Below are 111,417 nucleotides of genomic sequence, written 5' to 3'. Positions count from 1 at the left end.
CTCGAGTCCTTCTTTCAGTTTATGTTTATATTTTTCCGCGCCTTCAGCTCTTCTGGAAACCGGATTTACCCACACTTCGCCGCCCTCGACCCGCACTCCATACGACGGAACATCGTCCGCCCACGGATCAAGCGTACCGCCGCTGCAGACGTCAAACCGGGCATGATGCCAATGGCACGTCAATATCCCGTTGCACAAGCTCCCCATATGGAGCGGAAAGCCTAAATGTGGGCAGCGGTTGTCCACCGCATATACTTGGTCTTCATGATAAAAAACAACGATACCGCTTCGTATAACCTTTGCGCCCTCTTGTTTAAGCGCTTCCAAATTGCCTGCTGAAATCCAGTTTAAGCTGACACTCATCGATACAGCCTCCTTTATTTTTCAAGTTGCACTCCAAACTACAACAATCGTATCCCAGTATCTCATCAGAACCTCTGCGTCCTTTTACATAGTTTATTATACCTTAATGTCCCGGCCAAGACTTCATTTGCCGTAGTTTCCGCCGCCGAAATGCAGATAGTTCGTGCCGATGTTAAATCTCTTTAGGCTTTCAAGGTGTCCCTGAAAAGTCAAGTGTTTTCGACAAATTGAAGCCCAATTTCACAAATAAATTTCCAGTTCAAGAAGTAGGAACAAAAAAATCCTCCGACAATTTTGGGAGGATTGGATTAATGGTGAGACGAGAAAACTCTTGTCCTACCTGCCTTGGCAAATGCCGAGAGGCTATCTGGGAGGCGTTATATTGATAGTGCCATTCACCGATTCTTTATGTTTCGTCGTCATATGATAATTGCGTTATGATTCGCTGCAACAACGCAATAGACCCTTCCAAGAAGCGGGTGACACCGAATACGGCTGCCGTTTGTTCCAGGTGGATAATGAGGTCCTTGATCATCCGCACATCCTCAGCCGTCAATAAGAGTGCTGGGAGTACATAGGTCTGGTCTTCATAGCGATACCCACGTCGTTTGGCACTGTAACTTAATGGCGCCCCCAACGTATTTGTTAAATATTCGATATCCCGGCAAGCCTGCCTCACAGAGATCTCGAACCGTTCTGACAAATGCCCGCTGTTAGGGTATTTGCCATACCTCACTTGCTCATCGAACCACAGGATGCGATGCATATTACCCATTCCCGTTCACAACACATAATGGAAAAATAAAGAATAATCCCCCCAACAAAGTTCAACAAAGCACCACGCATAACTGCTCGTTAGGCATAACGTGGCCTCCGGTTTGTGCCGGCAGCCTCGTCCTGATTGTTTAATGAACTATTGTGTTACGTTAGAGTTCAGTCGGATGTATAATATTCATAATAGCCCTGACCCCTAAAACCGTTAAAGGCAGACAGAAGCCCACAAAGTCGAAGCCGATCTTGATCGACCAATAGTTTGCCATAAGCCTTAATGAACCGTTTGGCATGGTCATTACTTTTCAGGTTAAATTGCAAAGACCAGAGGCCCCAGAAAATATCATAATGACGGTCGCCGATACCACCGTACCCAACATCAATATATCCATTCATTCTAAAATCTTTAAGGAATAAGTTTGGTAAACAATAAGCCTGCCTTGTTCACTGCTGCATATAAGGTGAGTCCGAATAATGTATGTGTAATGGTGTCCATGCTTAAGAGCATACTCCTCTCGTTTCCCATGCCAGGCTAGCCCGAGTCCGAAGCTCTGTTGAGTTATCCGCTAAATTCATCAAGGCGCACTGGTAAGCCGGATGCGGCCGAATGCAAGGCGGCTGTTGTTACAGTCTGCGTCCGCAGGGAATCCGCGTAGATTGATAAAATACGTGACGTGTCACCTGTTCGTACCGCATGAAAAAAAGCTTCATGCTCACGAATATAAGGATCGTTCTGATTCGCGTACTCGCATACAGATGCTCGACCGATATCCTTTAAGCTTTTGTCGGACAGCTCCAGCACGCCTTGATCCGTATACACATGCAGCCCAATCGGACCTGAGCCCGGCAGTATGCAGGTGTTCGAAATTGTCGCTACCGCTCCGCTGACCAGCTTGATCGTTACAGTACCGACATCGGGTGTCGTAACTCCATCTTCCTTCTCATGCATCACACGGTTGGCGTAAGCTGCATATACTTCCTCGACCTCGCCCATCGTATAACGCAGCAAATCCACCATATGCGAGGTTTGCTCGATAAATTGCCCGCCTGATCCGTCCTGTCTGCGCCACCATGGAACCTTCGGCATACTTCCCATCCAATACCCGAGAGCCATCCCTACAGTACGACTCTTTAAAAGCTCAAGCGCCCTTTGTGTGGAATCCATATAACGAAAATGATAACCGATTGAGGTAATAAGCGGCTTGGCTTGGATACGACTGGCTATGTCCGCAGGCTGCAAGAGGTCCAGACCGAGCGGCTTTTCAAGCAAAAAGGGGATCCCTCGTTCTATCAGCGCATATTCAATCTCTCCGTGCGCCATGGGGGGGACGCATACGAATACGGCATCCAGCTTCTGTTGATCCAGCATATGGGTCAGTGAGTCATAACCGACAGCACCGTTCCAATCAACCGCAGCCTGCTCTGCCTTTTCCAAGCGGGTTGCACAAAAGGCGCGTACCTGCACACCTTCCATTTTACTTAACAGATTGCAATGAAAACGCGTAAAGCCCCCGGTTCCAACGAATCCTACTTGTAAGGTCATCAGTGTTCCCTCCTTTGTATATCCGATGAGCAAGTCCCGCTGCGCGGCCATCATACAACGGCAGCGGGCTTCGTAAGATTATACCGAGTTTATTGGTGTTCAACGTACAGCCGGCTTGAAGCGGTCCATTCCGCACCAGGTGCCAGCAGCTGGAATCCGGTAATTTCATCCGGTAAAGATATATTAGGAGCATTGATTGCCCAGGTCTGAGGCTCGGGACAAATAAATCCGCTCACACCGTCATCATTCCATATTGTCCAATGCCCAAAGGATGGGTCCACCTCATAAACCAGACTGATTTGTCGCTGCTGATCCGTGAGAACCGCTCCGTAGAAGTCTGAGCCCTTATGCTGGATAGCTCTCCCGGTCAAATGCCTCGCATAAGCTTCGCCAGTAGGTCGAATACCGTCTTGACGCAGCTCCCGGTCCGTTTCGTCCAACGGTAATAATACTCCCGTAGGCAGAAACTCCGAATTCAGCTCCCATTGCTTATCGACGGATACCCGCAGCGTGTAATCCTGCTCCTGACCCTCTTGATGAAAGGGAACTTTAAGTGCAGTATGAAAGCCTACACCCAATGGCATCGGTTCATCGCTCAGATTTGTAATCCGAATTTGCTGTTCAAGACCGTGCTCCGATAAGAAATAAGTTAATACATATGTAAATTCATGCGGATAATAGGCAAACATATCGCCATCGCGATTCATATTCATCAATAGGCTAACCTCAACTGACCCGTCCTCACGAACACTGGATGATTGGATCTGCCACGGTCTTTTATGGAGAATTCCATGCATAAACACCTTGCCATCCGAACTATTAAGTGGAAATGTGTAATCGCGATGAGGTGTGGAGAACTTTCCCCCTTCAATCCGATTAGGTGGGAACAAAGGCGGTATCCCGTATCTTTGACCTGATTCGCGAAGCTGTTCGATTGTACCCGGAATGCGTAAAAAGCTCAGGCCTTCCTCAGGACGGCTCAGTTCAACCATATTAGCGCCCCGACCCGGAACGATAACTGCCTGATAACCTCCGGCATTTAATTGAATGGCCGGCTCATCGTAAAATTGTACATTTTGAACTGAAGCTTGACTCATGCCTATCATCCTCTCAATGTTGCTTGTTGTCGTAATAAAATTCCCTTTCTATTATCTATCAAAATGTGCTGCAGCGCAAAGAACGGCAGAGACAATTCATTATTTATTTTACAAAAAAAATATACTTGTATCATTTGTTTATATATTGATTCGATATATATCATACGTTTATAATATATTTATTAGCTATCAAGGAGGCATACCGTTTATGACAGGTCAAGATGTAATACTTGGAATTTTGGCAGTTGAACCAAAATCCGGCTACGATATCAAAAAAAAGTTTGAGAATTTATTTTCCTACTTTTTTGATGCGAGCTACGGCACAATTTACCCTACGCTTGGCAAGCTGGAAAAGGAAGGATTAATTACAAAGGAGAACGTTGTCCAGCAAGGGAAGCCCAACAAGCATATATATTCGATTACCGAGCAAGGAAGGGTGAAGTTCCAGAGCTATCTAGAAAGCGACATCCAGGAAAATGTGCTTCGTTCCGATTTCATGGTTCGTCTTATTTTTGGAGAATTAGCTGATCCACAAATGGTCGCTGGTTGGATAAACAATGCTTTACAGCGGTCACAGGCGGAGCTGCTCAGTTTGGAAAATGACTATGAACGTATGGGCCCCAACATGAGTCCCACTCAGGAGTTATGTATCCAGATTGGTATCGGCAATATACGGAGCCAGGTCCAGGTGCTGCAGGATGGTATTGCACGACTCCGTACAATTAACAACAATATGGAGGCGCCATCACATGAGTAAGCGGACGAACGGATTTATTTTGCTGGCTATGGCACTTGGGTTGTTGATGGCATCGCTTGATAATACGATCACCTCAGCTGCCGTCAGCCACATCATTAAGGACATCGGTGGATTTGATAAAATGAGCTGGGTTTTTACGGCCTACATGCTGGCGGCTACCAGTACGATGCTAGTGTTTGGGAAGATGTCCGATTTATTCGGTCGAAAACGATTTTATTTAATTGGCATTGCTATTTTTCTTCTCGGCTCCGCATTATGCGGTCTCGCGCAAAATATCGATCAGTTAATCTGGTTTCGTGCACTGCAGGGAATCGGTTCAGGCGCTCTCTTCCCCATCAGCTTTACGATCATCTACACGATGTTCGCTGATCCGAAGCAGGCTGCCAAGCTTTCCGGTGTTTTTGCTGGCATCTTTGGTATATCCTCCGTTGCGGGTCCACAGATTGGCACGCTGTTGTCGGATTACTGGGGATGGCGTTGGTGCTTTTACGTCAATGTGCCGCTTGGCGCTTTGTCCTTTCTCGTACTGCTGATCGCTTTGAAGGAATCACGTTCAGACCGTAAGCCTAAGATTGATTATCTGGGTACCGTTCTGTTGATCGTTTCCACGATTTCGTTGATGTTGGCTTTGGAATGGGGCGGCAAAAGCTACCCTTGGGCATCGTGGCCAATTATCGGTTTTTTCGCAACTGCTGTGATCGGCACGTTCCTGTTCGTCCTTACCGAGCTAAAAGCCGAAGAACCGATACTGCCGCTGCAATTATTTCGCAACCGCATGATTGTCGGTACGAGTATTGCCTGCTTATGCCAAGGTGCCATTATGTTCTCAGCCATTACTTATTTGCCTATGTTCTCTGTAGCTGTACTTGGCAACACGAACTCCAATGGCTTGCTGACACCGATGATGTTCTCGCTGATGGTTGGGGCCGTTGTATTCGGAGGCCTGCAGACGCGCTTCTCCTTCCGGTCGTTGATCATCGTATCCATGCTGATGGGCATCGTTGTTACCTTTCTGCTCAGCAGGGTTGCTCATGATGCCTCCACTGTTTATATGATTTCTTTGATGGTTATGCTTGGGTTTGGTGCCGTTGGCCCGTTGATGAGCGTAGCGCAAAATGCTGTTGCTTACAGTGTTGACCCCCGTTACATCGGTATCAGCTCGTCCATTGTTGGCTTCTGGCGTAATATTGGCGGTATACTCGGAGCGACCTTGACTGCCACTATCGTAAACAATCAGCTAGCACAAATGATACGGGATGGATCAGAGGCTCACCACATTCCTGCTGATAAAATCGATACGTTGGCCAATCCCGAATTGTTAGTCCGTGCAGCCGCTAGCATACCTCAGGAAATTCGTGAGTTCTTACGTGACTCGCTCGGTACGGCGATTAATCATGGATTTATGATTGCTATCATCTTTGCTGTAATAGGGGTTCTGGCAGGCATACTGTCCGGTCCGGGAAGATTTGATAAAATGAAACAGCGAGCAGGCGCTAAAGAGGCGGCTTAAATTGGTTTTACCTTGGGAAAGCATAAACAAAGATCCACGCTCGATGCGCGGATCTTTTGTTGTTTATTGGATACTTTCAAACAATGGGCTGCATCGCTGCTGTTCAGTGATTTCAGGTGTGCTGCGTACGGAGGAGTGCTTCAAATTTCGCCTTTCCCTGCTTTTCCAGCCAGGTGTTAAAATCCATTAATTGCGGGAGCAGCTTGCGCGCAGCAGCAATATCCACTTCGTAGCCTTCGTCGTTTAACCATTGATACAAACGGGCTAAAATTTCATTATGCTGCCGAATCGTTTCGAGCGGAATCTGAACGTAGGGAATAGTACGACGACTTATTGCAGCAGCGATCTGTGGTGGCGTCAACCCATCCCCAGCGATTTCGATAGTTTTGCCCTAACTCAAGGACCACATCGTTTTCACCAATTGCGACGAAATGTAGATCGGATTAGTATCAAGTCTTTAACAGATGTACTGCGTCATCTCGAGCAGCATAATGTCATTCAACGCCAAGTATTTCCTACAGTACCTATAACCGTGGAATACTCATTAACTGATAAAGGAAGAGCGTACAAACCCGTGCTCCTGCAAATGCGCATATGGGGGGGGGAAACCTGGGGAGCACATCAGAAACTCGGCGATGTACCCGAAGCTATTGGACCCCATTATGCAGCTTCCGATCGGATTGCAGAACCCTGATCGGTTGGACATCTACAGTGGTGTCGTTAAATCTGGAACTGATTCTAGCAACCGTTACTTGTGCTCATGTATGGGGGCAATTGGCGTTACTGGAGCCACAGGAGCCGTAGGCGCTGTGATTGTTGTGGATGTGACTTCTTTTGTGGAAGGAGCCTTAGCTTCGTTTGGCGTCGGGGAAGCTTTAGAGGCTGATGATGATTCCGCTGCTGGGGCCTTGGAGGACACACTAGGAACCGATTTGGGAGCAACTGTAGGTGATGTGGTCATGACTTCTGTTTGTGTCGGGACGATTTCAGTAGAAGATGCTTTTGGTGCTGAAGTCGAACTTGTTGATGCCTTTGGGGCTTGGGTTCCAGGGACAGTTGTCGTCTTCGAAGGCGCAACAGGTGAAGCAGGTGTGGACGGCACTCCTTGCAATGGCTTCGCGGATTCCGGTACAGTTACAGGTACAGTTACAGGTACCGGCTGGTTTATCTGAGCAATACCTTTTATAATCTTATCGCTCGATAATATCAAGGCAGCTGATAAGATTGCAACGCCTCCAATACTCCCCCATATCACCCACTGCTTTTTCATTTCCTTACGCCTCCTTTCTGGGTAAACATTGTAAAATTGTTGCTGAGCAAATATGCGTAGAGGTGGTGTACCCGTGAAAGGGAGTGGCAGAAGCCCAAGAAACAAACTCGTTACCACCATAACATCAGGAAATTAGGCAGCTTACCCAATTCAGTATAAACCACCCCTAGCCCGGTATCACCGCTTTTAAGCATACATATTCATGAGGATCGTTGTGTCATACAGACGTTTAGTAATGCCCCAACTTAGACAAAGCTTATTGTACAAATGTCGTCTTATCCCGATGAGGTGTTCTTGCAGTTGCTGCAGGCTCATCAATCGGATATCCAATAAACACAGTACCGATAACCTTTTTATTTTCAGGTGAACCGATAAACTCATGCATCCGTTCGTCATGGACCAGACCTATCCCACGAGTCCGCCATACAAAACCAAGTCCCAGCTCCCCTGCGGCAAGCCACATGGAATGAATTGCACAAGCTGTGGCATATTCATTATCCTTGGACGATGCAGGATCATTCGGGATCACATCGGACGTTACTACAATGACGAGTGGTGTCGCGGTAAGCACCTTCAATGACTCCTCGACAAGCTTCGGTTTGGTTGGGAACCGCTCCTCCAAATAGGAAAATGCCAGCGCCTCATAACGCTGCTTGGCTTCACCGCGGATCACATAAAAGTGCCAAGGCTCGCGCAGTCTGTCGTTAGGCGCTAATGCCGCTGCTTCGAGCAGGGCATCGATTTTTTCATCTTCGACTTCAATGGGTTGAACATTTCGAGTTGCACGCCGCTTGCGCAGCAGTTCCATAACAGACATGATTCATGATTCCCCTCTCATTGGATTGTGCTTTAATGTTCTTTAAGTTGCTTATACTGCTTGCATTGTTCTACCCACCGTTGTGCTAAAGCTGGCTCCGATGCAAAATGAATGTGTGTATATCCGGCGATCAAATTTCCCTGCTCGTTCAGATAGCCTTCCGGCTTGGTCCCACGCAGTCCCTTCGTTACATACGCATGACGCAACGCCATCTCTGGTTGGGGATTTGACGCCTTTATGCTCCCCGATTGGCTGTCATGAGACTGTGCGTCAGTCTGTTTATCTGCCGCCACTCCGGGTTGAAACGTAGAATAATGAAACTCATGGCCTTTGGCCTTATCCGCAGCTCCCAGCAGGAAGTTGCCTTCAGTGCCGGTAATTTCCCTATAACCAAGAGCAGCGAGCTTCTTTTGCATGCGGACGGTACCAGGAATCAGTCCCAGCATCGGATAGGTTTGACCATTCGTATTCGCTATCGAATCCGTCAAATACATGAATCCTCCGCATTCTGCCAGCGTAGGCAGCCCACCGGAAATCGCTTCGCGAATCGACTGACGTACGTGCTCGGCTTCATCCGCGGCCAGCTTGTCGGCAAACTCCTCTGGAAAACCGCCTCCAAGATACAGACCATGCACACCCGCGGGAAGCGGCTCACCAGCAAGAGGGGAGAAATAGATGCACTTGGCTCCATTTGCTTCCAGCAGCTCGATATTTTCCTGATAATAAAAGTTAAAGGCTGCATCTTTGGCAACAGCAATCGTAACCTGCGGCTGCGGTAAGCTATCTACTGGCATAAATATTCGCAGGCTGTCCTCTGAGAGCTCAACTTGAGGAGATTCCGCCAGCTCCCAAATGCGCTGAACATCGACGGTACTCGAGATTAAAGTCGACAAGCTGTCAAAAAACGGCTGCAGCTCTCCTCTCTCTATAGAAGGAACGAGACCCAGATGGCGCTCCGGCATTGAGAGTTGATCGTCGCGCAGCAAATACCCAAGCACCGGAATGCCGCATTCCTGCTCAATCGCCTCACTCACAATCCGGTGATGATTGGCGCTGCCTACTCTGTTGGCGATCACACCGACAATTCGTGCCCGCGGCTCCATACACTGAAAGCCTTTGACGATAGCAGCAGCACTGCGCGCCATGCTCTGGCAGTTCACGACCAGCAGAACAGGCGCATCCAGCAGCATGCTGATTTCGGCGGTGCTGCCTTCGTTGTTTTTCGGGTTTTTACCATCATAGAACCCCATAACCCCTTCAATGATCGAAATATCGGCGTCATGGCTAGCTCTTGTATAAATTTCCTTAACGGTATCGTGAGACAGCATGTAGCTGTCGAGATTACGTGAGCTGCGCGCGGTTACAGCGGTATGAAACGTAGGATCGATATAATCAGGTCCACATTTAAAGCCTTGGACTTGATGACCGAGATTACGAAGAGCCGCCATCAAACCAATGGTTAGTGTAGTTTTACCGACACCACTTCCGGTTCCGGCAATTACGATTTTTCTATCGGCCATCGGCTTGTACCCCGGCTTGATTGTTGTTCACTGCCGATGATGCTGCTGTGGATACCTCTTTTGAAGCATCTGGTGCGTTAACCACAACAGCCTCCTGTGCAGACTTCTCGGCCATCTTCACAAAATCGATGAGACCGACAGAAATCGTCACGTTGCCGGACTTCTTCTTGGTCAGAGCAAGCTCGGATGCTCCTGAATACAGCTTCGCTGCAGGCTCGCTGACGCCATATGCGCCAGTAAACCTATGTACGGTATCGGAGGGCGCCTCGATATGCATTTCGTTTAATTGCTCAGGGGTGTATGTCACCAGCGGCCAGCTGTACTTGTGAGTGACAGCAAGCAAGCCTTCCTCATCCTTCTTCAGATCAATCGTGCAGATGGCCTTGACGCTCTTGATCGAGAACTGCAATTCAGCCAAGGTTTCGGTGATCACCGCCTCAATTTCCTCGGCAGCTGTGCCGCGGTTGCACCCGATGCCAAGTGCAAGCACCTTCGGACGATACAACACACCATTGGTTAGTATAGTCTCTTCAGACTCAGACAGTACACGGTGCGTGACAACAAGCGCTGCCTGCGGCTGTGCGGCAAGTGCAGCCTCGACAGACGTATATTCTCGTATGGTCGCAGGCAGGGGAGAATCATGCAGCCACCAGCCCGGCTCACCGGACTCCTGCACGACGGCAACCTGCTCTTCGTTAACGACTGAGGCGCTGACCGGAGTCAGCTTCGCCGCGGATTCCCATACCCAGCCGAAGCGGCGGCCGAACAAGTCAACGGCTATCGTTTTTTGCACATCGGAAGCAGTTGTAATTACAGCTCTGGCACCGATGGCCGCAGCTACCTCGCGGGTTAGCTCATTCGCGCCGCCCAAATGGCCGGATAGCATGCTGATTACGTGCTCCCCTTTATCATCGATGACGACAATGCCGGGATCGGATTTCTTATCAACCAGCAAGGGGGCTATCATTCGAACCACAGCACCCAGGGAAATGATCGTGATGATGCCTTTATAGGCTGGAAATAAAGCAGGGAACAGCATTCTTACACTGCCTTCGAACAGCTGAATACCGAGCTCCGCTTCGTCGCCGCGCGCAAACTTGGACATATAATACAAATCTGAATGAGAAAATGATTGCTGCAGCTTGCGGGCAAGCTCGACGCCGTGCTTCGTAATAGCTATAATCGCGTAATCGCCATTTTGCTCAATTTGTGGAAATTGACCCTCGACTAAGCTGATCATGAGGGCTTCACTCCTCTGCGGAAACGATGCGTGAATTCCTTGTCGTACAGCTTGGAGCGATACTCTTCATTGCTATGAATATCCGGGTCCAGCGCCCACCCTGCCAAAATCATTGCATGGGAACGAATCCCATTCGCACGCATGTCCTGATCCAGATTGGCGATTGTCGTACGCACGATGAGCTGATCTGGCCAAGTGGCACGCTGCACAACAGCAACCGGCGTATCCTCGCTCCAGCCTGCTTCCAGCAGATCACCAACGACTTTTTTGACCAGTGTGGCACTAAGGAATAAGGCAAGCGTGCAGTGATGGGCCGCCAGGTCCTTAAGCTTTTCCAGCTCAGGTACAGGCGTCCGGCCTTCAGCACGGGTTAGAATCAGGGTCTGCGTCAGCTCAGGGATCGTCAGCTCGGCACCAATCGCCGCGGCTGAGGCAAATACAGAGCTGACCCCGGGAATAACCTCATACCCGACTCCTGCCTTTTTGAGCAGCGCAATCTGCTCCATAATGGCACCAAACACGGCCGGGTCACCAGTATGTACACGGGCAACCATTTTACCCTGACGTACGCGATCCACCATGATATCGACCATTTCCTTAAGATCCATACCCGCGCTTTTCAAAATCTCCGCTTCCGGCTTGGCCTTGGCAATCAGGTCCTCATTAACCAATGAATCTGTATAAAGAACAACATCGGCCTCCTGCAGCAAACGTAAGCCTTTAACCGTAATCAAGTCCGGATCGCCGGGACCGGCTCCAATAATATAGATTTTATCCATTATTTTCTCACCACCATTAATGTTAAGTATTCCAGCTCACGGCCCTCCAGCACGCGAATATCCCGCCAGATCATTTCTTCGGATGAGGTTACTTTGGTCAGCACGGATGCCTTATCAACCAAACCAAGATCACCTAGCACACGCAGCATCAGATCAATCACCTTGGCCACCTTGATAAATACGATACAATCATGGGATTCGATTGCATACCGCATTTTATCGTAGTCATCCGTAGCCGGAATAATGGCGATTTTCTCATCACCATCCGCCATCGGCAGCCCCAGTCGTGAGGCTGATGCATTCACAGAGGAGATGCCCGGAATGGATACGATCTTCACCTCAGGGTGTCGCTCCGCCATTAACCTCATCAAATGAATAAATGTACTGTAAATCATTGGATCGCCCTCAGTGACAAAAGCAACATCCTTGCCCTGCTCTAAATGCTGCCATACCGCATCCACGGTTTTATTCCATTGCAGCTCCAAAGCATCGCGGTCTCTCGTCATTGGAAAGATCAGCGGAACCATAATTTTCTCTTCCGTATTGACATAAAGCTCAGTAATCGCTAAGGCGTAGCTCTTGGCTCCCCGCTTTTTGCGCGGATATGCGATAACCGGGGATTCCTTCAGAAGCCGGAAAGCCTTTACCGTAATCAGCTCCGGGTCACCGGGCCCAACACCCAAGCCATACAAAATACCTAAGTTACTCAACTGCCTTCGTCTCCTTTACTGCTGTACTCTCCGGCTCTTGATGCCGGGCCGTTATAATATAAACAGGGTTAAGTCCCTCAAATCGGGTCATATCCAAAATCGGCTTGCTCCGCGAAATTTGTGCCAAAGTAATATTCGTAGCAAATCCTTCCTCAGCAAATGTTCGGTTAGCCTCATATAAGTTTTCAATCGTCACTGCATTAAGCACGATTCTGCCTCCGGGCCGAAGTCGCGTGCAGCACACATGCAGCAGCTCTTTCATTTCACCACCGCTGCCTCCTATGAACACCGCATCAGGATCGGCAAAAGTCTCCAAACCTTGTGGTGCGCGCCCCTGAATTGCTGTTATATCAGCGCGGAAACGCGTCATATTTTCCAAACAGTTGGCGAGATCCGCTTCATTCTTTTCAATTGCATATACCGCGCCTTGTCTGGCAATGCGTGCTGCTTCAATCGCTACCGAACCGGTACACGTTCCAATATCCCAGACGATGCTGTCAGACCGAAGTCCCATCTGGGCAAGACTCAGAACACGGATCTCCTTCTTGGTGATCAGACCCTTATCCGGCTTGCGCTGAGCAAACAACTCATCGTCAATACCGAACGGCCAATCAGGCAAATCTGCGGTGGAAACACCTGGTCTTTGACGTAAAATAACGACATTGAGTGGCGAAAAAGCTTCCGTTGCCTGATCAGCCAATTCATGCAGCTCATACCAGCCCGTACGTTCGTTCGGTCCGTCCAGGTTCTCCGCAACAAATACACGATATTCCGTCATACCAAAAGCGAGCAAATAGCGGGCAATCTCCTGCGGACTGTTCGTTTCATCCGTAAGCAGCGCTACCTTTTTCTTCCCGTCAATGCGCTGAGCTAAGCCCTTTATGCTCCGACCGTGAACACTCACAACCTCGGCATCCTGCCAGCTCTCCCCCATTCGTGCAAAAGCAAGCTGGATCGAGCTCAGATTCGGAAACACCTCAACCGCCAGCTTGGAGCTCAAATACCCGCCAATCCCGTAAAAAAGCGGATCGCCCGAGGCCAGTACCACGACACTGCGTCCTTGCTCCGACTCTGTCTTCAAGCGGGCTGCCAGCTCGCTCAAACCACCTTTAATGACCAACTGCTCTCCTTGATGGTCAGGGAAAAATTGCAGCTGACGCTCACCGCCGACCAGCAGCTCACTGCTGTCGATCCAATCTGCATACAGAGGCAGCAGGCTATCCCTTCCGTTATCGCCTATGCCGATCACTTTGGGCTTCGTTATTTGTACATGCGGTTGTTGTCCGCTCATTGTTTAGTCTCCTTAAAGCGTTCCAATGGAATGCTAACTTCGTAAGCATAGTCTTAAAGCGTTGCTTCAGCAACGCTGACTTCTTTAAAGTACTGATGAATAGGTCCCGCTTCGCGTGCGGATCATTCCTCCGATCACTGTTGTCTCCAGATTTCTTGATGGTACAAGACATTTAGCAGTAGAAATCCAGAGACAAAAGCGAACGCTTCGCTTCTCCAGAATGATTCCGCCCACTCCGCTATTGATTCATCGGACTTTAGAGCGTTCCAGAGGAACGCTTGGAATCGCTTATCGTCTTCTTGAAAACATTACGTAACCATAATCTTAAGGAAAACGCATGTTCTTTCTATTTTTAAAAAAGCCCGGTGAATAACGAGCGGAGTGACCGTGGTGTTCTGGAGAAGCGTCAGCGTTCACCTTTGTTCCCGAATTTTAACCATCACATGTCTTATACAATCACAAAAATTCGGGAACAACAGTGATCGGAAGAACACTTCGGTCGCGCAGCGGTACTGTTCACCTAGTCCCCGCGCAGCTCAATTTTCACCTATCCTCCGCACCTATTCTCCGTGCACTTCCGAGCAGTACGGCCTTCATCGAAATAATTACGGTATCCAGCTCCATACCGCCCCCCACTTCTTTCAAGCCCATGTCACAGCAATAGCTGCTCAATAGCTCAAAAAAACCAGGGTATCCCCATGCCTGCATCCAATCACCGACCAAAGCCGCCGTGTTCGCACCCCGTATCAATTCAGCCTGCTCCTCCGTGGCTCCGGCCTCCAGAGCAACCTTGGCGAGAAAACCAAAATCTATCGGCGCGCTCTTGCTGTGCACCATCATCACACCTTGCGCGATTTTGGAAAATTTACCCATCATTCCAACCATCGTTACGCGCTTAATGCCTTGTCGCTTGCAATGCAGTAGGGCAAATCCGACAAAATCACCCATTTCCACAAAAGCTTCCTCAGACAGCTCGGGATACATATCAATGCCATACTTCTCCGTCCGTCCACCTGTGGATAGCACGATGTGCTCACAGCCGCATTTGACAGCGACCCGAATAGCCTGAGCCACACTTGCTTTATAGGCGGCTGTAGAAAAAGGTACCACCGTCCCCCGCGTACCGAGGATAGAGATACCACCGAGGATGCCAAGCCTGCCGTTCAAAGTCTTTTTGGCGATTTCCTCGCCGTCCGGGACTGATATAACGACTCGTACTCCGCGGTCCACCTCAAACTGTTTCAGCACATCGTTTGCTGCCTGACGAATCATTTTGCGGGGAACCGGGTTGATTGCCGCCTCTCCAACCTCAACGGGTAAGCCCGGCTTCGTAACGCGTCCGACGCCAATACCGCCATCAAGCTCAATACCACTTTCGTCCCGCCATGTAACCTCAGCAATAATCCGCGCGCCATGAGTCGCATCCGGGTCATCCCCACCATCCTTGATCACCTCGGTTTCCGCCCGCTCTAACGTAAATTCGCAGCGTACTATCGTGAATGTCACATCTTGACCGATTGGCAAATGAATCGTAGCTTCCGTCTGCTCGTCCTGCGTGATTAGCGCCGTTAAAGCGGCCTTGGTCGCCGCCGCCGCGTTAGAGCCCGTCGTATAACCATGGCGCAGTGGCTTGGCATCTTGTGCTTCCTTGCTCCCGGACTTGTCCATCGCCATAGTGTGACCTAGCCCAGCCGTTCAGCCATCAGCGAGATCGCATTAACCGTTGCCACCGCTACCGGGCTGCCGCCTTTACGCCCAATATTCGTAATAAAAGGAATATCCAGCTTCGCCAATTCTTCCTTCGATTCCGCAGCCGATACGAAGCCGACCGGAACACCAACGATAAGACCTGGCTTAGCAGCACCCTCTTTGACAAGTCGAATAAGCTCCAGCAGTGCCGTAGGTGCATTACCAATTGCATAGATGGCTCCCTCCGCTTCAAGAATCGCCTTACGGATCGAAATGATCGCGCGTGTCGTATTCAAGCGCTTCGCTTCCTCCATCACATCAGGATCAGAAATATACACTCGCACGTCGCCGCCAAATTTGGCAATTCTCGGCTTACTGATGCCAACCTGTACCATTTGTACATCAGCAACAACAGGTCTACCTTCGCGAATAGCCTTAATGCCCGCTGTAATGGCGTCTCTATGGAAAACAAGGCTGCGTCCCAGCTCAAAATCCGCAGAGGCATGAATAACACGCTGCACAACAGGATACTGCTCCTCTGTAAAAGGATGCTCCCCAAGTTCCTCAGTGATCATTTCAAAGCTGCGTTCCTCAATTTCCTGCGGCTGTACCGTCAATGGTTTAAATTCCGTTTTAAAATCCATCCTGCTTATACCCCCTTCAATAGTTCGTTCAGCTTCTTGATTACATCTTCAAAATCACTGAAATGTACCCCATACTCAACCTCTGGCCGTCCAATCATGATCGTTTCAATACCAAGCTCCAGCGCCGATTCCAGCTTCTCATCGACAGCTCCTACCTTACCGCTCTCCTTGGTGATCATCAGCGTGACTTTATAATGCTCATACAGGGCCGTATTTAAAGCTTTGGAAAAAGGGCCCTGCATCGCGACAATATTTTTTTGCAGCAGTCCAAGCTCTTCACACTTCTCCATATTATCTCGACGGGGAAGCATACGGGCAACCAATGTCGTGTTCGGCTCGTTCAACAATCGTTTGGCAAAAATGTGCAGTGTCTTGCTGCCCGTTGTCAGCATAATGACACCCTGCTTGGCCGCGGCCATCTCGGCTGCCTGCTCGTAGTCGTCAGCATAGGTAATGAGCGGATTGCCATCAAAAGTAAGCCGATCCCGTTCATAGCGAATATAGGGCACGTCCGCTTCACGCGCAGCGGTGATTGCGTTCTTCGAGGCTTCCTCGGCAAAAGGATGCGTGGCGTCTACAATCGTACGAACACCGCGCTCCTTGACTAATGCAGCTAACTGCTCGGCGGTTAACCGACCTACCATCACAGGCAGACCGGCATTCTCCATCGATTGCGCAGCGCTGTCTGTTACAACAGTAGTAAGCAGGTCATAACCCGTCTGCTGAATGGAAACAGCAAGTTCCCTTGCGTCGCTGGTTCCGGCCATAACTAATATCATCGTTACGCCTCCTTCTATTAGGATGATGCAACAGTCTTGTTGTTGACAGGCTGTTTATCGTGGTCATGCTCTTCATCATGCGAATGGTCGTGGTCAGTCTCATTATGGACATGAGGATGATCGTGGTGGTGATGATCGTTATGGTCGTGGTCGTGATCATGGTGATCATGTTCGTGATTATGATGATCATGTCCATGATGGTGATCGTGATCATGGTCGTGATCGTCGTGTCCATGATGATGATCGTCATGATCGTGGTGGTGGTGATCGATATGCTCCATCGCGGCGATCCGGTACTGACACATATCACAGTTCATTTTGGCTTCACCCTGCAAAGCTTCCGTTGCACGTTCAATCAAAATTTGCCGCAGCTTCGGATGAAATCCAAAGTAATCAGCCAGTGAAAATTGATGCTCTGGGTAGCGTTCTTCAAAAGTTTCCAGCATGCTCTCCATCCGTTTGATCAGAACTCCCGTGAATAAAAAGTAGGGAAGTATGATGACCTTGCGGGCGCCGAGCTTCAAACATCGCTCCATCCCTTCTTCCAGCAAAGGAGCCGTTACACCAATGAAAGCTGTTTCTACCCATTTTACTTTCAGCTTTTCCCAAAATAACCGGGATATTTTGAACAGATCGCTGTTAGCGTCTGCATCACTGCTGCCCCGTCCCACGACCAATATGGCCGTTTCTTCCAGTTCCTGTCCTTGCTCCTGCAAGGTAGCTTCCGTTATTCCGGCTGCTCCCAGACGTGATGTAAGAATGTCCAATACCTGCTCATGGACACCTATCGGTCTGCCATAATTGAAACGAATTGACGGGTGACGCAGCTTGGCCTCGTCGATAGCTGCTGGAATATGAATTTTGGCATGTCCTGCAGAAAATAAAGTAATGGGCACCACAGCGATCTGCGTCGCACCCTTGGCTACACATTGATCAATTCCCTGACGAATGTTCGGCTTCTCGAACTCCAAAAAGCACGTTTCAACGAGCGGCCCTTGAAGCTCCTTCGCAATCGCGCCAACAAATTGTCTGATTTCTTCATTACCTTCGGCATCTTTACTACCATGCCCTACAAATAATACAGCGTTCATGGGTTACCTCCTCATAGTTTTCCGAAGGAAAACTGCATCGTAAGCTCAAACTGTGTGTTTCTAACCAAAACTGGCTTCCTAAACATAAGCTTCATATCACTTAGAAAAATTATTTTTGAATGCCTTAACAGCATCGTACAAAGGCGGATATTAGCAAAACTTCTTATTATAGAAGCATCTCTCTCAAAATAAGCATCTGAACCGATATAAAACATCATAACAACAGCAACTTTCATCCAATAAGTAACGGGTACGCTATAAAACATCGTTACAACTGAACAAAACGAATAAATCGGATAAAATAGCTTCTCCTTACGATGTTTTACACCGTTACAAGCATCTTATTCGTATTAGTCCTAATCTCCGCAAATTGCATTTTCTATAGTAAAGACAGGCAAATCTTGATGACGGTAGCCTTCAAGCTCCTTGACTCTTTTAAAAAACTTATGGAATCTTTCATTCGGGTGACCTTCGGTTACGTATCGATGCATAATATTTTCAATCGTGGAGACCAAATCCTCCGGCTTGATCCCTTCAGCAACCGGCTGAGCCGGGTGAACATTACGGCCTACGGTTTTACCGCCCAGGAACAAGTCGAACTTCTCCCTGCGGTAGACGATTCCGATGTCCTCGTTGACGGCACCATAGCAGGCCATTCCGCAGCCATTGAAGCCGATTCGCATTTCTTTGGGAACGCCCAGCCCACCGAGCTTCGCCTGCAGTTCCTCTGCATAAGGAATAGACTCACCCTTCTCTCCATTGCAAAAATCGCAAGCCTTTACCTGTGCGACATCGCCAATCGGAGCCAGCAAAAAGCCTTCCATCCTAAGCTTATCCGTAATCTCTGCCGGATTGTCTGTAGGCACACGCAAGATCAGTTGATGATGTGGTGTATATTCCATCGATCCCTTGTCGCCGACAACGGCTGCCAAAGTCAGCATCTGCTTCGCCGTGAACTGCTTGTTGGCCACGCCTGGGCTGACGGCCAGCTCAAAGATCGACTGCTGCCTGAACAAACCTGCGGTGACCGCAGCAGGTGCTGCAGATCGTGCTGGTTCATCTGTTGATGCAGTCACCGCAGATGGAGCCGCCAACGTGTTGGTTACTCCCACTCCATTCCTTCGATCCACAAGCTGCAGAGCCTCCATGGCCAGCAGCAGTGGATCTGAACTGACGTGGCGTTCTGCTACTGCTACAGCACTCGGCTCAACAGCAGTGGACACACCTGCCAGCTTCGGTGTACCTGTTGTTCCCGGGCCTGGCGATGCGGAGCTCGTTAACAGGGTACCTGGCTGGCGGATTGCTGCTGACGTCGACCCAACGTTCGGGATGCGCTCATCCTCCTCGTCATCCCATTCCTCATCGTCTATATCCTCAATCAGGGAGTCTCCTTCTTCTTCGGATTCCCATTCCTCATCATCGTACTCATCATTTGCTTCCTCTGGCAGCTGCTCCAGCGCCCAAGGCTCTGCTTCCTGCCGCAGCCTCTGATGCGGCCGCAGTGGCTGCACGTCGGCACCAAGCGTGTACTTGCGTTGGTAGCCACGAGGCGTAATCATCAATCCGTCATAGACCATTGTCGACGAATTGCCGATAATGACCGTAGTCAACATGCCAATATCGTGATCCAGCATATCCCGCAGATTCGTCAGTACGATATGCTGACGATCCCGATACGCGCTTTTCACAATACCGACTGGTGTTTCCGGTGAACGATACTTCAGCAGAATCCGCTGTGTCTCCACAATTTGCCGAGTACGTCTGCCGCTTCGCGGATTGTACAAGGCGATTACGAAGTCCGCCTGTCCAGCCGCTTCAACACGCCGCTCAATCAGTTCCCAAGGCGTCAAATGGTCGCTAAGACTGATCGTGCAGGAATCATGCATAATCGGAGCGCCCAGCAGTGATGCCGATGAGTTAATCGCCGAAATACCGGGAATAATCTCAACCTCCACGCCGCCCTCCGGGTGCCAACCCTTTTCCATCAGTACTTCGTACACCAGACCCGCCATTCCGTATACACCAGCGTCACCGCTCGAAATGACCGCAACCTTTTTCCCTGCTTCCGCCTGCCGCACCGCCTCTTGAGCACGGCTTACTTCCTCAGTCATACCCGTTCTTACAATTTGCTGATCGCTCAGCAAACCGCTGATTAAGTCTACGTAGGTGTTGTAACCGATGATTACATCGCTCTCCTGGAGCGCTTCACGAGCCCGTTTCGTTATATGTTCAAAGCTGCCGGGTCCAAAACCGACAATCAGCAATTTCCCTGCCACAAGCTGCACATCCTTTCCCTATCCACATCGATAAAATGACAACAAAAAAAGCACTTCCAATGTGTTAGAAATGCTGTTGCATCACATACATACAGGGTATCGACAATAGGCTCTCTGCCCTTTACCTCTGTAAGTAAGCCAGTCTCTAACACTTGCCTAAATCCACGTAGGTTAACAGTGTTGTTTAAACAGGCAGGTTTCCTGACTCAGAACATCGTGCCCGATTCCTTCCCAAAGCACTAATACTGCTTCAGTGGATCCATCTTTCAGGCATTTGCCAATCTCGATTAGCGTTCTCTACAGTGGCGGGTCCGTGCCGGATTTTAACCGGCTTCCCTTTTAAGCGAATGAGATTTCTCAGCACTCGCACCTATTCTATCACGTATACAATTGTCTAGTTTCATCATATCACCCGTAAGGAAGCTTTGTCTAATGATATCATTAATGGATAGTGGCTGAATTTCAACAAATAAATAAAAGCTGGCTATTGACTTGATACAAAACGTATCGTATTATTCATTTATAGATACTTGTTACAAAACGTGTCAAAGATGTGAGTATGAAAATTTTTGAATACTTATTAAGTAGGATATTAAGCAAATTCCACTTTTATACTAATTATGATAGGGCGTGGCAATATTGGTATTACAGCGAACAGGACTGCTGTACGTGATGTTATCGTTGCTTTGTATTGGGATTCTGGCAGCCGGTATTATGACGGATTCCTTGCTCATTATATTGATTGCGATAGCATTAACTTACGGGTTGTTCCTCTCTCTTCGATATCCTTTTATTCCTCTTGTGGCTTACTCGGTGGCAATTCCTTTCGAGGATATTCTTAGGGTGGGGGGGATTTTTAATACTTTGACCAAGGGGTTCGGCCTTCTTTTTGCAGCTGTATATCTGATTACCCATTTCCGCCAAATCAAGTTTAATCTCATACCGGCCGTTTGGTGGGTATGGTTGGTATGGAACATAGCCAGCATCCTCTGGACGCCTGATGCTTTCTTCGCCGCAGTATGGTTCAGCGTTGCAACTTATGTGCAATTGTTCTTTATGTTGGTGTTGATGGTCAATTTACTACATCAAAACCCGAAACGGATCCCCATTCTATTAGCCTTTTACAGTATTGCCACAACAATTACTTCATTATATAGCATCGTGAATTTCATGCAAGGCGCTGATCTGACAGAGGGTACACGTACCGGCGCCTTCGAGGAACAAAGCGTTGCCCATTTTGCCGCCATGATTATTCCCGGCCTGCTGTACCTTATCCACTGTGTATTGCACAGCAAATCAATTTTACTCAGGGTTGGGTTAATTCCGATTGCCCTGATTCAAATCACAGCCGTCATTCTCTCTGGTACGCGCAGCGCCTGGATGGGATTAGCTGCCGCTCTACTGTTTATGCTGCTCGCTAATTTTAACTGGAAAAAGGCAGTCGCCGTCATTCTGGTCAGCGGAATTGTGTTGTTTGGGGTTACTTCCATCCCTGAGCTTGAACATATTATTACAGCCCGTTCTGAGCAGGCAGTAGACAGCGGAGGGTCCGGCAGAACGATGATTTGGGAACACGCTATTGGTGTATTCGCGGACCATCTGATTATCGGCACGGGGTCAGGTACTTATCACAAGTATCAAGAATATCCACCATACGGAGCCCACAACATTTATTTGGGAGCTGCGATTCAGACGGGAATTATTGGTCTGGCCCTCATGCTAGCCTCCCTGTGGCGTACGTTCAGGGCTTCATCCGAAAGCAATTTGAACCTGCTGCTCAAAGGCTTGCTGATTGCCTATATGGTTGAATCGTTTTTTCTAGAAACGACGATTATGAAATATTTCTGGTTTGTCATTGGGTTATCTCTTGGAGCTGGCATATTGAAAATTCCCACCCGTCGATCTCGTGCACTTAAACAAAAGGAGCCGGTTCAAGTATGAAAATTGTCCACTTCACATCTGTCCACCATGTCTATGATACACGTATAACCTTTAAAGAGTGCAGCACGCTGCAAAATTACGGTCACGATGTCAGACTGATCGCCGCACATGATAAAAATGAGCTTATCAATGGCATTCAGGTCATCGGTGTTGGCAAAGGTTCTTCAAGACGTCTCACTCGCATGCTGTTTACAACGATAAGGGTGTTTCGGGAATGTTTGAGACAGGATGCGGATATTTATCATTACCATGATCCCGAGCTTATGCCTATTGGACTGCTGCTTAAAATACTTGGAAAACGAGTGATTTATGACGTTCACGAAGATGTTCCGCGAGATATTTTTTCCAAGGGTTGGATTCCCGATTGGCTTAAAAAGCCAGTTTCTCTAAGTGTCGAGGCTATAGAACGGTTTGTGTCCAAACGTATGGATGCCATCATCCCGGCGACTCCTTTTATTGCCGAGCGGTTTCGGACCTACAATCCACATACTTATGAAATTCAAAACTTCCCTCTATTGGATGAACTGATAAGTCACGAGGGCTCCAAGATCAAGGAACATAATAATATTGCTTATATCGGTAGCATCTCCGAGGTCAGAGGCATTAAAGATACAATCGAATGCCTTGAGCAGTTAAATCGGATTATGCCGGTTAACCTACTCCTTGGCGGTAATTTTTCACCTCCTGAACTGCTTGACCAGGTTCGCCAGCTGAGTGGTTGGAAATTCGTCGATTATCGAGGAAGGGTCGACCGAGAGCAATTTCGTGAGATCATGTCACAAAGTAAACTGGGGTTAGTCGTACTGCATCCGGAGCCCAATTTTATTATGTCGCAGCCAAACAAGCTGTTCGAGTATATGTCCGCAGGTGTACCGGTGCTTGCCTCCGACTTTCCTTTGTGGAAACAAATTGTCGAAGGCAACCAGTGCGGTCTATGTATCCCCCCCATGAAGCCCCATTTGATGGCAAATGCGATCCGATATGTGCTGGAGCATCCGGAGGAAGCGCAGCGGATGGGAGAGAATGGACGTCAGGCCGCTGTTACGCATTATAATTGGGAGCCAGAGGGCCACAAGTTGAATGAGCTGTACGAACAGCTGATGAAACCGAAATTTGATAATCGAAATAAAAGAAATCGTAAACAGTTGACTGCAGACAGTGGTTAATTCAAGCATGGATAACGAGCAGTAAGAGGAGTGAGAGAATGCGATTCAATGGGTTTAAGAAAAAATCTATAGTTTGGACGTTTGGTCTTTCATTTATCGTGTCGGCTATAGCGCTGTTTATACCTTTTGAGGATACAACCTCGAGTGCACTCCAGAGCACAGATCCCGTGAAAACAAGAAGCACCTATTACACTCCGAAGAAAGTTCAAGCCGCCAGAAATAATATAGCCAAATACGATTGGGCCAAAACGATACGCAATAATGCAGTGGCTGAAGCGGATCGTTATCTTCGTCGTGGCTCATCCTTACTCTGGGAGTCTATAACACCACAAACGATTCCGCGCAGTTACACGGTCAATCAATATGAAGGCAGCCCTATAACTGGGCAGGAGCTCAATCAATATGGTGCCTACCCGTATGAATTTAACGTGGCTAAGGAGCCATGGAAGCTTACCGATCCATCGAGCGGATACAAATTTCCTACTAATGATTACGGCGCCTATTATAAAAGCGGTTTGAATGCCAATGGCATTTTTGATTCCAATCTTGCGGATCGGAGTCTGCTTGTCAATCAGCTGTATCCCGATAAAGGGAAAACCTGGGGCGTCGATGACGGCTCAGGCTGGATTGATGCAAGCGGTAATAAGTTCACCTTTATTGCCTATTATAACCATTGGGCGATCTGGAGAGATTTTGTTAACAAAGCTCTACTCAGCCTACGTGATGCCTATTTGTATACAGGCGACCCCAAATATGCGAGTGCCGGAATTATCTTGCTGCACCGTATTGCTGATGTATACCCGTCTATGGATGTTTCGGCTTATAAGTGGGACGATGGATTCCGAAACTCGCACGGACTGACAGGTCAAGGAAAAATCCTTGGTTCGGTATGGGAGGCTGCTTTACTGCGCGATATTATTAGCTGCTACGATGCCTTCTTCCCCGCCATGCAGGATAATGATTCCGATTGGGTCCGATTTTTAGAAGAACGCAGGAAGATCTATTATCCCGATGAAGAGCCACTGAATGCAGGGAGTATACGCAAACACATTGAGGATCAAATTCTAAGACAAATTTATCCTGCCGTGAAAAAAGCACAAATTTACGGCAATGTCGGCTTTCATCAGAGCACGTTGGCGATGGCGGCAGTTGTACTCGATGATCCTGCTGTGACTCGGGAATGGATTGATTTTATTTTCCGCACCGGTGGGCTTATGGAGGATAGCAAGGGAGTTCGAGTAACGGGTGGCAACATCAATTACGTGTTGATGTACGACGTGGATAGAGATGGACTGGGCAACGAGGCGAGTCCAGAGTATAACAGCTACTGGCTGGATAATCTCCGACAAGTTGCTGACATTCTGAATGGCTATGACCGTTATCCGGAAATGGATATTTACCAAAATGTGAAGTTTCATAAAATGTTCTCCGCATTTGTTCCCTTTGTGCTTTCGGGTAAATACTCTCCTTCCATTGGGGATTCAGGATCGACAGGAAAACCGGAAATCTGGTTGAATAAAAATACCCTTGTTAAAGGTTTCGAGGTGTATGGCGATCCTCTACTCGCCCAGGCAGCAGTGTTTGCCAACAAAAATTCGATCACAGGCTTGATTAACGACATCTTTATGCTTGACCCCGATACAACTATTAAAAACATTCAGGACGTTATTAAAACTCAAGGCACCTTGCAACTGAACAGCGTGAACCTGTCAGGATACGGATTAGCTATTCTGAGAGACGGTACAACCAGGACAGCAGAGGAAATGAAAAAAACGGATAATCAACGGGATTTGTGGATGTATTATGGCCGTAATTCAACTTCTCATGCCCATAAGGATTCTTTAAATTTGGGTATGCACGCTTTTGGACTCGATCTAATGCCCGATTTGGGTTATGTCTCTTACGCAGATAATAATTGGCTTTCCATGTATTGGGAGCGTAATACGATCAGTCACAATACTGTCACCGTCGATAAAAGCATCCAGTCTGAATCATGGACTGGCAACCCCCTGCATTTTGATAATACAGGGCAAGTGCAGCTCATCGATGTAGAAGCCCCACATGTCTATTCCCAAACAGAGCTGTATCGGCGAACCACGTCTCTCATTCGGGTAGATGATAACAACTCCTATGCCGTCGACTTCTTTCGCGTGCAGGGAGGAAGCAATCATGATTTCAGCTTCCATACCGGAGATGGGGTACTAACCACCCAAGGTCTAAAATTGACAAACCAGCCCGAGGGCACCTACGCAGGAAGTAAGATCCCATATGCCAACGAAGCTTATACGACTAAATCGTCCAGCGGCTTCAATTATTTGACGAACGTGAAGATAGCCAACAATCCATCTCTGATCTCCAGTATGGATTGGAAGCTAACAGATACGTGGAAAGCTCTTCCTGGACCTGCTGATATTCATTTGCGGCTGACAATGCTCGGGAAATTAGATCATATCGCATTAGCCGACGGCAAGCCTCCTCAAAACAAGCCGGGCAATCCAGAATCATTGAGATATGTGATCGCTCACCGTTCCGGTACTGAATTGAGTAGTACATTCACGTCCGTCATTGAACCTTACCGCAAGGAACGGTATATAGAGTCGATAGAAGAAGCTTCTGTTTTTTATCAGGGAAATCTGGTGCCCAATATGGAAGCAAGAGCTGTCAAGGTGACTCTGAAAAGCGGGCGTACAGACTACATTATTAGCGCTCTTGATCGTAACAAGTCATATATCGTCGACAACCGAATACAATTTCAGGGATCGTTTGGCTATTACTCCGAAAAAGCACTTGTGCCTGTTTATGCTTATGTACAGGAAGGATCCTTCATCGGCCTTCCGGAAGCACCTGCCATCAGTGGAGTTGCCCCAAGTATTGAAGGTAAGGTTACAAATTGGAGTGGTGGGCTTACCGATAACAATTGGCTGGAGGTTGATCTGAAGAAGCTGGGCGACATGCAGTTCGGGTCCTTAACAGGACGCTCCATTCGTATCAATCATGCCGGGCTAGCGGTCGACAGCCCTAACACTGTTTTTGAAATCAAAGGATCTAGTAACTTACCCGATGGAAAAGTAAAAATAGAATTGGGCGATACCCCAATTGTTCATGGCTGGAAGGACCCCCGCGACTATTCAAAGGGTTACGATTATCTTGTTGCAGATGGTGATACCTTCACCATCCCACTCTCCACTGAGCGCAAATATTAGTAGAACTCCCGAGTAGGGTTTACCTTACTCGGACTCGAAAGGATGAAACCCTTCATGAATCCAAGAGCAGAGCTTGGAAAATGGAAAAGAAAGCTGGTCCGCCTCGGACATTATGTTTCTTGGAGATACCAGCATATGCTTTATAAGGGAAGAGTTCATCAGCCCATTCCAGTCGTTGTACCTACTTACGATCAATCCGGACAATGCGTCCATCCAAGCGTGCTTTATTTCCCTCAAGCCTGGGAGGGGCATCGCTATTGGATGGCATTTACCCCATATCCCGACGGCAATGATCAGCTGGAAAATCCTTCAGTTGTTGTATCCGACAATGGTATTCATTGGACGGTTCCAACTGGCCTTTCCAATCCATTAGTCCCATCTCCCGGCACAACGGCGGATTATTTGTCCGACCCTCATTTATTCATTCATGATAAACAGATGTATATGATTTATCGTGAATATCTTCGGAGCGTTACTCCGTTTGAGGAGCGGTGGTTCATTATGCATTCATTGAATGGGATCGATTGGGGACCACCCGTTGAGATTACTTACAACAATAAGAGTATCCAGGTCTCCGCCTGCGTCCTTCATGATGGAAGTCAGTTTGTGATGTATTTCGTGACTTACACCGCGGGTAATTTTAAATCGATCCAGAAAATAGTCTGCAAGGGTGACCCTATGCTCAAGGAGAATTGGTCTGAGCCGAAAGATGTTCAATTGACAGGGCTACCCGATGGAGTCTGGCCTTGGCATCTCGATGTAACCCTGAATCCGGACAACAGCTGGGATATGCTGCTTACCACTTGTAAGGGAATCGGCGGTGTCCACACCCGCCTTCATTATGCGTTCAGCCTGAACGGAGATGAGTGGTCTACAACTGCCGTGCCTTTTATCCAACCTTTACATCCGCTTGAAAACAGCCTTCACTATAAAGCTAGTATGATCCGTATGGATCATGACCTTTATCATCTGTGGTACTCCGCCATGGATGTATGGGGGAAATGGTACACGCTTTTCTTACCTGTACGTAAAGAGCAGCAGCAGTTGCTTCCGATTGAACTTAAGCCTGAGCAGCAGACCGGTTAAGAGCAAATATTAGCATCCTTCGCTGCAATCGTTAGAATCCATTCCAATCTAACTAATAGGAGGTGACTTCGTATGATTAGACAAGCAAATCACTCTGACATGAATGAGATTGCACGAATTCATAAGCAGCAATTTAATGATCACTTTCTGGGAAGGTACTCGGTCAGGATGATCCAAAAATTTTATGAAAGCTACCTGGACTCCTGCATATTTCTTGTAAGCGTATCTGATGAAGTGATCAATGGCTTTGTTATGGGTGGACGATATGTAAATCTGAATAAGTCAAAGGAGAAATTTATCCACGACAATAAACTGCATTATATTATTGAAACCATATTCAGACCCTATATTTATCTGCAAGCATTCAGAAGACTACGTTTAATCAAACCAGACCCTGCCTCGGTTTCTGAAACTGATGCCAATTTAATCAGCCTGCTATCGATATCAGTATCCGAAAATGCAAAAGGAACTGGTGTTGCCTCAGAACTTATCAATGAATTTGAAAAGCAAGTTGGGTTGGAATCTGACGCCTACAGTTTATCCGTAAAAAAGACCAATAACCGAGCCATACAATTTTATTATCGAAAAGGTTTTGTAATAGAAGTAGAAAAGGAAAGTTCGATATTTATGACGAAGACGCTGCACTTTTAAGCAGTAAATGTCGAAGATTCGATGAAATATCTTCTATAATGCCGTGAGACCCAGCTGACACAATCAGCGGTGGGGTATGTCAGAGATACAAACTGAATAGTCCTACTACGCCAAATTCAAAATAAAGGAACCCTCTAACCCACAATAAAAGTGGAAGTTGAAGGGTCCTTTTTAATACCTTTTCCTACTATTATGCCTTTCCTGTCATATTGGCCCATGTCCCTGAACCCGATGCAGAAGAAACACACATCCAGCCCACGTTCGTGGTCGGACTCTTATGATAAACCAGGTCTCCTACCTTCCAGCCGAGCTTATCTGTAGGCGCTGCGGTATAGCCCATTTGGAATTGCTTCATCGTAGGATCGACCAGATACTCCGCATAAATTTTACCGGCGGTATTCCGATATCCTAACGTATTATCCGTGCTATGCTCAATCGTATTACCATTAATGAGCAAGCCTCTGTTGTAAATATCTATGCGGACACCGACTGCCATCTTTCCATCCGTACTTGAGATATAATTGTTAGTTATCTTCGGAGTACCGTCAATTACTAGGATACCGTTACCACGGCCTGAACCTGATCGACTTGGATTGATAATTGTGTTGTTAGCAACATCATAGGTACCGTTGCATATTTCTATTCCTGAGCCGGGTGAATTCAGTATTGTGTTTCCTCTGAAGGAACCCTTATAGTAATCTTCATTCAGGACCATCCCCGTTGAACCGGTATAGTTCAGTAATTCGAACAGGTTCCCATCCACATTGCCGGTACTTGCCGGACAACTTAGGGTAATAGGCTGTAATAGCTTGTTATCCTTGATCTGGAAAGAACCTTTATGTTTCGTATAGAATGCTAGACTCAGAGAATCACTCACGTTTCCTGTGACAGTTATAAAGTCTCCATTCTTTTGGCCACCAATTTGCAAATAAGCATCGCCGCCCGTATTGGTGTTAATATTATTGGATATCAACAGGTTTTTAATATGTGCATTCGCATCGGCAGGAGTATTCGGCTGAACAAATAGACCCAGGGTATCGCGAAGAATATTATCCGTAATGACAACCCGGTCTGTTTTATATCCTCTGACAAAGATACCAGCGTTTTTGATGTTCTCGATGGAATTACCCGTAATGACGACGTTACCTATGCCATTTGTCGGATAACTGGCATCTCCTCCAACTAGGATACCCACGCACTCCAAATATTTCATATCCTTGACTACGTTGTTGCTGATGACCACATTTCTGCCTGTGCGCGTCACCTGGATCCCGATCGTATCCTTGCTGCCATCAGTGACCAATCCGTTACCTTCACAATAATTGTTAGAAATCTGCAGACTCTTTAGGCAATAATGCGAGTCGATCCCACGCCCAAAGTTGTAATTGGCTGTAACTCCAATGACCTTGGCAGTTATGACATCAAGGGTCATTCCATATCCATCAAACGTATTGAAGGAAGGGTTCCCATTGCTATTGTACGACCCGCCAAGTACGTTAATCTCCGTCGGATAACCGCTTGTCTTGGGATCGGCCGTATTACCCGTGCTAATGCCAGCCATGCCGTTGTGGTGGCAATTGCAGTTCAGAATGGTGACATTACTGGTATCTACACCGCCTGTTGCGATGCCGGCCCATGTGGTGTTGTGTACCTCAACATTTTCAATATAGATGTTGTTGCCATGCACCTGTAGTCCGTTACGAGCCTTCCCGCCGAGCTTCGCTGTGGCAATCCCTGTATAAGCAATCTCCAAATCACTGATCACCAGATTATTGCCCGTTATTTTCATAATGGCTACATCGCTTGCTGACGGAACGATGGAACTCGTAATCTTGGCACCCTTTTCAGCCCGTATGGTAAGGTTGTTTTTAACTAGTACTAGATTGGTAACTAAATAGGTACCTATCGGTAGATAAAGAATACCGCCACTGGGTAACGAAGCCACAGCTTTGGTAAAAGCTGCTGTATCGTCAGTCGAACCATTCCCAACTGCTCCATAGTCCTTAATATTATTGATCGTTACGCTGTTACTCATCTGTCATCACCAGCCTAAATTAGATTTGGTAATTCTGAATTGCAATCCACTCTATGAATTTGCCTTCTATACAATGTTATATGAATAGAAGCTGCGCTTTGATACATGCACATGCCATTATGAGTAACTAAAAAAGACAAGAAAGGCATTAGGCCATCTTGTCTTTTAATCTATTCTATTCGTTTCAAATGACGCGCATGCAGTTATCAACTCTACTAGAAGCGCGCCGCCTTGGTTTCATAGCTCTTCTTTCTGATTGCCATATAGGCATTCCAGGCTACAATCTTAACTACCTTCTTCAAATTCCAATAGATGGATTGCCTCATTCTCAGTGTTAGATCTCCAGCTGCTATCGCAGCAGCGGTTTTTGGCTTCGTCTCTTTCTTCATGCTGTAGCGTCCTAGTATGTAACATCCGTCTACCATGGAAATATCAGTTTTTGGTTCCGATGTGAACAAATACCGTACCCCTCCCAGTGCTGCCGCTTTGGCAAGCTTGACTGAATAAGAGCCTCCTGGGATGGATGCCGTCGTCACCTTCTTACCAAGTATATCCGACAAGGTTTGCACGCTGACCTTCCATTCGTGTACCTGCTGCTCCCAGCTGCATTCGGAAAACCGCGTTGGATGCGTACAGGAATGAGCTCCGATAATATGGCCTCTTGCTGCCAACGAACGAATTTGATCCTTGGAGAGAAAACCCTCGGTGCCAATCTGCCCGGTTGTAATGAAAAAATGCCCCCTCCATCCTTGAGCTTCCAGTAAATCCGCAATGATCGTATGCGCACTTACCCCCCCATCATCAAAGGTTAGCATGACAGGGCCCCCTGTCTCGACCTGCTTCTCCAGTACCTCAATAACCGTCGACACCCTCACCTTATCCTGCCCAGCTATCTCATGAAGATGAAGCTTGAAGTGCTCCTTGTTCAGCTTATACGCCCCTGCGTCTCTACCCAAAAAACCGCTTGAATCTTCTTTACCAACAGCAACTACATCGTGATACATCAGTGATATCATAAGGATCTCCTTTGATTCAGACATCTTACTTGTAGCTTATGAATGGCTTTCCTTGAAAAGGCAGGCTGATACTGGTAGCAATCCCGATCAGGTTGCCAATACCATAGGATAAATGCAAGGTTGGAAACACAAGGAACAGTGGTAGCCAGAGCCTCCAATCTTTCCGTTTGATAACTGCTTCACGAAACGAAACAACGGCAATAACAACTGTATAAACCAGCAACAGCACTTGCCATAAACCTATATGGATAAAGCCCAAAACGAGCAGCGCAGCAAGAAACGTAATGGGAGCCAGTTTTCTAATTGTGGGAAGTCTCTTATGCTTGACAAGAAATTTGGAAACCCAAAAACCGTAACGATAATATTGCTGCCCTAACAAAGAAAACGTCGGTCTGGAAAAGTAGGTAAATACAATACGCGGATTCAGAATGACTTTGCAGCCTTTCTGACGGGCCCGGAAATTGAAGTCGGAATCTTCGTCGTACAAAAGAAATTCATCAAAGCCTCCCAATTCCATCCAGAGCTGCTTGCTAAAGCTGGCAAAAGGAACTGTATCTACTTCAAGACAATTTTCATCGAAGCCATCCATTGTCCGGTACATCGCATTACCTATACCGACCGGATGACTGACTCCCAATGTTATGGCTTGTGCGGCAAGTGCCCGGGTACCCGGTTCGATCTGTATTCTGCCTCCACAAATAATTCGCTTCGATCCATCCGCTCCCAACATCTTGATCACTTCCATCACATAATTGACAGGGGCAAACGTGTGACCGTCCAAACGGATCAATAGTTTCGATTTGGCTTGCTGGCACCCCATGTTAAGGGATATCGGAATGTGCCGCTTCGGGTTGCTCAAAATGACGATGCTGCGGTTCAGTGGCAGCAGCTCACGCATCTTGTTCACGATGACAACCGTCTGGTCGCTGGAGTCTCCATCGATGATTATAATTTCGATATGTCCGTAAAATTGTTGATCAATCAGGCTTTGCACAACTCCGGCTATATACGGTTCTTCATTGTACGTCGGGATAATAACGCTCACTTCCAACGAATCTGATATTTCCGTTTTCACAATAAGGACCCCCTACCTTCACACGAAACGATTTGTATCTTTATCATTAATTTTATGATACATATCGTATCGTGTCAAGTATAAAATTCCAATCATTCACATTTATATATCGTTTCGCAAGTGGTTAAGATTCTTATACGGGCAGCTCTTTAGCAGAGCTCTCTTTAGTGGGGATTGGTTTAGATTCAAGCTCACGCTTCCCCATTCCCACCTTCCCAGCAAAATAAGGTCCCCAGCTCCATTTGTTTAAAACATGCAGCGTCACGATCGAAGCCAATGTGCTTCCCACTAGCATAACAATGACTCCAATTATATTTTCGTTCAACAGTGGGATTCTACGCGTGATGAGCACCATGACGGCCAAAAACAACGGATGAAACAAATAAATCCCGAACGAATACCGACTGATGGTCAGTATCCACCGCGGAACCTCTTTTAGCCGGATCGCGATATAAAACAGAAAAAGGCTCATAGCGACCGTAAAAAAAAGCATATCCACTCTTTTTGAAGAAATATCCTTTAAAATTCCCTGCTGCATTAAATATAAAGGAATGACCGCTGTCACCAACAGAAAAGCCATAATCCACTGGCCATTGCGGCGAATATGGTCCTTGAATACCTCATAATGACGTCCGCAATAATAAGCTAGTGTAAAGTAGAACAGCCACCCCAGACAAGGAACCCAATATAATTTACTCCAAATATAAGAGGAATAAGGAATATTCATCGGGTCGGTAAAGTTAAAAAAGCCCAAGTAGGCCAAATTAATGACTAAAGAAACACCCAGCACAAGCTTTGCTGAATATCGCTGAATGTAAACTTGAAACCAACGATGAAGCAAATAAAATTGGAAAATAATCAGAATAAAATACCCATGATAGTCGCCTATCAGTACATGAAGCAGGGATAGCTCCATAAAGGTTTGCACGAGCGGCGCACCCGTAGTCATACTGGCCTCAACCGCCTTCATCCCGGCATAAAAAATACCAAATAGCACATAAGGGACTAAAATGTAAGAAATCCGCTTTCCCCAAAAATGGCGCGGGATGGAATGCGGGTACGAATGGGATAAAATAAATTCGGAAATAAATACGAAGGTCGGCGTGCCAAACGTCATCAGAAGCGTAATCATTCGGATGATCATGGTCTCATCACCATAAATCCGATGGATGGAGTGCAGCAGCACGATACTAAGACAGGCGATAGCCCTAAGCAAAAACAGCTCATCAATCACTTTAGTTTTCATCTTCTTCTCCTCTCAAACAGGATAACAAGCAGCAGGACCATACCAGCCCCAAGTAAATCGATGCCAATATCCTGCACAGCTCCGGTTCTGGCGATTGTAAACGACTGGTTCCACTCATCCAGTCCGCCAACCAGCATCACGGCGAATAAAGCAGCAATCATTTTCCATGCGACACGGCGAAAGAATGGGGTCACAAACAGGTAGGAAAGAACAGCCAGCACAGAGTAAACAAACAGATGCGCCCCTTTTCTGACAAAAAACTCGACGAAGGTATAAGGTCTTTTCTTCGCTGCAACCTCTGAGCCCAGATAATGAATCGTTACATCAGGGAGCCGATCAGCTAGCTGCTGCGGTGTGAAATGTGATTTCAGCCATGGTTGAACGCTTTGCTGTGAGTAGGGCTGAAAGGACAGCAGTATAATAATGACAATCCACAGAAGAAGCGGCAGCAAATACCACACCACGGAACGGGAATGTGTTCGATTGTTCAGATTGTGTAACATAAAATAACCATCCTCTGGCTTCACCTTCCTGCTACCTTCTTGGTACTGAGCAGTCGACTGTCAGCTATACTTTAACGGAAATTTTTGACGACTTCCTTCTTCATGCAACCGCTCATACAACGGATAACTCGATTCATGTCTTCCACCGATAAGTTTGACCCTGATGGCAGACAAATACCTGAGTGAAACAACCGCTCCGAAACACTTTCCTCAGGACTATGCGGGTAATAGCGTACCCCCTCATATAACGGCTGAAGGTGCAGAGGCTTCCACAACGGTCTTGACTCGATATTTTGTTCGGACAACGCATCGATAAGCTGGTTCGGTGTCGTCTCGGTCAATCGTGAATCCAACAGCATCACCGTCAACCAGCGATTCGACCTTCCATATGACATTTCAGGCATAAAGGAAACTCCCGGAAATGCGCTTAATCCTTCCCTATACCTCTCAAAAATCGCACGACGAGATTCAATCCGGTCATTCAGTACACCAAGCTGCCCACGACCCACAGCCGCTAGCAAATTGCTCATCCGGTAATTGTAGCCGAGCTCATTATGCTGGTAGTGTCGGGCGGGCTCTCTGGCTTGTGTGGCCAAAAATTTTGCCTTCTTGAGCAGCACCTCATCATCCGATACAAGCATACCGCCGCTAGAGGTTGTAATAATTTTATTACCACTGAATGAATAGATCCCAAGCTTCCCAATCGTTCCACTCATGGCACCTTTGTAGCTGGCACCCAAAGATTCGGCGGCATCTTCCACAATGGGTACTCCATAGTGATCACAAATTGGCTTAATGGCATCCATATCGGCATTTTGCCCATATAGGTGGACCACAATGACAGCTTTAGGCATCCTACCCAGGCAGCTTGCATCGATAAAAGCTTGCTGAAGTGCGCTTGGGGACATATTCCATGAATCAGGCTCGGAATCGATAAATACGGGTTCAGCCCCTTGATACACAATCGGATTCGCGCTGGCAATGAAGGTTAAGCTCGAGCAAAAAACGATATCGCCCTTTCCTACTTCCAAAAGTCGCAGCCCCAGATGGATAGCAGAGGTGCCGGAACACAAGGCTACAGCCCCTCGCGCGCCAACATAGTCGGCCAGCTCTCTTTCAAAGCTATCCACATGAGGACCGATTGGAGCAATCCAATTAGATGCAAAGGCATCCATAACTAGAAGCTGTTCCTGCTCCCCCATGTGGGGTGGCGATAAATAAATTTTTTGTGCATCGTTCATTTATTTCACCTTTCTTTGCTAAGAATGAGCGGACCCAATCAATATGGATGATATTGGTGCTTCCTGAAGCTCCGGATGTCGGTACAAAGGAAAATAATTTTGTTCAACCATTGAGATTGCAATAGGTTCTATGATGGCTTGATACAAGGATTCGCAGTGTATACGCTTGCCAATATAAAAGTCGGCCATCGTCTTCTCGTTAAAGCTCCGCTTGAAACGAAACAAGTTATCGTTGCCTGTATAGCCGCCCCCCAGATGCATGTAACGATACCCACGTTCACGAGCCTGCGTAGCCGCATAATGAATCAGCAAATTAATCGGTGCCACCGGCAAATACTGTCTATCGGAGCCCATCAGATGATAGTGCGCAAATTCGCCGCTATACATAAACATCGCGGAAGCAATGACCTTGTCACCATATTTGACCTCCACGAGCCCTATCTGATCTCCTAGTATTTGTACCGTGTTAGCAAAAAACTGTTCACTGAAATAGTAATAGGACTGGGCCTGCTTCTTATCCATCGTAGAGTAATAGAGCGCCAGTAGCTGTTCCAAATCTCCGGTGTCGGCCTGAGCAACGGTAAGGCCCTCCTTTAACGCCCGTCGAATCCGATTTCGATTATCTCTGGAATACTGCCTCTGCATATCCTCCTCGCTTTGATCCAGGTTAATATAAATCGTATTACGTACAAAACAGGGGTCAACAGCCTCATAATCCAAGGCATTGTTCAATATCGGGTGAAACCGGACGAATTCCGTAATGATGTGCTTCTCCTCACAGTAGGCATGGAACACACTTTCAAACTCGCGAAATATAACCGCCTTGTCCGCAGGCTCGACCACATTGGTCAACGGTCCTCCATAACCGTAAGGCGTAGAAATATCGTACACCTCATGACCAAGCTTCAAGCGGGCAACTACAGGCAGATCGCTAATATTGCGCAGCAAATAGGGATAACAGACGAACTGTCCATCACGTTCATAAATAAATAGCTGTGCTTCTCCATCTCCATTTTCCTCATAAATTCTGGCGTATCCGGCAGTAAAGTAAATATCGCTGCGCGGTACCTGACGTAGATAAGCATCCCATTGATCCGCCTGCCCGGCGCCTAACAGCTGAATGTTCATTACCACTATTCCTCTCCTTATTAACTATCTGCTTGCTTGAAATGCAGGGCCGCTGTTTCCTGATCTGACATGAAACGAGCCGGAACATGACCTGGAAACTGGAACGCTCGTATCCGCCTCTTGACTTCTTCTGACGACAGCTTCGCAGATAACAACTTATAAGTAAGCACCTGCTCCGCATAATAGGTAGCTGCCTGGATACCTGTTTGATTCATATAATCCTGCTGAGAGGTTCCCCTTAGCTTGCCCATGGCAATATGAACCAGTGTTTCTTTGATTAGCTCCAATCCCAGCTGATTACTTTGCTGAAACAATTCGTATACCGTGTCAGCAGCATTAATCGGAAAACGCCGTACTGCCAGAATCGGTCCGGTATCAATACCCTTATCCATCCAATGAAGACTTGTGCCGAATTCGCTTCGTCCCTCAATAATTGCGGCTGCGTCACACATCGACCCACGCATGTCCGGCAGAGGTGCTCCATGTAAATTAACAACACCTAACAGAAACCGCTCCAGATGCTTGGGCCGCAATATCTCATGAAAACGCACGCTTAAGCCTATATCCGCCTCCAATTCAAGTACGTCGTCCATTGTGAGCAAGGGGACTCCCCAACGGACAGCTGCTTCCTGCATATCCTGATCATCAACAGCTATACGCCATGCCGATCTTGGCTTTCGTGTGCATACTACACCGATGACCTCGAATTTGTCCTCTGATAGCAGCCATTTCAGGCAATCGACGGCTACACCCATACTTCCGAATAACACCAGCTTCCATCTAACTTTTGCTTGCATCCTTTCGCCCCCATAGTCTACGTTCGTCATCCAAATCCGGCAGGGTCAGACTCGGTGCTTCCGCTACATCCTTGCGTCCGATGACCTTTACTATCGTTTGCCATACAATTATTGCATCCATTACCAGTGTCTGCTCTTCTACATATTTGATATCCAATGCGAACCTCCCACCCCAACCGATGTTATTGCGACCGTTAATTTGCGCAAGACCCGTAATTCCTGGACGAATCGAAAACCGTTTCTTCTCTTCCTCCGTAAAATAAGGCAGGTAACGGATCAGCAGTGGTCTCGGTCCAATCAAGCTCATATCTCCACGAATCACATTAAACAATTGCGGCAGCTCATCCAGACTGAGCCTGCGCAGCTTAAGACCAAAGGGAGTTAGCCTTTGTTCGTCAGGGAGCAGCTTGCCACTTGGGTCGACCCCATCTGTCATCGTCCTGAATTTGAGCAGCGTAAATGGCTTCATTTCCTTACCAGGACGCAGCTGCCTAAACAGGATTGGCGAACCCAGCTTGAATCGGACAGCTATCGCTGTGACGATCATCACCGGCAGCAGCAGTAAGGTCAGCACAAGAGCGGTCGGAAGGTCCAAGCATCTTTTTATCATTAGAATCTCTCCATGTCATAACGGAATAGGTCGAATACGTCATTACTAAATAGAAACCCGTTATATCGAGTGCTTACTTGCTTACTGATATTTTAGCAGTTCCGCTTTAGGCACCTTGCGTACATATTTGGCCGGAACACCGAGTACAAGCTCCTCAGCAGCCACATCCTTGGTCACGATACTTCCGGCTGCTACCACGCCGTCAGCTTCAATAGTTATACCTGGAAGCGTAGTCGCATTGGCCCCAACTCTGGCACCATCCTTCATCGTAATCCCCTTCATTTTGGAAAAACGCTCTCGGGTCCGCCCCATAAAATTATCATTGCTTGTAATCACACCCGGCGCTACGAATACATCATTGCCAAGGTTCGAATACGCCGTGATGTAGCAGTTCGTTTCAAGCTTGCACCTGCTGCCTACGGTACAGTCGTTCTCAATGGACGCGCCCCGTCCGACAATCGTTTTATCGCCCACGAGTACACGTTCACGAATCGTTGCCAAGTCAGCGACAAACACATCCTGACCGAGCTTGGCTCCTGCATAAATAATCGATGAGGTGCCAATGGTGCATCCGCTGCCGATTTCAGCAGGCGCTTGTTCGGGGCGATCCAGTAAAACTGAATTTTTGGCCTTAAATGGCTGTTTACCTATTACCACATTATCCTGGATCATAACTTCGCTTCCAATAATCGTGCCTTCATAAATAATTACATTATTCCCGATTGATACCTTATCACCAAAGACAACACCTTCCTGTATCTGAACATTGCAGCCCAGCTTGACAAATGCTTGCTCGTTCACATTGAACACACGAAATCAGCTCCTTGTCTCATAAAATTTTGTGCAGCGTTCGAACAATAATCTGTACATCCTTCGTCAAAGAGGCACTTTGCAAATATTGCAGGTTCATATCCAGCTTATCTGGCATAATTTTCTCGATATACAGCTTCTCAGGCTGCTCCGCCGAGCTCAACAGCGAATTTTCATCGCTGTATTTGATGGATGCCCAGTCGGTAATGCCTGGACGTATGGAAAGCACCGCCATTTGCTTCTCGCTGTAGTAGTTGACGTAATACGGAACCTCGGGCCGTGGACCGACAAAGCTCATATGCCCCATTAAGACGTTAATCAGCTGCGGCAGTTCATCCAGCTTGTACTTGCGCAGCAGTCTTCCGCTTCTTGTAATCCGCGGGTCCTGACCAACAGTAATCTGCTTGCCCATCAGCTCGGCGTCCACAACCATCGTACGGAATTTGAGAATCGTAAAAAGCCTCTGGTCTTTACCAACGCGCTGCTGCTTGAACAGGGTTGGACCCTTGGAATCCAGCTTGATCCAACTGATTAAGATGAAGAATACGGGCAAAAGCAGGAGCAGTCCGAACAAGGAGAACAAGATATCAAATGTGCGCTTTGTAATTGTATAAGTTGTCTTCATGACTCGCCTTTCCTTTCATCAGGACCTGTCACCTTTTGTGAGCATCCACTATACGGTTCACATGGTAGCTGACATAATTCACTTCCTCAATCGTCATACCTGGATAAAGTGGAAGTGAAATTGCCGCTTCATAGGCCTTCTTGGTTTCCGGGTAATCGTCAACGGAAAATCCGAGCCTACGGTAATAAGGGTGCTGAGGCACCGGGATAAAATGGACACTCGTACCAATACCCGCCTCCTTCAGCAGCTCGATCATCTCGCTGCGTGAAATGCTCAGCATATCCTCCTGTAGGCGAATCACATATAAGTGCCAGGCATGACGATGCCCTGGCAAATCTGCCGGAAGGATCAAAGCCTCATTCGAGCTAAATGCCGATGTATACATCGCTGCGTACAGCTCGCGCAGATCCTGCATGTAAGATAGCTTGCTCAACTGCACCAATCCGAGGGCGGCCTGTATATCGGTCATATTGTATTTAAAGCCAGGCTGCTGCACCTCATAATACCAGGAGCCTTTTTCCGTGTAGCGATTCCAGGCGTTCTTATCCATTCCATGCAAACTGAGCATTCGGATCCGATCGGCAATTTCCTCATCACGGGTCGTCACCATGCCGCCTTCCCCAGTCGTCAGATTTTTGGTTGCGTAAAAGCTGAAGCACGTCACGTCGCCGATGCTCCCGATCATCCGTTCCTTATATTTGGTATGCACAGCATGGGCGGCATCTTCTATGATCTTTAATTGGTACCGCTCGGCAATTTGCAGGATCTGGTCCATCTCACAAGGTAAACCGGCAAAATGGACTGGAATCACAACCTTGGTACGACTCGTTACAGCCTGTTCGAGCAGATCCGGATTCAGATTCATCGTAACCGGATCAATATCGACGAACACTGGGGTCGCTCCACAGTGAATGATCGTATTTACCGTTGCTACGAACGTATAAGGCGTTGTAATTACCTCATCGCCAGGGCCCACTCCATAAGCGAGCAGTGCCAGATGAAGACCGGCTGTGCAGGAGTTCAGACCAATTGCCAACGGACTGCCTACAGAAGCGGCAAAGCTCTCTTCAAATTCAAGGGTTTTGGGACCGCGACTGAGCCAATTGGATTTAAGGGAATGAATGACTTCCTGAATCTCTCTCTCATCTATTAATGGCAGGGCATATGGAATTCGCAATTGGATACCGACGGTTGCCGCACCCTGGGTGCTTGTTAGATTATTCATAGTTTATGTACCATCCACCTTTGTATTTAATGGTTGCTGCAGCGCTTTATTCCATCGCTTGCGGAACATCAGCCACCAAGCCTTCATACAGCTGTATGAGCCTCGCCGCATTAGAGTCCGCATCATAATGTTCATATACGTACTTTCGCAAGCGCTGTGCTTGTTCTACAACATCATGCTTCTTCAATCTCACATTCCGAATCGCCTGCTTTAACTCTCCAACCGATTTGGCACTGATCATCAACCCCCTGCCAGCGTTCAACAGTTCGGGTATCCCACCCACATTTGTTGCGATAACCGGTGTTCCTGCAGCCCCTGCTTCAACTAACACGGTTGGCAGGCCTTCGCGGTAAGATGGGAGCACCAACAGATCGGCCGCTGCCAAATATAAAGGAATCTGGTTATTCGGCTGAACACCAACAGCTATCGTATGCGGAGCCGCCTTTACCTCATCCTGCAGCAATCCTCCACCTATGAACACGCCCATGATCGCGTCGTCACCATCATTGACAAGTCCTTTCAGTGCTTTAAGCAGCTCGTGAATGCCTTTGCTTGGAATTAAATTGCCGATATAGAGCACTAGAAATGAATCCTGCGGCAAACCTAGTTGCAGCCTTGCTTCCCGTTTGGTTGGAAGCGAGCTATACGCCTTCAGATTAATGCCCACCGGTTTCACCATCGGGTGCACTCCACTTATTACCTTCGTCCGGTCAGCCAAAGCTTGGCTGACCGCCAGCACGGATGTCGAACCCCTTACAGCGGAGCAAAAACGCCGAAAGGTCATTTTGTTAATATTAGGGTACACATTCACATCACTACCATGAAGCGTTAGTATGCTGGGTACCCCCCATTGACGGCTCAAGTGAACCGCGCTAAGGCCGAGTGGAAAGGAAAAGTGAGCGTGAATTAAATCCGGCTTCATTATCCCCATCCGTAATATTTTATTGCGAATGACCAGATGATCAGGCATAGCCAGATGATTGGCACGGGGTATGGCCAGATAGCGCGGACGGTGAATCGTCACTCCACCATCCTGATATTGTTCCGGCGTTTGCTTGTATTGGTTCCACTTGGCACGAAATGTATCCATCATAGGGGGTACCCAGGGTACCGGAGCTATTACCTCGACCTTTGCACCCATGCGCTCTAACGCCCTCACTTCGGTCTGGTGGAAGATCCCCCCTATCGGATCTCCTTCTGTCGGGTAAGCGGGCGTTAGCCAAAGCACCCGAAGCGGGTCTGTTCGTTTCATCCAACCGCCCTCACTTTTCTTCTGAAATATCCAGCTAACAACTTCAAATCATCCTGCTGGAGAATGATAAATTCCTTGTAGGCCACACCTGTCAGACGTTTGAAGATAATGACATATATCAGCGAGCTTAGCGTATAGGTTGTCGAGGTCGCGATCGAGGCCCCGATCATGCCAAATCTCGGCACCAGCAGCAGATTCAATAACAGATTGCAGGTAACCGTGACGAACGATACGTACATCACAATCCCTGGCTTACCCCGACCGGATATATCATTGGCAATAATCCGCTCCAGCGAGCCGACAATAATACCAGGAAGGAGCAATTGCAGCGATAAAGCACCTACTGCATAATCCGCTCCAAACATCAGCGTAATAAACCAGCCCGACAGGAAGTAAAAGAAAATACCGCCAACAATCGATAGAGCCAACACACTGCGGCCCACTACAGAAGTCAAACGATTGCGTTCGGCTTCGCTTGTAAGCGACGATATTTTGGGAAAGAGTACCATCGACACCGCTCGTGATAAAAACCACAGCTGCTCCGCCACGCTGACTGAAATCGCATAAATGCCTACAGCTGCTGAATTAACAAATAGCGCGATCATGATTAAGTCGGCACGATAATTCAAAAAGGTTGCGACATTGCTAAGATGATTTTTAATCCCATACAATACGCTTTTTTTGACATATTCCAGAGAAAATCGACTACTTTTCCAGTTCAACCCATAATTGTTTCGGAGCAGATACCAATTAACAGATAACGTGGTTACATGTCCGGTGACGGTACTGATAAGCGCTCCGAGAAGGCCCAGTTGGAACACTACGATCAGTAAACACATTAACAACAGGGTCAGCAATTGACTGAAGAAAAGAACACCCGTCAGCCGTTTGAAATCTTGCCGTCCATGATAGATGCTTTGCAAAAATATATTCAGGAACAATACCGGAAGTATAGATAGACAAAGAAACAATATACCTCGCGGTGTGTCCGAACCGAACAAAGCATCGGAGGCAAACACGATCAATAGCGTTCCGATCAGAAAAGAAACCAGACTTAGTACCAGGGCTGAGATCACGTTAGTCTTATAGATCGTGCCGAGCGTCTCTTCCTTGCGGCCAATGTAATACACAGTGGAGACCTCAATACCGAGGTTCAGAAACAACATCAGCATCGTAGGCAGTAAGATCGCGAGTGAGTAAATACCCTGGCCGGTTGTTCCTAAATATCTGGCCGTCACCATAGCTGTACCCAAACCAATAGCAATTCCGGATAGCTGTCTGGCAACTGTCAACAGGCTGTTACGGAAAAACACCTTGTTCTCGCTCATACTCACAGCAGGTAGTACTTGCCAAGTACCTCTTTTCCCTTCATTGCGTTCCTCGTATCAAACAGCACCGGAGCACTTCTGCGAATCAGATCATAATTGAAGCCCGAGTGATCTGTCGTAATGACCGTAATATCGGCTTTCTTCAAATTCGCTGCTGTCACCGGAATAGTGTTATATACGCGTCCTTGGTGCTCGCATCTGCTGATATACGGATCGCTGTACATGATATTGGCGCCTCTTTTCTCAAGCTCCTCGATGATCTTGACCACAGGGGATTCTCGGTAATCGTCAATATCTTTTTTATAGGACAGGCCCAGCAAAAAGACCTTCGAGTCTTTCAAAGACTTTTTATCTTCATTGAGAATATGGCTGATCCGCTCAACAACAAACTCCGGCATGCTGTTATTAATCTCACCGGCAAGTTCAATCAGGCGCGTATGGTAATTGTATTCCCTTGCCTTCCAGGTGAGATAAAACGGATCGATTGGGATGCAGTGCCCACCCAGCCCCGGGCCCGGATAAAAGGCCATAAAGCCATAAGGCTTGGTCTTGGCCGCATCGATCACCTCCCAGACATTAATTCCCATCCGGTTGCACAGAATTGCCATCTCATTGGCCAGCGCAATATTAATATTGCGAAATGTATTCTCAAAAATTTTCTCCATCTCAGCTACAGCAGGACTGCTTACCTCATGCACCTCTCCGTCCAATACGGCCCGATACATGGTAGATGCGACCCGTGTGCAGTTATCCGTGACACCACCGACAACCTTAGGTGTATTTTTGGTATTGTAGCTTTTGTTACCGGGATCGACGCGTTCCGGCGAGTAGGCAAGGAAGAAGTCACGTCCGCATTGCAGTCCGGATACCTTTTCCAGAGTAGGTTTGACCAACTGCTCAGTTGTTCCCGGGTAGGTCGTGCTCTCCAGAATGACCAGCATCCCGGGACGCAGATATTTGCCGATTTCAATAGTCGAACGCTCGACATAACTTGTATCCGGCTGCTGATACACATCAAGCGGTGTCGGCACACAAATCGCTACAGCATCGACATGACTCATGAAGGAGTAATCAGAGGTAGCCTTTAATCGCCCCTCCTCTACCATCGTGCGCAAATCCTCGTCAACAATATCGCCAATATAATTGACGCCCTCATTGACCATATCTACCTTGCTTTCCTGTACATCAAAGCCGATCACCTCGAAGCCGGCCTTGGCTTTCTCTACCGCGAGCGGAAGTCCGACATAACCAAGCCCGACGACACCAATCACGGCTCGTTTGGCATGAAACTTAACCATCAGTTGTTCGGCCATCAGAGAGGTTGCGCTTTCCTTACCCGTTATAGTTGCTGCTGTCATTGCACTCATTGAAGCTCACCCCTTTTTTCAAAAAAGTCATGGACGACCGCTATCACATAGGCTTGGTCCTCATCGGTCATTTCGGGATAGAGCGGCAGAGCCATCGTACCGAGCGCAGCCTGTTCTGCTACTGGCAAACTGCCAAGCCCATAGCCCAGGGGCTGATACACCTGTTGGCGGTGTAGTGGAACCGGATAATAACTGCCCGAACCCACGCCATGGTCAGCCAAATGCCGTAACAGTGCATCCCTGTGCGGGGTTTGAATAATGTATAAATGATAGATAACATACATCCCCTGGGATTCCATTGGCAGCTTCAGCGGTGTAACCCGCAGCTGGGCCGTATACACTAGAGCTTTCTGCCTACGCTTACGGTTCCAGTCATCCAGATGCGGCAGCTTTACCTTCAGCATGGCAGCCTGCAGGGAATCCAGACGACTGTTGTAGCCGATCATTGAATGGTAATATTTAGGGTTACTGCCGTGTACACGCAAAATTCTAAGCTTGGCAGCCAGCTCGTCATCATTGGTAATGACCATGCCCCCATCACCGTAGCCACCAAGATTTTTGGTAGGGAAGAAGGAAAAGCAGCCTGCGGTTCCAATGGAACCGACCGGTCGATGCTTGTAAGCCGAACCCATCGCCTGGCACGCATCCTCAATCACGTGCAATCCATATTTATGGGCGAGCTCCATAACCGCATCCATCTCAACCGGCTGTCCAAAGATATGTACGGGTATAATCGCCTTCGTCTTTGGAGTAATGGCCGCTTCAAGCTTCGTCGTATCGATGTTGTAGCTATCCGCCTCTATATCGATGAACACTGGCACAGCACCCAGCTGTGAAATCACCTCCGCACTCGCAAAAAAAGTAAACGGTGATGTAATAACCTCATCTCCAGGTCCGATCCCCAGCGCATCCAGTGTCAGCAGCAGAGCGTCTGTGCCATTGGCTACCCCGATTGCATGCTTGATGCCGCAATATTTGGCCACCGCTTCCTCAAACTGTTTCACGGCTGGCCCCATTATGTAGCTGCCGCTTTCCAGAACCTGATTCATTGCGGCTTGAAGCTCTTCCTTCAAGTAGTTATACTGTGCCACCGTATCCAGTAGCGGCACTTCCCTTTTAGTAAAATAGTTTAAACGATGCATGGTTATGCTCATCATGATCTCTCCCCTGGAATTAAAGTACGGTAAAAAAAGGATCCACTCCGTTCTATATTTACCGCACTTCTATATATCATTTTCGAAAGCTGTTTATTCTGGGTAAACCTGTTTCGTTGTCTACTGTCTATTTACTGACTCACCTCTTCGCGTTCCATTGCACTGCGTTCGGCAGCAGCGTAAATATCGAGAACCAGCTTCAACGCATTGCGACCGTCTCTCAGGGTGACAAGTGGCTCTCGATCATCACGGATGGCTCTTACCATATCCCTGATGATTCGCTGGTGGCCAGGAATACCGTACGGATCCGCTTCAATGATTTGAATCAGTTGCTCGTTCTCGCTCGGTAACGAATGCTCGAAAACCCAGTGCTTTATCCAGCTTGCCGTTGGCCCCCCTATCACAGCGGTACCGGTTTCGCCGAAAATACTGATCGATTCCTCGTAATTTTTCGGATATATCGTGGATGCCGCTTCGATCACACCCACAGCTCCATTCTCAAATTCCAATATAGCGGCTGCAACATCCTCTGCTTCAATAGCACGTAATCGGGTTGAAGTTATGGCATGCACCCGTTTGACTGGACCCATCAGCCACAGCAGCAAATCCAGATTATGTATGGCTTGATTCATCAGTACGCCGCCGTCCATAGCCTTCGTTCCTCGCCAATCGGCTTGATCATAGTAGGCTTGATTCCGATTCCAGCGGACGGTTGCATTGACATGGCTGATGGTTCCAAACCGACCTTGATCGATCATTTTCTTCAACTCTACAATAGCAGGGCGAAACCGGTTAGGATGTACGACAGCGCATTTGACTCCATTTCTGAGGCATGCTTCCTCAATTCGATCCACAGCCGCAAGCGTTAAGGCTATCGGCTTCTCCACAATAATGTGCTTACCTGCGTTCGCAGCCTGCACCGCCAATCTTTCATGCAAACCACTCGGTGTGCAAATATTGACCACGTTGATCTTCGGATCATCTAGCATTTCACTATAATTGGTGTAGCCGATGGCTCCGGTCTTTACAATAAAATCATCAAGTGTGATACGATTTGTATCACAAACCGCGTGTAAATGCGCATCCTGAATGAATTGGATCGATTCCGCATGCTTCTGGGCAATATGACCGCAGCCTACTATGGCAAAATGGATCATGTCTGTTTGCGCTCCTTTAGGTTATTTTTATGACACATACTCATTCTTAAAAGTAGGTACAAGATGCTTGAGACTGTCCCGAATGACCATTTGATCCTCATTGATTAATTTTTCCAGCTGCTTGATCGCGAGCTCCAGAGAGGCACGACTCAAATTGACCGGCTTGCCAATAAATATCCGTTTGTGATTCGTATTTATTAAGCCTTCCTCATCCATCAGCAACTCCTCATACAGCTTCTCCCCAGGCCTTATGCCAGTAAATACGATATCGATATCTACGTTGGATTCGAATCCGGACAACCGGATCAGGTCTTTGGCCAGATCGACAATGTTCACCGGTTTGCCCATATCGAGAATGAATATCTCCCCACCTTCGGCGAACATCCCTGCTTGAATAACGAGCTGGGAAGCTTCCGGTATTGTCATAAAATAACGGATCATCTTTGGATCCGTAACCGTAACCGGGCCACCCATCGCTATCTGCTCCTTGAAGCGAGGAATTACGCTGCCCCTGCTTCCGAGCACATTTCCGAAGCGAACCGCAACGAACTTGGTCAGGCTGCTGTTGTTCAGGCTCTGGATGTACATCTCGGCAATCCGTTTCGTGGCCCCCATCACACTGGTAGGATTGACAGCTTTATCGGAGGATATAAGAACGAATCTTTCGGTCCCATACTTGTCAGCGCTGTCCGCCACATGTTTCGTTCCGAACACATTATTTTTGATAGCCTCCGAAGGGTTACGTTCCATTAAAGGTACGTGCTTATGGGCTGCGGCGTGAAATACCACCTCTGGACGATACATCCCAAATACTTCGTCAATCCGGTTCTCATCCTGTACATCGGCAATAATACTTTCCATCCTGAGTGTCGGAAACCGACGGCTAAGCTCCATTTCAATAGAATAAATACTGTTCTCACCATGACCCAGCAGCAGCAGTACGGCCGGCTCGAATCTGGCAATTTGCCTGCACAATTCTGAACCGATGGAACCGCCCGCACCTGTGATGAGAACCGTTTTGTTTTTCACATAACCAGCAATCCCACCCAGATCCAGATTCACTGGATCGCGGCCCAATAAATCCTCCACCTCCACATTACGAATTTCGTTATAGGAAAGCTTGCCAGTTAGCAGATCGTCGATGCGAGGGATAATTTTCAGACTGGCGCTGGTTGTTTTGCAAATCTCAATGATTTTGCTAATTTCACGTTTTGATGCGGAGGGCATCGCGATGATGATCTCATCTATTCCTTGCTTCTCGACTATCTCTACAATGCTATCCCGATTGCCGAGAACCGGAAGTCCGCATACCTCCTGCCGGTGTTTAAGAGAGTTGTCATCTATGAACGCGACCGGATACACCTTGGAATCCTTATTCGCCTTCAGCCTCTTGGCCACCGAAGATCCGCAACCGCCTGCACCGATAATTAACGCCTTGGACTGAGTCGGTATTTTCTTACGGTAGCTGTCCGTATAAATACGCCATCCAAACCGAAGCCCTCCAAGCAGCAGCAGCGTCGTTTCAAAGGTTCGCAGGAACACATGAAGCGGCACAACCCGATAAGTCAGGAAGCAGGTGAGAAGATAAGAAATCACACAGCTCCATGCTGCAGCTTTTGCAATAGAGATCATTTCCCCGACACTGGCATACTGCCAGATCCGGTTATACAGCTTAAAATAAAACATGCTCGCAGTGAACACCACGGTCGAAACGATGCAGAAGGTTACACATTGATGAACATAAAAGCTCGGGATGCTTTCATCGAATCGAAAGTAGTAACTCGAATAAATGCTAAACCATACAATAATCAAATCCAGCAGAATGAACAGGGATAATTTCTTTGAGTAGCTCATGAATTGGCTCCATAATAGTATTGAAAGTCTTCATCATGTTTTTTAACATTGTTCATGATCGCACCCAAAATCCGTGCGCCGACGAAATCGAGCTGCTCCTTTGCCTTTCTGGCAATCCTCTTCTTTACCCTTCCACAATTAATGACCATCAGCACACCATCACATTGCGAAGCCAAAATCTGGGCATCGGAGAACATCATGACAGGCGGTGAATCAATCAAAATGATATCAAAGGATTGTGCCAGCTTATGGATGAGCGCCTTCATCCGGTCTGATCCGAGCATTTCCGTAGGGTGGGTAGCAATCGTACCTGCTCCGATCAGCATCAGTCCGGGAATTCCTGTTTCCCAAATCGCTTCCTCCAAATTGCATTGCTGTACCAACAGATTGGACAGCCCAACCCGGTTCGTCTTGCTAAAAAAGTGGTGCAGGGTCGGTTTGCGTAAATCGGCATCGATCATAATCACCCGCTTGTTATCAAGCGCGTACGCGGCTGCCAGATTGGCAGTAGTGGTCGATTTGCCTTCACCCTTTTCTGCCGAAGTAACAAGTACGACCTTGGGTTCAACGCCTTTAACCGAAAATTGGATATTCGTACGCAACGTTTTGAACGCTTCAGAGACGGATGATTTGGATTGGGATTGAATAAGCAGCGGGTATTGTCTAGAGGGCGGATACATGGCTGGATCCTCCTACCTTGGTATTGGCGTATAGGGCACGGCTTGCTTTGATATCTTTTTTTCTGACCTTGGCGATGGCCGTCAATGTAGGAATACCTAATTCCGACCAGATATCCTCTTCTGATTGAACAGTATCGTTCAAATATTCAAGCAGAACGACCATACTGATCATAAAAATTATCGCTATCGTCATAGCCAGCGCTACATTAAAGTATACCTGTGGACTTATCGCTTCCGGGTGATCCGTGGATTTAGCCTCATTCAGAATGACTACATTATCCACCTTCATTATCAACGGAATCTGACCTTGGAAAACATTGGCTATGGAGTTGATCAAGGTAACAGCTTTCTCGTGCGACTGATCTTCAAATGTCATGACCATGATCGGTGTTTGCGGGATTCCGCTGATCTGCACCTTCTTGATGAGCTGCTCGGACGTGTAGCCCAGGTTCGAATTTTGGCGGGCAACGATGTCCATCACTGCCGGTGATTTAATAATTTCCTTGTACACATCAATCAGCTTGATATTCAAATTGACTGTATTATAATCGAGCATTGCTGCATTTTCCTGTGCCTTGTTCACGATCAGTTTGGTCGAAGCTTCATATACTGGCTTCATCTGATACTTGCTCCAATAAAAACTGAACCCGCCAGCAATGACGACTACCAATAGGATGAGTCCTAGCTTTTTTTTCAGAATCTTTAATAAGAACTTCAAATCGAATTCCATATACATCCTCCAGTCTCAAAGTTTATTCTTATGATACATATTGTATCATGATCACCATAAGAAAACAATACATTTTGTATCATTAAAATTACCATTTCTCGACTAATCCAATGTGGACCAATTGCTCCAGCAGCATCTCAATATCTGCAGCAGCTACCTCCGTCAATGGCATATTGTGACTGCTAGCTAACGCCACTAACTGGTTAACGGTCATACTCTTATTCAGCATGGCCCACAAGGAACCGGCCGTATCGTTAAGCTTTGTAATCGTATCGTGACTGACATGAATAATCACCCATTCACCCTCACACTCCACAGCCTGCGTCAATGAACTCCGTTTATATAGCGTGTTCATACAATATACTCCCAGAAGGTATCGTTTTCCTGAAAATTCAACTGGGCAATGGGGACTCGATCGGCAAGCATTTTGCACATCATCAATACTTTGTTCGATTCCTTTATATCTGTAGTCCAATAAAACAAGTGATTTAACAAATGGAAAATCCCGTCCGGCTTTCTAAAAGGGATTCGCTGAACCTGATGTGACGGCTTTAATATGAAGATCCCCCCCAGACGTCGTTTTGTTCTTTCCGTTGACTTGATCTCACTGCGAAATGGAGAATTAAACACGGTAATGTCCTGCTTTTGCACCCGGATAATCGCTACCTCATCGGAAAGCACCAATCGTGGTGAGGATAATTTGATCACCGTCGATTTCCCAGCCCCCGACTGTCCGGCAAATACATAGGCCCGATCTCCTTCCTCCAGACAGGATGCGTGAAGAAGCAATCCCCATCCATGGTAAATGACAAACGAGCTGTATAAATTCAATAAAGCGTGCTTTAATGCAAAATCATCGTACACGTAAATCGATGCTTTCGTGTGGCTCCGATTGACGCGAACCGTATAATCCGAACGCTTATAACAGATATAGTTATCATCCGACAGCACTCGAACATCAAAACTCTCGAATGGTGCACCACTCTGCTCATCAATATGAACCAGCAGATCTGTGCTTTTTTCTTCAGCAGCCGTACCATCCTGAACAATGTAGAAGGTTCCGGTGATCCAACTGACTACCTGTTCCGACCAAGTTGTAAACCGGATCGAATGCTCTCCTATAATCGAATGGATACTGTGCATAAAGAAGCCCTTTCTATCATAATGTGCCTGCTCATTATGATACATATTGTACTCATGCACCTTGCTCAATCTACAACAAACGATTTGGGTATACCCAATGTTTGAAGTGAACAATGTGATAGCCCAGCAGCTTTGCAGGCTTAGTCTGGTGGGCAGCCTCTTCTTTATGTATCTGTCCCACACCTCCCAATAAATAATCGACATTCACATAAAAAAAATCTGCGATATGCTTCAAGGTTTCAAAATCCGGCTCTCTGCGATTATTCTCATAATGTGATAGTGCAGCACGGGATATACCGATTCGTTCTGCCAGTTCCCCCTGTGTCAGTTGTTTTTCTTCGCGAAGCAAGCATATTCGCTGACCATATTTCATTCTTCCAGACCCCTCTGATCTTATGTGTTTAATATTAATTTATACAGTTCAGGATACGTTTTGCGTCGGTCAAATCTACTTTCTGCAAGATTCCTTGAATTGACTCCAAGCTGATGGCTAAATTGCTTCTGATGGAACAACAGGGCGATGTAACGAGCACACTCCGTATAGTCACCTGGTCTGTAATTAAAACCGATATGGCAGTCCGTAACCATTTTCATTACTTCCTTGTTCTCACAGCTGTTAATCATCGGCAGCCCCGCAAACAGAAAATCACCTATCTTATTCGTAACGCTTGCCCGCGCTCCCTTACTAATCGCATTGGCCGCAACATCAGAGCGGACCAGATAAGGAATCATATCCTCATAGGATTGATGACCCATGAAGCGCACTGGCGCTTGCAGTTGCTTTGCCAGCTCTCTGTATCTCGATTCGTGCGGACCGGAACCAAAGATATTGAATACCATATCCCTATATCCGGTTCGCTCCAGCAGCGCAACGGCCTTAATAACCGTTTCAATATCATAGCTATGGCTTAGCGTACCGATGTACGTAATCCAAAACTCTCCCATCGGCTTGTTTACTTCCACATTCCTGCTGGCACATACATCAAAATAGGCTTGATCCGCACCGATGAACAAACAATGGTAAGCCTTGGCTTTCCGGTTCGCTGCCTTACCACGCGCAACATAAGTATCCGATACACCGACGATATAATCAGCGAGCTTATATACCTGATTGGCATAAGCAGTCATAGGAGCCAGCAGCAGTTTTAGCCACCGGTCTGGAAGTTTTAATACACTATTGATCGATTCCGGCCAAATATCCTGAATATCCAGTATAAACGGTACTCCCAACCGTTTAGCAAAGCTACCTGCCAGTTGGGCTGCCCCCATTAAGGGGTAAGCGGCGTACACCACATCCACTTTATTTTCCTTAAGCTCAAGGTACAGCTTCAAATTCCGCTCAAACCTTCGATGGCTGCGAATACGCGCGAAACTGACGTTGCGTTTGTACCCGCTCTCTTCGATTAGCGTGAGCTGGTAAGGCAGTGCAGCTTCTGACCATTGCTCTGCGTCCGGTTGACGAAAGCTTTTCTCAGCGTGAGAGTAATTGCTCGTCACAAGCTCGACTTCATGGCCAAGCATCGCGAGCTCTTCAGCAATATAGCGAAATCGGTTAAAACCCTTCTCTCCAGGCAATACAGTAAACGGAGCCACGATCAAAATTTTTTTGCGGATCATGAATAAAACATCCCCATTATGAACAAAATAGTTTTAGATACAATATGTATCATTAGGTAAAGAGTACTATACATATTGTATCAAGTCAACCATTTTCCGCAAACAACTTTTATAGTACAATTAGTGATATCATTCACATTTGGGTTTCCAGCTTTGGTAAAGGTGTGAGTTTGAGGAGGAGTGTCATCAAATGAAATATGGACATCGTATCGCCAGTCTTCGAGACGAAAGACACTTAACCCAGGAAGAGTTAGCCCATAAAGTAGGAATTACCCGCTCCGCTTTATCCCATTACGAGAATAGTCGAAGAGAACCCGATTATGATACGATTCAAAAAATTGCTGATTTCTTCAGTGTGTCCATAGACTATTTAATGGGACGCAACGATGACCCCGGACAAGAACCCAGCACGACGGCTCAAGAATTCGTCAGCCAGCTGGAGCTATCCGATCAAGCGGTTCTCGATAAATTCACCTTAACTATCGATGGAAGAGAACTGACTGCCGAGGAAGCTACACGTTTCATTCATTTCATTCGCGCGCAGCGCTCGTCATCTTAACGATGACAAGCACAGTAATCTATAATTTTCAAAAAAAAGAGTCTGTGTATAAGCATTAATATGAAGCGGCGAACGCTTCTCTGTTCTTCACAGGGAAACGATCGCCTGGTTTTTTCTGAGGGAGCTCGACAAGACTTTCTCTTTTGCCCTAAGGGCTTTAATTTTTCTATTGACTGTATCGATCTACATGCATTTCCCTGTCATATGATTCCGATAGGAGCTCAAAACTGTCCATGAAGGGCATTTCCTTAAGAGAGCATCGTTCAGTCTTCAGTACATTGGCTTCCTCGAACTGCTTCATCGAAAGCTTAAGTTCAGCTAATACTAGTCGTATATCAAGGCTAACTTTAGTACTCATCATTAAATCTCCACTCTCCATATCAGGAATTATATAGCAAGGAATGTTGTTATTATAATAGATACTTTCAAAAAAAAGTGTCACTTGATGGTGTGCTTTTAAAAAAATACCTATTATTTTTGTCGAAATGAATAATATTAATAAAGCTTTATGAATTCACGCTAGTAAATCTATCATTATCCCCTCCACCAGAGGGTTACAGAGACCCGACTCCCGATAACTTTCATTCCTATACATGAGCAGTGGGTGCCTCTCATTCATGACAAAACGTACTTCGTATTCATATTCTACAATGCCTCCTCGCGACCCCAATTGGTTCTGATTCACGACGATCCCTCTCTGGACTGTTAGCTCAGTCTCTTCTCCAATCTGAAATTCCCACAGCACATGATAGCTGCAAGGCAGCTGAAGAGACGTTTGCAGCCGCAACCTGCTCAGATTCATGGAGCGCACGGTAATATGTGCCCAATTGGAATCCATGCAGCGCCCGTTAATTTGTACCATCTTCATCAGACCCTTGTAGGCCACTTGTGTTATTAGCTGACGGGTCGGATCCCATTTCGTATTGGTAATCACTCTGCTGCGCTCCTTTTCATTACCTTTTTTGGAAGTAACGATGTATTTTATTATCATCACATACAGATTATGAATTTGTTACATTTTGTATCATGTTGTATGATACATATCGTAACCAAAAATAGTTATCACTGCAATAGGAGGTTTTGTCGTATGATAGGAAATAAGAACAAACGGAGATCACACTGATACAGGTCCAGTCTACTTTTACACAGAAAGGTATTTCATCAATGAAAAAAGATACGAAAATATCGGAATCAACTCCACTCAAACCCATCAATTGCATCAAATGCGTTCATTATTATGTAACGTGGGATCCCGCCTTTCCCAAAGGCTGCAGAGCCTTCGGCTTCAAGACATCCGAGATGCCCTCCACGCTCGTCAAAAGGTCCTCCGGTCACCCTTGCCTGAAATTTGAATCGAAGCTGTAAGGCTTGATCTCGCACAAGCGCTATACAATTTCATGGACAACGTTCTGAAATTCAGCTGCTATCAACGAACCATCCTGTACTTTTTTAAGGTATAATGAGTCATACACGATAAAGCGAAAATGAATGGCCGGGGGATGCTGCATATGAGAAAATTTGTGTTGATAGCCGCATGTGTTTGCGTAGGAATCACACTGTATTGGGGACAGCAGCGCTGGCAGCGCACATCCCTCGCGTTAACGACACCGACCGCTCAGACTGAGGCACCGAATCCGACCCTTGCCTGGTGGAGCATGCAAATTGACAATGCCGTGGAAAAACAGGAATGGCGGCTCGCCTCCGATTACACAAGCCGCAAAGCAGCTTTCTATAGAAGCAGCAATGAGCTGTCACAAGCAGCTACGATGGAAGAGTTAAGCCGACAATACGCTGACAAGGAGCCCGACAAGCTGCTGATCCAGTCTGCTTCCGCTGTAATTCCGGCAGACAGTCCAATTACACTTGACGCCTATGTAAGCATGCCAGGTGCGCCGAATCCCAAGCTTGCCAAGTTCGAACCGGTGACAGGGGTTTATCTTGGCATGCTTGGAGCCGATAAGAGGGTCGCTTTCAACTGGAAGCAGATTGAGCCTGTATACGGACGGACCCATGCGATGTATTTAACCTATGTCGGTTGGCGCAAGGTTCAAACGCAGACGAATTCCTATTTCCCTGTTCAGCAGGCCGATAATGTGAAAGCGATGGGCGGCTCGCTGCAAATCGGTTGGGAGCCGCGTTATGGCTTGGACGATGTGCTGGATGACGAATATGTGCGTACGTTTGCGAAGGAAGCCAAGGCATCGGGAATTCCGGTGTTTCTGCGTTATGCCTCGGAAATGAATGGAGCGTGGGTACCCTGGCATGGGGATCCGGCCAAATATATCGAGAAGTTCCGGCTTATTCATAACATCATGAAGGAAGAAGCACCGAATGTCGTCATGGTCTGGTCGCCCAACTTTATGCCGATGGATAACATTGATGCCTATTATCCTGGTGATGATTATGTGGATTGGATAGGTTACTCGCTCTATGCGATTGATGGCCCACAAAGTGCGAGCGACGACAAAAGCGGATTTTTGCAATCGTTCCGTCCTCTCAGTGAAGCCTACCCGAATAAGCCGATTATGATTTCAGAAAGTGGCGTATCCCACTATAACCTGATCAAGAATGAAAGCTATGAGCGCTGGGCAGAGGATCAGCTTGGTGACTTGTACGCGTATCTGCCGCGGCTGTATCCACGGGTAAAGGCGATCACCTACTTTAACTTTAGTAAAGAACGAGCTATCCGCAGCAAAATGGAAGCCGTATACGATCTTGGGGAAAATGCCTTTGCTGATCGTCTCTACCAACGATTAATCCAGAGTGACTTTTATTTGAGTCAGGTGAAAGATCAGGCCCAAACCAAGGAAAATATCGTGTATAAGCCGCTTACGCAAATAATCGGAAGTCCTGTTCAGGGCAAGCATAAGCTGTTCACTTATGTGTCCATGCCGCATAGCGATCAGCCCTTTGCCGTAGGCTACTCACAAGGCGGCAAGCAGCTTGGTATTTCCCACGAAGTGCCATGGGAGGTCGAATTGGACTTTGATCAGCTTGACCCTGCGCAGCCGCTGACCATCACAGCCTATACACGCAGCATGGACGAAATCGCCAAGCAGCAAACTACACTTCCCAAGTAACATCCATCATTCCAACTATGCATCGAACACCTGATCATGGCAAAAGCCCAGACCAGCAGTCCGCTCTTGGACCATGGTCTGGGCTTTGTCTATGAAGAACTTAAATGGTTTTGAAGGGCACGATGCAAACCCAACGTCCTAGTAGGAAAGATATCGAGGAGGGAATATCAATGGGTAAGAGTACGATAAGAACGCTCGTAATTGTATTAGCATTAGCGATAAGCGTTTACGCAGTGATTCAATACGGGGTATTCGAGCCCCGCAAAGCTGGACTCATTTCAATCAAGCTGAGAGATGTGAATTTTCACTTGGAGCCATGGATCTATGTTCTGTATACCCATATCGCGACGGCTGTACTGGCACTGGTGATCGGTCCGTTCCAACTGTACTTGAAACCGAGGGGCACCAAACGGCTTCGTCGCCATCGATGGCTTGGCTACGTCTATGTGGGGTCCGTTACCATCAGCGGGCTTGTCAATCTTTATTTGTCCCTTTATGCAACAGGCGGGTTGATTTCCGGGCTCGGCTTCCTGCTGCTGGATATAGCATGGGTTGGCGCCACGTGGATCAGCGTTTTCAAAATTATGGGCAATAATTCACAAGCTCACAAGACATGGATGCTGCGCAGCTACGCGCTTACATTCGCAGCCGTCACTCTGAGGCTTTGGCTGCCCGTGCTGCTTATCGTTTATCAGGGCAGCTTTGTTCAAGCTTATCAGGTCGTAGCCTGGCTATGCTGGATTCCGAACCTTCTCTTTATTGAAGCTTGGATCCGTTTCCGCACCATGAGTAATGGCCGATAGTCCGAGTAAACAGTCATATCATTTGGTGGTGCGCTGCCCCGTTAGCGGCGAAGGATCTGCATCTGGACCTCCTCTTTCGTTTTGCTGGAAAATATGAGAAAATGAATAGGTTCAATGGAATCATGTTATTTTATATTCACGAGGAGGAATTTATTCAATGTCTGAGGAACGCAAGCTGGGTCTTGAAACATTAGCTGTACATGCAGGACAGGAAATCGATCCAACTACGATGTCCCGCGCAGTCCCTCTGTATCAAACTACTTCATATGGTTTTCGTGATACGGATCATGCAGCGGATTTGTTCGCTCTCAAAGAGTTCGGCAACATTTATACACGCATTATGAACCCGACTACGGATGTTTTTGAGAAAAGAGTTGCTGCCCTAGAAGGAGCCCCTGCGGCACTGGCCACGGCCTCCGGACAAGCAGCCATTACATATTCGATTCTGAATATTGCGGGGTCAGGCGACGAAATCGTTTCTGCAGCCAGCCTGTACGGCGGAACTTATAATTTGTTTGCGATTACACTAGCCAAGCTTGGCATTACCGTTAAATTCGTGGATCCTTCCAATCCGGAAAACTTCCGCGGTGCTATCACCGACAAAACCAAAGCGGTTTTCGCTGAAACGATCGGTAATCCTAAAGGAGATGTTCTCGACATCGCTGCCGTTGCTGCGATTGCTCATGAAAACGGTATCCCGTTGATCATCGACAACACCTTCCCGAGTCCTTACTTGTGCCGTCCGATTGAGCATGGCGCTGATATCGTTGTGCATTCAGCGACCAAATTCATTGGTGGACATGGTACATCGATTGGCGGTATCATCGTCGATGGCGGTAAATTTGATTGGAAAGCAAGCGGTAGATTCCCTGGCTTGACTGAGCCGGATCCAAGCTATAATGGTGTTGTGTATACGGATGCAGTAGGACCGATTGCTTATATTATTAAAGCGAGAGTTCAGCTGCTTCGCGATATGGGCGCCTCCATTTCACCTTTTAACTCATTCTTGCTCTTGCAAGGTTTGGAAACGCTCCATTTGCGGATGGAACGCCACAGCTCGAATGCATTAAAGGTAGCTCAATTCCTTGAAGGCCACGAAGCTGTAGAGTGGGTCAGCTATACAGGCTTGCCAAGCCACCCATCCTATGAGCTGGGGCAAAAGTATTTGCCAAAAGGCCAAGGCGCAATCATGACCTTCGGCATCAAGGGCGGAACCGAAGCAGGACGCGGCGTTATCAATAACGTGAAGCTGTTCTCGCATTTGGCCAATGTGGGCGATTCCAAGTCGCTCATTATCCATCCGGCAAGCACAACCCACGCTCAGTTGAAAGAACAGGAGCAAATCGCGGCAGGTGTGTCTCCGGGCATGATTCGTTTGTCCATCGGTACGGAATCTATTGATGATATTCTGTACGACTTGAAGCAAGCAATCGAAGCGAGCCAAGGTTAATCTCATAAAAGCTTGTAAATAAGGAACTGTCATTGACCGTAAATGGGTCGCTGGCAGTTTCTTTTGTTCGTGATGCAGCATTATCAAGCTACTTGAGCCTGAATAGTACCGTCCACAAAAAGGATTCGCCAAAAGATACGGCTGGCTGTACGATCCTGTTCATCCTGCGAAATTCAACGACCTCAAAATCAGCAAATATTTGCCGGAGTTTATTTTCCGTGTAGGCCAAGCCGCCCTTCAGGCTTTTTTGACGATATACCTCCCAGTCCGAAATTTCTGCTCCGTACCCTTCACCATGAGCAAAGCAGGTTAATCCAAAGTAACCCCCAGGCTGCAGTGCATTTTTGATAAGCTCGACAAAGTCCATTCTTCGATGCGGTGCAATATGATGAAAACATCCGGAGTCATAGATGAAATCATAATGCTGTGATTCGAAATTGACGTCAAAAAGGTTTGCACATTGAAAATTGATAGGTACTGCAACAGCATGAGCTCGCTCTATAGCCCAATCAATGGCCTCACGTGAAAGATCAACAGCATCCATATGGCAGCCCTGTTGAGCCAAATAGATCGCATTTCTGCCAGGACCACATCCAAGCTCCAGAACGCGGGAAGGACGGATCATTCCTGTTTCACAATAATTTCTCAAATTCTCATCCGGTGCATCCACAAAAAACGGGATATCTCTAGTACGATCAGCATAAAATGCATCCCACCAAGGAGCAGCTTCACGCAAAAAAGAATCCAGCATATGCAAGACATCATCAGGGCTCACAATCAGTTCTTTATTGGCATTTACATGCTGCTGCAATCCAATCACTCCTTTAGTTTATAATTTCTCAATCAGAAAATAATATCATGATTTTATGTATTTACGTAATTACATATTATCATAATTAAAAGATGATTAATAGCAAAAACCCTATTGAAATAGCAAAAAAGCCCCGATTCATGCATCAGGGCTTTACGTTATGCTGCTTGTCGTTATCTATTGTTGACTTTCCATGAATTTACATACGTGCTCGCAGGAACAGAGTGCCTTTTGCACGGAGCACCAGGATCTTTTTGCATAATAAATCGGTAATTCCTGGTCCTTGGCCTGCTGCTTGATGACCTTCGTTAAATTATGATTAATGTAGTCAGTCAACACCAGTACTGCATCTATTTTTTCCGGTATTCCTTTACGTACCGATTGAGATTTACGTCCTGACAAATGCATAACGTCATCAAAACCGATATTTGCGAGCTGCTCCGGCATATTTCCTAAATGATCCGCACCTACAACCAATAACGATGGCATTCCTTTATCCTCCTATACGATTCTGTAGTTTATTTGTGTGAATTCGTCGTTCGCCGCGCGAATTTCCTTTTCAATCCCAATGACTCATATGTATGGTAATCCCGCATACTCCACCAATAGCATACAACCAGCGTTAATGTTACAAACAGTACAGGCAACAATATACACAGCAGTAACAGCATTGGGGAATATCCTCCTTTTGGGATTGATCTTAAGCTAAAGCTGATAATGGTTCTCATCTTGTCTACAATTAAATGATAATGGTTCTCATTCTCATTGTCAACTATTGTTTTTTTACAAGACTTTCTAGTGAGCTGGAATGTGCCTCTGTCGCCCTTCCGAGCACGCTCTTGAAAGCTTTATAGACAGCTGTTATACTATACATAGATATTCGATGCATTGGTATTCAATGCTTAAAAACAAGCTTTGCTGAACCCTAAGCGCAGCTTATCAAGACTTTAATTTACGAGGAGGTGCACCATGGTTAACAAAGAGCTAATGAAAGGCAGCACAGCGATGCTAATCCTGACCCTTCTTGGGCGCAAGGAAATGTACGGCTATGAAATGACCAAAGAAATCGAGAGCCGTTCCAGCGGTCTTTTCACCTTCAAGGAAGGAACCCTATATCCCATTTTACACGCCTTGGAAGCCGAGAAAATCGTCGAATCGTACTGGAGCGAACAGGAAGGCCGCAAAAGAAAATATTACCGCATAACGGACAATGGAAGAAAACAGCTGCAGACGAAGCAGCAAGAGTGGAATATGTTCCGCACAGCCGTTGACCGTGTGATTGGGGAGGGTCAAGCATGAAACAAATCGGATATGATGAAACCGTGAGGCAGTATTTGCACAAGGTGTGCAAGCAGGTCAGTGCGAGGGAATTGCACCCTGAGATCAAGCTGGAGCTGCAAAGCCACATCCATGAGCTGGCTGAGGAGCAGATATCGGCAGGTCTTGAGCGGGATGAGGCGATTGAAATAGCAATCCGCCAAATGGGCGATCCCCTGCTGGTCGGTGACCAACTGAATAAAGCGCACAAAGCACGGATTGATTGGAGTCTGCTTGGTCTCATCGCGATCTTTATAGGCATCGGGATGCTGGCAATGTATGCTGTTGAATTGGTTTCTTATAGAGATTACAGCTTTTTCATGAATAAAATTACCTATTCGATAATTGGCATCATATGCATGCTGGGCTTGTGCTTTTGGGATTATCGGAAGCTGCTTCCTTACTCGAAGGCTCTATATATCATCATTTTGCTGGCCATGGGCTGGGGATTGCTATTCGGACAGCAGGTAAATGGGGCACCTTATTTTACACTTGGTTTTATAAGGACTAATTTTTTGGCGATTTCCCCTTTTCTGCTAATCCTCAGTTTAGCCGGTATGATGGCTTCCAGCTGGAAAAAACAGGCCTTTTCCTTAAAAATAGCTGTTTATGTACTCATACCAAGTGTATTGTATGGGTTCGGTAATTCCTTAATTTCCTTGATGATCTTTTTGACAGGCTTTAGCATTATGTACTTATCTCTGCAGAAGCATATTGGCAAACTGCTTTGTTACATAGTCCCACTACTGATTATAGTATTTTTTCTGTCAGTTGGAACTAACGCTCAACGCATCGAACGTTTCTTTGCTTATACGAATCCTTATAACGATCCCCAAGGCTCTGGTTATATGGTCATACAATCCATACAATCGATTCATTCCGCAGGCTGGTGGGGGCATGGCTTTGCCGCTGTCATCAGCACATTACCAACCATTGAGAGCGAGATGCTGTTTACTTATTTAATATACAGTCTGGGATGGATAGCAGGAATCGGCATCGGTGCCCTGGCGCTCATTTTCCTGATCAGATTGGCAAGCATAGCAGGTAAAGTAACGGATCTGTACGGAAGCCTGGCTGTAAAAGGGTTCCTTGCCATGTTCACGATTGAATTTATATGGAGCATGCTGATGTCCTTCGGAGTGCTGCCAATTGCTGGAGTGAGCATTCCTTTTATCAGCAACGGCGGCATGCTCACTTTGGTTCAGATGGCGTCGATTGGCATCATTTTAAGCATTTATCGGCAAAAGAACAGGATTCCCGCTCGTTCTAACTCCACCAATCCGCTCTCACCTTAAATCAAATGCCTGTCCAGACTTGATGCCACACTAGACGCAAACAAACCGATTTCCCTTAACAGGAAGACCGGCTTGTTGGCGTTTTTTCCGATGCTCACAGATCCCAAGCGTGCGTTGCAAAGCTTCAGTTAGCCTGCCTAGTAACTGCTATGCTATTTCTGGAATTGTCGGATCATGCCTTGGGTCCTTTTGCCCCTGCATTAAGTAAGGATATAGAAAGATGAGTCCAAACACATAAAGTATCAAGGCAAAATAAGCAGGCAGTAAATGCACAAAATCAGTGTAGCCTATCGTCAAGTGCACACTAAGTCCTGCGACGAATCCAGGCAAACCACCGAGCAAAAACGTCCACCACAGCCAGCGCTGACCCTGATTAATGCCCCACAGGGCAATCGTCAAAATCGCAATGGCATCTGAAAATAATGCACCTCCGAAGCCGGCACGATCATGCGCGATCAAGGGCAGCAGCCTCTCATTGATTTCATTAAGCATAGCAGGCGTTGCACAGAGGTACTCCAGATCCTGAGGCACGAACACCTCTGTAATGCCTACCGTCGAGATGACAATGCCGCCCACCGCTAATGAAAATCCAAGCGTCACCATCATCAGCTGTCCCCATTGGGCGAGCCTCCATGTCCGATCGTTAATCAAGTTCGGTCTTTCCCAGGAGGGCAGCTCCCGATGACGACGCATGGACAGCATAAACATCGGGAACAGAATAAGCGCCGCTGCCGCATGAAGCGGATCAAAATAGCCATAGCCCAAGTAAAGAAAAAAACTGCTAAAGCCTACAGCGGCGGACGTTAGCAGTGCGGTTCTCGTCCAATGCAGACTACTACGCAAGCCATAACGGGCAAGCTGATAATAAATCACGCCAATCGAGATCATCGTCCCTGCGAGGGTGACTCGATCATGTGACATGAATTGCAGCACAAGCGGATTCGCCTCATTCAGCACCGACGGCAGCATGCCGAGAAACGAGATATCATAAGGCAGCACTACCGACGTTGCCGCGATGATCCAGGCGAGCGCTCCACCAATGATCATTCCGATGCCTAATAAACACATCCAGCCCCAGTTCATCCAAAAGGAAGGTGCTGGTGGCGGCTCCACGCTCTGAAGCTTTTCATAAACGATCGCTTCGTTAATGCGCTTGGGCAGCCCTGGGCCTGAGAAAACAAGCCCGCTGTGCAGCTGGATGTAATCAGCTCCTGCTTCCATAAGCTCCAAGGCGTCTAATGGTTGATGAATACCTCCGGAAGCAATAATGCTGAGTGAAGCGGATAGGCGATGCTCGCGAATGCTGCGGACTATATCGATACTGAGCGGCTTGAGGACACTTCCCGTCAAGTCGCCCTCCCCTGTTCTCAGCATATCGCCAACTACCACGCCGCTCCAGCCGGGTGATAATTCAGCCATCAGCAGCTTGAGGGATTCGGGCGGATAGTCTACCGGAACATACAGAAACATCGGTTTTACAATAGACAATTCGCGGGCCGCCAGCTGTATGGCCTGCAAATGGGCAATTGTAGCTTCGACCACCTCGTTCTCATCAAGCGATTCGATATAAAATCCGGCCGCATAATAGGAGAGTGCCTCCATCATCGTCAGTAGCTCACTCCGAGCCTCGACAGGCGTACGGCCTGGTGTGCTTTTTATACGAAGCATGAGCGGCAAAACATGTCCCTGGTTTCGGTCCAGCCTCTTCATGAGCTTGGCCAATCCTTCACTGCTGCTTGCATCCGTGTATATAATGGCTTCGTTCGTCGAGTCGCGCTGTATAGGACATTTGTTATTTATATGTGCTTCAATGGTAACAGGGCCAATTTCAATAAAACCAAACCCGAATTGCGCCAGCGCTTGATGTGCAATTCCCTCCGGGTCCAATCCTCCTGACAATCCAACCGGATACTTAAGCGGTATTCCTGCCAGCTTGGTTGCCAGTATGGGGGAAGCCTCCATATGACCCATCGTACGGATGATGAAGCTGCCTCCCGGCACCCTGCTCAACGTGCCCATCGCCCGCAGAGTGAAATCTCGGGCGAGCCGTGACGGAAGCTGAAACAACAAAGGGCGAAATATCGTTTGATAGGACCAATCCGGCATAAACTTCACCCCCGACTCTCATAGTCCTTATACATTCAATGCTGCTCGGTCAAAATCCTTTATTCGGACACCGACCTGACCTGAGGTTACAAGGAACATACATAAGCAAATACCCTCCCATCTCACTTTGGCAGTGATCTGGAAGGGTATTGGTATAATATCAAGGGTTTTCTACTAATTTTTATAAAGCTTTTGTAAATGGTTTACGGTGTTCGAGCTTGCCCTGACCAAACATCAGCATAACTGTCAACACAAGCAGTACACCGGCTCCTCTCCAGGCTGTATAAAAAATCGTATCGTTGTACGAATTTGCAATACCAATCGCTATGAGGCCCCATGCAGCAGTCCATATAAAGGCAGAATCACGGAAATTCATTCCTGTGATAGCCGCCACCGCTACTATGATGAACAGCATGAGCACCGTCCATGCCGTACCTGAGAAATCTAAACCGCCGCGGTTGAACTCTTGCAAAACTGCTGAGATTCGTACCATTGTCATGACGAACACCCAGCTCAGATAGACACTGAAAGGTACCTGTACCAGCCAAAGAATGCGAGGATCGGATGACCACCCGTTCGGTCTTGTCCGCGTATAGATCACCATTAAAGATAATAGCAGGGCCATCATCACCATTAACGATAGCACGATATACAAGTAGTGCCATAGCACAAGTGAAGCGATATTGAACAAACAGCTGATGACAAACCACGGTCCAATGCGTCTAATTTCTTCATGCTTGTACATACCCGGCAGCAGCTGCACGATTACGAACCCTGCCAGAAATACATAAACCGCTCCCCAAAGAGCAAGCGCATATGGTGCCGGGTTCATTGCACTGGGAAACATCGCTGTAAGATCACTCGTATTTAATCCATTTAACGGACGCGCATTCGCAAGCCAGTTATACAAAAACACAGTGAATAATGCAAATATATGAAGCCAACGAAGTACAAATGTGGTCATTCCTCGTTCCCTCCCTCTTGTGCTAAAGCATCCTAACTATATGTGAGCACGCTCGTGATGACGGATAAATCCATCCTTGCCTGCTATCAGCCAAAGAGTCAATATCAACAATAGTGCCGCCGCCCCCCATGCGCTATACATGATGACACTGTCATTTGTATTGGCAACCCCGATAGCGATCAAAGCCCACACACCTACTGCCGTAAATCCAGGATCACGGTAGCTTGTACCGATGATAAGATTCAATAGCACTGCGAGCAAGATGAGAATGACAGTCCACGTTGTACCTGACAACCCCAGCCCGTTCCATTTCAGATTGTACAGTACCGCTGCAGCATTCACGATCGTCGCAACGGAAATCCAGCCCAGATAAATACTGAAGGGAACCTGGACGAACCATCGTATTATGTTATCGGAGGACCAGCCATTAGGTCTTGTCATCGTGTAGATGGCAATCAATGAAATTAACAGCCCAAGCATTGCAAATATCGAAGCCGTCGTAAACAGATACTGCCATATGAGAATCCAGGCGATGTTGAACAGGCAGCTGATGATAAACCATGGTCCTATTCGTTTGATCTCCTCATGCTCACGTTTAGCTGGGAGCAATTGAACAATCGCATAACCCACAAGAAAAGCGTAAATTAAACCCCAGATCATAAATGCATATGGCGCTGGTGTGATCTGGACTGGAAACAACGCGGAAACCTGACCCGTTGTCAAACCGTTAATTGGAAGCGCATTCGCAAGCCAGTTCACATACAGCACAGCAGCTAAAGCTATGACGTTAAGCCATCTCAGGGCCGTATTTGTCATAATAACCCCCTTACGATGATTTGTACCCTACCTTAAATCCTGCTTAATCAGCAATATCACAGGCTCCAGCTTGTCGTACAGCCTCTGCTAGCAGTATATGTCCATCCAGCCGCAGTCATACTGAGATTTTGCTATACCTTTTAATAACCAATCCAGCTGTTCTCTAATCGACCTGTTTATGATAGAGACAGAAAAACCCGCTTCATGCATGCAAGGAAAGCAGCATAAAGCGGGTTTGCCTGTAATGGATAATGATAGGTTGCGTTAATCGATGAATTGCAGCTTTTGCAGCAAGCGCTTCAGCATCGTAGTCGCTTGAGCTCTTGTTGCCTGGCTGTCAGGTACGAAAGCGTCGGCAGTCATCCCCTGGATGATACCTGCGGTTACCGCCTGAGCCGCGGCAGGCTGTGCCCAAGCTTGAATGGATGCCTGGTCCTTGAATGACGCCAGAGCCGTGTCTGTTTTCACCTCGGTCAAAGCCGTCTGACCTGATGCCTTCATCGCACGTGCAATCATAACTACCATTTGCTGGCGTGTGACCGGGTCGGCAGGACGGAAGCTGCCATCCTCGAAGCCGTCTATCAATCCAGCCTTGGAGGCTGCACCAACAGCACCTGCTGACCAATTATTGCTTGGTACATCCGTGAAGCGATTCGCTTCCCGATTTTCGCTTAATCCCAGGGAACGAATCAGCAGCGCGGCAAATTGTGCTCTCGTGATGTTCGTATCGGGAGCAAAGCTTTGCGCCGAGACACCGTCAACGATCAGCTTCGAGCCCAGCAGCTGAATATCCGCTTTGGCCCAATGTCCGTCAATGTCAGTAAACTTGTTACTCGTTTGTACAATAGCATATATACTATTGCTTGGGCTTAAAATAATCGCCTGATTATCGATAAATCTCGAAGGGATAAAGCTGAAGCTCCCGTCCGCTTCCACCCGAACCGCCGTTGTATGAGCGGCATCTATAGTTTGTCCGGTTGAAATCGTTCTTGCCACGTAATGATTGGATAATGAGGCATCCAACTGCTTACCGTTAGCCTCCAAAATGACCTTAAAATCCATTGGTGCTCCTACTACCGTCATCCCATCTCTTGTCGCCGTATTCACGATTTGTGTTAAGGCTGCACCTGTTACTTTTTCAGTAATTATCGTGACTTTGATATCCTTGGCGTCTACGCCAAGCTGAAGCGCCGCCGCTGTAAAATCAATCGTTTGGATTGGAAGGCTATAGCTGGCAAGCTCAGACTTCACTGTGATCACTGCATTCGGTACCGATTTAAGGGCCTCCATAAGTACTGCAACCGGAAGCTCCACCATTGCGATCGGGTCATTACCTTTGAATTCAATCACAACTTGAGGTTTGCCTGCTTCCTCTTTTTTCAGTGACTCCAGAGCCTGAGTCAGCTTGAGCGAATCTACCGTCAGTCGGGTAGTGATTTTACCATCAGCTGTTGTTTCTTTGCTTTCTTTGACAGCACCTTCACCAAGATGAACCTCTCCAGAGACGGTTGGCCCAGCGCTGCCACTTGGCGTTTCCGATCCGGTCGATCCAGCTCCGCTACCCGTTCCTGTTCCCGTTCCACCCGTACCGCTGCTGCTGTTTGAATTGTTATTATCATTAATTCGGGTCAGTGTCACTGTGTACACCTGAATCGTCCCATCCTGCGCGGTTACTTGAACCTTGATTTCATTCGCACCTACATTTAAAGCAACAGTACTTGGAGTACCACTTGTAGCGGCAATGCCGTTAATAAGAATGGCTGCTTTCGCATCTGCAGCTGCTGCTGTAATTACAGCCTGCCGCATTTTCCCTGCATAACCCGTATAGCTCGCCGTACCTGCCGCAAATTCCGGAGTAAGCACGATATCATAAACAATCAGCCCGTTCAGGTTGGCATTGCTGCTGAGCACAGGTTCAACGGGTACTATCCCTCGATTTACGGTAATGTTATAGGTTTTGGTCGTTGTCATATCTCTTGCCGTGACTTTGACAGCTATGGAAGTCGTATCGTTGGTCAAATCGATTCGCTTGTCAGTATTGCTGGCATATAAATCGCCGTTGACCGTCATAGAAGCTTTGGAATCCAATAAAGCAGCATTTACGTCAACTGCCGATGTCCCAGCTGGTACAGATACGGTGTAATTCATAGTATTTACGGCAAAAGCAGGCGTTAATGTGCCATTAGTTACTGTTAAATTGCCAAGATCGGCTATATCCACTAAAGCTCCGGCTGCCAAATCGGCCTTAACCAGATTATAATCCGAGACGACCTGCCTATAGTAATCCTCACCCAAATTAACGAGATTGGTCCTGAAGCTGTCCCATTTGCCTCCAGCATAAACATTGTTCACGACACTCACTTCGAAGCTGTAAGGCACGTGGCCAGCAGGATAATCATTATCCGAGCGGGCATGTGCATTCGCGAGCGCCTGAGCGGCATAAGATAAATTATTTTCAAAATCTGCCTGACTCGTAAATTTAGAATCCGTGTAGTCACCTTTATAAGGCGAAATTTTTCGAATCAGATAGTTATGGTCAGCACCTTGAAGTGTGCCCAAATGATAATCAGGCTTGGTCAGCATTCCTTGATAAGCCAATTTGGATCGCTCCGCATCCTTACCATTGAACGCATCATATGTTGAAGACTGGAACAGTGGGCTATCTATGAAAACTGGCTTGCCCTGTTCCTTGACATCCAAAATAATATCATCATCATTGCTGGCTGTCGGTCCTTCGATGAGAACGTTATAACGTTTCACGCCGAGGCTTCCTAACCCTTGGTTAATACGCAGAGAAACATCCTTGATCTTGAAATAATCGCTCGACTGCCCTGCTGCAAAGGGCTGAACGCTGTTTACATAGGCAGACCAATTGTCTGTAATATCGTTCAAGTCAACGCCCTTGGCCTGAATATATTTGTCTGTCTTGCTGTAATCAAAATTACGCGTAGCTGGAGTTGTCGAGGTCAAAGGCGCTGCTTTATCCAGCTGTGATTTTACTGTCGTTTTTACGAAATCCTCCATTAACTTCTTTGTAAAACCGCTCAGCTTGTCAGAGGTGAGCTCGGCACTCTTTTCGTTATTATTGCCGTTCACGCTATTGAGTGTTTGGATATAGGCATCCAGATAGTTTTTGGCAATTTGTCTGGTCGTGCTGTCATCGAGCGTAGTGGTTATATAAGATTTATCATCAAAACGAGCCAAATAAATGCTGGCTGTTGAACGAATCAGATCCCAGTAAAAAGGAGCTATATAGGACTCGTCCATATCGTTCAGATCAAATATGGCCTTTCCTTCGTTGTTATCAAAGTAGCCGACATTTTGAATGTGAAAATCACCGGATATCCAGGTGTTGATGTTGCTGAGCTGACTCCAATTCGCAGGAACCGGAATGACACCGCCTAAATCCTTGTAAAATAATCCGCTGGTCGCTCGGTAAAAGCTGAAGGCTGATTTAGACATTGCCGCATATTTGTATTCTTTTGTGGCACTATCATGGATGAAAGCATTGCGCTTCTTGATTTCCTGCAGCAAAAATTGCTTTCTTGCCTCGCCCTTGCTTAGTACGGCGGACGGTCGAAGCAGCGTTATCCCGTTAATGGCATCTGAATCCGCTGTAGCTCCGCTGGTAACTGCTGAGGCTTTGATAACTACACTCAAATTCACGCTTTCGGTAATAGGGCTCGTCGCCGAATTATACACCGTAAAGGTCACCGTATTCGCGGCGCTGTCGCCTTTGGCTTTTATACTCAGACCTGAAGGAAGCGTTGATGCATATGTATAATCCGTTACACTCAAGTCCCCGTTTTTCACATTCCCCACCTGTAAAGCGATCGTAAACGTATTGTTGTTCGGATCTACCTCGGTCGCTGTTCGCATAGCCGCATCCGCATCACCCGTGCTTACAGTTCCTTTTATTTTCGGGGTATAATGAGAAAGTGTAACGCCGTCAATGCTGGTAGAGCTGCTGTAAGCACCTGCAGTCACAGCAGTAGGCTTCAGGATGACCGATAATGCTTGATCCGTTGAGACATTGGCATTAGCCGCTCCTGCTATTGTGAAAGTAATAGTTTTCGCCGCAGTATCCCCAACCGCGCTGCTCGTAAGTCCGGCCGGCAAATTGTTAATGATGTAATCGTTAACCGGGGTCAGCGGACCTGCTTTCACTGTGCCTGTTATTACATTGATTGTAAATGTGGCGTTGGCCGCACTGATCGTGGTCAAACTGTCCATCATCACCATGTTAGCTCCAGTATTCGCTGTACCTTTGATCATGGGCTCCTTGGGGCTGCTGCTGTTGCGTGGTGGTATGTCCTTGTTCACTGGATCTACAATTTCAAAGTCAGCCTCAACCGTGTCCACATCCGTGTCCCAGCCATTTCCCAATCCTGGGTTGGTAGACGGTTTCAAGCCAGCCAAAGTATTTAACGGGTTGTAAGCTTTTCTTTTGTAGCTTTTTTTGTAGGACAAGCTTCCATAATCAAATACGAGATCGACTAAAACCGAGCTGTCCAAGGTCGAACGCGGATCATTAACAGTAATCGTTGATTGATTCTTGACCAGAGCGACCTTTCCATTGTCTTTATCCATGTTTATGGTTGTATCCACAGCATCAGGTGTAGGCAAATCCGCACCAAAGTTAGCCGCTTCCTGTCCGAGCTTAACCAAATAATAACCGTGCGCCGGAATAGTCATACCTAAATCGACTTTTTTCCAGTTGGTCTTATTTTTACCTGCGTATTGCAGCGACCACGTGTCTGCTCCGAAGTTCACGTCCTGATCGGTAGGGTTATATAATTCTACATAATCGTTTTTGAAAACCGATGGTTTGTCCGATGCCGAATTCCCCCCGTAGCTGTAAATATCGCTGATCACTACATACCCCGCCTCCGCTGCATAAGCCTTGTCGATGCTTACAAAATCACCGACAATTGGATTCATGATCAGCAGAGCTGTGAGCAGCCCCATCACCTTCCGCGATGTTTTCTTCTCAACCATTCACGTCGAGCCTCCTATTGAACTATCCTATGATATCGCTAATGAATACAAAATCCCCATAGCTTATCCATCATAGCAGTGGAGTTTCAATAGAAGATTCGGGCTATATAAAGATATTGTTAAGATCGCGGCTTCTTCATAACAGAATAGAATTAGTTTGGGTAAGCTGAGCTTTTCTGACATAGATTTAGCACAGCCATATTACATTAAGAATCTCTTGGTATGAAATGGCATCCTTAAGCAATAGTTAACAGACATTGTAACCTTGTGACATTTACTTTGATTTATATTATAATGAAGGGAAGAATGACACAGGAGGACTTACAATGAGTTCTGAAGAAAGCTCCAATGAACAAAAATACGTCATTTACGATATGGAATTGTTAAGTAAATTAATTGTAGGCATTGGCGAGGTTGCCGAAATTACCGGCGTACCGACTCGCAAAATTCGATATTGGGAAGAGAAAGGCATTATCAAGTCGGTTCAAGAGGCAGACGGATCGACCCGACGATATGATTACGTAAATATTAAGAAAATCGTATTGGTTCAAGAGCTATTGGAGGACGGCTATACGCTGGATACTGCCGCCAAGAAGGTCGAGGATCGTATCAAAAATATTGATGATGTCTTTCAAAAAATCGCATTGCAGACACTTGAACCATCGTAAACCGAGCATGCTCAGCCGCCTGTTACTATTGCAGGCGGCTTTTTTTTTACGTTAAATAGTCACGTCCATTGCCCGCCATTGCCCTGAACCGTAATCGTAACGTTATCCGGTGATGCCAGCATCGGACCATGCACTGTTCCATGCTCTTTGAACGAAAGCTCAGATGCTGATGCAAAAATCTTCGCCAGTTAACGACCTGCTCATAAATTTCCTGTTCATATAAAGGCTGAATTACGGATGGCAACGACATAACCGATCTCTCCATTTCTTTAATGTATTTTGATGTACTTCATAATGCATCAGCAATAAGCCATTCCGACCCCAGTACCCGGAGCTGTGATTGTTCACCCTGCTTATCATGAACACCTACAAAGTAAGGCCTGGGTCCCTTTTGCTTCAACCAATCTGCAGCTTTCCCGGCACCAGCAGGGCTAAGAAACAATAAATCTCCTCCTGCCAAACGTATTCGTTTGCCGATAGCACCAAGCTCATCAGCCTTGTAGGCCGTTCCGAATGGCAGGCCGAACCAACGGGACCAATTATCGGCAGTCTGCTCCGCATCATCATCAACAACCAAACCGATGTAGGCAAGCTCCGGCCCCTCCGCGTCTGTTAACAGCAAACGCTGTTCAAGCAGATCAGCCGTGCGCTGCTCGTCATTTTGCTCCCATTGAATAAAAAAAGGCAGCGGCAATTCGCCAGGCTCACTCTCCAGCAGTAAGCTCGACCAACGCACTATCGAACCATCGGTGCGGCTTCTGCTGCCGGGATAAGGTCCCAGTACGTGCAAACCTTGCTGGCGCAGCCGTTCTGCGAGCTTTTCAATATCATTCGTACGGATGGCAATGGTGCCAGGACCTTCCCCGACTTCAAGGTCTGCAAGCAGCTGTCGAATCACCGGAACACGGGCTGCCGCCTGCTCAGAGACCTCGCGGCGCTCGACACCAAGAAATTCAATATAGCTTAAACCCAAATAACAGAGCGCATTAATCGTTCCAAGCTGCTCATGACGGCCTCCTTCCACGGCATAGTAGCCTGCTTTCCCCAGTCGGTCGATAGCCTGCTTCGGATCATGGACAAAATGAACCAAATGCTCAAAGGACAGCATCAGCAGTTCCTCCATCCGTGTTATGCTCCCAGCACTTACTTGCCTTTGTATCTGAACTTTGCTCCTCAAATACATGCTGGTGCTCCCGTAAAAAATATAGCGTTATTCGGATCGCCTCCTCCAATTGATCTGTAGTGCCAGCAAAAGGATGCACAGAACCGAATGTATGCGTGCCCCCTTCAATAATAAATCTCCGATGGTGGGGCGCAGCCTCAACCATAGCTGCGAAGCCTGCCAGCAGCTTATCGGAATCTTTGCTGCCTTGAACCAGTAATACAGGAATAATCAGGTCCGCGAGTCTTGCAGCAATATCAAAACGGGAGCGATTAGCAGCCAAATCCGTATAAAATTCATCTCGTATAGGCATCTGCTGTCCGGTTCGTGCATTCCCTATGTAGGCGACGCCATTTTGTTCAATTTCCGATTTCAGCGAATCATCGAACATATCCACGCTGCCGTTGCCATTCCAAGCCACAACAGCTTTCACCTCAGGATGACGGCTGGCCAACAATATACTGCCGCCGCCACCTCTGCTGTGACCAAGCAAATAAATCAGCTCGCGATGGGTCTGTTCACTATCTGGAAGGCGATGATCCGCTAAAGCCTCCAGAATCAGCTCCAAATCAGCCTGTTCACGCGAATACGTATTAATTGCAAATTTATCCAGCTCATCAAAATCAACTTCGTTAACACCATTGCAGGAAAAATTAAACGTGACCACATAAAAGCCCTGCTCAGCAAACCGGGAAGCCGCATAAGGGAAAAATCCCCAGTCTTTAAATCCTTTAAAGCCGTGGCTGATGATGAGTACCGGAAGTAAAGGAAGCACTGAGTTAGAATCGTGCCGATGCTTATATCGGACCTCTCCCCGAATACATAATGATTCCCCAGAAGGCAGCAGCCCCGCGTTCAGAACAAACTCCTGTTGTTGTATGATCGTCTGACTCAATATCATCGCTCCTTGTACTATTATTTACATAAAAGGAAAATACAATATTTATATTGTAACATATTGACCTATAATGTTACAATATTACAATGTAATGGAATTAACCATACATGGTCTTATATCTGAGAGGAGAGTTAACCAATGAAAAACCCTGATTTCGAATTTTTTGCCGAGCAGTTTCCGCAGGTAGCCGATCAATTCCGTGGGCTGCATCGATCCGTTGTTGCCGAGTCCGCGCTTGATCCCAAAACCCAGCAATTGATTTACATTTCCAATCTGGCAGCTCTCGGTTATGCTCCAGCAGTGAAGTCACATCTGCCTTTGGCTATTCAAGCAGGTGCTTCCAAGGAGGAAATTTTGGCAGCGCTGCTTACGAGTATTCCAGCGGGAGGACTTGTACCGGTCCTGCCTTTACTTAAAGAAGTGTCCCTAACTTTGGACGATCTACTGGCGCAAAAGACAACGACTGACAATTAATAGCCATAGAGCCGTGTTACGATCGCTGTATTAGGAGCTCTGACAACAATGCTGCTGGATTGGCTGGAGAAACGTATCATTCCCTGGAAGCACTACCCTATTGAGTGAAACATATAGATTATTATGTTTTACAAAAAGCCCTGCCTATCCAGCACACACTGTCAAGTCATGTGTAATTGGATGGACAGGGCTTTCTCTATCTGAGACCTGTTAAAGTAATCCCGCGTATAATCTGCTTTTGGAAAATAAGAAACAGGATAATTAATGGAAGCACAGAAATACTTGAGCCTGCCATCGACAGCACCCAATTGCTGCGGTCACCATTCTCGTTGGAGAAATAGGCCAGGCCGACAGGAATCGTTAGCTTCTCTGGCGTCACACTGACAATCAACGGCCAAATGTAGGAATTCCAGCTCGTCAGAAAGTTAAGCAGGCATAACGTAGTTATAGCTCCTCCCACCTGCGGTATCGCTATTTTCAACCAAATTCCCCACTCGCCCATCCCATCTATTCTCGCAGCGTCCAGCAGATCACGAGGAATCGATTCCATGAACTGCTTCATTAAAAAGATCCCGAATGCGGTGATCAACCCCGGAAACAATATTCCCATGTAGGTGTCCACCCAACCGACCATATCGGACAACAAAAACCAGGGAATGATCAGCATTTCCGTAGGCACCATCAACGTACTCAAGATGACGACGAAAATGAACTGCTTCGCTCTGAACGTAAATTGTGCCAACACATATCCAGCTAACGTATCAAAGAACGCAACCGATGCTGTGCTAATAACCGCAACGATGAGGCTGTTCAAGAGCCAGCTTCCAAACAGCGTCTTGTTAAAAACATCCAGGATGTGCTGGAAGGTAGGAGCTGCCGGAATCAGGCTGAGCGAATAAATCTCTGCTGGCTGCTTCAACGCTGTAGACAGCATCCATAATAACGGGAACAGCACTATGAATGCGCCTGCCGTAAGCAGCAGGTAGCTTAAACCGGTTATGATGATATGGTTTCGTTTCAATCCAATCCCCCATCCGAATCGTCCGTCTTAATATTCAACCTTTTTGCTTACGAATTTAAGCTGTAATAAGGACAGTCCCATGATAACGATGAATAAAATGACCGTTGCCGCAGCTGCCAGCCCCATCTTGTGGTGCTTGAATCCAAGATCATAAATATACAGCACCAATGATTTGGTCGAGTTTAATGGCCCGCCCGCCCCGGCTGAGCTCATATTTTTCACCTGGGTAAAGGTTTGTAAATAGGTAATCGTGGCAATAACCAATGAAAACACAATCGTCGGGTTGAGCAGGGGTAACGTGATCCGCCAAAACTTCTGCCAGCGCCCCGCACCATCAATATCCGCTGCTTCATAATAAAGCTGGGGAATTCCTTGCAAGCCTGTAACAAAAATAAGCATTTGAAACCCGAGGATTTGCCAGATCATCACACCTGTTATTAAATAAATCGCTTGGTCCGGCGAGTTCAAAAATAGCTGTTTGGCAAACCCAAGCTGCGTAAGCAGACCATTGGCGGCCCCGTTAGGAATAAGCACCCAACGGAACACCCAACTGACGGCAATAATGCTGGTCATATAAGGAATGAAATAAATCGTACGAAACCAGCCACGCAGCACAGTTATTTGCTGCAGCAGCAAGGCCACTGCCAATCCCGCAATGAGCTGTCCTGGGACTCCGACACCTACATAAATCAATGTATTTTTCAAGGCTTTATGGAACACCTCATCCTGAAACAGCTCGATATAATTGTCCAGTCCAACGAACGGCCTGACACCATCGGAGAGAATATTCCACTCACGAAAGCTGACATTGAACGAATAAAATATCGGGATAATTCGAACAGCTGCGAAGAAAAGAAGTGGTATAAACAGGCTGCCATAAATAAACAGCTGCTGTTTGCGTTTATAGGATAAATTCCGTTTTTCAAGTCTGGCACTACCCGCCGGCAGTACCGCATTGCTCTGAATCTCCTGCATATCTTCACTCCTTCCGGTTCAATCTGCTTGAGCTCTATGATTTATTTCTTTTTGCTCCAATAATCGTCATACAGCTTCTGATTCTTTTTCACCAGATCGTCGAATACCGTTTGAATGTTTTCATTTTTCAGCAAAACACGGTCTGTCGCTTCAACGAAGTTATCCTTCTCCGCAGTCTCATCGACAAAGAAATGCGCGTGTGCATCAGGAAGCTGTTGAATAAACGCTCCAAGCAGCGGGTCCTTCGCATACTTATCCTGCAGCGCAACCTCCTTCTTGGCTGGCAGCTCCCCCACCTTATCAACCCATTTCTCCTGTACCTCTTTACTGGTTAGGAATTTCAGGAACTCGGTTGCAGCTTCCAGCTTCTTGCCCTCTACACCCTTCGTAATGCCATTAGCCCAGTAAGAGGATTGCGTTGCTTTATTCTTATAGGAAGGCAGCGGAGCCGTCCCGAATTTCAAGTTAGGGGCATCCTTCTTAATGCCTCCAAGCACGTTCGAGCCGTCTATCGTAATCCCGGCGTGACCGGTTTTAAACGCATTGATGTCCGTCTCATAGAAATCGCGAGTGCCAACTTTGTGTACCAAAGGAATATCCATAACAAACTTGAAGGCCTCTAACCCGGCAGGTGATGCATTCCACAAATATTTTTTATAATCCGGTGTTGTATCCTGACCTCCTGCCTGATAGATCAAGGCATCCCTATACCAGTGGTGAATCTGACTGTTTGGCTGCCAGGTAATGCCCTCGGTAATAAATTGGCCTTTGGCGTCCTTCTCGGTTAATTTCTTCGCATAATCGATCAGCTCCTCCCAATTGGCGGGCGGTTTGTTAGGATCGAGCTTCGCTTTCTCAAACAATTCCTTATTGTAGTACAAGGCAAGCGTACGTACGGCTGTCGGAACGGCCCAGTATTTCCCATCGATTTTACCAGCTTCAACTACAGGGAAAAAGTCCTTCTTCAGATCGGCTTCAGAAAAACCATTAGACGGAAGCGGCTGGAGGTAACCAGAGGAAACATATTTGGGAATCCATCCATAGTACAGGTTAATGATGTCCGGGCCTTTGCCTGCAGGCACCAGAGTGGCGACCTTCTCATTATATTGATCGTAAGGGAAGTTCGTATGCTTGACAGTAATATGCGGGTTTTTGGCCTGGAACTCCTTAATCAGATCGTTGACCAGATCGACCTTTGCCGCAAAAGCATACTGCCAGTATTCAATGGTAACCGGCTCCTTCTTGTCACTCTGCCCATCCTTGGTCGAATTGGCTGCAGCAGGAGCTGAGGTAGATGGTGTTGCTGTTGACGCTGTCGGGGCGGCACTTGAGCAGCCTGCAAGGGCGATAGCCGTTGCAGAAATGACGGCGATAGCTTTTAAATGGACTTGTATATGTGCTTGCAGAGTCCAGTTGCTGATTAATTTCATGATAGATTCGTCCCTTCATTATATAGAGTGGTGACCGGAGCATCTCCCAGCACATCGGCTGCACCTTCACGGGTAAAACGGATAAAATATTCAATCGGACTCACGCCTAGGATGGCTTGTTCATCAGACTGCCAAGCCCATTTGTGAACATCGCTCTGTGAACGATGGGCACGGTAGGTAGATAGCTTTTCCTGCAGGCTGCAGTGAATATTAACCGCAGACACCACATCAGGCGATAGGTTAAAGCCCTTGATTTCATCCCCGTAAGTAATGAAGTACAAATATCGTGCCTGATCAGGTCGGGTTACCGCTTCCAGATAAGCCCCTTTAGTCGCCCTGCCTATCGCGCAATGATCAGGATGCCCACCCAGCTTCTCATGAAAGGTTAGTACGACATCTGGCTGAATGTCCTCGATAAAACCGATAATTCGCTGCTTTAAGCCCTCGTATTCCTCAAATTCAACCGTTTTGTCCAAAATGTCAAGGAACTCCAGACGTTGTACCCCCAATGCACTGCACGCCTCCCTCATTTCTCCCTCGCGCACCCGCCGCATCGACTCGCGGGATACCATAAATGGACGTTTGCCCAGACGCCGGCCCAGCTCTCCCTTCGTAGCGCAAATAACCGTTACCTCGCTGCCCTGCTTGGCATATTTAGCCAGCGTTCCTCCGCATATGAAGCTTTCATCGTCAGGATGGGCCACGACGACCAAAATTTTGTTCACAGACATTCAGCTTGCCTCCTCATCAAAATCAAACGGAAAAAGTCCAATCTGGATCAGCGTAGCAATTCTATTCTGCTCATCATAGCTTGCAGCGAACACCCGACCTCTTGCATCCAGACTATAATGGGTAATCGATTCCGTACGAACCCATCCATTATTGCGAAGCCTCAGCGCCAATCGATACGATCCCTCACCGGATAAATGCGCTTGCTCAATCTCTACGCGAATGTTGCGCAGCAGCGCCCCCGGATTAACCTCGGTATGCAGGTACACTTCTTTTCCTTCAAAGCTTTTCAATACGTCTTGCAGTTGCTCGAAGTTCACAGGTTCCATCTTCGTCAATTCCTTCTTTCTACCTACGTGATTACACAAAAAAACCGGAAACAACGTACAAAAAAGAGTACGTGCTTCCGGTTGACCGGTCAAAATGGTGAATGAATAAGATATACGATTATGATGAATGAAGGACAACCTCGCCTTTAATCGATTGCGGATTTCTCAACAAGTTAAAGATCGGGCATACACGTTCAACCTGCTCGTGCAGATCGGCTATCTTTTCTGGAGATTCGGAGGAGGTGATATGGAGCTTATAGGCGATATTGTAAGGATAGACTGGAATATCCTCATAACCCGGCTGTCCCGCGAAGGAATGCAATTGTCCGGATACTTCCACTTCCAGGGCATCCAGTGAAACCTGGAGCAGCGCTGCTTGAATTAAGGTAATATGTGTCAGGCAGCTTCCTAGTACACCGAGCTGCAGCTCCGCAGAGTTCGGACCGAGATTATAGCCGGCGTAATCCTCTGGACTATCGCTGATGACTTGAAAATCACGAATACGAATTTCCCTGACTCCACTTCTACCCAGTGCCCTTGCCTTGGCATAGTAAGTTTGCGCTGGGATTTCTTCCAGCTGCAGAGCCTTATCTTTCCGGTCCAGGGCCGCCTGCCTTTTCTGCACCAAGTATTCGTTTAACGTGCTCATTCACCATTCCTCCTAAATTCTTACTAAATCACTATGTATACTACGGATTAAGATTAGCATCAATTTCATTTCCAGTCAATAAGTTACAATAAATTTAATCAATTAACAATTCGTAGTATAAAATGATTTAAAAAGAATTTTATATATAAATCAATAAAATCTGGAAAGTGAAAATGGCTTGAGGTGCTCATTATACACGTTGTTCAGCATCCAATCACTGACGGTCTGCCCAATACTACTGGCAAATTTGAAGCCATGCCCGGAAAAGCCAGAGGCGATATACACATGGGAATATTCTGGATGTTGATCGATAATAAAATGCTCATCCGGTGTCCTTTCATACAGGCATACACTGCCTTTAAGCAGCTTTCCTTCTGCCTTGGGCATAAATTGCTGCAGCAGCTGACGGAATTCAAGCTCATCCGCAGGTCTGCTTCCAAATGGTGCAGTCGGTTGTCTCCCATCCACGATCTCGCCGCCATCGTGCCTGCCGATTTTCAAGCCTGAACCGGAAAAGCTGGGAAATCCATAAAACTCCCCAAATTTCGTGTTAATATTAAAGCCGGGAAAAAAGCGACTATCGAATACAGCTTGTTCCGCCTTCGGTTCAAACCAGGCTATCGGTTTCCTCACTGCTTCTACAGGAAGCTTCAAGTCAGGGAGTATGGTGCCTGAGCGAGCGCCAGCCGTCAGCAAAAGCTGCCGTCCTACATAACGATCGGTTCGGGTTGACACCTCTACGTGCATAGGCTTATAAGCTATCCGTTCGACGGGGCTGTTCACCAGCAGCTTGGCACCATTTTGAATAAACAATTGCTGGAATGATTCTATGATCGCCTCACAGCTCAATACCCCTCCCCGCTGCTCGTACAGACCTCTATATCCCTTTGGGACGGTAAGTCCAGGCCAACGGTATTCCATTTCCTCCGGTGTCAGCACTTCAACGGGCAGCTCAAATTTCCGAGCCTTGAACTCCTTTCCCTGAGTCAAAGGTGAGCTCTCCGGGTCCAGATTCAACACCCCCGTACGATGGAACAACTGCCGGCCCGCTGCTTGCTCAAGCGCCTCCCATTCTCGTTCAGCATGCAGAGCCCAATGAATATACGCATCCTCACCGCTGTAGGCGTGACGAAAGAGCCGAGTTTCCCCATGATGGCTGCCCTCCTTATGAGGAGGCTCAAAAGCATCCAACAGCAGAACGGAAGCTCCTGATCGGGACAAATAATACCCTGCACTTGCTCCCATTGTACCTGCTCCGATAATGATAACATCAAATACGGTCATCCTGTTCCCTCCCTATCTGAGTATACAAACAGCATTCACAACTAATAACAGACCAGAACCTGTCTGGAAAAGCTGCCCTTTCTTACTACACAACGATCGGAGATCGTAAATCCGGCTTGAATAACAAGCGCATCTATCGTTTCTGTCGTGACGATAACGGCTTTAGCCGTAAGTCCTCGTAGACTTTCGAGCATAGACAGCTGATCTGATGGTGACAGGACGGAGCATAGATTATAAGGCAAATCCAGTACGGCCGCATCGTAGCTCCCAGTTAACATACGCATATCCTGGAGAGCGACGACATCCGGAAATCCAAAATGGGCTAGATTCATCCGCGCTCCCCGTACAGCAAGCGGATTGATATCCGTTCCAATCATATGAATACCCATAGATAGTGCCTCGATCAGGACAGTCCCGATGCCGCAACACGGATCAATAGCCGTGATCCCCTCAGGAAAGGGTACTGCGATATTGGCAACCGCGCGCGCCATCCGTGTACTGAGCGCCGTTGAGTATTGCTGCGGCTTGGTATTATGCTTAAGCCAAATGGCTTCATTGGTCATGCACTCACCGAACAGCCAACGTCCATCCAAACAAGTAATTCCAAATAACCTGTCGGGACTACGCATCTCGGCCTTTCCACGAATTCGCGCTCCCACTTCACGCTCTATCTGCCTCTGCTCGTTATAAGGAATAGACTTGTCGAGAGCTGCAAAAACCACTTTGAAGGTTGCACCCTGCAGCTCTATAGCATTCACGGCGGATGCAATAGCTTGAACCGTATTTCCCTCGAAACTCACTGCGAGCCTCTGCTTAATAAATGGACTCCGGCTTGGATCCATACCAATAGAGCTAACCACACAATGGGTGCCCAGGTTAGGCCCTTGGTGATTTAGGCTATATTCGCCTACTCCCCCCGACTCCATGCCGAACAAAGAACGCAGCTCCAACTGACAGAGCTGCGCTTCTTCTTCGTGGCAATTGTACATATACACATAGCTTGGTGCCATGCTGTTTGTTACTTTATCAGGATTATACTGGTATTCTTTCATGGTCACGTTCCATTCTTACGACCTAGGCCGCAGCCATCAGCCGGTTATTTGGTCAAATTCACAGGTTTACCTGCATCCCGTAACTCCAATTTACCAATAATACTACTATAAATGAATTTGCTAGTTCAAGCGAGGTTTAACCTGCTTCAGTACAAATTACGAAGAGGGCTGTCCTTAAAGATCTATTGATCTTAAGTGGCAACCCCCTCTTTCTTATCCTATAAGCCTTTAAAGTCCTAACAGGACATATACAATTTTAGCAGCTTCCGCACGTGTAGCGTCATCGGAATTGGAACTCGGATCGCTGAAGCTTGAATAAGTCGTCAGGATATCCGCATTCTTGCCAAGAATAGCAGCCGCCTTTTGCGTCATTGCCACCAACTGCTGCTTCGTTAACGTCTGGTTCGGGTTGAAATTCCCTGCTTGATCTCGTTCTACAATGCCTTTCCCTGCTGCGGCCACAATAGCCGGATAATCCACGTAGCCAGCTGCGCTCATATCCGTAAAGACAGTGGGTGTATCGGAGTAATCGTTAGGTATTTGAAGAGCTTTCGCAAGCATGACGGTAAAATCGGCTTTGGTAACAATCGCATCCGGTAAATAAAGGCTCGTGGTTCCACCAGCAACAATCCCCTTGGAGGCAACCGTGTTGATAACCGATTGTGCCCAATAATTGGCTTTGACATCATCATAGGTTTTTCCATGGAGTTTCACCACGGTCATCGTATAAGGCTTCAATGTTGTTGTTGTCGAGAACGGATCGACTGGGATCGTAGGGTATGGATTGCTTTTGGGCTCCTGTCTCCATATTGTATAGTCGTTAACAAGAAAATCAGGCACCGGATCGCCGCCATATGACCAGATAGGCATCATTTGCTCACCAGGGAGCGACACCTCTATTTCTTTGTTGGTTCGATTGCTGAACACGACGGTTTTGACGCCATTTTCATCACCTAGACCCCAAGCACCTACGTCATTCACTTTCAGGTCTTTGCCATAAATATAATCAGCTGGCATGACATTGTTCATCATTCTGTAATCGCCGGTCGTCATATTCATATCATAATAATATTCGTTTTCTTTCAGTAATTTTCCGATTTCTCTGAAGGTGTAGTAAGGGGGAAGAACGACCATTCCAGCCTTGTTATTAGCATCAAATCGATCCTGTACGACGCCAAAAAATTGATTGTCAATCAGACAATGATAGGCCGAAATCTGGACCTTGCCGGTTTTAATAAAATTCAAAAATCTTTCCATATAATGCATGGCAAAAGCGGGCGTTTTCCCTAAATGAATTCTTCCTTTTTCGGTCAAATTCGTTTCACCGCCAAAAATGAGTCCGCTAATGCCGCCATATTCCGTAATCCAAATCTCCTTATTCGGGAATTGCTCAGACTGTGCTTTAATTAATTGGTATCTATTTTCATTATTCACAGCAAGAAAGTCCATGAATTTCTCCTGAGTCAAATTATCAAGGTCATGGATGCCTGTGTATTCATGAGGGATTACAGCATCATAACAATCCGGGTTTGCGGCAATGGTCCTGTTCCATTCTTCCCATCTGACATATCGATTATGAGCGGTGTCGACCAAATCAAGTGGGTCGTTGGGCTTATGCGCGTCAGGGTTGCCAACGATGATCGTCTCCTGCCATTTATCCAAGATAACAATGCCTACTTTAATCGTCGGATCGATGTGCTTAATCGCCGTGTACACTTGTCGAGCTTTATACACGTAATTGGTCACCGACGGGAAAGCATTGCCATAATGATTCAGATAAAATTCATTGCCCATTTCGATTCGAATCGGCTGCTGGGACAGACTTCGGATTTGCTGCACCTCATCGATGATATCCTCCACAGACTGATAGGCAACATTGAGCACAAAGGTGCTTGGCAAATTGAGCTCATTAGGGCTCTTAAATATATCATTTAGATAAATGCCATTTTTGCCATTATTTTTACCGTTGACGGAGGTGTACTCGAATCCTGTTGTCACATTCGCATAGCGTGGATCGTTGGCATTGACTAGCGAGCCGTCCTTATACAAATAATAATTGGCCGCAGTACCGTCAGGCACTCGTAAGAGATCTATCCCCAGATCCTTCATCAAGGTAATGTTTCTTGCACTGTACCATTGATCGGATCGACCCAGATCATTCAGTTTGGGATCATTCATGCCATACAGAGCAGATGGAATTGCCTGCTTTGCTCCATAAACGGCAAATGAGGCAGTACTATACGACAACGCTGCGGCCGGAGTGACCGTGACCTGACAAGTTACGATAATGCTGTTATTGGCGGTTACCGCTTGAATCACTGCGCTGCCTGGCGATACAGCTGTAACTGCCCTTGCTTTTGAAGCGCTTCCAGTTAGCTTCACGATTTGTTCGTTGCTACTGCTCCATATGACGCTGTCGTCTTCCAATTCAACATTTTTGGGTTCGTAGATCACTCTCAAATTTTCGGTGTCACCCACACGAAGGTTCATTGTTGTTTTATAGAACTGCAAGCTGTTCAAAATCGGCCCTGTATAAGGGTTATCTGCCGCTGAAGCAAATACCCGCACATCGTCCAAGCTCGGCTTTAATAAATTATGTCCGAAGGTTACCGTTCTTTTGGTGGCTGTGAATAAGCCGGTATATTTGCCCATGGTTTGATAGGCAGTTTCGTCTTTTTTCTTGATTTGCACGATGACCGAATTGCCATCTACCAACAATCGAAAATCGTAACCAACCCCCGACTCTATGATGTAATCAGCAAGCTTCGTCTCGCCAACGATGCCTGATTTGAAAAAAGAGATTTTATTGGATTTCACTAATAACGAATCATAATTGCTGCTTTGACTATCGCCAAGGTCCACTCTCATGAAAGAGCCTGCTGTGGAAACATCGGGAATCACAAGATTAAAGGTTAAGAGAAATTTCGACCATGACTTGCCCTTGATCCGTGCCTTGGATACGGAATTTGCGTCCTTGGCTACAAACCTTCCATCCACATATTGATAGTTCATATAATTCCCTGGTGCCGCATCCCACTTGGCTGTGGCTGTGGCAAAAGTGTCCTCAAAAACAGCAGGCCATGAAGCTGTTAGTTGGTCTACATCGGGAATTTGCGGGAATTCAGCCTCGGGTGAATAGACCTTTACGTTATCCAAGCTTGGCTTTAATAAATTGTGTCCGAAGGTTACCGTCCTTTTCTCAGCTGCAAACAGGTTGGTATACATCCCTATTGTTTGATAGACGGTTTGCTCGTTCTTCTTCATTTGTACGATGACCGAGCTGCCATCAACCAGTATTTTAAAATCGTAACTGACTCCCGGTTCCATCGTGTAATCGGCAAGCTTCGTCTCCCCAACAATGCCTGATTTGTAAAATGATATTTTATTGGATTTCACTAGTAATGAGTCATAATTGCTGCTTTGGCTATCACCTAGGTCAACCCTCATGAAAGCGCCTGCTGTGGAGATATCCGGAATCACGAGATTAAAGGTTAAAAGAAACTGCGACCAATTCCTGCCTTTGATCCTTGCTTTTGAACTGGCATTAGTATCTTTGGCTACAAATCGTCCACTCAAATACTCATAATTCATATAGCTGCCAGAGGGAGCATCCCATTTGGCTGTTGGTGAGGTAAAAGCATCCTCAAAGACTACTGGCCATGAAGCAGATACTTGATCGACATCAGGAATTTCTGTAATTTGTGCAGATACTTGCGGCGGCATTGCGATGATAACACTGAATAATAAAGCGAAAACCATACAGACACTCACGAATCTTGAGAAAACCTTCATTTTCCATCCTCCCATTCGTATCTCAAAGCATTAAAACGCTTACATAATTGCCAACCAAAACAAGCTCCTCGATTTCCTCGCCTAGCCCATACGTATTATCCCCCTTTACCTTGCGTCCCGTGACATTGACATACCGGGTCCAGATGGTCATTGCTGATCAAATGAAGCTTCTTCATTCTTGCAACCTCCTTATTAACGAATGTAATGGTTTCGTCTTAATTGTGAGGCTATTAAGCTTCCTTGTACATTTCTAATTAACACGAATATTTGTCTAATTATGATATGATTACAACATAATCTGAAAGTGAGGTCATGATAAGTGGATGTGGAAGAACTAAAAAGTCTCTTACCTCCAGTCTTTAATCAGATCTGTCAGGAAATAAGAATTAACGATGCTATCATCGAATGGGTTGATATCATTTTCGAGCAAATCGGTACAGCCAGCAAGTGTCCTCCCCACGCTCATACATGGTTTGAGTTCAACTACATATTGTCCGGACACATGGTGACGTGGTTTGGCGATGAGTTTGTCAAAGTTGGGGAAGGCGAATTCTTCCTTATCCCTCCCGGAACGATTCATTCTCATTCCTACACTCGGGGAAATCCACATGAGGGGATATGCTTTAGGTGGCGTATTCGTTGTGCAAGTACGGAGATAGAGGATGTGCAAGGGGAGTCTTTTTGTAAACGCCTGCAACAATTGCATACATGGAAATCCGGCTCTTATCGGGATAATGGTAGTCTGCAGGGCATGCTGGAGCAATTCTTTCACGAAGCTCTGACGGGTCAGTCCGAGCTGGCGCTTCAGCTTCTGCTCATTCATATACTTGAATATCTCTGCCTGCTGCAGCAGTCCATGAAGGGGCAGGTGTCCTCATCCAAAACAGTCAGGGACCCCTTGGTGCGGAAAGTGGAGGTCTATTTAGAAGATTTTCAAAGCAATCGTCTGAACGTAGGCGAGCTGGCTGCTTCCCTGCACATGAGCTACGGTCACCTGTCTCGTCAGTACAAGAAGCTTACTGGACAAACGATCGTCAATCGCATGAACCATATTCGCTTGGAGAAGGCCAAAGAATTAATGAAGCTGCCAAGTCTCCGCATAGCCGAAATAGCTGAACAAGCTGGCTTTGCTGATTTATGCTACTTCAGCAGAGCCTTTAAAAAGCAATACGGGGCGAGCCCTCAGAACTATCGGAGGCAACAGGCTGCTACTTCCGCAAATGTGCCGCAACCACTTGCTACCGGAGATTCTCTCCCATAAGCATCAGCGTATAACTCTGTGATAATCGTATCAATACGCATTAGGTTAATCCGTCGGGAATGTCATCATGTTCTTACCGCTTATTCTCGTATTCCGCGGTGCAACTATTTCTAAAGTCGCACTGTTTACTTTTTCTTTATAAGAAATATCTTGCTTATACTCTCAAAAAATTTAATAATATGAAACAGGTCTTTTGAAAGGCACTGCAGGATTACGATTGGAGCATTATTATTCACCGCAGAAAGGTTGATATTTGACATCATGGAATTATCTCAACGAGTTACCAAGGAACAAACAACCAAAGGAACGTTCCCCATCTCTATACTTTCTCTTACCGTTGGTGCCTTTGCCATTGGAATGACTGAATTTGTCATCATGGGTCTTCTGCCTAATGTAGCAGAGGATTTGCAGGTCAGCATCTCATCTGCAGGACAACTCATTACCATGTATGCCCTTGGGGTAGCAATCGGTGCCCCTATACTGACCGTACTCACCCACCGAATCCCGCAAAAGAAACTATTATGCCTGCTTATGGTTTTATTTATTCTCGGCAACGGAATCTCTGTTTTCGCGCCTAGCTATGCGGTTATGATGGGAGCCCGTATAATAACCGCATTGACGCATGGGACATTCTTTGGTGTTGGGGCTGTTATCGCCTCCAATCTTGTACGTCCTGACAAACGTGCCGGGGCCGTATCCATTATGATGGCTGGTCTAACCATTGCAAATATAATCGGTGTTCCGCTGGGGACATTTATCGGTCAACACATGGGGTGGCGATCTTCATTTGGTGCAATTGCGATCATGGGAGTCATAGCCTTGATTGGCATCCTTATCTTCATACCACAAATCCGGCAAGACAAACCAGCTAGTGTCTTCCTGCAAATTAGATCACTTATCAGGCCTAAGCTGCTTCTATACCTGCTGATCGGAGCACTGGGCAACGCCGGCTTATTTAGCGTATTTACTTATATTACGCCACTGCTTACGCAAGTCACCGGTTTTGCCGAGCATAGTGTTACTTGGATATTAATCCTATTCGGCTGTGGAGTGACCCTTGGCAACATCGTCGGAGGAAAACTTGCGGATTGGAAACTGATGCCATCCGTCTTAGGACTTTACTTTACGATATGTGTCCTCCTTACCCTCTTCACCTTTACCATCTATAGTCCAACAGCTGCTGTATTGACCATTTTTCTGTGGGGAGCTGCTTCCTTCGCTGTGTTTCCGGGGCTGCAAGTACGGGTTATGAGCCTTGCACAGGCGGCGCCAGCGCTTGCCTCTACCTCCAGTCATTCAGCTGGTAATTTGGGAAATGCAGCTGGTGCTTTCATTGGTGGATGGGTTATTACTCATCTGGCTATAACATCCCTCCCTTGGGTTGGTGCCGTGCTCGTAGGGCTGGCTCTGATTTTGGGAATTGCTTGCTATATCGCAGAACGCAAGCAAGTTGAGGCATAATTTTTTTCCCAAATATGATACAAACAGCCTCTGCTTCGATGAGAAGTAGAGGCTGTTTGCGGCATACGGAATTCGGAGGGCTTTGGTTGGACACGGAAACAGATCACATCCATGAACTAGCTGTATAAGGAAAGCCTTGGCATGCTTCCTGTGAATCGATACAGCTGTGCGGCTCGCTGTGAAAACTCATTGGACTTCTTAGGTTCTCCCTTAGTATCCAGCACAGGCTCCAATACGCCGCTGCGGCTCTGGGTCGATTTCATTTTACGAATAAAATTGGCTTCCTCAAAATCAGGTACAACCGTTTGAATCACCTGATACAGCTCGCTGAGCGTGAACTCGTCGGGAAGAAACTCTTTGGCAATCGAGGTGAGTAGCATTTTGCTGCGAATCTGTTCCACGGCGTCCTGAATAATCTGCTGATGGTCAAAAGCAAGTTCAAGTCCAGGTCGCCCCAGCTCATTGACAGCAAACAGCCCTACATCTGCCGCATCATCAGCCGCTTTGCGCTGAGCCAGAAAATCCTCGTGCACGAGAGCAAAAAAAGCATGTGAAATAATCCACCCCCGCGGATCGCGCCCCGGCTTGCTATACACGTTAAAATATTCCATATGGACATCCCTGACACCCGTCTCTTCTTCCAGCTCCCGTCTTCCCGTCTCATACATCGATTCCTTGTCATTCGAGAAGCCCCCTGGCAGCGCCCACATCCCCTCGAAGGGCCAAAGCTTGCGCTTGATCAGCAGCACCTTCAACTCCCGCTTGGGCAGCGACTTGGTTGTACGATTGGTATGCTCAGCCGTTATTGTGAAAATAACAATATCCGCAGGCGCACCGTCCGGTGTGCGATATTTTCCAACTGTATAGCTCGAAGCGTTCTCTTCTGTCAAATCGCTCTCCCCTTATATTCAATTCGATATTTTCATTATGACATTTATAAATAATTTGTCAATCTATTTCTATTGTACCAAAAAAACATCAGTCGTTCCTTGCATAGAAAAAAGCTCTGGATTACCTACAAATGTAGATGATCCAAAGCGTTGTTCCCAAGATGGTTTCAAATTTTCAATCATGTAATGTCAGATTCATCCAAAACATGGGGAAGCCCTTATTGGCTTCCCTTTTATCTAACCTCGCGCAGCCTGTTCCTACTGCTTGTCCCGTATTTTTTTAGCGATAAATTCAATGATTCCAGAGATCATAACAACGAGCGATAACACGCCCAATGCGTAAGGGGCAACCAGAGGAATGACTCGCAAATCGGAAATATGAATCAACCGCAAAAATAACGGGTACATCAGCATCAGGATGATAAAAATGATCAGTTTCATCAGGCTCTCCTCTAACACAGCTGTAGGAATATAGGGGGTTTTCGACAACTTCAGCGTGTATTCATCAGCGATAGTATATCATTGGTTACGCTTATTCGACAAATTGGAAAATAGTTTTTGAAGCGCTTACATTTAATCTTTCATTTGTGTTATAGTAGTAGTATCATGAACAAAGGGAGTGAATCGCATGTTAATGCGTACGACCGAGTTTTATGAATCGTTACCCGCCAAATGTTGTGATACGTGCAGCGAGAAGATGGAAGAAATGGCCGATTGCTACAGCAATACCTGTACCAAATGCCAAGGCCTGACCTTCTATCCACTCAGTCCCTTGTCAACTTCAGGAGCTTTACCCATCCGCAGCAATCCATTCATCGAGTAAAGCTCAAACGCCCAGATCCCAGGGCGTTTTTTTGTTAATCTACAACCCGCGCAACCTGTCCCCCGCACTCCGCGCAGGCCCCTTTAAGAACCAGACCGGATCGTTCACTATATATAGTATAATCACGAATGAGAACAGCTTTGGCGCACTTTCCGCACCAGACATTTTCGACGATGGCCTCACGGATATTAACTGGAATTTCCATCCATTCTTTCCACACGTTCAGTTGTACGACGCTTGTGCTTTCTTTATGATCCTCATTAGGGAAAATCGTCAGAATGACAGGACCTTCCTTCAGCTTGGAGCCCAAATACTCCTGAACCTCTTCACTTCTCTTATAGCTTTCCACCAAAAGCTTCATCATTTCCTGCTTTGACAGCTGATTCAGCTTGCTTTTTAGCTCTGATATTTTCATCTTCGCTTTTTTGTCGCTCATCGGTCTCACCTGTCCTTTAGACTATTGTACCATGCCGTGAATACAGCGTTAAGTGGTTGTGCTTACCAGAAGTCAAAAAACGGATTTGGCTGCAATACGAAAAATCCCCCTACGACAGTAGGAGGATTGCTTGAATGATCGCCTGAATGAAAACTATATTCTGGGACACCCGTTATTTGTCCAGCGGCTAAGCTTAAATACGAATATCTATGCTGCTATCAGGATTAGTGCTGGTATTGATGTCCTTATTGTTACTATTATTGCTTGTAATATCCTTTGTATGGGTTTGGGCTTGGCTTCCACTGCTCGAGTTCGATTTCTTTTGTGCAATTTGTGCTTCTATTTGTTGGATCTGCTGCTGATATTGCTGTACCTTTGCCTGTTTAGTTTTTACATCGTCTTTGCTTGCGTTTTCCTCCTTTATTTGTTGCTCCAGCTTAGTCTTTTGTTTTTCAAGGTTAGTCGTGTCATTGGTACTTGTTGAATATGAATAATTGCCGCTTTGCGATACTGATGATATACTCATTCGTTTTCCCCCTCTCTATGCAAAAATGAAGTTTACTGTAAAGCATCAGCCTGCTGTAAGTTGTGTGCCAACGATACGAATTAGGTTTGTATTCAGAAAGCCCACATTATATGTATCGATTTTTAAATTGAACGCTGGCTGAATTTTATCTGAAGGTATACTTAAAATTGTTCTCAAAAACCACCTTCGCCGCGAAGTGATACTTATATATTTGCATGAGTAAAAATGCTGATTCGGGTAGACAACGCAAGGGTATAAACGGTATATTGTGAGTGATTCCTAATCAGGTACAATGTGGAAAAGCGAGGAAAACCTATGACATTTCAGTATGGCTCTAACGATCCGCAAATTAAAAATCCGTTTAAACGGGAAGGCCTTCTTTATCTCGCAAGCGGTACGATAATCCTCCTGTTAGGCGTACTGTCGCTTTTTGCTTTGCGCAATCAAATGGTAGAAACCGGTCAGGCTGCAGGATGGATGAATCTGGTTATTTGCCTGATTTTGCTTGCTGGCGGTGTCGCTTATGTAACCAAGGGTTTGATGCAGATTTTTCGCTTCTATGTCGGCCGGGGTATTCCGTCCAGCATTAGCCGCAATGTGGCACGAAGTGAAAAGCATGTCTTTGAAGCTAATCTGGTTTACCAGCCTGAAGAGCTGGATCAAATGCTAACCGGAAGGAAAAATATTACGTTTCGGGAGCCTTCCACACTGCTGGATCGAATGATCTACAGTATATTTCCGAAAATGATTTTTTTGCCTTACTCCATGCGCAATTTCATGCATGTCCTTATTCAAAATACGGGTTATTCCTTGATCGCCTTACTCTTTTACTGGCTGGCGCTGCTGTCGGGTTCACTGGGTCTTACCCAATTGTCCCAATCATCCTTCAGCAGCTGGCTGGGAATTGGGCTGTCCGTTGGTTTATTACTGCTGTGGCTGTTCAACAAGCTCTCCGCCAAGCATACGAACAGCTTTCGTTTATTAGGAAGCAAGGGCAGTATCGTATGGGTGATTGTCCTTAGTATTCTCGTTCCCGCCGCAGGAGAGCTGGCCATTCGACAAGGTATTGAATTTCCGGATGCGCCTTTTCATCCAGTTCTGCATCTGATTGCGCTTTATCTGATCATACCGCTCCTTGCAGCAGCGAGCATCGTCTTGGCCAAATTCCGCTCCGAGCTTTATGAGCCAATGACCGAAATTTCGGAGTTCCGCGAGCATTGGCAGGAAAATGTGCATCCCAAGGATTTTTTCAGATCGCTAGATATGGAGCTTGCCAATCTGCGGTATAAGGAATTTCCGAATCGGGTTTACCGTGAGCTCAGCCCGAACCTGAATATGGAAGGCAGTATGGATAAAGGCAGCTTCGTCGGCGACACCATTCAGGAAACTCAGCCTGTTTATGAGGAGATTGCTTATCCTCCCTTGTTTCAACAGCTGCGGCTCTACATAGCGATAGCTGGACATGTGCTGGTCGTGCTGTCTGCCGTATTGTTATTCTTTCTCAATCGTCAGTATATCGATGGTCTGGTCTGGAGCCGCTTGTTTGACGGGATCTATTTTCCGCTTTTACTGTGGATATTCGGCAGCGCGGCTCAGACTCTTGCCCACCTCTACTGGGCGGAAATGCATTTTACAAGCTACCTGATTCATTTCCAGGGTGAAGGCACCTATACCGAATCCAAACTGTCCGTAGGCATGGCGATCACTGATTCGACGCGAAGCGAGAACACAGTCGTCCGCACCTCCTTCAGTCCCTGGCTGTTGGTCACCCGATTGGTAACAAGCACACAGGCAAGCTCCGGTTCGGGCAATCTGGCAGGACCGCGTTTTGTGACCAGTATGCATAAAGCGGACGATTTACTGGACCACCTTGTAGGCAAAATCCGGCGGTATCTCGGTGAACGTGAAATCATCGCCACGACGGTTTCGAATAAGGATTTGCAATCGATTCAAACCTTGTATGCCTTCAACGAAGCAGCTCCATCCAAGCAAGCCGCCACAAATCTGGAAGGGCCGGAGCTCAAGAAGTCCATTAGCCGCAGCGGTGATACAGACCAGGATGGGCGCAAGGATGAGGACGGCGAGAAATAATCACAACCTGTGCAGAGTCAGAAATCGTGAACCTGGGGTGAGATGAGAGAATGTGGAGACTTTCTATGCTCGTACTGCTCGTTGGGCTCTTGACGCTAACAGTGATCGGATGTAACAAAGAGATTACCGTTGATGAACAAGCAGCCGCAGCCTACGTCAAGGCACAAGGTTATACCATTATGAAAAGTAACGGTCAAATCGATACTTATACGTTAGAAAAAAGTAAAATATCCGGGCCTATGGAGTCAACGCCCTATCAACAAGCATGGGGGGTACAAAAGGTCGAGCCCGATCCGTATTTTGGAAAAGCTATAACCGTATACGGGTTCACAGTCGCCAACCATCCATTGGAAAAGATATACCACTCGAACACCAAGGTTTCGATCATGCTCTGTGAAGGTAAGGTGATCGGTGGCACTTCATTCCCTGATGATAATGGAGCCATGATCCGGGCAGGTGCGCCTTACTCGATAGACGGCAAAACTCTGGAGGAAGTCACCGGTATAACTTTTATAGAATGGATGGCAAATTGGAAAAAGAAGTACGGAAGTTCGTAACATAACAATAATTAGCAAATCTTTTAGGAGGTTGATTTCATGTTTCAACCCAAGCATTACGAAGGGAGTCCGGAAGAACGGTACACCCTGCTGCTGCGCCAATTGGATGCTTTAATTGAAGACGAGCCGGACCTTATCGCCAATCTCGCTAATGCCTCCGCTCTTCTCGGGCAATTTCTGGAAACCATTAACTGGGTCGGCTTCTATTTGCTGAATGACGATAACACACTTGTTCTCGGGCCGTTTCAGGGCTTGCCTGCCTGCACCCGCATTACCTACGGTAAGGGAGTCTGCGGAACTGCTGTTGCACATAAACGCACGCAGCGTGTGGACGATGTCCATCTGTTTCCGGGCCATATTGCGTGTGATGCTGCTTCAAGGTCAGAGCTCGTCATTCCCTTGTTCCGCCACAACACGCTTATAGGTGTGCTCGACATCGACAGCCCTGTTGAAGCCCGATTCACGGAAACGGACCAATATTTCCTGGAGCAGTTTTGTCAGCGCCTGACAGCTGATTTTGCAACTGAACGGCAGGAAGCCGCCGAATGATCATTATCTGTTTGGACAATTGGAGGTCTACACATGCACAATGAATACCAGATCGTGGACGCAAAGCTTGAGGATTTGAATACCATTATCGACATATACAACTCAACCATAGCCGGAAGACAGGTAACCGCAGATTTGGAGCCAGTGACTGTGGAAAGCAGACTTCCATGGTTTGAGGAGCATTCTCCCGATTTCAGACCATTATGGGTGGTGAAGCATGAGGATCAAATAGTCGCGTGGTTGAGCTATCAGTCGTTTTACGGCAGACCTGCCTATAACGCAACAGCGGAGATCAGTGTCTACATCGCGGGGTCCTACAGGTCGAAGGGGCTCGGAGGCCTGTTAATCGCAAAAGCCATCGAGGAGGCTCCCAGACTCCACCTACATACTTTAGTCGGTTTTGTATTCGCACATAACGAGGCGAGTCTGGCGCTTCTCCGCAAATTCCAGTTTGAACAATGGGGGTATATGCCGCGGATTGCTAATTTGGATGGCATCGAAAGAGATTTGGTCATTTTGGGAAAAAGACTTGATTAATGCTAGGTCACTATTATTCCTCCGCGATGTCCAGGTTCGCTAACAGAATTGCCTCTGTGGTGTCCCAGAGTTGGGGCAGGAACTCGATCACATCCTCGGCACGGCGGAGGAGCGTATCCGTAGAAGTGATGCCGAGGTCGTTGATGATCGCATTAAAGGCTGGACGGTGTGCATCCAACAGTTCCGGCGGGGCGTCTGCGGCCAGAATCTTGTGGCAGCGGGCAAAGGTTGCAACGATCCAGAAGACCGCTTCGCGATGATCACCAGCCTGTATAAGCTCACGGCTTCCGTCGATTGCGACCGATCGCGTTGTGGCGGTGATGTCAGTGCTGAAGAAGAACGGTGTTTGAGCCACAGCCGCAGCGGCGTCGAAGGTTTGTTCAAGCTCAGTGAGATGATGTTCAACACGTTCGGGGGTCAGATGGGCGCAGCCGAGCAAATTCAGCAGCTCCAAGTATAGGCCATCATGGCCATAATCCATAAGCACTTTGCGCGCGGCAAGATAGCGCAGCCGCACAGTGGGATTACGAAGGGCAGCCACCAGCAGGACGTGCGTGGTCACGCCTGTCGGAAATAACCAGGACGTCACCTGATCATGCAGTGGGGCCGTGATGTCGATGGTCCGCAGCCCATGCTCGATCTTTTGCCGAACGTTATCGCATCGACGGCGCACCCATACCCGATCAGCAAAATGGCGAGATACCTCTGATTGTAAGCTGCGCAAATGTCCGGTAGGGTCGGCAATGATCGTATCCACACAAAAGCTGCCTGCCAGGTGATAGGACGTCAGAACCTCCTCGACCGAGGCGAATTGCTTCCAGGACAAATAAGTAGCCTCTAATAGTGTGCCGCGGTAGATGAACTTCCCCAGCTTAAGAGGAGGCTCATCCTCTGCGGTGACGATCACAACGTCTATGTCGGAGGCCGCCGGCAGCTCTGAGTCATCTGACAATCCGATCGTCGAACCACTGAAATACGCACCTTGAAACCCATCCTCCCGACTGGCGTGCTGCAGGACCCAATCAGTCGCAGCAGCTCTTGCAGACCCGACTCTCATAGACAACACACCTCACTTGCACCAAACTTTAATACCTTAGGATTTGCCATATGAACTACCTCCAGCGAATTTTTGAATACGATTCAAACTGATAGTTTATGATACAAAAATTTCAACAATAAAGGGCCGCATCTCGTTAAGATACAGCCTTTTTTTGCTTGATTCTATCTACTTATGCTTCATCTTGTGCTGTGAATCCAGTTACTCTTTGGCTCTAAATATTTCCCCAATCGCCCCGATACTTCCGAGCGTTTCAATAGCTTTGGTAGGAATGAATATTTTGTTGGCAGGTCCTTTGGAGATCTCGCTCAACGTCTCTAAAGAACGGTACGCAAGCACGTTTTCGTCAAGCCCTGCTGAGCGCAGCAGCTCAATCCGATTTTTCTCCGCTTCGGCAATCGCCTGGATCGCCTTTGCCTGTCCTAATGCCTCGAGCTCCTGAGCTTGGCGTAATCCCTCAGCTTGACGAATTCTGGCTTCTTTATCCCCTTCAGCCTTGAGGATTTTCCCCTGCTTGTCGCCTTCTGCCCGTAGAATCATATCCTGCTTGGCAGCTTCCGCTTCCAGAACAATCGCACGTTTACTACGTTCTGCCTTCATTTGTTTGTCCATCGACTCTTGAATATCGAGCGGCGGTTGAATATCGATAACTTCGACACGCTCAATACGCACGCCCCATTTTTCCGTTGCTTCATCAAGTGCGATCCGAATTTCGCTGGATATTTTCTCACGTCCGGATAAGGTTTCATCCAGCTCCAGCTTACCGATAATCTGCCTCATGGTCGCTGTACTAATATTACGAACCCCATATACATAATCCGAAATTCCATAAGTAGCCTGCTCAGGACCTACCACCTGATAAAAGATGATCGTATCGATCTTCACCTGAACATTATCCTTCGTGATCACCGTTTGTGGTGGAACATTCGCCTGCTGCACACGTAAATCATGATGCACACGTACCTGATCGACAATCGGGATCAAAATATTCAGTCCTGGCGTCAACAGTCGGTTATATTTCCCAAGTCTCTCCACAACGGCAACACGCTGCTGCGGTACGATTTTAACCGTTAATGCAACAAAAACAATGACAAGAATCAAAATAATAATAGCAACAGTAGCAGCCATTTATGAAATACCTCCCCATTTTTGTACTTCTATTATTGTATTACCCCGCTCGACAACAATGACAATTTCATCCTTTAACAGCTGTTCATTTGAAGAAGCACTCCATGTTTCATTGCCTACCTTCACAATCCCATGCTTGCCTGGTTCGATAGTCTCCAGCACAATCCCCTGCTTGCCAATCATCTCGTCAATAACGTCCTTAAATCCTCTGGATGTACGAAAGCGTCGTGTGAGCGGTTTCGTAAAAAAGGTGAGAATAAGAGCTGTCAGACAACCTGCCAATATTTGCAGCACAAATGCATCAGGAGCTATCCAGGCCACAGCAGCAGCCACAACCGCGCCTAGTCCAAGCCAAAGTAAGTAAAATGTGAATGTCAGCATCTCCACAACCAGCAGTATCCCGCCAATGATGAGCCAGATCGACCATAATTCCATTTTATACACCACCCCTCTTGCCTTCCTAATTATCGTTCATTAGTGCCTTACACTAGTTTATTCGCTAGCAAGTAACTTCTTTCCTCTTTTCTATAGAGAAATAGTGCAAATTTACCAACAAATTGCGACAAGTTGCATGTGTCATGAGAAAATAAAGTAGACTGACGCGAAAAACGAAACAGCAGCAGCCATGGACGAGAAAATAAAGTCCTAGACTGCTGCTGTTTTATTGAACAAACGTTCCCAGCTGAAACGTAATGTTCAAAGTGATTAAGGTTTTTTGGGCCGATTAACTTTTTTATCGCATTCTACTTCAGAGGGACAAGATAGTTGGCAAGTTGATCGAAAGTACCCTCAAGACCTTGTTGAAGCATTGGAGCCATACCGTTGTAGGTTTCTTGTTCCTCAGCGGAAGCGTTCACAGGGCCACCTTTCAGTTTTAAAACAGTTTTACCTTCGTCATCTTCTAGCGTGATGATATTCATAATTTCAAGTGGCCAACTCGCGCTAAAAGGCGCTCGGACCGTATTGCCTTGCTCATCGGCCTACTTTGCTACAGAGTGTTTGAAGCTTGAACCAGAAGATCGGCCAGGAGATCGTAATCGGGTGTATCCTCTTTACGGATTTTTAACCATCTCCTCTCTTCTGGCCCTTCAAATCCTTTCGGAAACGTAAGGCCGGAAGAATTCATGATCATGAATGCAATGGTATCTTTCGATGGTGATATAACCGCCGCATAGTGTCCATTTTTCAGGAAATGGGGCTTCTTGTACTGAATGCGTTCTTCGGCTTCCGGAATAACCTGATGGACCATCTGGCGTAGTTGGTTGCTGACCTCGATTTGCCATGGTTGACTGAGGTTCTCGATAAATGCGGAAACTTCCTGATTCATCATTTCTTTTGCCGCTCCTATTCACAGTTTATTTTGGAAAGAGTTAGAGACTGGACGAAGATTTTCACGTTCTCTTGTATGAACTGATCGAGACTGATATCAGGATAATTGTTACCAGCTTCCAAATCGTTAATGAACGCGCCATATTGAGCCATCAAGAATGTAAACGCCTGCATGGTGGGGTTCGTACAGACTATATTTCCTTTTTCGCACATCGTTATAAAGTAATCTGTCAGATACGTCAACAGTTGGCGAGGATGTTGCAGTCGACGTTCTTTAAAGCCGGGGATATGGACCTCATCTTTTAAGGCGATCAGAATCAGCTTTCGGTCTCGGTTCATGATGTCATGATACTTTTTACTGATGGCTAGCAGGTCGATCTCTAACTCCCATACAATCTGCTCGTTGAAGAGTACTCGCATCTCTTCGGCATACTGAAATCGTTCAAGGGCGGCTTCAAGTAAATTTTGCTTGCTACCGAAATGTCGAAAAAGCGTCTTTTCGCTTAAATCGGCAGATGAAGCGATTTCCTCTGTCGTGACGCCGTGGTAGCCTTTCTCCGAGATTAGGTCGATCGCAGCCCGTAACAATTTCTCCGTGCTCCCTTGCTTAGTTTGACGCATGATCAACTCCCTTTCTGTAGATTACCGAATGTCTGTCAGTGGTGACTGACATTATAATATTACAAATTTATCCTCTCGTCAAGAGACCTGCACCTCGCTTGTAATGAAAAAACCTCCCGCAAATCGTAAAGCTATTAGTAATGGCCTATGTATGCAAGATTTCTCGAAGCACTTGCTGAGAAGGCTGCGATTGTTTCCCGTTAGATTTCAAGCTAAATGCAAACAACGCGCCGATTGCGTATCGGCACGCGTTAGCTGTATCGTCTATGAAGTTTATCCTTTAACTGCTCCTAGCATAGCGCCCTGAATAAAATATTTTTGTACAAAGGGGTACACAACCAGAATCGGCAAAATCGCAATGAACACGACCGCATACTTCACATTCTGGGCCATAACCGAGCTATTTTCTCCTGCTCCCATCTCCGTCGTTTGCGAGGACATATCACCTTGAATAACGATGTTCCGCACAATAATTTGCAGCGGGTACAGCTGCTTCTCATTCAAGTAAATTAAAGCGGGGAAAAAGCTGTTCCAGTGCGCCACCGCATAAAAAATGAACATCGTGGCCATCACCGGCATCGACAGCGGCAGCACAACCTGCAGCAAGATTCGCCATTCACTGGCCCCATCTACAGTAGCCGATTCATGAAGCGCATCAGGAATTTCCGCAAAAAAGGTTCTCATCAGTATCATGTTAAACACATTGATCGCCGTAGGAATCAAGATAGCCCAGATCGAATTGACCATTCCAAGCGAATGAACAACCATATATCTCGGAATCAATCCACCATCAAAAAACATCGTGAACACGACGAAGAAGGACAACAACGCTTTGCCATACAAATGGTTTCTCGACAAGGGATAAGCACAAAGTGTCGTCATGATCAAATTCACGCACACACCCAGGCACGTGTATAACAAGGTGTTGCCATATGCGCGTAGTATCGAAGGATCGTCCAATACGACACTGTAAGCCTTCAACGTAACCTCAATCGGATACAGGAAGACGTCCCCTCTTTGCACTGACAAACCCGAGCTTATGGATACAATCCCCATATAATAAAGGGGATACACCGTGACAACAATGACCAGTAGCATGATCATCACATTCACTACATCAAAAAGGCTTAACTTCTTCAAGCTCATCGGCTGCACCTCCTGATCTAAATACCCGAACGGGCTCAAATGGTTTAAAATAAACGGGTTCCATTCACTCTTTTTGAAATGCTGTTAGCCGATACAATAAGTACCAACGATAGCACTGATTGAAAAATCCCTACAGCCGCTGCAAAGCTAAAGTCTGCGTCTATGAGTCCTCTTCGATAAACGAAGGATTGGATCACATCGGCTGTTTCATAAGTAGGACCGCTATATAACAAAATAATTTTCTCAAAGCCTACGGATAACATGTGACCGATCGTTAGCAAGAATAAAATCGTGGCCACAGTAGAGATGCCCGGAAGCGTGATATGCCGAATTTTATGCCACCGATTAGCACCATCAATCGTTGCCGCTTCATAGAGCAGCGGATCAATGGAAGCGAGAGCAGCCAAATAAATAATCGAATTCCAGCCCATACCCTGCCATATTTCCGAGCTGATAAAAATCGTCCGGAACCATTCCGGCAGCGACATGAAGGTCTTGGCCTCCATACCGAACATATGAGTAATCTGATTGATCAATCCGGTTGTTGACAAGAAGTTAACCAGCATGCCCGCTACGACTACCGTAGATAAAAAGTGCGGCACATACGTGACAGTTTGAATCACTCTTTTAAATAGCTGAACTCTGAGCTCGTTCATCAAGATCGCGAATATGATGGGTGCCGGGAAATAAAAAATCAACGAGTAGACATTGATCATTAACGTGTTGCGGACAACCTTCCAAAAATAAGGATCTGTCAAAAACTGCTGAAAATACTTCGTGCCCGCCCACGGACTGGCGAAGAAACCCTTCATAATCGAGTATTCCTGGAAGGCCATCAAATTGCCAACCATCGGCGCATAATGAAAGATCAGAAAATAGACGAACGGGAGCGCAAACATCGTATAGAGAAACTTGCTTTTATTCAGCTTCTTGAGGGTCCCTGTCCATCTATTTTTGCGGACAACGACGTGCTGGGGCGGCAGCTTCTGGTGATCGATCACAGTTGATATAACAATCCACTCCTTTATTTAGAAAGTAGAAGGAACCAAGGCCCGTAACCTGAGACTTGGCTCCCTCTAGATCTGCTCCTTATTTCACTCTGGCTAGAGCATCATTATAAATTTTTTCGATATCGCTGGCCCCTTTATCCTTGCACTGCTTGATAAAGTTATCCCAATCGTTCAAAGCCCCATCGGTCATAATATATTTATCCATATTTTGGGTCATAAAGGCATCCAATTGTGTTCTCAATTGTTTTAATTTCTCGCGCTCATCTTTGTTAAACGGAGGATCGAACGACTGTCTGAAGGCAAGACCATCGGTTAAAGCCTTCAAATTCTTATCTCCCCATTCGAGGAATTCCTTAGGCTGTGATGCGATGCTCGGATTGTCATCCGCATACAAACCCATGCCCAAATAACCTAGACCAAGCGCAGATGCCATAGCACGGTAAGGATCCGGCTTATCTTTAAATTTATTCAGGGTAGCATCGGAAATTTTGTACACGTTATTCGCGAAGGTGTAGTCGGTGTTCTCTACGCCCCAGCTTGTCAGCTTCATGCCTTCATCGCTGTACATCCAATCGATAAATTGGATCACTTGATCCGGATTTTTGATTTTGGCACTGATCGCATAGGATTCACCCAGATGGTCTAATTGGTACACGGCATTCCGTTTAACTCCCTTATCGCTCTCCATCGTAGGCAGCAGGTCAAACTTGGCTTCAGGCTCCTTCTTTTGCAGAGCGAGGTTGAAATTCGTTGCAAACCCATTATTGTCCTGGAAGAACAAGGACTTGCCTGAGCTTAGCTTCTCCTGCCAAATTTGCGATGTGGCTGTTGCGTAGTCAGGGTCCAGCAGCTTTTCCTTATACAGCTTATGAAGGTACGTTACAGCATCTTTAAATTCCGGCATCGCCGGGCCAAATTTGTATTGCTTCAGCTTCGGATCGTAGTATACCTTCGTGCCATTAATATTGGTGTAACCGCTGCCAAATCCAAAAGCAATCGGATTGAGCAGATTTTCTGTTCCGGTCAGACCATTCGCGGCGCGGCTTGTGAAAGGGAACGTGTCGGGATAGGCTTCTTTAAACTTCTTTAACACCGTATAAAGCTCCTCGTAGGTTGTAGGCGCCTTCAAATTGAGCTTGGTCAATAAATCAACACGGATCATAGGTACCTGACCTGCCTGAACCGCCCATTTTTGCACCAATGGAAAGCCAAACAGCTTGCCATCAAATTTGTTTTTGTTAATTTCCGGGTGCTCTTGAAGAATTTTTTTGAAATTCGGCATCTTCTCCAGATAAGGTGTCAAATCCAGAAAAATACCCGAATCTGCAAAGTTGGACAGATCATCCTGCTTCACCATAATAACGTCCGGAATACTGTTCGTGGCGATCAAGGTTTTCTTTTTATCATCATAGTTGCTTTGAGGCGTACTTTGTAATTCCAGCTTCACATTTTTCTTTTTCAATATTTCCTGAACGGCTTGTGAATCAGATACTAATGCCTGAGACGGATGCTCATATCTCATCCATGATAATACTAGAGGCTTGGCATTCTGGCCGCTATCCGCTGGTTTGGCCGCTTCGGCTGGCTTTGCCGTTTCCGCTGGTTTGGCTACCTCGGCTGGCTTCGCAGTTTCCCCGCAACCGGCTAGCAGACCTCCTAATAAAGCAACCGCACAGCCCGCCCCTACATATCCCTTTTTTCCCTTTTGCATGTGTCTTCCTCCTTAGTTTTTTCGCAAAAAATAACTTCGTAGGCCTGAACATCCTGTACTCGCTTGTTGACACTTTCAGCATAAGGGCTGCAGACTACCTTTGAATATAACCAAAAGGGAATAACGTAAGCCGTTATTCCTCCTCAGGTTCGATGATTCATTTTTCCCCTATGAACTAAAAAGTCGCTTTAAGCCTGGAGCATGGCCTATGTTCAGGCATCCTTGCGATAATGGGCATTCCGGTAATCCATGGGGGATATGCCTTCGTGTTTTTTGAAAATGCGCAAAAAGGTAGTGCGGCTCTCGATTCCAATCTGCTGGGCAATATCGCCGATTTTTAAATCCGTATTCAGTAACATTTCTTTCGCTTTGGACATTCGAATCAAGCTGATATAATCGGTAATACTTGTACCTGTAATTTCTTTGAAAATGCGGGAAATATATTTGGACGAGAGACCTATTTCATCAGCAATACTTTCCAGATATAAATCTTTGGCGTAATTGTTTTCGATATGGCTCGTGATCAGAGATATGACGGTTACCGCTTTGCGCTCCGGCTTCACTACCGTTTCGGTAATAATTTGCTCATAAAAAATGAACAATCGCCGTGTTCGATCTGCCAGCTCGTAGGGGGACATATTTTTGTCGGTCAGCGCCGTATAATCCTCTTCTGTCAGCAGCGAATACGTGCTCACCTGTCTTTCCGTTAAATAACGATTGCCTGTATTGAATAGCTCAGCTAACAACGCACCCAGATAGGTGTAGGAGACACCTCGTTCCTGATTGATGCGGATGAGACCCTCCACTTCGGTAATAAGCAGTTCCAGATCGCCTGATTTCAGAGCGTTCACCACTTTATTTTCATCCAAAAATGAATAATAGTAGTTTTGCTCAATCGCCAAATCCGTGGCATCCCTAATCGACATTTCCGAATTTCTTGAACTCTGCATAGCCGTAACGGCATCGCTATACGATTTTTTTACATCGTTGACCTTACTGTATGGCTTACCGAGACCAATAATGAGCTCACAGTAGATCATATCGTATTCAAAGGTTTGCTTGATCGTTTCCAATGCCCGGTTGAGTGAAGCTCGTTCATTATCCTGCTTGAGGTTAACGACACAGACGTATAAATTCTGATCGTGCTCCATCAAGTAGCTATTCACATACTGCTGCATGATACCCTGTAGAACCTTTTTCATTTTCTCAATAATCATGAGCCGGTCTGCTTCTACGATATCGTGATAAAATCGCTCCTTGTATTGAAAGAGAAAGCAGCAGCATAAGTAGGTCCCGCTCTGAAACCCGATCTCCTCGATCATTTGCTTCATCGGCTTTTTTTGCGTCCAGGGGTTACCCTTGATCAAACTGGAGAAAAATTGGTCCAGCAGCTCGTTCGAATACATGCTCAGCTTCTGATTTGTATCATAATTTTGCTGCACCAGCTGGTGAATACGACTTCCGATCACCTGAAATTCATCTCGTCCGCTGCCGATTTGGCTACCTTTTTCACTTTGCAGCAAAATATCTCTTATATTTTTGATTGGATTATAAATGTTGACGCTAAAGCGGAATGAAAATAAGATCCCGATCACGACCAGGCTGATACAGATCCACCAAATCAGGCTAAGAATGCTGGACGATTCATTGTTAAAGGAATGCGTTGGCGTGATGGAATAATAGTCCCAGCCGTACGTGTCTGATGAGATCCGCACAATCATGGACTGGGTTTGGTCGACCTTGGCATATACCGTCTGGACGGGTCCCTGCTCAAAGAGGTTCCTGATCTGCTGAATCGTGCTCTCATTCCACGCGCCACCGTTTAATAGTGTATGATTATTTTTATCTATAATGACATAGGCCGTCGAGGGGAACAGTGAGTTGTTAGTCAAGGTTGTCATGATCGACTGTACCGATATCATCGTGACCATAGCAGCCAGCTTACCATTGAGATATTGCGTAGTGACGCTTGGAATGACCATCTTATTCGAGCTTTCCGCATAACGGGAAACCATACTTGGCGGCAGCAGCTCAAAAAAACCGCTCTGCTGAATTCTTTGTCTCCAGTACTCTTTATTGTAAGCGTCCAGATGATACGATTTATCAAAAAATGTCTCGAAATTGATCGCGCCTTCACTTGTATACACTTTTTCATCGTCTATATACAAAAATATGTTATCTATGAATGAACTCACCATATTCTGGTTCGCCGCTATCGCTCGCACAATAAAAGGTAAGCTCGCTTTTTCCTGATCGGTAAGAACCGAATACGGTTTGATCGTTTGACTCACGACATCACTGATAAGTAAATTATTGTTGGTCGATTGGGCCATGCCTAAATAAACATCGATCGTTTTGGAAGATGACTTCAGATTGACAACAAGCTTCTCTGAAACTTCCTTTTTAATCAGTTGATCCACATTAAAAAATACGATCAATCCGATAATTACGATTGGAATTAATAGGGAAAGGAAATATAGCAGAATCTTTAGAAAAAGCTTATTTTGGGTATTGGGCAGCTTGACTCGGTACATAGACATCCCCCCTTTTCTCTCTAATGTAATCGATTTCATACACTTATTATAGGCTGTCTCCAGCTCTAATTACAATAAAAAGAAATTAAAGAGAACCTAGGGAAGATTCTCCGATAGGTTCACGGATCTGTTACGCTATGTATGCGAATTGCCGGGATACCATATTATAAACCGATGGTTAATTAGTTAAATCCTCTGTAAGCTTGATCACATAATCGGTCAGTTCTTGGGATATGGCTTCATGGTAAGCATCAAATGGCAATATCGGCTGGCGAACCCGCCTTGTCTTATAAATATGTTGTTCAAACAGCAGATGCTTAAAAAAATGAATCGAAATATCGAGGTGCTGATTAGCAAAGGATAATACCGGCAGCAGCCGATTAAATAAGTTCTTGGCCGCCTCTCTATCGCCCTGATGGTATAAGGAATATATCTTCACGTAAATTCCGTGCATTCCTGTAGGCATGAAAGCGTGTACACCACGATCCAGACCTTCGATGAGCTGGCTGACAGCCCAGCCTCCTGCTACATGCAATTGCCCACCTGTCGCCTCGATCACCTGTGAATATTTAACTCCGGCTGGAACGACTTCTATTTTCAAGCTTCGAAAAACGTCAATTTCTTTAAACAGTTTAGTTATTAAAGGTACAGACAGACCATAGCCTTGAAAGTCCCAATCCTGGAGCATCAAAAAATTCGGTTGTAGCTCGGCAATTTCCCTGACACTTTGCTCATACTGTTGATCGTTATCGTAAGGGATGCTTACCAGCACGCCCTCACAGCCCAGTTGAATTAATTGCCTGGCATAACCAATTCGCTGCTCACTCGTCTGTGCCGAAGCACCTCCCATGACGGGTACTTTTCCTTTCACTTCTCCAACTACCGTTTCAACCAGCAGTTTTCTTTCGAGGTCGCTTAGCTTGCCTACCTCACTTGCCATAGCAGGGATAAGAAACCCGGCAACTCCGGAATCCAAGGAAACATTTACATTGGTGCGAAGTGACTGCACATCGATGGTGTCCTCCTCGGTAAATGGCGTGTTGAGTACAGTAACAATTCCATTCATGTTCAACAATTGTTTATTCATCCTGCTCCTCTTTTCGTTCAGACTATGGGACTATGAATGAACTCCATGACTATGAAACCTTACTATTAGTATACGGGCAACATACCATCTTCACAACAAAAAAGGGCCCTATCCCAATCAATGAGATTAGCCCTCTGTATGCTTGGTTCCTTATACAGTGCACTTGCTTTTTGCGCACCTTTTCCTGCTAACCTGTTATGATTGGAATAGGCCTATTCCTCAGGCTGTCCTGACGCCTTGCGAAGCTCGTTGGCCAAACGATGGCATTCCTGCCGGGACCCTGGATCATCCACAGCTTCATACGCTGCTTTTAGAAAAGCGATAATTTTATTAGCATCATTCGGAACTAGCATATAGGGCTCAACCTCGCTTTCTGTATCACATGAGAGATCCCAGTTATTCAGGCCCCATTTGTTAATAATCGCAATCAGCTTTGCGGCATAGCTCGGATCTGTTGCGTAACCAGCCGTTTGCAGTGCTTGGGCAGCACCCTCGTAATCTTTATCGGCACATCGGTCAAAAAAACCAGCTCTCGCATAACGTCCATTTTCGATTAAAAACTGCGAATGATCCCATACACTGCCGATCCAATCGTCATATACACGGAAACCATCCGTCACATTCAGCCAATGACCGTTAATGAATTCCTGTGTTTCCTGCAGCTGCCCGGAACCTTTAATGCCAAACACATTGTTACCGGGTGCCGCTACGCCCCAACCACTTTCCAGTGCACCTTGGGCTAACGTAATGCTGGCCAAAATCCCCGTACGCTTCATTTCCTCAACAGCCCAAGGTGCAAGCTTGTCAATAAAATCCTGTGGGTTCATACGTTGCGCTCCCCCTTCTCTTTGGATTCGCTAAGCTCTGGTGGGTGAATGGATTTATTTTGCAAATGCCCAGCCGCTGCTGCCACCAGAAAAGAGTTAGCAAAATTAAGGATATACAGCCGCCAATCACCACCATTAGCTCCAATAGCGAGCTGTGAAGCGAGCAAAATAGCGTAAGCAACCATCACTGCGTAAATATCGGTAGGCAACCTTAACCAGCGATCCACCTGATTTTTCGTATACTGCACAATAAAAAAAGTCAACAAAGAAGCCCCACCCATAGCAGACAAAGCCTCCCATGTAAAAAATTGATTTTCCATCCTGTCACTCCTTTCCTCCCGACTCTATGTTATACAGCTATCACGGGGTCGTATTGAGGCCTCCCTTAATAATAAAACCGATAATAGCCAGGATGATCGCTCCAATAACGGTAGTCGCCAGCCAGCTGGTCAGCTTATCGATCTTATCCAGCCGCCGATGCGCCGACTTCGTTGATTCCATCGCTTTCTTGGCAATCGTCTCGACTTCTTCCAGTTTTTTGGACATATCCTTGAGGGTATCCATTTTCGTAGAAAGCTCCCGCAAATCAATTCTCACGTTGGTTAGCTGATCCTGAATCTTCTGAGCTTCTTCCATTTATTCTCCTCCTCCTCCACCAACTTTCTTGTGAAAAAAATAGCCCCGCTTGGGTGCAGGGCCGGAATTAATCTTTTATTTGGATAACGCTTTAACACCTTGCGGTGTATTTATGCGTTCTGATGATGCATTAGGGTCTGAGGGATCAACAAGCTCATAACATCCCACTACACCACTGCCACAAGCTATACGATATGATTTCGATCCCAATACACCCGAATCAAGTGCGTAAATCGGAAGCATGATATCCGCATCTGCTTTATGAATCTTTCTTGCCCCAATCTGTTTTTTTGTAATAAACTCTTTGTACGTGTAAGAACTCTCATTCCCCGCTTTATCATGGTATGTCACCGTGTAGCGGTATCTCTGTCCTGCTTTTAATCCCGTCTGCGTGTACGTAGTCACATTTCCAATATCATTGCCCATATGAAAAACGGCCCCCATAGATGTACCGTCCCATTCGTACAGATAAAAATCGGTGCTTTTTCTGCCAGAAGACGGATTAGGATCAGAAAACGCATCCCAAGTGAAGGTTGCCGTTGTCTGCTGGTAGATAACTTTTGAGTTAGGATCGTTGGCTAAAACGGAGTCCACCGTTGTATGCATATAATAATAGGCACTTGCGTTATTGACTCTATCATAAGCCATAACAGCTATTTCGTAGTAACCATCCCCGCTTATTGGCACATCATAGTACCAGCTCGTTCCACTTTGCGTCCCGTTAAAAACGGTTCCCCAAGCATCCCAAGTGGCTCCATTATCTGGGCTTTTACGGAATTGGAATGTTACTGAACTAATGCCACTCGTGGCATCAGATACGTTGCTGACGGTATGTCTTATCGTACCAGAATTTTGATTTGAGTATCTATCTCCATCACCTGATCCAATAATAGGTGCACTTGTATCACGCATTACATATGCAGAATACATAGCACCTACCCCTCCAGCTTGATTTCCTGCTTTATCAAATACACGGAAATCAAATCTCCAATTACCCTCAATATTTAAATCAGTTACGTTTATCGCATATTTACCAGAGCTAACAAGAGATGCATTATTAATTTGATAATAAGAACCATCTGGTCTAACTTGATACACTGTAACAATATTTATTCCAGATCGATCATCAGATACACCATCTATATATACAGTTGCTGTTGTACCATTTGTATATTGTTGTGGACTAGTTGATACAATAGTTGGATTTGTTCTATCAATAGTAATTGAATATCCACCAGAAGGTTCTGATACATTTCCAGCTGAATCATAAACATATAAAGCAAAAAGCCAAGTTCCTTCTGCAAGGCTTGAAAATGGGATGTCATGATAATTATTACCGCTATTTATTAGTTCAGAATAATAAGTCCAAGACGCCCATGCTGTATTTGATCCAGCTATAACATACGATTTTTGAGGGGTAGCATCATTATACGTCCAGTTGAGTCGTAAAGTACCCGAACTAGCATTTGTCGCTTGACCAAAGGAGTAACCTGAAAAACTATGATTGGACGTTGTGGGTGCCGTAACATCCACTGTATACCATGTGTTAGTTATTTCAAGACTCCTATAGTTACCAGCCAAATCCCTCGCAGTCATACGCGCACAGAATCTTCCTTCACCAAGGTCAGGTGTAACTCTACTTCTTGCATTCTCATCAGCTACCCAATCCGAACTCCATAAAACAGCAGTATACGAAGCATTGACTATTTCAAGCAAATACGCTTGTTGACCTGTCATATTATCACTGAATGACCATGATATAGTAGGTGTACGAGTCACTAAGACTGCATTGCTTGTTGGTGCGGTGATGGTAACCGTAGGCGGTGTGGTATCTACGTAAAAAACAGGTTCCCAAGACCAAGGCCCAGCAGCACCACTTTGATCCTGAGTAATTACACGGTATCGGTAAGTACCATCTGGTAAAGGAGGGTTAATATACCAACTTTGTGCTCCACCAAATGCCCATCCAGTATCTCTAACTACACTATTAGAATAATGCTCAAAAATATGAACAGCCGCATTGCCTTGGTAATTACCCGCATCTGGATCACTAAATCCCCAACTAACCAATGGGGAACCCGTGTTATACCATACGCCGTTTGCTGGTGAATTAAGAATAGGAGCATTCGGCGGAACGTTTGGTGGTGTAAAATCTACAACTATATATGGAACAAAATCTTGTGAAAATCCATTTGAAACGCATTCTCTAGCGTAAAATGTTATATAACCTAATCCCCAAGTAATTGTTATACCGTAATTTGATCTACCCTGATTAACCCAAGCGTGAATCCAGCCTTTTACACGAACATCGTTAAGAGCAAATGGAACGTTTGCAGGTAGTGTTTGATTAGCAACATAACCAAAATCTTCCTCAATTAGCGCTGCTGTGTTGTTATATGTTCCAGTGTATTCATTCCAAGCATTACGCTGACTAGCTATATTAAATCTCCAATTTTGTCCACCAGTTATTTGCTGATATGGCGTGAGTACCAGATAAGCATTATTAATTACTGAACCAGCTGGAATTTGTGATAAATCAAATTTAATAAATGACCTCTTATAGCTATCATGATCCAATAGCCATGAATTACCATAATTTACATTTATGGTTGTTGAGTATCTTCCATCTACATACATATCCGCCACACTATAGCATCTTATGGTTGCCATATTATATCACCCCTTTATAGATCACTTCGGAACCAAGTTTCTCCTATTTCTGGAGATACAGGGTCAGAAGATCGAACAGGGAGTATAAGTTTATCGGTTTTTAATCCGGAAAACGTCGGTGAATCCGTTGTTTTCACACCTTGGTTCAATCGGAAACCATTTACCATATCCGCATTCAGATGGTCAACTTGAGTCTCACTGTCAACAGTCAGAGGTGCCGTACCTGTCGCTACCGTAGAAATCAGTCGTGGAGCAGTCAGAGGACCTGTAAAAGTTGGTGAATCCACCGGAACCGCCTTCTCCTGCAGCTCCTTTAAAGCCTCATACGTCCTGTTCTGCGTCCAATTCAGCCAATCAGCAGGCGGTTTCTCACCAGGCTTCCAGCCTTCGTTACGTTTTGTCAGAGGCGGCTCGATACCGGCTGCTTTCCATTCGGGTAGTTCTTTATTAAAAGCCATGCTATCCACGCTCCTTGTTTATATAGGTAATTCCGTTTCTACAGAAGGGGTGAAAACCGCGCCTAACGTGCCGCCTGTAGTCTGATCGATATCAGCAAAACCGACAGCCATATCCAACTCAAGCTCATCACCACTGGCTAATGAAAAGGTCCCCTGCAGCTCAACCGCATCAACCCTTACACCAGCAGCAACAGTTCGCTGAATAATACGTGCAAATTGCCTCAAATCGATTTCCGAATCGCTAATTCGACTTAATGGAAGCCGCAGCAGCGAGATCGCAGCAGGCTCAGGCTCCAAGGTCTCGGTATATTTCTCCTGAATTTCAATCTCCGAATACTCAGCTTTAACAGCCAAAGCTATGACGCGGATTACCGTATTGATGTCACCACGTGATAAATTCCGGGCGATTTTGGTTTTGATCAAAATCCGGTATACCTGATCCGATGCCGCTCCTCGCGGTTGTGCAACATTTTGGCCTATGCCATCCAGCGTTGTGCCCTCAGCCAGATCAATATCCCGCCATTTTTCCATCGTATCCAAGGTTTGCAATAAGTCATTCAGCTGATCATTTATAATCGACAGCAGCTTGCCGATGTTGCTCTGCGGACTTTTGTTATAGTTAT

General features: G+C 46.6%; 104 protein-coding genes and 1 riboswitch (1 of these 105 running past the window's edge). Of the genes, 24 read left to right on the top strand and 80 right to left on the bottom strand.

The window, feature by feature from the left end; all coding sequences use genetic code 11:
- From OB236_RS19150 to OB236_RS19130, 5 genes are all read right to left on the bottom strand, one after another.
- A partial coding sequence (locus OB236_RS19150; protein ID WP_262685434.1) for a Rieske (2Fe-2S) protein occupies positions 1 to 363 on the bottom strand: 363 nt, incomplete at its 3' end.
- A 406-nt stretch (positions 364 to 769) separates the two neighbouring features.
- On the bottom strand, positions 770 to 1,129 hold the full coding sequence (locus OB236_RS19145; protein WP_262685433.1) for a hypothetical protein: 360 nt from the start codon (positions 1,127 to 1,129) through the stop codon (positions 770 to 772).
- 167 nt (positions 1,130 to 1,296) lie between these two features.
- On the bottom strand, positions 1,297 to 1,530 hold the full coding sequence (locus OB236_RS19140) for a protein kinase family protein (protein ID WP_262685432.1): 234 nt from the start codon (positions 1,528 to 1,530) through the stop codon (positions 1,297 to 1,299).
- 163 nt (positions 1,531 to 1,693) lie between these two features.
- Positions 1,694 to 2,677: a Gfo/Idh/MocA family protein gene (locus OB236_RS19135; protein WP_262685431.1), complete on the bottom strand. Its 984-nt coding sequence runs from the start codon at positions 2,675 to 2,677 to the stop codon at positions 1,694 to 1,696.
- Between the two features lie 89 nt (positions 2,678 to 2,766).
- Positions 2,767 to 3,774 (bottom strand): aldose 1-epimerase, encoded by a 1,008-nt coding sequence (locus OB236_RS19130; RefSeq protein WP_262685430.1) that lies wholly within the window; start codon positions 3,772 to 3,774, stop codon positions 2,767 to 2,769.
- 208 nt (positions 3,775 to 3,982) lie between these two features.
- On the opposite strand from OB236_RS19130, the gene OB236_RS19125 reads away from it, so the two are divergent.
- Positions 3,983 to 4,531: a PadR family transcriptional regulator gene (locus OB236_RS19125; RefSeq protein WP_262685429.1), complete on the top strand. Its 549-nt coding sequence runs from the start codon at positions 3,983 to 3,985 to the stop codon at positions 4,529 to 4,531.
- Positions 4,524 to 6,041: a DHA2 family efflux MFS transporter permease subunit gene (locus OB236_RS19120; RefSeq protein WP_262685428.1), complete on the top strand. Its 1,518-nt coding sequence runs from the start codon at positions 4,524 to 4,526 to the stop codon at positions 6,039 to 6,041. Before OB236_RS19125 ends, OB236_RS19120 begins: the two co-directional genes overlap by 8 nt.
- Before the next feature lie 112 nt (positions 6,042 to 6,153).
- On the opposite strand, the gene OB236_RS19115 is transcribed toward OB236_RS19120, so the two are convergent.
- Positions 6,154 to 6,402 carry a hypothetical protein gene (locus tag OB236_RS19115; protein ID WP_262685440.1) on the bottom strand — a complete coding sequence of 83 codons (249 nt, stop codon included), beginning with the start codon at positions 6,400 to 6,402 and terminating at the stop codon, positions 6,154 to 6,156.
- On the opposite strand from OB236_RS19115, the gene OB236_RS19110 reads away from it, so the two are divergent.
- Together OB236_RS19110 and OB236_RS19105 are read left to right on the top strand one after the other, a co-directional pair.
- On the top strand, positions 6,319 to 6,735 hold the full coding sequence (locus tag OB236_RS19110; protein WP_262685427.1) for a winged helix-turn-helix transcriptional regulator: 417 nt from the start codon (positions 6,319 to 6,321) through the stop codon (positions 6,733 to 6,735). The two genes, OB236_RS19115 and OB236_RS19110, sit on opposite strands and share 84 nt — an antisense overlap.
- A complete protein-coding gene (locus OB236_RS19105; RefSeq protein ID WP_262685426.1) occupies positions 6,677 to 7,213 on the top strand; it encodes a hypothetical protein in 537 nt (178 codons plus the stop codon). Before OB236_RS19110 ends, OB236_RS19105 begins: the two co-directional genes overlap by 59 nt.
- Before the next feature lie 354 nt (positions 7,214 to 7,567).
- Here OB236_RS19105 and OB236_RS19100 read toward each other — a convergent pair whose 3' ends face one another.
- The 11 genes from OB236_RS19100 to cobJ form a co-directional block, all read right to left on the bottom strand.
- Complete coding sequence (locus OB236_RS19100; RefSeq protein ID WP_262685425.1) at positions 7,568 to 8,128, bottom strand: nitroreductase family protein; 561 nt, start codon at positions 8,126 to 8,128, stop codon at positions 7,568 to 7,570.
- A gap of 32 nt (positions 8,129 to 8,160) precedes the next feature.
- Entirely contained in the window at positions 8,161 to 9,648 is a 1,488-nt protein-coding gene (locus OB236_RS19095) for a cobyrinate a,c-diamide synthase (protein ID WP_262685424.1), read from the bottom strand.
- Entirely contained in the window at positions 9,638 to 10,888 is a 1,251-nt protein-coding gene (locus OB236_RS19090) for a cobalt-precorrin 5A hydrolase (protein ID WP_262685423.1), read from the bottom strand. Before OB236_RS19090 ends, OB236_RS19095 begins: the two co-directional genes overlap by 11 nt.
- Positions 10,885 to 11,667: a precorrin-4 C(11)-methyltransferase gene (gene cobM / locus OB236_RS19085; RefSeq protein ID WP_076233332.1), complete on the bottom strand. Its 783-nt coding sequence runs from the start codon at positions 11,665 to 11,667 to the stop codon at positions 10,885 to 10,887. The genes OB236_RS19090 and cobM overlap by 4 nt, the downstream gene beginning before the upstream one ends.
- Complete coding sequence (gene cobI, locus OB236_RS19080) at positions 11,667 to 12,377, bottom strand: precorrin-2 C(20)-methyltransferase (RefSeq protein ID WP_262685422.1); 711 nt, start codon at positions 12,375 to 12,377, stop codon at positions 11,667 to 11,669. Before cobI ends, cobM begins: the two co-directional genes overlap by 1 nt.
- Entirely contained in the window at positions 12,370 to 13,668 is a 1,299-nt protein-coding gene (gene cbiE / locus OB236_RS19075; RefSeq protein WP_262685421.1) for a precorrin-6y C5,15-methyltransferase (decarboxylating) subunit CbiE, read from the bottom strand. Before cbiE ends, cobI begins: the two co-directional genes overlap by 8 nt.
- Positions 13,669 to 14,211: 543 nt before the next feature.
- Positions 14,212 to 15,336, bottom strand: coding sequence for a cobalt-precorrin-5B (C(1))-methyltransferase (locus tag OB236_RS19070; protein ID WP_262685420.1), 1,125 nt, complete (start codon positions 15,334 to 15,336; stop codon positions 14,212 to 14,214).
- 14 nt (positions 15,337 to 15,350) lie between these two features.
- Positions 15,351 to 16,001 carry a precorrin-8X methylmutase gene (locus tag OB236_RS19065; RefSeq protein WP_076233329.1) on the bottom strand — a complete coding sequence of 217 codons (651 nt, stop codon included), beginning with the start codon at positions 15,999 to 16,001 and terminating at the stop codon, positions 15,351 to 15,353.
- A gap of 5 nt (positions 16,002 to 16,006) precedes the next feature.
- Positions 16,007 to 16,780: a precorrin-6A reductase gene (gene cobK, locus OB236_RS19060; protein ID WP_262685419.1), complete on the bottom strand. Its 774-nt coding sequence runs from the start codon at positions 16,778 to 16,780 to the stop codon at positions 16,007 to 16,009.
- A 17-nt stretch (positions 16,781 to 16,797) separates the two neighbouring features.
- The gene (locus OB236_RS19055) at positions 16,798 to 17,871 is read right to left on the bottom strand and encodes a sirohydrochlorin chelatase (RefSeq protein WP_262685418.1); all 1,074 of its coding nucleotides are present in this window, start codon (positions 17,869 to 17,871) and stop codon (positions 16,798 to 16,800) included.
- Positions 17,872 to 18,227: 356 nt separating this feature from the next.
- Positions 18,228 to 20,147, bottom strand: a complete 1,920-nt coding sequence (gene cobJ / locus OB236_RS19050) for a precorrin-3B C(17)-methyltransferase (protein WP_262685417.1) — start codon at positions 20,145 to 20,147, stop codon at positions 18,228 to 18,230.
- 174 nt (positions 20,148 to 20,321) lie between these two features.
- Positions 20,322 to 20,536: riboswitch (cobalamin riboswitch) on the bottom strand.
- Between the two features lie 250 nt (positions 20,537 to 20,786).
- Between cobJ and OB236_RS19045 the strand changes: the two genes are divergently transcribed.
- From OB236_RS19045 to OB236_RS19025, 5 genes are all read left to right on the top strand, one after another.
- Positions 20,787 to 22,088: an O-antigen ligase family protein gene (locus OB236_RS19045; protein ID WP_262685416.1), complete on the top strand. Its 1,302-nt coding sequence runs from the start codon at positions 20,787 to 20,789 to the stop codon at positions 22,086 to 22,088.
- A complete protein-coding gene (locus OB236_RS19040) occupies positions 22,085 to 23,254 on the top strand; it encodes a glycosyltransferase family 4 protein (RefSeq protein WP_262685415.1) in 1,170 nt (389 codons plus the stop codon). The genes OB236_RS19045 and OB236_RS19040 overlap by 4 nt, the downstream gene beginning before the upstream one ends.
- A 38-nt stretch (positions 23,255 to 23,292) precedes the next feature.
- Positions 23,293 to 26,457: a heparinase II/III-family protein gene (locus tag OB236_RS19035; protein WP_262685414.1), complete on the top strand. Its 3,165-nt coding sequence runs from the start codon at positions 23,293 to 23,295 to the stop codon at positions 26,455 to 26,457.
- Between the two features lie 54 nt (positions 26,458 to 26,511).
- Positions 26,512 to 27,543: a glycoside hydrolase family protein gene (locus tag OB236_RS19030; RefSeq protein ID WP_262685413.1), complete on the top strand. Its 1,032-nt coding sequence runs from the start codon at positions 26,512 to 26,514 to the stop codon at positions 27,541 to 27,543.
- A 72-nt stretch (positions 27,544 to 27,615) separates the two neighbouring features.
- Positions 27,616 to 28,194, top strand: coding sequence for a GNAT family N-acetyltransferase (locus tag OB236_RS19025; protein ID WP_262685412.1), 579 nt, complete (start codon positions 27,616 to 27,618; stop codon positions 28,192 to 28,194).
- A 190-nt stretch (positions 28,195 to 28,384) separates the two neighbouring features.
- Here OB236_RS19025 and OB236_RS19020 read toward each other — a convergent pair whose 3' ends face one another.
- The 24 genes from OB236_RS19020 to OB236_RS18905 form a co-directional block, all read right to left on the bottom strand.
- Positions 28,385 to 30,229, bottom strand: coding sequence for a glycosyl hydrolase family 28-related protein (locus OB236_RS19020; protein ID WP_262685411.1), 1,845 nt, complete (start codon positions 30,227 to 30,229; stop codon positions 28,385 to 28,387).
- 215 nt (positions 30,230 to 30,444) lie between these two features.
- A complete protein-coding gene (locus OB236_RS19015) occupies positions 30,445 to 31,245 on the bottom strand; it encodes a polysaccharide deacetylase family protein (RefSeq protein WP_076233319.1) in 801 nt (266 codons plus the stop codon).
- A gap of 25 nt (positions 31,246 to 31,270) precedes the next feature.
- A complete protein-coding gene (locus OB236_RS19010; RefSeq protein WP_262685410.1) occupies positions 31,271 to 32,320 on the bottom strand; it encodes a glycosyltransferase in 1,050 nt (349 codons plus the stop codon).
- 133 nt (positions 32,321 to 32,453) lie between these two features.
- Entirely contained in the window at positions 32,454 to 33,566 is a 1,113-nt protein-coding gene (locus OB236_RS19005; RefSeq protein WP_076233317.1) for an acyltransferase family protein, read from the bottom strand.
- Positions 33,563 to 34,069, bottom strand: coding sequence for a VanZ family protein (locus OB236_RS19000; RefSeq protein WP_144026512.1), 507 nt, complete (start codon positions 34,067 to 34,069; stop codon positions 33,563 to 33,565). Before OB236_RS19000 ends, OB236_RS19005 begins: the two co-directional genes overlap by 4 nt.
- Before the next feature lie 71 nt (positions 34,070 to 34,140).
- The gene (locus OB236_RS18995; RefSeq protein ID WP_262685409.1) at positions 34,141 to 35,310 is read right to left on the bottom strand and encodes a DegT/DnrJ/EryC1/StrS family aminotransferase; all 1,170 of its coding nucleotides are present in this window, start codon (positions 35,308 to 35,310) and stop codon (positions 34,141 to 34,143) included.
- 18 nt (positions 35,311 to 35,328) lie between these two features.
- Positions 35,329 to 36,438 (bottom strand): lipid II:glycine glycyltransferase FemX, encoded by a 1,110-nt coding sequence (locus OB236_RS18990; RefSeq protein ID WP_262685408.1) that lies wholly within the window; start codon positions 36,436 to 36,438, stop codon positions 35,329 to 35,331.
- 20 nt (positions 36,439 to 36,458) lie between these two features.
- Positions 36,459 to 37,235 carry a methionyl-tRNA formyltransferase gene (locus OB236_RS18985; RefSeq protein ID WP_262685407.1) on the bottom strand — a complete coding sequence of 259 codons (777 nt, stop codon included), beginning with the start codon at positions 37,233 to 37,235 and terminating at the stop codon, positions 36,459 to 36,461.
- Positions 37,219 to 37,845: a sugar transferase gene (locus OB236_RS18980; RefSeq protein WP_144026511.1), complete on the bottom strand. Its 627-nt coding sequence runs from the start codon at positions 37,843 to 37,845 to the stop codon at positions 37,219 to 37,221. The genes OB236_RS18985 and OB236_RS18980 overlap by 17 nt, the downstream gene beginning before the upstream one ends.
- An 81-nt stretch (positions 37,846 to 37,926) precedes the next feature.
- Positions 37,927 to 38,655, bottom strand: a complete 729-nt coding sequence (locus OB236_RS18975) for an acyltransferase (protein ID WP_076233312.1) — start codon at positions 38,653 to 38,655, stop codon at positions 37,927 to 37,929.
- Positions 38,656 to 38,674: 19 nt separating this feature from the next.
- Positions 38,675 to 39,280 (bottom strand): sugar transferase, encoded by a 606-nt coding sequence (locus OB236_RS18970; protein WP_076233311.1) that lies wholly within the window; start codon positions 39,278 to 39,280, stop codon positions 38,675 to 38,677.
- Positions 39,281 to 39,308: 28 nt separating this feature from the next.
- Positions 39,309 to 40,505: a DegT/DnrJ/EryC1/StrS family aminotransferase gene (locus tag OB236_RS18965; RefSeq protein ID WP_076233310.1), complete on the bottom strand. Its 1,197-nt coding sequence runs from the start codon at positions 40,503 to 40,505 to the stop codon at positions 39,309 to 39,311.
- 46 nt (positions 40,506 to 40,551) lie between these two features.
- Positions 40,552 to 41,757, bottom strand: coding sequence for a glycosyltransferase (locus tag OB236_RS18960; protein WP_076233309.1), 1,206 nt, complete (start codon positions 41,755 to 41,757; stop codon positions 40,552 to 40,554).
- On the bottom strand, positions 41,754 to 43,085 hold the full coding sequence (locus OB236_RS18955) for a flippase (protein ID WP_262685406.1): 1,332 nt from the start codon (positions 43,083 to 43,085) through the stop codon (positions 41,754 to 41,756). Before OB236_RS18955 ends, OB236_RS18960 begins: the two co-directional genes overlap by 4 nt.
- 2 nt (positions 43,086 to 43,087) lie before the next feature.
- Positions 43,088 to 44,443 (bottom strand): nucleotide sugar dehydrogenase, encoded by a 1,356-nt coding sequence (locus OB236_RS18950; protein WP_408638494.1) that lies wholly within the window; start codon positions 44,441 to 44,443, stop codon positions 43,088 to 43,090.
- 5 nt (positions 44,444 to 44,448) lie between these two features.
- Positions 44,449 to 45,606: a DegT/DnrJ/EryC1/StrS family aminotransferase gene (locus OB236_RS18945; protein ID WP_262685405.1), complete on the bottom strand. Its 1,158-nt coding sequence runs from the start codon at positions 45,604 to 45,606 to the stop codon at positions 44,449 to 44,451.
- Positions 45,607 to 45,737: 131 nt separating this feature from the next.
- On the bottom strand, positions 45,738 to 46,763 hold the full coding sequence (locus OB236_RS18940) for a Gfo/Idh/MocA family protein (protein WP_262685404.1): 1,026 nt from the start codon (positions 46,761 to 46,763) through the stop codon (positions 45,738 to 45,740).
- 27 nt (positions 46,764 to 46,790) lie between these two features.
- Complete coding sequence (locus OB236_RS18935; RefSeq protein WP_262685403.1) at positions 46,791 to 48,617, bottom strand: polysaccharide biosynthesis protein; 1,827 nt, start codon at positions 48,615 to 48,617, stop codon at positions 46,791 to 46,793.
- Positions 48,614 to 49,297 carry a CpsD/CapB family tyrosine-protein kinase gene (locus OB236_RS18930; protein WP_262685402.1) on the bottom strand — a complete coding sequence of 228 codons (684 nt, stop codon included), beginning with the start codon at positions 49,295 to 49,297 and terminating at the stop codon, positions 48,614 to 48,616. The genes OB236_RS18935 and OB236_RS18930 overlap by 4 nt, the downstream gene beginning before the upstream one ends.
- Complete coding sequence (locus tag OB236_RS18925; protein ID WP_262685401.1) at positions 49,281 to 50,027, bottom strand: YveK family protein; 747 nt, start codon at positions 50,025 to 50,027, stop codon at positions 49,281 to 49,283. The genes OB236_RS18930 and OB236_RS18925 overlap by 17 nt, the downstream gene beginning before the upstream one ends.
- A gap of 88 nt (positions 50,028 to 50,115) precedes the next feature.
- On the bottom strand, positions 50,116 to 50,382 hold the full coding sequence (locus tag OB236_RS18920; protein WP_076233302.1) for a PqqD family protein: 267 nt from the start codon (positions 50,380 to 50,382) through the stop codon (positions 50,116 to 50,118).
- On the bottom strand, positions 50,379 to 51,215 hold the full coding sequence (locus tag OB236_RS18915) for a hypothetical protein (RefSeq protein ID WP_262685400.1): 837 nt from the start codon (positions 51,213 to 51,215) through the stop codon (positions 50,379 to 50,381). The genes OB236_RS18920 and OB236_RS18915 overlap by 4 nt, the downstream gene beginning before the upstream one ends.
- A gap of 25 nt (positions 51,216 to 51,240) precedes the next feature.
- Positions 51,241 to 51,543, bottom strand: a complete 303-nt coding sequence (locus tag OB236_RS18910; RefSeq protein ID WP_262685399.1) for a helix-turn-helix domain-containing protein — start codon at positions 51,541 to 51,543, stop codon at positions 51,241 to 51,243.
- A gap of 20 nt (positions 51,544 to 51,563) precedes the next feature.
- A complete protein-coding gene (locus tag OB236_RS18905; protein ID WP_262685398.1) occupies positions 51,564 to 52,787 on the bottom strand; it encodes a glycosyltransferase family 4 protein in 1,224 nt (407 codons plus the stop codon).
- A gap of 190 nt (positions 52,788 to 52,977) precedes the next feature.
- Between OB236_RS18905 and OB236_RS18900 the strand changes: the two genes are divergently transcribed.
- Positions 52,978 to 53,346 carry a helix-turn-helix domain-containing protein gene (locus OB236_RS18900; protein WP_076233300.1) on the top strand — a complete coding sequence of 123 codons (369 nt, stop codon included), beginning with the start codon at positions 52,978 to 52,980 and terminating at the stop codon, positions 53,344 to 53,346.
- Positions 53,347 to 53,860: 514 nt separating this feature from the next.
- Here the strand turns inward: OB236_RS18900 and OB236_RS18895 are convergent.
- Positions 53,861 to 54,280: a hypothetical protein gene (locus tag OB236_RS18895; protein ID WP_262685397.1), complete on the bottom strand. Its 420-nt coding sequence runs from the start codon at positions 54,278 to 54,280 to the stop codon at positions 53,861 to 53,863.
- A gap of 574 nt (positions 54,281 to 54,854) precedes the next feature.
- Here OB236_RS18895 and OB236_RS18885 point away from each other — a divergent pair.
- The 3 genes from OB236_RS18885 to OB236_RS18875 all read left to right on the top strand — a co-directional run bounded on the left by OB236_RS18885 (position 54,855) and on the right by OB236_RS18875 (position 58,679).
- The gene (locus OB236_RS18885; protein WP_262685395.1) at positions 54,855 to 56,426 is read left to right on the top strand and encodes a glycoside hydrolase family 26 protein; all 1,572 of its coding nucleotides are present in this window, start codon (positions 54,855 to 54,857) and stop codon (positions 56,424 to 56,426) included.
- Positions 56,427 to 56,596: 170 nt separating this feature from the next.
- On the top strand, positions 56,597 to 57,229 hold the full coding sequence (locus OB236_RS18880) for a DUF2306 domain-containing protein (RefSeq protein ID WP_262685394.1): 633 nt from the start codon (positions 56,597 to 56,599) through the stop codon (positions 57,227 to 57,229).
- A gap of 157 nt (positions 57,230 to 57,386) precedes the next feature.
- Positions 57,387 to 58,679, top strand: a complete 1,293-nt coding sequence (locus OB236_RS18875) for a homocysteine synthase (RefSeq protein ID WP_076233294.1) — start codon at positions 57,387 to 57,389, stop codon at positions 58,677 to 58,679.
- Positions 58,680 to 58,767: 88 nt separating this feature from the next.
- On the opposite strand, the gene OB236_RS18870 is transcribed toward OB236_RS18875, so the two are convergent.
- The gene (locus OB236_RS18870; protein WP_262685438.1) at positions 58,768 to 59,430 is read right to left on the bottom strand and encodes a class I SAM-dependent methyltransferase; all 663 of its coding nucleotides are present in this window, start codon (positions 59,428 to 59,430) and stop codon (positions 58,768 to 58,770) included.
- Between the two features lie 237 nt (positions 59,431 to 59,667).
- On the bottom strand, positions 59,668 to 59,979 hold the full coding sequence (locus OB236_RS18865) for a DUF2325 domain-containing protein (protein ID WP_076233293.1): 312 nt from the start codon (positions 59,977 to 59,979) through the stop codon (positions 59,668 to 59,670).
- Positions 59,980 to 60,459: 480 nt separating this feature from the next.
- Here OB236_RS18865 and OB236_RS18860 point away from each other — a divergent pair, with 480 nt between their 5' ends.
- On the top strand, positions 60,460 to 60,789 hold the full coding sequence (locus OB236_RS18860; RefSeq protein ID WP_076233292.1) for a PadR family transcriptional regulator: 330 nt from the start codon (positions 60,460 to 60,462) through the stop codon (positions 60,787 to 60,789).
- Positions 60,786 to 62,102, top strand: a complete 1,317-nt coding sequence (locus OB236_RS18855; RefSeq protein ID WP_262685393.1) for an FtsW/RodA/SpoVE family cell cycle protein — start codon at positions 60,786 to 60,788, stop codon at positions 62,100 to 62,102. The genes OB236_RS18860 and OB236_RS18855 overlap by 4 nt, the downstream gene beginning before the upstream one ends.
- 147 nt (positions 62,103 to 62,249) lie before the next feature.
- Here the strand turns inward: OB236_RS18855 and OB236_RS18850 are convergent, their stop codons facing one another.
- The 4 genes from OB236_RS18850 to OB236_RS18835 form a co-directional block, all read right to left on the bottom strand.
- A complete protein-coding gene (locus OB236_RS18850) occupies positions 62,250 to 64,208 on the bottom strand; it encodes a dihydroorotate dehydrogenase (protein ID WP_262685392.1) in 1,959 nt (652 codons plus the stop codon).
- Positions 64,209 to 64,389: 181 nt separating this feature from the next.
- Entirely contained in the window at positions 64,390 to 65,172 is a 783-nt protein-coding gene (locus tag OB236_RS18845) for a hypothetical protein (protein WP_262685391.1), read from the bottom strand.
- Positions 65,173 to 65,208: 36 nt separating this feature from the next.
- Complete coding sequence (locus OB236_RS18840; RefSeq protein ID WP_262685390.1) at positions 65,209 to 65,988, bottom strand: tryptophan-rich sensory protein; 780 nt, start codon at positions 65,986 to 65,988, stop codon at positions 65,209 to 65,211.
- Between the two features lie 264 nt (positions 65,989 to 66,252).
- Positions 66,253 to 70,986 carry a DUF2252 family protein gene (locus OB236_RS18835; protein ID WP_262685389.1) on the bottom strand — a complete coding sequence of 1,578 codons (4,734 nt, stop codon included), beginning with the start codon at positions 70,984 to 70,986 and terminating at the stop codon, positions 66,253 to 66,255.
- Positions 70,987 to 71,312: 326 nt separating this feature from the next.
- Between OB236_RS18835 and OB236_RS18830 the strand changes: the two genes are divergently transcribed.
- Positions 71,313 to 71,654, top strand: a complete 342-nt coding sequence (locus tag OB236_RS18830; protein ID WP_076233287.1) for a MerR family transcriptional regulator — start codon at positions 71,313 to 71,315, stop codon at positions 71,652 to 71,654.
- Between the two features lie 289 nt (positions 71,655 to 71,943).
- Here the strand turns inward: OB236_RS18830 and OB236_RS18825 are convergent, their stop codons facing one another.
- Together OB236_RS18825 and OB236_RS18820 are read right to left on the bottom strand one after the other, a co-directional pair.
- Complete coding sequence (locus OB236_RS18825; RefSeq protein ID WP_262685388.1) at positions 71,944 to 72,777, bottom strand: VOC family protein; 834 nt, start codon at positions 72,775 to 72,777, stop codon at positions 71,944 to 71,946.
- Complete coding sequence (locus OB236_RS18820; protein ID WP_262685387.1) at positions 72,749 to 73,711, bottom strand: alpha/beta hydrolase family protein; 963 nt, start codon at positions 73,709 to 73,711, stop codon at positions 72,749 to 72,751. The genes OB236_RS18825 and OB236_RS18820 overlap by 29 nt, the downstream gene beginning before the upstream one ends.
- A gap of 141 nt (positions 73,712 to 73,852) precedes the next feature.
- Here OB236_RS18820 and OB236_RS18815 point away from each other — a divergent pair, with 141 nt between their 5' ends.
- Positions 73,853 to 74,188, top strand: a complete 336-nt coding sequence (locus tag OB236_RS18815; RefSeq protein ID WP_262685386.1) for a carboxymuconolactone decarboxylase family protein — start codon at positions 73,853 to 73,855, stop codon at positions 74,186 to 74,188.
- 196 nt (positions 74,189 to 74,384) lie between these two features.
- Here the strand turns inward: OB236_RS18815 and OB236_RS18810 are convergent, their stop codons facing one another.
- From OB236_RS18810 to OB236_RS18770, 9 genes are all read right to left on the bottom strand, one after another.
- The gene (locus OB236_RS18810; RefSeq protein WP_262685385.1) at positions 74,385 to 75,209 is read right to left on the bottom strand and encodes a carbohydrate ABC transporter permease; all 825 of its coding nucleotides are present in this window, start codon (positions 75,207 to 75,209) and stop codon (positions 74,385 to 74,387) included.
- 27 nt (positions 75,210 to 75,236) lie between these two features.
- Positions 75,237 to 76,184 carry a carbohydrate ABC transporter permease gene (locus OB236_RS18805; protein WP_262685384.1) on the bottom strand — a complete coding sequence of 316 codons (948 nt, stop codon included), beginning with the start codon at positions 76,182 to 76,184 and terminating at the stop codon, positions 75,237 to 75,239.
- 41 nt (positions 76,185 to 76,225) lie between these two features.
- The gene (locus OB236_RS18800) at positions 76,226 to 77,614 is read right to left on the bottom strand and encodes an extracellular solute-binding protein (RefSeq protein WP_262685383.1); all 1,389 of its coding nucleotides are present in this window, start codon (positions 77,612 to 77,614) and stop codon (positions 76,226 to 76,228) included.
- Positions 77,611 to 78,345 (bottom strand): PIG-L family deacetylase, encoded by a 735-nt coding sequence (locus OB236_RS18795; RefSeq protein WP_262685382.1) that lies wholly within the window; start codon positions 78,343 to 78,345, stop codon positions 77,611 to 77,613. Before OB236_RS18795 ends, OB236_RS18800 begins: the two co-directional genes overlap by 4 nt.
- A complete protein-coding gene (locus OB236_RS18790) occupies positions 78,346 to 78,672 on the bottom strand; it encodes a YojF family protein (RefSeq protein ID WP_262685381.1) in 327 nt (108 codons plus the stop codon).
- A gap of 118 nt (positions 78,673 to 78,790) precedes the next feature.
- Positions 78,791 to 79,321: an OsmC family protein gene (locus tag OB236_RS18785; RefSeq protein WP_262685380.1), complete on the bottom strand. Its 531-nt coding sequence runs from the start codon at positions 79,319 to 79,321 to the stop codon at positions 78,791 to 78,793.
- A 150-nt stretch (positions 79,322 to 79,471) separates the two neighbouring features.
- Complete coding sequence (gene solA, locus OB236_RS18780) at positions 79,472 to 80,605, bottom strand: N-methyl-L-tryptophan oxidase (RefSeq protein ID WP_262685379.1); 1,134 nt, start codon at positions 80,603 to 80,605, stop codon at positions 79,472 to 79,474.
- Between the two features lie 41 nt (positions 80,606 to 80,646).
- The gene (locus OB236_RS18775) at positions 80,647 to 81,657 is read right to left on the bottom strand and encodes a TRM11 family methyltransferase (RefSeq protein WP_262685378.1); all 1,011 of its coding nucleotides are present in this window, start codon (positions 81,655 to 81,657) and stop codon (positions 80,647 to 80,649) included.
- 228 nt (positions 81,658 to 81,885) lie between these two features.
- A complete protein-coding gene (locus tag OB236_RS18770; protein ID WP_262685377.1) occupies positions 81,886 to 85,449 on the bottom strand; it encodes an S-layer homology domain-containing protein in 3,564 nt (1,187 codons plus the stop codon).
- A 319-nt stretch (positions 85,450 to 85,768) separates the two neighbouring features.
- Between OB236_RS18770 and OB236_RS18765 the strand changes: the two genes are divergently transcribed.
- Both OB236_RS18765 and OB236_RS18760 read left to right on the top strand, forming a co-directional pair.
- Positions 85,769 to 86,710, top strand: a complete 942-nt coding sequence (locus tag OB236_RS18765; protein ID WP_262685376.1) for an AraC family transcriptional regulator — start codon at positions 85,769 to 85,771, stop codon at positions 86,708 to 86,710.
- A 261-nt stretch (positions 86,711 to 86,971) separates the two neighbouring features.
- Positions 86,972 to 88,171, top strand: coding sequence for an MFS transporter (locus OB236_RS18760; protein ID WP_262685375.1), 1,200 nt, complete (start codon positions 86,972 to 86,974; stop codon positions 88,169 to 88,171).
- A 116-nt stretch (positions 88,172 to 88,287) separates the two neighbouring features.
- Here the strand turns inward: OB236_RS18760 and OB236_RS18755 are convergent, their stop codons facing one another.
- Positions 88,288 to 89,061, bottom strand: a complete 774-nt coding sequence (locus OB236_RS18755) for an NUDIX hydrolase (protein ID WP_262685374.1) — start codon at positions 89,059 to 89,061, stop codon at positions 88,288 to 88,290.
- Positions 89,062 to 89,319: 258 nt separating this feature from the next.
- Positions 89,320 to 89,502 carry a hypothetical protein gene (locus tag OB236_RS18750; protein WP_076233272.1) on the bottom strand — a complete coding sequence of 61 codons (183 nt, stop codon included), beginning with the start codon at positions 89,500 to 89,502 and terminating at the stop codon, positions 89,320 to 89,322.
- A gap of 187 nt (positions 89,503 to 89,689) precedes the next feature.
- Between OB236_RS18750 and yhfH the strand changes: the two genes are divergently transcribed.
- Complete coding sequence (gene yhfH, locus OB236_RS18745; RefSeq protein ID WP_262685373.1) at positions 89,690 to 89,884, top strand: protein YhfH; 195 nt, start codon at positions 89,690 to 89,692, stop codon at positions 89,882 to 89,884.
- Between the two features lie 34 nt (positions 89,885 to 89,918).
- Here the strand turns inward: yhfH and OB236_RS18740 are convergent, their stop codons facing one another.
- Both OB236_RS18740 and OB236_RS18735 read right to left on the bottom strand, forming a co-directional pair.
- Entirely contained in the window at positions 89,919 to 90,320 is a 402-nt protein-coding gene (locus OB236_RS18740; protein ID WP_262685372.1) for a hypothetical protein, read from the bottom strand.
- Positions 90,321 to 90,513: 193 nt separating this feature from the next.
- Positions 90,514 to 90,846 (bottom strand): FlxA-like family protein, encoded by a 333-nt coding sequence (locus OB236_RS18735; RefSeq protein WP_262685371.1) that lies wholly within the window; start codon positions 90,844 to 90,846, stop codon positions 90,514 to 90,516.
- Between the two features lie 315 nt (positions 90,847 to 91,161).
- Here OB236_RS18735 and OB236_RS18730 point away from each other — a divergent pair, with 315 nt between their 5' ends.
- Genes OB236_RS18730 through OB236_RS18715 form a run of 4 tightly spaced genes read left to right on the top strand, consistent with a single transcriptional unit; the run spans position 91,162 to position 94,580 of the window.
- Positions 91,162 to 92,937: a hypothetical protein gene (locus OB236_RS18730; RefSeq protein ID WP_262685370.1), complete on the top strand. Its 1,776-nt coding sequence runs from the start codon at positions 91,162 to 91,164 to the stop codon at positions 92,935 to 92,937.
- A 50-nt stretch (positions 92,938 to 92,987) separates the two neighbouring features.
- Positions 92,988 to 93,494: a hypothetical protein gene (locus OB236_RS18725; RefSeq protein ID WP_262685369.1), complete on the top strand. Its 507-nt coding sequence runs from the start codon at positions 92,988 to 92,990 to the stop codon at positions 93,492 to 93,494.
- Positions 93,495 to 93,533: 39 nt separating this feature from the next.
- Entirely contained in the window at positions 93,534 to 94,043 is a 510-nt protein-coding gene (locus tag OB236_RS18720) for a GAF domain-containing protein (RefSeq protein WP_262685368.1), read from the top strand.
- A gap of 33 nt (positions 94,044 to 94,076) precedes the next feature.
- The gene (locus OB236_RS18715) at positions 94,077 to 94,580 is read left to right on the top strand and encodes a GNAT family N-acetyltransferase (protein ID WP_262685367.1); all 504 of its coding nucleotides are present in this window, start codon (positions 94,077 to 94,079) and stop codon (positions 94,578 to 94,580) included.
- Between the two features lie 13 nt (positions 94,581 to 94,593).
- Here OB236_RS18715 and OB236_RS18710 read toward each other — a convergent pair whose 3' ends face one another.
- The 17 genes from OB236_RS18710 to OB236_RS18630 all read right to left on the bottom strand — a co-directional run.
- Positions 94,594 to 95,637: a hypothetical protein gene (locus OB236_RS18710; RefSeq protein ID WP_262685366.1), complete on the bottom strand. Its 1,044-nt coding sequence runs from the start codon at positions 95,635 to 95,637 to the stop codon at positions 94,594 to 94,596.
- Between the two features lie 201 nt (positions 95,638 to 95,838).
- Entirely contained in the window at positions 95,839 to 96,765 is a 927-nt protein-coding gene (locus tag OB236_RS18705; protein ID WP_076233264.1) for an SPFH domain-containing protein, read from the bottom strand.
- Positions 96,766 to 97,200: an NfeD family protein gene (locus tag OB236_RS18700; protein ID WP_262685365.1), complete on the bottom strand. Its 435-nt coding sequence runs from the start codon at positions 97,198 to 97,200 to the stop codon at positions 96,766 to 96,768. It lies immediately after the preceding gene.
- 308 nt (positions 97,201 to 97,508) lie between these two features.
- Positions 97,509 to 97,685 (bottom strand): SRPBCC family protein, encoded by a 177-nt coding sequence (locus OB236_RS18695; RefSeq protein WP_262685364.1) that lies wholly within the window; start codon positions 97,683 to 97,685, stop codon positions 97,509 to 97,511.
- A gap of 68 nt (positions 97,686 to 97,753) precedes the next feature.
- On the bottom strand, positions 97,754 to 98,092 hold the full coding sequence (locus OB236_RS18690) for a DUF1801 domain-containing protein (RefSeq protein ID WP_262685437.1): 339 nt from the start codon (positions 98,090 to 98,092) through the stop codon (positions 97,754 to 97,756).
- 17 nt (positions 98,093 to 98,109) lie between these two features.
- Complete coding sequence (locus tag OB236_RS18685) at positions 98,110 to 98,715, bottom strand: TetR/AcrR family transcriptional regulator (RefSeq protein ID WP_262685363.1); 606 nt, start codon at positions 98,713 to 98,715, stop codon at positions 98,110 to 98,112.
- 273 nt (positions 98,716 to 98,988) lie between these two features.
- Positions 98,989 to 99,861 carry a carbohydrate ABC transporter permease gene (locus tag OB236_RS18680; RefSeq protein WP_262685362.1) on the bottom strand — a complete coding sequence of 291 codons (873 nt, stop codon included), beginning with the start codon at positions 99,859 to 99,861 and terminating at the stop codon, positions 98,989 to 98,991.
- A 44-nt stretch (positions 99,862 to 99,905) separates the two neighbouring features.
- Positions 99,906 to 100,862, bottom strand: a complete 957-nt coding sequence (locus OB236_RS18675) for an ABC transporter permease (protein WP_262685361.1) — start codon at positions 100,860 to 100,862, stop codon at positions 99,906 to 99,908.
- 88 nt (positions 100,863 to 100,950) lie between these two features.
- Positions 100,951 to 102,582: an extracellular solute-binding protein gene (locus OB236_RS18670; protein WP_262685360.1), complete on the bottom strand. Its 1,632-nt coding sequence runs from the start codon at positions 102,580 to 102,582 to the stop codon at positions 100,951 to 100,953.
- 212 nt (positions 102,583 to 102,794) lie between these two features.
- A complete protein-coding gene (locus OB236_RS18665; protein ID WP_262685359.1) occupies positions 102,795 to 105,116 on the bottom strand; it encodes a helix-turn-helix domain-containing protein in 2,322 nt (773 codons plus the stop codon).
- Positions 105,117 to 105,294: 178 nt separating this feature from the next.
- Entirely contained in the window at positions 105,295 to 106,203 is a 909-nt protein-coding gene (locus OB236_RS18660) for a dihydrodipicolinate synthase family protein (RefSeq protein WP_262685358.1), read from the bottom strand.
- 212 nt (positions 106,204 to 106,415) lie between these two features.
- The gene (locus OB236_RS18655; protein WP_262685357.1) at positions 106,416 to 107,030 is read right to left on the bottom strand and encodes a glycoside hydrolase family 73 protein; all 615 of its coding nucleotides are present in this window, start codon (positions 107,028 to 107,030) and stop codon (positions 106,416 to 106,418) included.
- Entirely contained in the window at positions 107,027 to 107,350 is a 324-nt protein-coding gene (locus OB236_RS18650; protein WP_262685356.1) for a hypothetical protein, read from the bottom strand. The genes OB236_RS18655 and OB236_RS18650 overlap by 4 nt, the downstream gene beginning before the upstream one ends.
- A gap of 40 nt (positions 107,351 to 107,390) precedes the next feature.
- The gene (locus tag OB236_RS18645) at positions 107,391 to 107,666 is read right to left on the bottom strand and encodes a hemolysin XhlA family protein (protein WP_076233256.1); all 276 of its coding nucleotides are present in this window, start codon (positions 107,664 to 107,666) and stop codon (positions 107,391 to 107,393) included.
- A 75-nt stretch (positions 107,667 to 107,741) separates the two neighbouring features.
- A complete protein-coding gene (locus OB236_RS18640) occupies positions 107,742 to 110,336 on the bottom strand; it encodes a DNRLRE domain-containing protein (RefSeq protein ID WP_262685355.1) in 2,595 nt (864 codons plus the stop codon).
- A gap of 14 nt (positions 110,337 to 110,350) precedes the next feature.
- Positions 110,351 to 110,794 (bottom strand): hypothetical protein, encoded by a 444-nt coding sequence (locus tag OB236_RS18635; protein ID WP_262685354.1) that lies wholly within the window; start codon positions 110,792 to 110,794, stop codon positions 110,351 to 110,353.
- Positions 110,795 to 110,812: 18 nt separating this feature from the next.
- On the bottom strand, positions 110,813 to 111,417 hold the 3' portion of the coding sequence (locus OB236_RS18630) for a hypothetical protein (RefSeq protein ID WP_262685353.1). Its footprint extends 37 nt past the window's final position; only the last 605 of its 642 coding nucleotides appear in the window; its start codon lies off the right edge, out of view — the gene reads right to left on this strand; it ends in the stop codon at positions 110,813 to 110,815.

It is taken from the genome of Paenibacillus baimaensis (genome assembly GCF_025567575.1).
Note: the sequence above shows the minus strand (reverse complement) of the source record. Positions and strands in the feature narration are given on the sequence as shown.

What these genes read in the sequence shown, in the direction of transcription:
- OB236_RS19145 (WP_262685433.1), bottom strand. Translation starts at nt 1,129, where the DNA reads ATGCATCGCATCCTGTGGTTCGATGAGCAAGTGAGGTATGGCAAATAC.
- OB236_RS19140 (WP_262685432.1), bottom strand. Translation starts at nt 1,530, where the DNA reads ATGAATGGATATATTGATGTTGGGTACGGTGGTATCGGCGACCGTCAT.
- OB236_RS19135 (WP_262685431.1), bottom strand. Translation starts at nt 2,677, where the DNA reads ATGACCTTACAAGTAGGATTCGTTGGAACCGGGGGCTTTACGCGTTTT.
- OB236_RS19130 (WP_262685430.1), bottom strand. Translation starts at nt 3,774, where the DNA reads ATGAGTCAAGCTTCAGTTCAAAATGTACAATTTTACGATGAGCCGGCC.
- OB236_RS19125 (WP_262685429.1), top strand. Translation starts at nt 3,983, where the DNA reads ATGACAGGTCAAGATGTAATACTTGGAATTTTGGCAGTTGAACCAAAA.
- OB236_RS19120 (WP_262685428.1), top strand. Translation starts at nt 4,524, where the DNA reads ATGAGTAAGCGGACGAACGGATTTATTTTGCTGGCTATGGCACTTGGG.
- OB236_RS19110 (WP_262685427.1), top strand. Translation starts at nt 6,319, where the DNA reads ATGCTGCCGAATCGTTTCGAGCGGAATCTGAACGTAGGGAATAGTACG.
- OB236_RS19105 (WP_262685426.1), top strand. Translation starts at nt 6,677, where the DNA reads ATGTACCCGAAGCTATTGGACCCCATTATGCAGCTTCCGATCGGATTG.
- OB236_RS19100 (WP_262685425.1), bottom strand. Translation starts at nt 8,128, where the DNA reads ATGTCTGTTATGGAACTGCTGCGCAAGCGGCGTGCAACTCGAAATGTT.
- OB236_RS19095 (WP_262685424.1), bottom strand. Translation starts at nt 9,648, where the DNA reads ATGGCCGATAGAAAAATCGTAATTGCCGGAACCGGAAGTGGTGTCGGT.
- OB236_RS19090 (WP_262685423.1), bottom strand. Translation starts at nt 10,888, where the DNA reads ATGATCAGCTTAGTCGAGGGTCAATTTCCACAAATTGAGCAAAATGGC.
- cobM (WP_076233332.1), bottom strand. Translation starts at nt 11,667, where the DNA reads ATGGATAAAATCTATATTATTGGAGCCGGTCCCGGCGATCCGGACTTG.
- cbiE (WP_262685421.1), bottom strand. Translation starts at nt 13,668, where the DNA reads ATGAGCGGACAACAACCGCATGTACAAATAACGAAGCCCAAAGTGATC.
- OB236_RS19070 (WP_262685420.1), bottom strand. Translation starts at nt 15,336, where the DNA reads ATGGACAAGTCCGGGAGCAAGGAAGCACAAGATGCCAAGCCACTGCGC.
- OB236_RS19065 (WP_076233329.1), bottom strand. Translation starts at nt 16,001, where the DNA reads ATGGATTTTAAAACGGAATTTAAACCATTGACGGTACAGCCGCAGGAA.
- cobK (WP_262685419.1), bottom strand. Translation starts at nt 16,780, where the DNA reads ATGATATTAGTTATGGCCGGAACCAGCGACGCAAGGGAACTTGCTGTT.
- OB236_RS19055 (WP_262685418.1), bottom strand. Translation starts at nt 17,871, where the DNA reads ATGAACGCTGTATTATTTGTAGGGCATGGTAGTAAAGATGCCGAAGGT.
- OB236_RS19040 (WP_262685415.1), top strand. Translation starts at nt 22,085, where the DNA reads ATGAAAATTGTCCACTTCACATCTGTCCACCATGTCTATGATACACGT.
- OB236_RS19035 (WP_262685414.1), top strand. Translation starts at nt 23,293, where the DNA reads ATGCGATTCAATGGGTTTAAGAAAAAATCTATAGTTTGGACGTTTGGT.
- OB236_RS19030 (WP_262685413.1), top strand. Translation starts at nt 26,512, where the DNA reads ATGAATCCAAGAGCAGAGCTTGGAAAATGGAAAAGAAAGCTGGTCCGC.
- OB236_RS19025 (WP_262685412.1), top strand. Translation starts at nt 27,616, where the DNA reads ATGATTAGACAAGCAAATCACTCTGACATGAATGAGATTGCACGAATT.
- OB236_RS19020 (WP_262685411.1), bottom strand. Translation starts at nt 30,229, where the DNA reads ATGAGTAACAGCGTAACGATCAATAATATTAAGGACTATGGAGCAGTT.
- OB236_RS19015 (WP_076233319.1), bottom strand. Translation starts at nt 31,245, where the DNA reads ATGATATCACTGATGTATCACGATGTAGTTGCTGTTGGTAAAGAAGAT.
- OB236_RS19005 (WP_076233317.1), bottom strand. Translation starts at nt 33,566, where the DNA reads ATGAAAACTAAAGTGATTGATGAGCTGTTTTTGCTTAGGGCTATCGCC.
- OB236_RS19000 (WP_144026512.1), bottom strand. Translation starts at nt 34,069, where the DNA reads ATGTTACACAATCTGAACAATCGAACACATTCCCGTTCCGTGGTGTGG.
- OB236_RS18995 (WP_262685409.1), bottom strand. Translation starts at nt 35,310, where the DNA reads ATGAACGATGCACAAAAAATTTATTTATCGCCACCCCACATGGGGGAG.
- OB236_RS18990 (WP_262685408.1), bottom strand. Translation starts at nt 36,438, where the DNA reads ATGAACATTCAGCTGTTAGGCGCCGGGCAGGCGGATCAATGGGATGCT.
- OB236_RS18985 (WP_262685407.1), bottom strand. Translation starts at nt 37,235, where the DNA reads ATGCAAGCAAAAGTTAGATGGAAGCTGGTGTTATTCGGAAGTATGGGT.
- OB236_RS18980 (WP_144026511.1), bottom strand. Translation starts at nt 37,845, where the DNA reads ATGATAAAAAGATGCTTGGACCTTCCGACCGCTCTTGTGCTGACCTTA.
- OB236_RS18970 (WP_076233311.1), bottom strand. Translation starts at nt 39,280, where the DNA reads ATGAAGACAACTTATACAATTACAAAGCGCACATTTGATATCTTGTTC.
- OB236_RS18965 (WP_076233310.1), bottom strand. Translation starts at nt 40,505, where the DNA reads ATGAATAATCTAACAAGCACCCAGGGTGCGGCAACCGTCGGTATCCAA.
- OB236_RS18960 (WP_076233309.1), bottom strand. Translation starts at nt 41,757, where the DNA reads ATGAAACGAACAGACCCGCTTCGGGTGCTTTGGCTAACGCCCGCTTAC.
- OB236_RS18955 (WP_262685406.1), bottom strand. Translation starts at nt 43,085, where the DNA reads ATGAGCGAGAACAAGGTGTTTTTCCGTAACAGCCTGTTGACAGTTGCC.
- OB236_RS18950 (WP_408638494.1), bottom strand. Translation starts at nt 44,443, where the DNA reads ATGACAGCAGCAACTATAACGGGTAAGGAAAGCGCAACCTCTCTGATG.
- OB236_RS18945 (WP_262685405.1), bottom strand. Translation starts at nt 45,606, where the DNA reads ATGAGCATAACCATGCATCGTTTAAACTATTTTACTAAAAGGGAAGTG.
- OB236_RS18940 (WP_262685404.1), bottom strand. Translation starts at nt 46,763, where the DNA reads ATGATCCATTTTGCCATAGTAGGCTGCGGTCATATTGCCCAGAAGCAT.
- OB236_RS18935 (WP_262685403.1), bottom strand. Translation starts at nt 48,617, where the DNA reads ATGAGCTACTCAAAGAAATTATCCCTGTTCATTCTGCTGGATTTGATT.
- OB236_RS18930 (WP_262685402.1), bottom strand. Translation starts at nt 49,297, where the DNA reads ATGTATCCGCCCTCTAGACAATACCCGCTGCTTATTCAATCCCAATCC.
- OB236_RS18925 (WP_262685401.1), bottom strand. Translation starts at nt 50,027, where the DNA reads ATGGAATTCGATTTGAAGTTCTTATTAAAGATTCTGAAAAAAAAGCTA.
- OB236_RS18920 (WP_076233302.1), bottom strand. Translation starts at nt 50,382, where the DNA reads ATGAACACGCTATATAAACGGAGTTCATTGACGCAGGCTGTGGAGTGT.
- OB236_RS18915 (WP_262685400.1), bottom strand. Translation starts at nt 51,215, where the DNA reads ATGTATCATAATGAGCAGGCACATTATGATAGAAAGGGCTTCTTTATG.
- OB236_RS18910 (WP_262685399.1), bottom strand. Translation starts at nt 51,543, where the DNA reads ATGAAATATGGTCAGCGAATATGCTTGCTTCGCGAAGAAAAACAACTG.
- OB236_RS18905 (WP_262685398.1), bottom strand. Translation starts at nt 52,787, where the DNA reads ATGATCCGCAAAAAAATTTTGATCGTGGCTCCGTTTACTGTATTGCCT.
- OB236_RS18900 (WP_076233300.1), top strand. Translation starts at nt 52,978, where the DNA reads ATGAAATATGGACATCGTATCGCCAGTCTTCGAGACGAAAGACACTTA.
- OB236_RS18885 (WP_262685395.1), top strand. Translation starts at nt 54,855, where the DNA reads ATGAGAAAATTTGTGTTGATAGCCGCATGTGTTTGCGTAGGAATCACA.
- OB236_RS18880 (WP_262685394.1), top strand. Translation starts at nt 56,597, where the DNA reads ATGGGTAAGAGTACGATAAGAACGCTCGTAATTGTATTAGCATTAGCG.
- OB236_RS18875 (WP_076233294.1), top strand. Translation starts at nt 57,387, where the DNA reads ATGTCTGAGGAACGCAAGCTGGGTCTTGAAACATTAGCTGTACATGCA.
- OB236_RS18870 (WP_262685438.1), bottom strand. Translation starts at nt 59,430, where the DNA reads ATGCTGGATTCTTTTTTGCGTGAAGCTGCTCCTTGGTGGGATGCATTT.
- OB236_RS18865 (WP_076233293.1), bottom strand. Translation starts at nt 59,979, where the DNA reads ATGCCATCGTTATTGGTTGTAGGTGCGGATCATTTAGGAAATATGCCG.
- OB236_RS18860 (WP_076233292.1), top strand. Translation starts at nt 60,460, where the DNA reads ATGGTTAACAAAGAGCTAATGAAAGGCAGCACAGCGATGCTAATCCTG.
- OB236_RS18855 (WP_262685393.1), top strand. Translation starts at nt 60,786, where the DNA reads ATGAAACAAATCGGATATGATGAAACCGTGAGGCAGTATTTGCACAAG.
- OB236_RS18850 (WP_262685392.1), bottom strand. Translation starts at nt 64,208, where the DNA reads ATGCCGGATTGGTCCTATCAAACGATATTTCGCCCTTTGTTGTTTCAG.
- OB236_RS18845 (WP_262685391.1), bottom strand. Translation starts at nt 65,172, where the DNA reads ATGACCACATTTGTACTTCGTTGGCTTCATATATTTGCATTATTCACT.
- OB236_RS18840 (WP_262685390.1), bottom strand. Translation starts at nt 65,988, where the DNA reads ATGACAAATACGGCCCTGAGATGGCTTAACGTCATAGCTTTAGCTGCT.
- OB236_RS18835 (WP_262685389.1), bottom strand. Translation starts at nt 70,986, where the DNA reads ATGGTTGAGAAGAAAACATCGCGGAAGGTGATGGGGCTGCTCACAGCT.
- OB236_RS18830 (WP_076233287.1), top strand. Translation starts at nt 71,313, where the DNA reads ATGAGTTCTGAAGAAAGCTCCAATGAACAAAAATACGTCATTTACGAT.
- OB236_RS18825 (WP_262685388.1), bottom strand. Translation starts at nt 72,777, where the DNA reads ATGGAGGAACTGCTGATGCTGTCCTTTGAGCATTTGGTTCATTTTGTC.
- OB236_RS18815 (WP_262685386.1), top strand. Translation starts at nt 73,853, where the DNA reads ATGAAAAACCCTGATTTCGAATTTTTTGCCGAGCAGTTTCCGCAGGTA.
- OB236_RS18805 (WP_262685384.1), bottom strand. Translation starts at nt 76,184, where the DNA reads ATGCAGGAGATTCAGAGCAATGCGGTACTGCCGGCGGGTAGTGCCAGA.
- OB236_RS18800 (WP_262685383.1), bottom strand. Translation starts at nt 77,614, where the DNA reads ATGAAATTAATCAGCAACTGGACTCTGCAAGCACATATACAAGTCCAT.
- OB236_RS18795 (WP_262685382.1), bottom strand. Translation starts at nt 78,345, where the DNA reads ATGTCTGTGAACAAAATTTTGGTCGTCGTGGCCCATCCTGACGATGAA.
- OB236_RS18790 (WP_262685381.1), bottom strand. Translation starts at nt 78,672, where the DNA reads ATGGAACCTGTGAACTTCGAGCAACTGCAAGACGTATTGAAAAGCTTT.
- OB236_RS18785 (WP_262685380.1), bottom strand. Translation starts at nt 79,321, where the DNA reads ATGAGCACGTTAAACGAATACTTGGTGCAGAAAAGGCAGGCGGCCCTG.
- solA (WP_262685379.1), bottom strand. Translation starts at nt 80,605, where the DNA reads ATGACCGTATTTGATGTTATCATTATCGGAGCAGGTACAATGGGAGCA.
- OB236_RS18775 (WP_262685378.1), bottom strand. Translation starts at nt 81,657, where the DNA reads ATGAAAGAATACCAGTATAATCCTGATAAAGTAACAAACAGCATGGCA.
- OB236_RS18770 (WP_262685377.1), bottom strand. Translation starts at nt 85,449, where the DNA reads ATGAAGGTTTTCTCAAGATTCGTGAGTGTCTGTATGGTTTTCGCTTTA.
- OB236_RS18760 (WP_262685375.1), top strand. Translation starts at nt 86,972, where the DNA reads ATGGAATTATCTCAACGAGTTACCAAGGAACAAACAACCAAAGGAACG.
- OB236_RS18750 (WP_076233272.1), bottom strand. Translation starts at nt 89,502, where the DNA reads ATGAAACTGATCATTTTTATCATCCTGATGCTGATGTACCCGTTATTT.
- yhfH (WP_262685373.1), top strand. Translation starts at nt 89,690, where the DNA reads ATGTTAATGCGTACGACCGAGTTTTATGAATCGTTACCCGCCAAATGT.
- OB236_RS18740 (WP_262685372.1), bottom strand. Translation starts at nt 90,320, where the DNA reads ATGAGCGACAAAAAAGCGAAGATGAAAATATCAGAGCTAAAAAGCAAG.
- OB236_RS18735 (WP_262685371.1), bottom strand. Translation starts at nt 90,846, where the DNA reads ATGAGTATATCATCAGTATCGCAAAGCGGCAATTATTCATATTCAACA.
- OB236_RS18730 (WP_262685370.1), top strand. Translation starts at nt 91,162, where the DNA reads ATGACATTTCAGTATGGCTCTAACGATCCGCAAATTAAAAATCCGTTT.
- OB236_RS18725 (WP_262685369.1), top strand. Translation starts at nt 92,988, where the DNA reads ATGTGGAGACTTTCTATGCTCGTACTGCTCGTTGGGCTCTTGACGCTA.
- OB236_RS18720 (WP_262685368.1), top strand. Translation starts at nt 93,534, where the DNA reads ATGTTTCAACCCAAGCATTACGAAGGGAGTCCGGAAGAACGGTACACC.
- OB236_RS18715 (WP_262685367.1), top strand. Translation starts at nt 94,077, where the DNA reads ATGCACAATGAATACCAGATCGTGGACGCAAAGCTTGAGGATTTGAAT.
- OB236_RS18710 (WP_262685366.1), bottom strand. Translation starts at nt 95,637, where the DNA reads ATGAGAGTCGGGTCTGCAAGAGCTGCTGCGACTGATTGGGTCCTGCAG.
- OB236_RS18705 (WP_076233264.1), bottom strand. Translation starts at nt 96,765, where the DNA reads ATGGCTGCTACTGTTGCTATTATTATTTTGATTCTTGTCATTGTTTTT.
- OB236_RS18700 (WP_262685365.1), bottom strand. Translation starts at nt 97,200, where the DNA reads ATGGAATTATGGTCGATCTGGCTCATCATTGGCGGGATACTGCTGGTT.
- OB236_RS18695 (WP_262685364.1), bottom strand. Translation starts at nt 97,685, where the DNA reads ATGAATATCATCACGCTAGAAGATGACGAAGGTAAAACTGTTTTAAAA.
- OB236_RS18690 (WP_262685437.1), bottom strand. Translation starts at nt 98,092, where the DNA reads ATGAATCAGGAAGTTTCCGCATTTATCGAGAACCTCAGTCAACCATGG.
- OB236_RS18685 (WP_262685363.1), bottom strand. Translation starts at nt 98,715, where the DNA reads ATGCGTCAAACTAAGCAAGGGAGCACGGAGAAATTGTTACGGGCTGCG.
- OB236_RS18680 (WP_262685362.1), bottom strand. Translation starts at nt 99,861, where the DNA reads ATGAGCTTGAAGAAGTTAAGCCTTTTTGATGTAGTGAATGTGATGATC.
- OB236_RS18670 (WP_262685360.1), bottom strand. Translation starts at nt 102,582, where the DNA reads ATGCAAAAGGGAAAAAAGGGATATGTAGGGGCGGGCTGTGCGGTTGCT.
- OB236_RS18665 (WP_262685359.1), bottom strand. Translation starts at nt 105,116, where the DNA reads ATGTACCGAGTCAAGCTGCCCAATACCCAAAATAAGCTTTTTCTAAAG.
- OB236_RS18660 (WP_262685358.1), bottom strand. Translation starts at nt 106,203, where the DNA reads ATGAATAAACAATTGTTGAACATGAATGGAATTGTTACTGTACTCAAC.
- OB236_RS18655 (WP_262685357.1), bottom strand. Translation starts at nt 107,030, where the DNA reads ATGAACCCACAGGATTTTATTGACAAGCTTGCACCTTGGGCTGTTGAG.
- OB236_RS18650 (WP_262685356.1), bottom strand. Translation starts at nt 107,350, where the DNA reads ATGGAAAATCAATTTTTTACATGGGAGGCTTTGTCTGCTATGGGTGGG.
- OB236_RS18645 (WP_076233256.1), bottom strand. Translation starts at nt 107,666, where the DNA reads ATGGAAGAAGCTCAGAAGATTCAGGATCAGCTAACCAACGTGAGAATT.
- OB236_RS18640 (WP_262685355.1), bottom strand. Translation starts at nt 110,336, where the DNA reads ATGGCAACCATAAGATGCTATAGTGTGGCGGATATGTATGTAGATGGA.
- OB236_RS18635 (WP_262685354.1), bottom strand. Translation starts at nt 110,794, where the DNA reads ATGGCTTTTAATAAAGAACTACCCGAATGGAAAGCAGCCGGTATCGAG.